Origin of the sequence: Belliella marina, from assembly GCF_042682445.1 — a bacterium.
GTDB classification, from domain to species: Bacteria; Bacteroidota; Bacteroidia; order Cytophagales; family Cyclobacteriaceae; genus Belliella; species Belliella marina.
The window spans coordinates 1-115,343 of sequence record NZ_JBHUHR010000051.1; the positions used below are offsets into that span (position 1 = coordinate 1).

At 40.3% G+C, this 115,343-nt stretch carries 90 protein-coding genes and 1 pseudogene (1 of these 91 running past the window's edge); 44 read left to right on the forward strand and 47 right to left on the reverse strand.

Annotated features, from left to right (window positions below; translation table 11 throughout):
- Positions 1 to 203: 203 nt before the first annotated feature.
- The 3 genes from ACFSKL_RS22600 to ACFSKL_RS22610 are packed head-to-tail and all read right to left on the reverse strand — an operon-like array spanning position 204 to position 2,916.
- Positions 204 to 809 (reverse strand): 3-keto-disaccharide hydrolase, encoded by a 606-nt coding sequence (locus ACFSKL_RS22600; protein ID WP_376889611.1) that lies wholly within the window; start codon positions 807 to 809, stop codon positions 204 to 206.
- On the reverse strand, positions 806 to 1,567 hold the full coding sequence (locus ACFSKL_RS22605) for a 3-keto-disaccharide hydrolase (protein WP_376889612.1): 762 nt from the start codon (positions 1,565 to 1,567) through the stop codon (positions 806 to 808). The genes ACFSKL_RS22600 and ACFSKL_RS22605 overlap by 4 nt, the downstream gene beginning before the upstream one ends.
- 2 nt (positions 1,568 to 1,569) lie before the next feature.
- Positions 1,570 to 2,916 carry a Gfo/Idh/MocA family protein gene (locus tag ACFSKL_RS22610; protein ID WP_376889613.1) on the reverse strand — a complete coding sequence of 449 codons (1,347 nt, stop codon included), beginning with the start codon at positions 2,914 to 2,916 and terminating at the stop codon, positions 1,570 to 1,572.
- Between the two features lie 193 nt (positions 2,917 to 3,109).
- On the opposite strand from ACFSKL_RS22610, the gene ACFSKL_RS22615 reads away from it, so the two are divergent.
- A complete protein-coding gene (locus ACFSKL_RS22615) occupies positions 3,110 to 4,243 on the forward strand; it encodes a DEAD/DEAH box helicase (RefSeq protein ID WP_376889615.1) in 1,134 nt (377 codons plus the stop codon).
- 214 nt (positions 4,244 to 4,457) lie between these two features.
- Here ACFSKL_RS22615 and ACFSKL_RS22620 read toward each other — a convergent pair whose 3' ends face one another.
- From ACFSKL_RS22620 to ACFSKL_RS22640, 5 genes are all read right to left on the reverse strand, one after another.
- On the reverse strand, positions 4,458 to 5,453 hold the full coding sequence (locus ACFSKL_RS22620) for an adenosine kinase (protein ID WP_376889617.1): 996 nt from the start codon (positions 5,451 to 5,453) through the stop codon (positions 4,458 to 4,460).
- Between the two features lie 93 nt (positions 5,454 to 5,546).
- The gene (locus tag ACFSKL_RS22625; protein WP_376889619.1) at positions 5,547 to 6,713 is read right to left on the reverse strand and encodes a hypothetical protein; all 1,167 of its coding nucleotides are present in this window, start codon (positions 6,711 to 6,713) and stop codon (positions 5,547 to 5,549) included.
- Between the two features lie 121 nt (positions 6,714 to 6,834).
- Positions 6,835 to 7,704 carry a glycerophosphodiester phosphodiesterase family protein gene (locus ACFSKL_RS22630; RefSeq protein ID WP_376889621.1) on the reverse strand — a complete coding sequence of 290 codons (870 nt, stop codon included), beginning with the start codon at positions 7,702 to 7,704 and terminating at the stop codon, positions 6,835 to 6,837.
- Between the two features lie 87 nt (positions 7,705 to 7,791).
- Positions 7,792 to 9,108, reverse strand: coding sequence for a 30S ribosomal protein S12 methylthiotransferase RimO (rimO, locus tag ACFSKL_RS22635; RefSeq protein WP_376889623.1), 1,317 nt, complete (start codon positions 9,106 to 9,108; stop codon positions 7,792 to 7,794).
- A 535-nt stretch (positions 9,109 to 9,643) separates the two neighbouring features.
- Positions 9,644 to 10,156, reverse strand: coding sequence for a helix-turn-helix domain-containing protein (locus ACFSKL_RS22640; RefSeq protein ID WP_376889625.1), 513 nt, complete (start codon positions 10,154 to 10,156; stop codon positions 9,644 to 9,646).
- 168 nt (positions 10,157 to 10,324) lie between these two features.
- Here ACFSKL_RS22640 and ACFSKL_RS22645 point away from each other — a divergent pair, with 168 nt between their 5' ends.
- From ACFSKL_RS22645 to ACFSKL_RS22655, 3 genes are all read left to right on the forward strand, one after another.
- Positions 10,325 to 12,331 (forward strand): alpha-ketoacid dehydrogenase subunit alpha/beta, encoded by a 2,007-nt coding sequence (locus tag ACFSKL_RS22645; RefSeq protein ID WP_376889627.1) that lies wholly within the window; start codon positions 10,325 to 10,327, stop codon positions 12,329 to 12,331.
- A 131-nt stretch (positions 12,332 to 12,462) separates the two neighbouring features.
- Entirely contained in the window at positions 12,463 to 13,074 is a 612-nt protein-coding gene (locus ACFSKL_RS22650) for a Uma2 family endonuclease (RefSeq protein WP_376889629.1), read from the forward strand.
- A gap of 119 nt (positions 13,075 to 13,193) precedes the next feature.
- Entirely contained in the window at positions 13,194 to 13,889 is a 696-nt protein-coding gene (locus tag ACFSKL_RS22655; RefSeq protein WP_376889631.1) for a hypothetical protein, read from the forward strand.
- Positions 13,890 to 13,990: 101 nt separating this feature from the next.
- Here the strand turns inward: ACFSKL_RS22655 and ACFSKL_RS22660 are convergent, their stop codons facing one another.
- From ACFSKL_RS22660 to ACFSKL_RS22675, 4 genes are all read right to left on the reverse strand, one after another.
- Positions 13,991 to 15,175: a hypothetical protein gene (locus ACFSKL_RS22660; protein ID WP_376889633.1), complete on the reverse strand. Its 1,185-nt coding sequence runs from the start codon at positions 15,173 to 15,175 to the stop codon at positions 13,991 to 13,993.
- Positions 15,176 to 15,531: 356 nt separating this feature from the next.
- The gene (locus ACFSKL_RS22665; protein WP_376889635.1) at positions 15,532 to 18,654 is read right to left on the reverse strand and encodes an efflux RND transporter permease subunit; all 3,123 of its coding nucleotides are present in this window, start codon (positions 18,652 to 18,654) and stop codon (positions 15,532 to 15,534) included.
- A gap of 6 nt (positions 18,655 to 18,660) precedes the next feature.
- Positions 18,661 to 21,711 (reverse strand): efflux RND transporter permease subunit, encoded by a 3,051-nt coding sequence (locus ACFSKL_RS22670; protein WP_376889638.1) that lies wholly within the window; start codon positions 21,709 to 21,711, stop codon positions 18,661 to 18,663.
- A gap of 5 nt (positions 21,712 to 21,716) precedes the next feature.
- Entirely contained in the window at positions 21,717 to 22,787 is a 1,071-nt protein-coding gene (locus tag ACFSKL_RS22675) for an efflux RND transporter periplasmic adaptor subunit (protein ID WP_376889639.1), read from the reverse strand.
- A gap of 382 nt (positions 22,788 to 23,169) precedes the next feature.
- Here ACFSKL_RS22675 and ACFSKL_RS22680 point away from each other — a divergent pair, with 382 nt between their 5' ends.
- Both ACFSKL_RS22680 and typA read left to right on the forward strand, forming a co-directional pair.
- On the forward strand, positions 23,170 to 23,769 hold the full coding sequence (locus ACFSKL_RS22680; RefSeq protein WP_376889641.1) for a hypothetical protein: 600 nt from the start codon (positions 23,170 to 23,172) through the stop codon (positions 23,767 to 23,769).
- Between the two features lie 316 nt (positions 23,770 to 24,085).
- Positions 24,086 to 25,891: a translational GTPase TypA gene (gene typA, locus ACFSKL_RS22685; protein ID WP_376889643.1), complete on the forward strand. Its 1,806-nt coding sequence runs from the start codon at positions 24,086 to 24,088 to the stop codon at positions 25,889 to 25,891.
- 270 nt (positions 25,892 to 26,161) lie between these two features.
- Here the strand turns inward: typA and ACFSKL_RS22690 are convergent, their stop codons facing one another.
- The 11 genes from ACFSKL_RS22690 to ACFSKL_RS22740 form a co-directional block, all read right to left on the reverse strand.
- Entirely contained in the window at positions 26,162 to 26,665 is a 504-nt protein-coding gene (locus ACFSKL_RS22690) for a hypothetical protein (protein WP_376889645.1), read from the reverse strand.
- A 155-nt stretch (positions 26,666 to 26,820) separates the two neighbouring features.
- Entirely contained in the window at positions 26,821 to 27,384 is a 564-nt protein-coding gene (locus tag ACFSKL_RS22695; protein ID WP_376889647.1) for a hypothetical protein, read from the reverse strand.
- A gap of 412 nt (positions 27,385 to 27,796) precedes the next feature.
- Positions 27,797 to 28,675, reverse strand: a complete 879-nt coding sequence (locus ACFSKL_RS22700) for a pirin family protein (protein WP_376889648.1) — start codon at positions 28,673 to 28,675, stop codon at positions 27,797 to 27,799.
- Between the two features lie 68 nt (positions 28,676 to 28,743).
- Positions 28,744 to 29,337, reverse strand: coding sequence for a Crp/Fnr family transcriptional regulator (locus ACFSKL_RS22705; RefSeq protein ID WP_376889650.1), 594 nt, complete (start codon positions 29,335 to 29,337; stop codon positions 28,744 to 28,746).
- Positions 29,334 to 29,900, reverse strand: coding sequence for a GNAT family N-acetyltransferase (locus ACFSKL_RS22710; protein WP_376889652.1), 567 nt, complete (start codon positions 29,898 to 29,900; stop codon positions 29,334 to 29,336). Before ACFSKL_RS22710 ends, ACFSKL_RS22705 begins: the two co-directional genes overlap by 4 nt.
- Positions 29,901 to 30,608, reverse strand: a complete 708-nt coding sequence (locus tag ACFSKL_RS22715) for a DUF3784 domain-containing protein (protein ID WP_376889654.1) — start codon at positions 30,606 to 30,608, stop codon at positions 29,901 to 29,903. It abuts the gene before it with no gap.
- A gap of 7 nt (positions 30,609 to 30,615) precedes the next feature.
- Complete coding sequence (locus ACFSKL_RS22720; protein WP_376889656.1) at positions 30,616 to 31,596, reverse strand: alpha/beta hydrolase; 981 nt, start codon at positions 31,594 to 31,596, stop codon at positions 30,616 to 30,618.
- Position 31,597: 1 nt separating this feature from the next.
- Positions 31,598 to 32,197, reverse strand: a complete 600-nt coding sequence (locus tag ACFSKL_RS22725) for a hypothetical protein (protein ID WP_376889658.1) — start codon at positions 32,195 to 32,197, stop codon at positions 31,598 to 31,600.
- Positions 32,190 to 32,468, reverse strand: coding sequence for a DUF2089 family protein (locus ACFSKL_RS22730; protein WP_376889661.1), 279 nt, complete (start codon positions 32,466 to 32,468; stop codon positions 32,190 to 32,192). Before ACFSKL_RS22730 ends, ACFSKL_RS22725 begins: the two co-directional genes overlap by 8 nt.
- 325 nt (positions 32,469 to 32,793) lie before the next feature.
- Positions 32,794 to 33,630 carry an ExbD/TolR family protein gene (locus ACFSKL_RS22735; protein WP_376889663.1) on the reverse strand — a complete coding sequence of 279 codons (837 nt, stop codon included), beginning with the start codon at positions 33,628 to 33,630 and terminating at the stop codon, positions 32,794 to 32,796.
- A 470-nt stretch (positions 33,631 to 34,100) separates the two neighbouring features.
- Entirely contained in the window at positions 34,101 to 35,555 is a 1,455-nt protein-coding gene (locus tag ACFSKL_RS22740; RefSeq protein ID WP_376889664.1) for an NADP-dependent isocitrate dehydrogenase, read from the reverse strand.
- 228 nt (positions 35,556 to 35,783) lie between these two features.
- Between ACFSKL_RS22740 and ACFSKL_RS22745 the strand changes: the two genes are divergently transcribed.
- The 17 genes from ACFSKL_RS22745 to ACFSKL_RS22825 all read left to right on the forward strand — a co-directional run bounded on the left by ACFSKL_RS22745 (position 35,784) and on the right by ACFSKL_RS22825 (position 59,781).
- On the forward strand, positions 35,784 to 36,569 hold the full coding sequence (locus tag ACFSKL_RS22745; RefSeq protein WP_376889666.1) for an enoyl-CoA hydratase/isomerase family protein: 786 nt from the start codon (positions 35,784 to 35,786) through the stop codon (positions 36,567 to 36,569).
- A 23-nt stretch (positions 36,570 to 36,592) separates the two neighbouring features.
- The gene (locus ACFSKL_RS22750) at positions 36,593 to 38,110 is read left to right on the forward strand and encodes a polysaccharide biosynthesis C-terminal domain-containing protein (RefSeq protein WP_376889668.1); all 1,518 of its coding nucleotides are present in this window, start codon (positions 36,593 to 36,595) and stop codon (positions 38,108 to 38,110) included.
- Between the two features lie 165 nt (positions 38,111 to 38,275).
- Positions 38,276 to 38,710: a dUTP diphosphatase gene (gene dut / locus ACFSKL_RS22755; protein ID WP_376889671.1), complete on the forward strand. Its 435-nt coding sequence runs from the start codon at positions 38,276 to 38,278 to the stop codon at positions 38,708 to 38,710.
- Positions 38,711 to 38,906: 196 nt separating this feature from the next.
- Positions 38,907 to 40,637, forward strand: coding sequence for a tetratricopeptide repeat protein (locus ACFSKL_RS22760; protein ID WP_376889673.1), 1,731 nt, complete (start codon positions 38,907 to 38,909; stop codon positions 40,635 to 40,637).
- Positions 40,630 to 41,367, forward strand: a complete 738-nt coding sequence (gene lolB1, locus ACFSKL_RS22765; RefSeq protein ID WP_376889674.1) for a lipoprotein insertase outer membrane protein LolB1 — start codon at positions 40,630 to 40,632, stop codon at positions 41,365 to 41,367. Before ACFSKL_RS22760 ends, lolB1 begins: the two co-directional genes overlap by 8 nt.
- 3 nt (positions 41,368 to 41,370) lie before the next feature.
- On the forward strand, positions 41,371 to 42,615 hold the full coding sequence (locus tag ACFSKL_RS22770; protein ID WP_376889676.1) for a murein hydrolase activator EnvC family protein: 1,245 nt from the start codon (positions 41,371 to 41,373) through the stop codon (positions 42,613 to 42,615).
- Between the two features lie 114 nt (positions 42,616 to 42,729).
- Positions 42,730 to 42,936, forward strand: a complete 207-nt coding sequence (gene tatA, locus ACFSKL_RS22775; RefSeq protein ID WP_376889678.1) for a twin-arginine translocase TatA/TatE family subunit — start codon at positions 42,730 to 42,732, stop codon at positions 42,934 to 42,936.
- Positions 42,937 to 42,948: 12 nt separating this feature from the next.
- Complete coding sequence (gene gatA, locus ACFSKL_RS22780) at positions 42,949 to 44,379, forward strand: Asp-tRNA(Asn)/Glu-tRNA(Gln) amidotransferase subunit GatA (protein ID WP_376889680.1); 1,431 nt, start codon at positions 42,949 to 42,951, stop codon at positions 44,377 to 44,379.
- 13 nt (positions 44,380 to 44,392) lie between these two features.
- Positions 44,393 to 45,790: a transglycosylase SLT domain-containing protein gene (locus ACFSKL_RS22785; protein ID WP_376889682.1), complete on the forward strand. Its 1,398-nt coding sequence runs from the start codon at positions 44,393 to 44,395 to the stop codon at positions 45,788 to 45,790.
- Positions 45,791 to 45,864: 74 nt separating this feature from the next.
- The gene (locus ACFSKL_RS22790; protein WP_376889683.1) at positions 45,865 to 46,971 is read left to right on the forward strand and encodes a DUF4837 family protein; all 1,107 of its coding nucleotides are present in this window, start codon (positions 45,865 to 45,867) and stop codon (positions 46,969 to 46,971) included.
- Between the two features lie 22 nt (positions 46,972 to 46,993).
- Positions 46,994 to 49,258: an NADP-dependent malic enzyme gene (locus ACFSKL_RS22795; protein WP_376889685.1), complete on the forward strand. Its 2,265-nt coding sequence runs from the start codon at positions 46,994 to 46,996 to the stop codon at positions 49,256 to 49,258.
- 3 nt (positions 49,259 to 49,261) lie between these two features.
- On the forward strand, positions 49,262 to 49,861 hold the full coding sequence (gene ruvA, locus ACFSKL_RS22800) for a Holliday junction branch migration protein RuvA (protein WP_376889686.1): 600 nt from the start codon (positions 49,262 to 49,264) through the stop codon (positions 49,859 to 49,861).
- Between the two features lie 95 nt (positions 49,862 to 49,956).
- Entirely contained in the window at positions 49,957 to 57,015 is a 7,059-nt protein-coding gene (gene sov / locus ACFSKL_RS22805; protein ID WP_465252700.1) for a T9SS outer membrane translocon Sov/SprA, read from the forward strand.
- 52 nt (positions 57,016 to 57,067) lie between these two features.
- The gene (gene gcvH / locus ACFSKL_RS22810) at positions 57,068 to 57,445 is read left to right on the forward strand and encodes a glycine cleavage system protein GcvH (protein WP_376889688.1); all 378 of its coding nucleotides are present in this window, start codon (positions 57,068 to 57,070) and stop codon (positions 57,443 to 57,445) included.
- Entirely contained in the window at positions 57,438 to 57,830 is a 393-nt protein-coding gene (locus ACFSKL_RS22815) for a VanZ family protein (protein WP_376889691.1), read from the forward strand. Before gcvH ends, ACFSKL_RS22815 begins: the two co-directional genes overlap by 8 nt.
- 71 nt (positions 57,831 to 57,901) lie before the next feature.
- Entirely contained in the window at positions 57,902 to 58,576 is a 675-nt protein-coding gene (locus ACFSKL_RS22820) for an energy transducer TonB (protein ID WP_376889693.1), read from the forward strand.
- A gap of 533 nt (positions 58,577 to 59,109) precedes the next feature.
- The gene (locus ACFSKL_RS22825) at positions 59,110 to 59,781 is read left to right on the forward strand and encodes an energy transducer TonB (protein ID WP_376889694.1); all 672 of its coding nucleotides are present in this window, start codon (positions 59,110 to 59,112) and stop codon (positions 59,779 to 59,781) included.
- A gap of 87 nt (positions 59,782 to 59,868) precedes the next feature.
- Here ACFSKL_RS22825 and ACFSKL_RS22830 read toward each other — a convergent pair whose 3' ends face one another.
- Genes ACFSKL_RS22830 through ACFSKL_RS22840 form a run of 3 tightly spaced genes read right to left on the reverse strand, consistent with a single transcriptional unit; the run spans position 59,869 to position 65,229 of the window.
- Positions 59,869 to 60,747: a YicC/YloC family endoribonuclease gene (locus ACFSKL_RS22830; RefSeq protein ID WP_376889696.1), complete on the reverse strand. Its 879-nt coding sequence runs from the start codon at positions 60,745 to 60,747 to the stop codon at positions 59,869 to 59,871.
- A gap of 18 nt (positions 60,748 to 60,765) precedes the next feature.
- Entirely contained in the window at positions 60,766 to 64,155 is a 3,390-nt protein-coding gene (locus ACFSKL_RS22835) for a biopolymer transporter Tol (RefSeq protein WP_376889698.1), read from the reverse strand.
- Between the two features lie 21 nt (positions 64,156 to 64,176).
- Positions 64,177 to 65,229, reverse strand: a complete 1,053-nt coding sequence (locus tag ACFSKL_RS22840; protein ID WP_376889700.1) for an NAD(P)/FAD-dependent oxidoreductase — start codon at positions 65,227 to 65,229, stop codon at positions 64,177 to 64,179.
- 58 nt (positions 65,230 to 65,287) lie between these two features.
- Between ACFSKL_RS22840 and ACFSKL_RS22845 the strand changes: the two genes are divergently transcribed.
- Genes ACFSKL_RS22845 through ACFSKL_RS22865 form a run of 5 tightly spaced genes read left to right on the forward strand, consistent with a single transcriptional unit; the run spans position 65,288 to position 72,374 of the window.
- Positions 65,288 to 65,941: an MBL fold metallo-hydrolase gene (locus ACFSKL_RS22845; RefSeq protein ID WP_376889702.1), complete on the forward strand. Its 654-nt coding sequence runs from the start codon at positions 65,288 to 65,290 to the stop codon at positions 65,939 to 65,941.
- Positions 65,941 to 66,642 carry a CDP-diacylglycerol--serine O-phosphatidyltransferase gene (gene pssA / locus ACFSKL_RS22850; protein WP_376889703.1) on the forward strand — a complete coding sequence of 234 codons (702 nt, stop codon included), beginning with the start codon at positions 65,941 to 65,943 and terminating at the stop codon, positions 66,640 to 66,642. The genes ACFSKL_RS22845 and pssA overlap by 1 nt, the downstream gene beginning before the upstream one ends.
- Positions 66,626 to 69,889, forward strand: a complete 3,264-nt coding sequence (gene porU, locus ACFSKL_RS22855; RefSeq protein ID WP_376889705.1) for a type IX secretion system sortase PorU — start codon at positions 66,626 to 66,628, stop codon at positions 69,887 to 69,889. Before pssA ends, porU begins: the two co-directional genes overlap by 17 nt.
- Positions 69,886 to 71,103, forward strand: a complete 1,218-nt coding sequence (porV, locus tag ACFSKL_RS22860) for a type IX secretion system outer membrane channel protein PorV (protein WP_376889707.1) — start codon at positions 69,886 to 69,888, stop codon at positions 71,101 to 71,103. The genes porU and porV overlap by 4 nt, the downstream gene beginning before the upstream one ends.
- Positions 71,103 to 72,374: a M16 family metallopeptidase gene (locus ACFSKL_RS22865; RefSeq protein ID WP_376889708.1), complete on the forward strand. Its 1,272-nt coding sequence runs from the start codon at positions 71,103 to 71,105 to the stop codon at positions 72,372 to 72,374. The genes porV and ACFSKL_RS22865 overlap by 1 nt, the downstream gene beginning before the upstream one ends.
- A gap of 71 nt (positions 72,375 to 72,445) precedes the next feature.
- On the opposite strand, the gene ACFSKL_RS22870 is transcribed toward ACFSKL_RS22865, so the two are convergent.
- Genes ACFSKL_RS22870 through ACFSKL_RS22880 form a run of 3 tightly spaced genes read right to left on the reverse strand, consistent with a single transcriptional unit; the run spans position 72,446 to position 74,716 of the window.
- Positions 72,446 to 73,396 carry a glycosyltransferase family 2 protein gene (locus ACFSKL_RS22870; RefSeq protein WP_376889711.1) on the reverse strand — a complete coding sequence of 317 codons (951 nt, stop codon included), beginning with the start codon at positions 73,394 to 73,396 and terminating at the stop codon, positions 72,446 to 72,448.
- A gap of 2 nt (positions 73,397 to 73,398) precedes the next feature.
- Entirely contained in the window at positions 73,399 to 74,325 is a 927-nt protein-coding gene (locus ACFSKL_RS22875) for a hypothetical protein (protein WP_376889713.1), read from the reverse strand.
- A complete protein-coding gene (locus tag ACFSKL_RS22880) occupies positions 74,312 to 74,716 on the reverse strand; it encodes a sugar 3,4-ketoisomerase (RefSeq protein ID WP_376889715.1) in 405 nt (134 codons plus the stop codon). The genes ACFSKL_RS22875 and ACFSKL_RS22880 overlap by 14 nt, the downstream gene beginning before the upstream one ends.
- Positions 74,717 to 74,838: 122 nt before the next feature.
- Between ACFSKL_RS22880 and ACFSKL_RS22885 the strand changes: the two genes are divergently transcribed.
- Entirely contained in the window at positions 74,839 to 75,438 is a 600-nt protein-coding gene (locus ACFSKL_RS22885) for an IMPACT family protein (protein ID WP_376889717.1), read from the forward strand.
- Here the strand turns inward: ACFSKL_RS22885 and ACFSKL_RS22890 are convergent.
- From ACFSKL_RS22890 to ACFSKL_RS22900, 3 genes are all read right to left on the reverse strand, one after another.
- Complete coding sequence (locus tag ACFSKL_RS22890) at positions 75,428 to 76,030, reverse strand: 3'-5' exonuclease (protein ID WP_376889718.1); 603 nt, start codon at positions 76,028 to 76,030, stop codon at positions 75,428 to 75,430. The genes ACFSKL_RS22885 and ACFSKL_RS22890 overlap by 11 nt on opposite strands.
- On the reverse strand, positions 76,027 to 77,508 hold the full coding sequence (gene nhaC, locus ACFSKL_RS22895; RefSeq protein WP_376889720.1) for a Na+/H+ antiporter NhaC: 1,482 nt from the start codon (positions 77,506 to 77,508) through the stop codon (positions 76,027 to 76,029). Before nhaC ends, ACFSKL_RS22890 begins: the two co-directional genes overlap by 4 nt.
- 61 nt (positions 77,509 to 77,569) lie before the next feature.
- Entirely contained in the window at positions 77,570 to 78,694 is a 1,125-nt protein-coding gene (locus ACFSKL_RS22900) for an NAD(P)/FAD-dependent oxidoreductase (protein WP_376889722.1), read from the reverse strand.
- Between the two features lie 85 nt (positions 78,695 to 78,779).
- Between ACFSKL_RS22900 and ACFSKL_RS22905 the strand changes: the two genes are divergently transcribed.
- From ACFSKL_RS22905 to ACFSKL_RS22915, 3 genes and pseudogenes are all read left to right on the forward strand, one after another.
- Entirely contained in the window at positions 78,780 to 79,259 is a 480-nt protein-coding gene (locus ACFSKL_RS22905) for an Mpo1 family 2-hydroxy fatty acid dioxygenase (RefSeq protein ID WP_376889723.1), read from the forward strand.
- Positions 79,260 to 79,620: 361 nt separating this feature from the next.
- Positions 79,621 to 79,875, forward strand: coding sequence for a DUF6364 family protein (locus ACFSKL_RS22910; protein ID WP_376889724.1), 255 nt, complete (start codon positions 79,621 to 79,623; stop codon positions 79,873 to 79,875).
- A gap of 70 nt (positions 79,876 to 79,945) precedes the next feature.
- Positions 79,946 to 80,293: pseudogene (locus tag ACFSKL_RS22915) on the forward strand (PIN domain-containing protein); the annotation flags it as partial.
- Between the two features lie 152 nt (positions 80,294 to 80,445).
- On the opposite strand, the gene ACFSKL_RS22920 reads toward ACFSKL_RS22915, so the two are convergent.
- Entirely contained in the window at positions 80,446 to 82,029 is a 1,584-nt protein-coding gene (locus ACFSKL_RS22920) for a hypothetical protein (RefSeq protein WP_376889726.1), read from the reverse strand.
- Positions 82,030 to 82,346: 317 nt separating this feature from the next.
- On the opposite strand from ACFSKL_RS22920, the gene ACFSKL_RS22925 reads away from it, so the two are divergent.
- On the forward strand, positions 82,347 to 84,362 hold the full coding sequence (locus tag ACFSKL_RS22925; RefSeq protein ID WP_376889728.1) for a monovalent cation:proton antiporter family protein: 2,016 nt from the start codon (positions 82,347 to 82,349) through the stop codon (positions 84,360 to 84,362).
- On the opposite strand, the gene ACFSKL_RS22930 is transcribed toward ACFSKL_RS22925, so the two are convergent.
- Positions 84,363 to 86,657 (reverse strand): patatin-like phospholipase family protein, encoded by a 2,295-nt coding sequence (locus tag ACFSKL_RS22930; RefSeq protein WP_376889730.1) that lies wholly within the window; start codon positions 86,655 to 86,657, stop codon positions 84,363 to 84,365.
- A gap of 206 nt (positions 86,658 to 86,863) precedes the next feature.
- Here ACFSKL_RS22930 and ACFSKL_RS22935 point away from each other — a divergent pair, with 206 nt between their 5' ends.
- Positions 86,864 to 87,514, forward strand: a complete 651-nt coding sequence (locus ACFSKL_RS22935; protein WP_376889732.1) for a DUF4494 domain-containing protein — start codon at positions 86,864 to 86,866, stop codon at positions 87,512 to 87,514.
- A 137-nt stretch (positions 87,515 to 87,651) separates the two neighbouring features.
- Positions 87,652 to 88,683 (forward strand): PAS domain-containing protein, encoded by a 1,032-nt coding sequence (locus ACFSKL_RS22940; RefSeq protein WP_376889734.1) that lies wholly within the window; start codon positions 87,652 to 87,654, stop codon positions 88,681 to 88,683.
- A 7-nt stretch (positions 88,684 to 88,690) separates the two neighbouring features.
- On the opposite strand, the gene ACFSKL_RS22945 is transcribed toward ACFSKL_RS22940, so the two are convergent.
- The 6 genes from ACFSKL_RS22945 to ACFSKL_RS22970 all read right to left on the reverse strand — a co-directional run bounded on the left by ACFSKL_RS22945 (position 88,691) and on the right by ACFSKL_RS22970 (position 98,033).
- The gene (locus ACFSKL_RS22945) at positions 88,691 to 89,278 is read right to left on the reverse strand and encodes a DUF2911 domain-containing protein (RefSeq protein WP_376889735.1); all 588 of its coding nucleotides are present in this window, start codon (positions 89,276 to 89,278) and stop codon (positions 88,691 to 88,693) included.
- A gap of 96 nt (positions 89,279 to 89,374) precedes the next feature.
- Positions 89,375 to 91,138 carry an efflux RND transporter periplasmic adaptor subunit gene (locus ACFSKL_RS22950; protein WP_376889737.1) on the reverse strand — a complete coding sequence of 588 codons (1,764 nt, stop codon included), beginning with the start codon at positions 91,136 to 91,138 and terminating at the stop codon, positions 89,375 to 89,377.
- 276 nt (positions 91,139 to 91,414) lie between these two features.
- Positions 91,415 to 93,034, reverse strand: coding sequence for a TolC family protein (locus ACFSKL_RS22955; protein ID WP_376889739.1), 1,620 nt, complete (start codon positions 93,032 to 93,034; stop codon positions 91,415 to 91,417).
- The gene (locus ACFSKL_RS22960; RefSeq protein ID WP_376889742.1) at positions 93,000 to 93,401 is read right to left on the reverse strand and encodes a four helix bundle protein; all 402 of its coding nucleotides are present in this window, start codon (positions 93,399 to 93,401) and stop codon (positions 93,000 to 93,002) included. Before ACFSKL_RS22960 ends, ACFSKL_RS22955 begins: the two co-directional genes overlap by 35 nt.
- A gap of 108 nt (positions 93,402 to 93,509) precedes the next feature.
- Complete coding sequence (locus ACFSKL_RS22965) at positions 93,510 to 97,385, reverse strand: efflux RND transporter permease subunit (protein ID WP_376889744.1); 3,876 nt, start codon at positions 97,383 to 97,385, stop codon at positions 93,510 to 93,512.
- A 267-nt stretch (positions 97,386 to 97,652) separates the two neighbouring features.
- Positions 97,653 to 98,033: an HYC_CC_PP family protein gene (locus tag ACFSKL_RS22970; RefSeq protein ID WP_376889745.1), complete on the reverse strand. Its 381-nt coding sequence runs from the start codon at positions 98,031 to 98,033 to the stop codon at positions 97,653 to 97,655.
- A 249-nt stretch (positions 98,034 to 98,282) separates the two neighbouring features.
- On the opposite strand from ACFSKL_RS22970, the gene ACFSKL_RS22975 reads away from it, so the two are divergent.
- The gene (locus ACFSKL_RS22975) at positions 98,283 to 99,476 is read left to right on the forward strand and encodes an ATP-binding protein (protein ID WP_376889747.1); all 1,194 of its coding nucleotides are present in this window, start codon (positions 98,283 to 98,285) and stop codon (positions 99,474 to 99,476) included.
- A gap of 167 nt (positions 99,477 to 99,643) precedes the next feature.
- Positions 99,644 to 100,159, forward strand: a complete 516-nt coding sequence (locus tag ACFSKL_RS22980; RefSeq protein ID WP_376889749.1) for a hypothetical protein — start codon at positions 99,644 to 99,646, stop codon at positions 100,157 to 100,159.
- Between the two features lie 68 nt (positions 100,160 to 100,227).
- Here the strand turns inward: ACFSKL_RS22980 and ACFSKL_RS22985 are convergent, their stop codons facing one another.
- Positions 100,228 to 101,100, reverse strand: coding sequence for an SDR family oxidoreductase (locus tag ACFSKL_RS22985; RefSeq protein WP_376889751.1), 873 nt, complete (start codon positions 101,098 to 101,100; stop codon positions 100,228 to 100,230).
- A 125-nt stretch (positions 101,101 to 101,225) separates the two neighbouring features.
- On the opposite strand from ACFSKL_RS22985, the gene ACFSKL_RS22990 reads away from it, so the two are divergent.
- A complete protein-coding gene (locus ACFSKL_RS22990; protein ID WP_376889752.1) occupies positions 101,226 to 102,035 on the forward strand; it encodes a hypothetical protein in 810 nt (269 codons plus the stop codon).
- Between the two features lie 45 nt (positions 102,036 to 102,080).
- Here the strand turns inward: ACFSKL_RS22990 and ahcY are convergent, their stop codons facing one another.
- On the reverse strand, positions 102,081 to 103,400 hold the full coding sequence (gene ahcY, locus ACFSKL_RS22995; protein ID WP_376889754.1) for an adenosylhomocysteinase: 1,320 nt from the start codon (positions 103,398 to 103,400) through the stop codon (positions 102,081 to 102,083).
- A gap of 80 nt (positions 103,401 to 103,480) precedes the next feature.
- A complete protein-coding gene (locus ACFSKL_RS23000; RefSeq protein WP_376889756.1) occupies positions 103,481 to 104,236 on the reverse strand; it encodes a biotin--[acetyl-CoA-carboxylase] ligase in 756 nt (251 codons plus the stop codon).
- Between the two features lie 88 nt (positions 104,237 to 104,324).
- Here ACFSKL_RS23000 and rsfS point away from each other — a divergent pair, with 88 nt between their 5' ends.
- Positions 104,325 to 104,672, forward strand: a complete 348-nt coding sequence (gene rsfS / locus ACFSKL_RS23005) for a ribosome silencing factor (protein WP_376889757.1) — start codon at positions 104,325 to 104,327, stop codon at positions 104,670 to 104,672.
- 67 nt (positions 104,673 to 104,739) lie between these two features.
- Positions 104,740 to 106,809 (forward strand): ATP-dependent zinc metalloprotease FtsH, encoded by a 2,070-nt coding sequence (gene ftsH / locus ACFSKL_RS23010; RefSeq protein ID WP_376889759.1) that lies wholly within the window; start codon positions 104,740 to 104,742, stop codon positions 106,807 to 106,809.
- A gap of 479 nt (positions 106,810 to 107,288) precedes the next feature.
- On the opposite strand, the gene floA is transcribed toward ftsH, so the two are convergent.
- Both floA and ACFSKL_RS23020 read right to left on the reverse strand, forming a co-directional pair.
- Positions 107,289 to 108,299 carry a flotillin-like protein FloA gene (gene floA / locus ACFSKL_RS23015; RefSeq protein WP_376889761.1) on the reverse strand — a complete coding sequence of 337 codons (1,011 nt, stop codon included), beginning with the start codon at positions 108,297 to 108,299 and terminating at the stop codon, positions 107,289 to 107,291.
- A gap of 3 nt (positions 108,300 to 108,302) precedes the next feature.
- Positions 108,303 to 108,764 carry an NfeD family protein gene (locus ACFSKL_RS23020; protein WP_376889762.1) on the reverse strand — a complete coding sequence of 154 codons (462 nt, stop codon included), beginning with the start codon at positions 108,762 to 108,764 and terminating at the stop codon, positions 108,303 to 108,305.
- 430 nt (positions 108,765 to 109,194) lie between these two features.
- On the opposite strand from ACFSKL_RS23020, the gene ACFSKL_RS23025 reads away from it, so the two are divergent.
- Together ACFSKL_RS23025 and ACFSKL_RS23030 are read left to right on the forward strand one after the other, a co-directional pair.
- Positions 109,195 to 109,764, forward strand: a complete 570-nt coding sequence (locus ACFSKL_RS23025) for a hypothetical protein (RefSeq protein ID WP_376889764.1) — start codon at positions 109,195 to 109,197, stop codon at positions 109,762 to 109,764.
- Positions 109,765 to 109,775: 11 nt separating this feature from the next.
- Complete coding sequence (locus ACFSKL_RS23030) at positions 109,776 to 110,303, forward strand: hypothetical protein (protein WP_376889766.1); 528 nt, start codon at positions 109,776 to 109,778, stop codon at positions 110,301 to 110,303.
- A gap of 223 nt (positions 110,304 to 110,526) precedes the next feature.
- On the opposite strand, the gene proS is transcribed toward ACFSKL_RS23030, so the two are convergent.
- Positions 110,527 to 112,008, reverse strand: a complete 1,482-nt coding sequence (gene proS / locus ACFSKL_RS23035) for a proline--tRNA ligase (protein ID WP_376889768.1) — start codon at positions 112,006 to 112,008, stop codon at positions 110,527 to 110,529.
- 130 nt (positions 112,009 to 112,138) lie between these two features.
- On the opposite strand from proS, the gene ACFSKL_RS23040 reads away from it, so the two are divergent.
- Positions 112,139 to 113,494: a hypothetical protein gene (locus ACFSKL_RS23040; protein WP_376889770.1), complete on the forward strand. Its 1,356-nt coding sequence runs from the start codon at positions 112,139 to 112,141 to the stop codon at positions 113,492 to 113,494.
- A 111-nt stretch (positions 113,495 to 113,605) separates the two neighbouring features.
- Positions 113,606 to 115,102 (forward strand): OmpP1/FadL family transporter, encoded by a 1,497-nt coding sequence (locus tag ACFSKL_RS23045; RefSeq protein WP_376889772.1) that lies wholly within the window; start codon positions 113,606 to 113,608, stop codon positions 115,100 to 115,102.
- On the opposite strand, the gene ACFSKL_RS23050 is transcribed toward ACFSKL_RS23045, so the two are convergent.
- Positions 115,092 to 115,343 carry the final stretch of a shikimate kinase gene (locus ACFSKL_RS23050; protein WP_376889774.1) on the reverse strand. 279 nt of this gene lie beyond the right edge of the window, so the window shows 252 of its 531 coding nt (coding positions 280-531); its start codon lies beyond the right edge, outside the window; it ends in the stop codon at positions 115,092 to 115,094. The two genes, ACFSKL_RS23045 and ACFSKL_RS23050, sit on opposite strands and share 11 nt — an antisense overlap.

Sequence of the window (115,343 nt, forward strand, 5' to 3'; positions counted from 1 at the left end):
CCCTCCCTGTGCTTGTGTGTCAACTTTTCCCCCGTTTGGGATTGCAAAGGTGCAACTTATTCCCAACTTTACAACCACCATTGCCAAAGTATTTTTTGAATCCCACCAAAATACCTGAATACCAAGGAGAAAAAATTTTAAAATAAAAATCGTTCAAGCTATCACAAGCTTGAACGACTCTTAAACAATGTGAGAATATAATTTTAGAGTGGTTTTAACTCTATATTTCTCCAATAAACTTTTATGCCTCCACCATCATGGATTTGGAGCAATATCCCCCCCTCTCCTTGTGCAATCTTATCATCATCAAAATCAACCATCTCTTCTCCGTTCAGATAGGTGGTGATATTACCCTCGTTGACGATAATCTTCATTTGATTCCAATCTCCATATTTCAGCACCTTCTCTTTTTCAGCATCAGGCTTGATCAACCAACCTCTTCCATAGGATTCATAGATACCTCCCGTATGCAAGTCCGGAGGGGCTACTTCCACCTGCCAACCTGAAACGGTAGTCCCATCGACAGTAGACCGAATAAAAACGCCTGAATTTCCATCCGCTTCCTGTTTGAATTCAAGGTTCAATTCAAAGTTTTTGTAATGTTCTTCGGTACCTAGATATCCGTAGGCTTTGTCAGGTCCACTCTCAGAAACCAACAATCCATCTTCTACATACCACTTCTCGGTGCCATAAACAATCCATCCGCTCAAATCCTTTCCATTAAACAATGAAATCTGTCCTTCAGACTTGCAACCAAAGAAAGTCAACAATAGAATAGACAACAAACTGCATTTAACTATATAATTCATAAATTTTTGATTTTAATGTTTTTGAACCAAACTGAACTTCCGTGGTCCTGAAGACCAATCAAACCAGTTTTGGATATGGCATAATCTGGATAATCATCCCATTTGCCACTATTTTTCCTTTTATTCCAATCCTCTGAATAAGGGATAAACTCAACCGTCTTTTTACCATTCAACCAATAGCTTGCACCTTTTTCAGAAAAAATGATCTTTGAAGAATTCCATTCACCAGCAGGTTTTACAGCTCCTTCGAAATCCGGATCATACATTGCGTAATCCGCACCGATCGATTGCCATAATTCCAATTTCTGAGGGAAACCCAATTGATCTATGACCTGGTATTCCGGTGCTGTATAATAAGGTGCTTTGTATTGTTCGCCTTCAACGACATGATAAAACACTCCACTATTGCCTCCTTCACCTATTTTCCAATCAAACTCCAATTCAAATTCAGAAAACTCCATTGCACCAAAAACGATATCTCCACCGATATCTCCACCAAGTCCAAGCCCTTTCAGTGACTCTTCTTCAATCGTCCATCCATCTGGGAATGTATCTCCATTATACGCTCTCCAGCCATCTACATTCTCCCCATCAAACAACAGCATCCATCCAGCTGCCTTTTCCTCCTCAGTCAAAGTGTTGTCCTGCTTTACTTCAAGAGGTTCATTTTCAATAGCCTCGGAAGATTCCGCCTTTTTTTCAGTATTACATGCCATAAAAAGCATGGAAGCTCCCAAATAAAATAATTGCTTTTTCATATTTATACTATTTTCATGTTTATAGGATCCCATTTGATAAATTTGTCTTGAAAATAACTGTCATTACATAATAATGCCGGAGCAGCAGCCCTCAATCCAAAAACAGGATCCTCCGCAACTGTCCCCCCTGTCCTGATTGCATGGAAAAAGTTGCCAAAATGATCATAATGTGCACCTTTATACTTTTTCTCTGCTGCATAGACAGTTTCCCTTGGTGGCAGAATCTTCGCCCTAGTATCACTCTCCCCTCTTAATTTAGCTTGTTCTTTCAAAAATGGGTCTTCATCCATTCCTGCATTCCCATTCATCTTGACTACCACCTCTTCCCATTTCACATCCATGGAACCTTTAGTCCCGACAATCTTCAAATAAGTAGTACCGCTCGTTCCGTCCACAAAATTACACCTTAACGAAAGGTTGAAACCTGGATGCTTTTCCGACTCTGGATAATTGAAAGTCCCCAAAAGTATATCTGGCACCTCTCTACCATCTTTCCAATACCTCAATCCACCCATAGCGGATACTTTGTCCGGTCCGTAGGAATCTGTGATAAAATGCAAGCTCGAAAACAAATGCACAAACAAATCACCAGACATCCCTGTACCATAATCCAAATAGTTTCTCCATCTAAAAAACCTCAATGGATCCCAAGGTTTCTTTTCTGTATTTGATATAAACTTATCCCAATCTACAGTTTGTTGGTTTCCGTCATTGGGAATATTATACTGCCAAGCACCTTCGGGCGAATGTCTTGCCCAAAAACCCTCAGCGTAGACAATGTCTCCAATGGCACCAGAAGCCAACAGCTCCTTGGCTTTTTCATTTCCCAATGAAGAAACCCCTTGGCTACCAATCAGCATTACTTTGCCCGATTTTTTCCATGCTGCAACTACATCGGCCCCTTCTTTCACTGAATGCACCATCGGTTTTTCGCAGTAAACATGCTTTCCTGCGGCAAGGGCATCAATACTTATTTGCTTGTGCCAATGATCCGGAGTGGCTATCAAGACTGCATCAATGTCATTTCTTTTAAGAATTTCCTTGTAATCCTTGGTAAGAAACAGCTCATTGCCCCATTTCTTTTTTGCATCCTCCAATCTTCCTTGATACAGGTCGCATACCGCATTGATTTTAACATTCGGATGCATCAATGCCGTCTGCATGTCTTGAACCCCCATGATCCCAGCACCTATCAAAGCCAGGCGAATCTCCTTATCACCATCGAGTTGGTTAATTCTTGACATGAATTCTTTCGATGGACTTTCTTCCGCCAAAGCCATGGGAGTAATTGCAGCTGCTACTCCTGTCATTCCTATTTTCTTGAGAAAATGCCTGCGATTGTTTTTCATTTATTTAATTGTTTCAGGTTTGTTATTATATCAGGATCAAAAGTTAATTAATATTTTTAATAAAGTTTATTCAATTCAATAAAAATATTACAAACGGAGTGATTAATTTGTCATTCCCATTTCCTTTTACGCAGAGATTCGAAAATACATTCCTAAAAATAAAGCCTACATTTGTATTAAATTAAAAAGAAACATGAAATTTTCAGACCTAGGTTTATCTCCAAAACTTGTGGAAGCCATCGATAAGGCAAATTATGAAAACCCTTACCCTATCCAAATAGAGGCAATCCCTGCCATTCTCCAAAAGAGGGATGTATTGGGGATAGCGCAAACAGGTTCTGGGAAGACGGCTTCCTATATCCTGCCAATTTTGGAATCCATCCAGCAAAAGGATATCAATAAAAGCAGAAGTATTCCTGTCTTGATCATTGTACCTACGAGGGAATTGGCTGCACAAGTAGAAGAAGTAATCCGGATATTCAGTGAGTATTTGCCTAGAAAAGTAAAAAGCATGGCTGTTTTTGGTGGTGTATCCATCAATCCCCAAATGATGAAGTTAAATGGTACCGACATTTTAGTTGCCACTCCGGGAAGATTACTGGACTTACTTTCCAAAAATGCCATTTCACTAGCTGACCTTAGCACACTTGTCCTTGATGAGGCAGACAAAGTATTGAATTTGGGATTCAAGGAAGAAATTGACGAGATCTTATCCCGTCTGCCAAAAGATAGACAAAACATACTCTTCTCGGCGACAATGGAAGATTCTGTGGCATTGCTGATTGATAAGTTATTAAAAAACCCACTCAAAATAGACATAAAATCCGAAGAAGTCACCCCAGATCTGATTTCCCAATCAGCCTACTTGGTGTCGCAGGAAAGAAAAGGACCTCTTCTGAGACATTTGATTCAGGAAGGGGATTGGAACCAGGTTTTGGTTTTCACATCTTCAATCAGGGCAGCCGACAACTTGACGGCCAAACTGAACAAAAATGGAATTCAGGCAATGGCTTTTCATGGTGATAAAAGTCAGGGAGGCAGAACTGAAGCATTGAAGCAATTCAAGGGCGGGACACTTCGCGTACTTGTGGCTACAGATTTGGCAGCTAGGGGAATTGACATCAAGTTCTTGCCATATGTGGTAAACTTCGAATTGCCAAGATCTCCAAAAGATTACATCCATAGAATAGGCAGGACTGGAAGGGCAGGCTCCGAAGGGGAAGCCATTTCACTTATCACAGAGGAAGATCGACATCATTTCAAAGTGATCCAGAAAAAAATGAAAAGATGGGTAGAACTGATAGATTCAGGCAATATTGATTTTTGATTATCCGCAATTATACCAGTAAGGTAATTTATAAATATTAATAGGCGGATAAACGTTATTTACGCCAAGGCGCACAAGAGTTATTGGTCGATCAGTTACTATAATATACTTATGGTATTGGAAACTAGCATTTGTTTGGCTATCGAAATGAAAGCGGATAATCCTATAAAAAAGTCCCCTCCGAATTTAAATTTGGAGGGACTTTTTTTGATTTTTAAGGATTCAATTTAGACAAAATATCTTTGGCTTCGTGCCATTTCAACCTCGGACCAAATTGGCTGACGATCTTTGAACTTGCCATGGATGCCAGTTTACCACTTGACGCATAAGAATGCCCGTTGGTGATTCCATACATAAATGCCCCTGCAAACATATCTCCAGCCCCATTACTATCAATAGCAGTCGTAGCATAAGGCTCTATATCTATAAATGTATCTCCATCATAGATCATAGCCCCATTTTTACCTTGGGTTATGACAAAGTGCTTGGCCACTTTTTTGAGCTCTTCCCTTGCTTCTTTCAGATTATCCTTTCCAGTATAGAGCATCGCCTCTTCTTCATTGGCAAACAGCATGTCGACACTATGGCCAATCACATCATCGAATGCTCCTTTGAAGTATTTGACCATTGCTGGGTCAGAAAATGTAATGGCTACCTTCACCCCATTCTCCTCAGCAATTTTTTTGGCATGACGCATGGCTGACTTTCCGTTTTCCGATGTCACCAAGTATCCTTCTATGTACAAATACTTGGAATCTTTGATTGCAGATTCATTGACATCTGAAGTGGAATAGGTCTGGGTTATCCCCAAAAATGTATTCATTGTACGCTCGGCATCTTCAGTGACCATTACGAGACATTTCCCCGTAATCCCCTCTTCCAGTTTGTCAGGATTCAAATTGTTATCCACTCCCGCTTCCTTCATGTCTGCCACGAAGAATTTTCCCAATTCATCATTTGCTACCTTACATGAATAGTATGATTTGCCTCCAAATTGGCTGACAGCTATCACGGTATTGGCAGCCGAGCCTCCACATTGTTTTTTCGTCTCCACTGTATTGATCACTTGCATGAGTTCGTTCTGACGCTCTTCATCTACCAAAGTCATCAAGCCCTTTTCTACCTGGTGATCTGCAAAAAACTGATCCTTCACTTTAAATTCAATATCTACCAAGGCATTTCCTATGCCCGTCACATCATATTTTTTCATTCTTCTTTAATTTTACCGATTTATGTATCTACTTCTCTGTTCAGTTTCACAGAGCTTTATTGAATTTTCACTTATCCTGCACAATCTTAAACCCTACTCAAAAATGGGATGCCTTTCAAATGGCTTATCTCTATCAAATAAATATCTGTAGGTATGGTGTGTCTTATAGATCTCTGCATTGAGCTGCTCACATACCCGCATCATCTTGGGATTGAAATCGCCAATCCAGTTCATCTCTATAGTCTTATATGGAAATGAATCATGTCTTGCAAACTTCTCATTGTAAGCCATAATCATGGCACTTTCCACGCCTTTTCCCTGATACTCTGGGACTACGCCAAATACCAATCCAAGCATTTTGTTCGGTGGATTGAAAATTTTGTTCCAAACGAACTTCAGCTTGCCCATCAGGTCCATTTTTCCATCCACATATTTAAAAAGCTGGTTGATTTCCGGAATATTGATAAAAAAGGAAATCGGCTCTCCATTTTTGAAACCGAAATAAATCAATCTACCGTCTATAATCGGCTTCATCTTCCCAAACATCAATTGTGTTTCCCTCAGCGTAAGGCTTTTCCCCATGTGCCTGGCCCATGCCTTATTATAGACAGTCATAAAATATTCAGGGACTTTTTCGGAAAGCTCTTTTCCCTTCATATGCCTGAATTCAAAATCTGAATCCCCAAGGATTTTGTTTGCCCTATCTATCATTTTGGGATCAAACCCAACCCCCTGCACAGGACGCATATAGGTGAACTGTTTGAAGTAAATCTGGAAACCATATGCTTCAAAAAAATCTTTATAGTAAGCAAAATTCCATGGCATATTATAGTTAGGCGGCGAAAAACCTTGCACCAACAATCCCCACCACTTGTCCCTCTCTCCAAAATTGATGGGACCATCCATGGCTTCCATCCCGTGTTCATACAGCCAATTTTTGGCTGTGTCCATCAATAAAAATGCAGCTTTTCGATCATTTACACACTCGAAAAAGCCCATCCCTCCGGTTGGTTGCTTCTCTTTGGACTTTGGGTTTACAAAAGCCGCTACCCTACCGATCGTCTCGCCACTTGCATTATGAAGCAGCCATCTACAAGCTTTCGCTCCTGATTTGAACAATTTGTTGGTTTCGGGATGAAACAACCCTTCAATATCCTTATCCAATGGCCTAATCCAATTAGGTTCGTTTTTATACAACCTGACGGCCATTTCCAAAAACTCTTTTTGATCTGATGGACTGTTTACTTCAATAATCTTCATGCTTAGCTTTTGATTAAGAAGCCAAAAATAAGGATATAATCTTAAAGTCCGAACCTTCTACAAAAGTGAAAAGCCACAGAATCAAATAAATTGATTCTGTGGCAAAAAAAACATAATAGAATTATTGCTTTGGGGCCAAATTGGGGAAATCGGTGATGATGCCATCTACCCCCATATCAAGAAGATCTTGCATTTGCTCGGTGGTATTGACTGTCCAAGGGACTATTTTCATCCCTTTTTGGTGCAATTCCCCGACGGCCTCTTTGGTAAGGGCCACAAAATAGGGAGAGTATATCTTGGGCTGAAACCCAAGTTCATCCAACTGGGACTGGAATTTGGTAGGATCCGTAACAAGCATCGCCAAGGTTACATTCGGATATTTTTGATGGATGTATTTCAAAACCCGAAAATCAAATGATTGGATATTTACCCTATCCCAAGTCATATTTGAATCTATCAATTCATAAACCATATCAGAAAATTCTTCCGGAACAGGATGGTAAGTACCATCACCATTTGGACTGCTTTTGATCTCAATATTATAATTTGGCAATGGCAAATCATGATCAGTCACATATTTCTCCACTACTTCAAAAAGATCCTTCAACTTGGGTTTGGTTACGTGGAATTTCACTTGCAGGGGGAAGCCTGAATGGAATTTGGAACCTGCATCATATTGTTTCATTTCCACAAAAGTCATCTGATAAATATTATGGCTCTTATCCCCTTCCGAAATCTCTTCCCCTTCAGGTGTCAGGCAAATCAGGGGATTCATATAGGGTTCGTGGGACACGATGATCTCACCATCTTTTGTCACCGCCAAATCCAACTCAAGTGTCGTCACACCCAAATCCAATGCTTTGATCATAGCAGGGATGGTGTTTTCGGGCATCAAACCTCTAGCTCCTCGGTGACCTTGGAGATCATAGGAAAATTGGGCTTTTCCAATCATGGGCATTACAACTAAAGCAAGAAGGAAAATCTTTTTCATCTTTTTTTCTTTGCAAATTACACTTTCTACAAAAACAAAAAACCATCACAATATGATTAAATTGTGATGGTTTCTTAAACTTAACATTTACGAATCCTTAACATCTCCGTACAAATCAAACTCTGTAGCGTCTGTGATTTTGACATCAACAAAATCCCCTACCCTACAATAATGCTTAGAAGCATCTATCAGGACTTCATTGTCAACTTCCACTGAATCGTATTCAGTTCTTCCGACAAAATGCCCCGCTTCTTTTTTATCAATCAATACTTTAAATGTCTTGCCAATTTTCTCTTGGTTGAGATCATAGGAAATCTGTTCCTGAATCCCCATCAAGTGATTGGCTCTGGCTTGCTTTTCCTCTTGCGGGATGATATCCTCCATAGACCCAGCGTGTGTATTCTCTTCATGAGAATAAGTAAACACTCCCAAGCGCTCAAATTTCATCCTTTCTACGAAGTCAACCATCTCTTGGTATTCCGCTTCTCCTTCACCTGGATGCCCAGCTATCAGAGTAGTCCTGATGGCTATATCCGGCATCACATCCCTGATGGAATGGATCAGCTCCTCCTGCTTTTCCCGAGTAGTCCCGCGGCGCATCGTTTTCAATACCGAAGTAGATCCGTGCTGCAATGGAATATCCAAATAGTTACAGATGTTTGGCCTTTCCTTCATCACATCGATGACGTCCATCGGGAATCCTGTCGGATAAGCATAATGTAGTCTAATCCAATCTATGCCGTTTACATCTGAAAGCGCGCGCATCAAATCTGCCAACCTTCTTTTTTTATATAGATCCAAGCCGTAATATGTCGAATCCTGTGCTATCAAAAGCAACTCTTTTGTTCCATTGGCTGCTTTATGCTCCGCTTCTTTGACCAAATCCTCTATAGATCTGGAAATATGGCCTCCTCGCATCAATGGAATCGCACAAAAAGAACAAGGTCTATCACAACCTTCCGAGATTTTCATATAAGCATAATGCGAAGAATGAGTCAACAAACGCTCCCCAACAAGTTCATGCTTATAATCCGCCTTGAATTTTTTCAAAATAGCCGGCAAATCCCTCGTTCCAAAAAATGCATCGACTTGAGGGATTTCTTTTTCCAAATCATCTTTGTAGCGCTGAGACAAGCAACCTGTCACATAAACCTTATCTACCAAACCTTGTTCCTTGGCGTCTACATATTGCAAAATCGTATCTATGGATTCCTGTTTTGCATTGTCTATAAATCCACAGGTATTGATGATGATGATATTATTATCGTCTTTATCGGATTCATGGCTGGCATTGATGCCATTCCCTTTGAGTTGTGTCAAGAGCACTTCAGAGTCTACCAGATTCTTGGAACAACCCATTGTGATGATATTGACTTTATCTTTTTTTAATGTTCTCGCTTTCACAGATTTCTTACTTTGGGGCAAAGGTAAGGAAATTTTACGCAGATGTCTGCTTTGGGAGATCAAGGGATTGAAAATCTGCATTTCTTTCTACCCAAGACATTATTCAAACAAAATATCCACAATATTTTAAGTGGCTGCCGGTATGAAAGCGAATACACATGTAAATATTATCTGAATATTAACAATCTTAGATTTAATGTGCTTTTAATTAAAGTATACTTAATGATTTATTTGCTTTTGGCGGATAGATTCTTTCTACATTTGAACTCGTACAGCAAACGAACATTTTTTCAACTCCTTGCATTACTTTTTAGCGTCGATGCGAATCGACGCTTTTGCTTTTTTTCTTAATGTACAAAGTATAAAGAATCTGAATCAAACATTCACCCCAATAGTCTCTAAGTGTCCAAACATCTTTCAACACCGAAATCGTCAGGACAAGCCCATTCATGCTTATAACAATTCTCAAATCCTTAAAACTTTGTGACTCTGTAGATCCCTTCTAATTTTTCATCCTTAGTAATTCCCAATCCCTCTACTTCCAACCTTCGGGGCTTTTTTTGATCAATTTTTTGTAATCCGAAGGGGTCATTCCTGTCACTTTCTTGAATTGGGATGAAAGGTGCTGAACAGAGCTGTAGTCTAGTTTGTAAGAAATCTCACTCAGGGTCATCTCCTCATAAAACAGCAATTCTTTAACCTTATCAATTTTTTGGGAAATAAAAAACTTCTCAATGGTCACCCCTTCCATGCTGCTAAAAAGATGGCTGAGCATGCTGTAATCTTCATTGATTTTTGACCTGATGAATTCAGATAAATTCATCCCACTTGGAATTTCTTCCTTTTGAAGCAATTGACGGAGGCTGGTTTTTATTTTTTCTATTTTTTTGACATCCTTATCTTTGAGGATTTCAAAACCCATCTTATCCAAACCTTCTTCCAAAGATATCCAATCACTTTTACTGGGCTTTTCCAACAAAAAGACTTTGCCCAATACCACCTTATCAAATGCAATATGCTTATCGTAAAGCAGATTTTCTACCGCCATGATACAGCGGGGACAGACCATATTTTTTATTTGGAGTTCTTCCACATGTCTAATTTACATAAAGATTTCAATTCCGTGGATATCAAACCACAAATCCTCAAAATAACTTTTTGCTATATGGTGGATTGAAAAGAAAATTATATTTTGGTAGTCTCAAAAGAACTCAAGATGACCAGAGAAATTTTAAGCACTACCCCCGTGATTTTTAAGAAAGGAAAACATAGCGATGCCACTTTGCTCCAACTGTACAGGTCATTGCTTGTCCCAAGGAAAATAGAAGAAAAAATGCTGGTACTTCTAAGGCAGGGGAAGATCACCAAATGGTTTAGCGGTTGGGGTCAGGAAGCCATCTCAATAGGGGTAGTAGAAGCTTTGGCAAATGACGAATTCATTCTCCCCATGCATAGAAACCTTGGAATCTTTACTGGAAGAAAAATCCCACTTGAGCGACTTTTCGCACAGTTCCAAGGTAAGAAATCAGGTTTTACGAAAGGTAGAGATCGTTCTTTCCACTTTGGGAGCAGAGAACACCACATTGTCGGAATGATTTCACACTTGGGGCCTCAATTGGCCATCGCTGATGGAATCGCATTGGCGCATAGGCTATCCAATGAGCGCAAAGTCACACTTGTCTTCACAGGGGACGGAGCGAGTTCTGAGGGAGATTTTCATGAAGGCTTGAATGTGGCTGCAGTTTGGAAACTCCCTGTGATTTTCGTGGTAGAGCACAATGGTTATGGATTGAGCACACCGAGTGAAGAGCAGTTTGCTTTCAAATATTTTACGGAAAAAGGGCCAGGCTATGGAATGGAAACTATCAGGGTAGATGGCAACAATGTGCTAGAAATGTATGACTGCATCAAGAAACTCTCAAAAGACATCAGAAAAAATCCGAGACCTGTTTTGGTAGAAGCCATCACTTTCAGAATGCGGGGACATGAGGAGGCTTCGGGCACCAAATATGTACCAAAAGAGTTGATGGAGACTTGGTCACTCAAAGATCCCGTTGAAAATTATGAGAGGTTTTTGCTGGAATCCGGGATTTTGAATGAAGTGGAAAAGGTGAAAATGATTGCTGAAATCAAATCAGAAATCAATCAAGCCTTGGATATCGCTTTCGCAGAAGAAGCTGTACAGCCAAATAGCGATGAGGAATTGAGAGATCTGTTTTACCCATTTGAACAGATCATTACCAATCCATTAAGTGATAAGAAAACAGAAAAAAGATTTATTGACGCCATTTCGGATGGTTTGAGTCAATCTATGGACAAATATCCCAATCTTATCCTGATGGGGCAAGACATTGGGGAATATGGCGGGGCATTCAAAATCACCGATGGCTTCAAAGCCAAGTTTGGTTCTGACAGAGTTAGAAACACCCCACTTTGCGAAAGTGCCATTATCGGTGCAGGTTTGGGACTTTCGATCCAAGGTTACAAAGCCATGGTGGAAATGCAGTTCGGGGATTTTGTCTCTGTAGGATTCAACCAAATCGTAAACAACCTCGCCAAGATCCATTATCGTTGGGGGCAAAATGCAGATGTGGTCATCCGCATGCCAACTGGAGCAGGTGTCGCTGCTGGCCCATTCCATTCACAATCCAATGAAGCTTGGTTTTTCCACACACCAGGCTTGAAGATTGTCTACCCTTCCAGTCCTTATGATGCCAAAGGGCTGCTCAATGCTGCCTTGGAAGACCCGAATCCTTACCTATACTTTGAGCACAAAGCACTGTATCGATCGCTGTCAGAAGAAATTCCTGATGATTACTATACTCTAGAAATTGGAAAAGCCAAATTGGTAGCAGAAGGTCAAGAGCTTTCCATCATCACTTATGGCATGGGGGTACATTGGGCGAAAGCGGCAGTAGAAGAAATGGGGATTGATGCTGATATCCTTGATTTGAGAACATTACTTCCTTGGGATGTAGAAGCTGTCAAAGCAACTGTTCAAAAAACGGGAAGAGTGATCTTCCTACAAGAGGATTGTTTGACTGGAGGAATAGGTGGGGAAATTTGCGCTTGGATTTCTGAACATTGTTTTGAAATGCTGGATGCGCCTGTAATGCGGGAAGGAAGTTTGGACACTCCGGTTCCTTTTGCGCCAAGTTTGGAGAAAAACTTTCTTCCTGTAGATAGGTTCAAGGAAAAATTATTGAAGCTTAGGAGCTATTGATGGAGAGAAGCGAGAAGCTAGACAGACTTTGCGAACTTTGCTCCTTTGCTGTGCTTTGCGAGAGACCGAGAGAGTAACAAACGCCTGAAAAGATTCTTCCTTATTCATCTTATTTTTAATAAATTAGCTTTATGGAAGCGAAAGATGAAAAAAACATCGTGAATGAACCTTACACTGCATATGGATCATATTCTTATGCCGATTACCTATCATGGGACTTGGAGGAAATGGTAGAATTGATCAAAGGGAAAATATTCAAACAGGCAGCTGCACCAAGAAGAATCCACCAGGAAGTCAGTTTTAAAGTCGCTAGAATAATCGCCGATTTTTTGGAAGGAAAAAAATGCAAAACTTTCATTGCACCTTTTGATGTAAGGCTTCCTGTACAGTCAAAAAAGAATGAAGACATTTATACCGTCGTCCAACCTGACATCTGCGTCATCTGCGATTTGGAAAAACTGGACGAAATGGGTTGTGTAGGTGCACCAGACTTGATTATAGAAATACTCTCTCCGGGCAACAACCAAAAAGAGTTGATCAACAAATATGAGGTCTATGAAGAAAGTGGTGTCAAGGAATATTGGATTATCCATCCTACAGAACAGACAGTGATGATGTACTTTTTGATTGATGGCAAATTTCAGCCTTCCAGACTTTTTACAGTTGGCCACAAAATCAAATCCTCTGTCATTGACGGTTTCGAATTGGAGCTTGAAAAGGTTTTTGAGGGGTTGGAGTATTAACAAGGTCATTTGATAAATCAACCTTACCGTTTATCCCAAACAATATTTTGCTTGCTTTAAAGAAACTGAAAACACTATAACCAAAGTGCCGTATAAAAAACTTAGACAATTAAGGCACTATGAAAAAAATTCTCTTGATATGCATCCTGTTTTGTTCTCTTCAACCCACAAAAGCCCAAGACTTCCTGTGGGGGCTTCAGCTGAAAAGCGGTATTGCCACCCAAGATTTTTATGAGGAATCAGGAAGGTTAGTTGTCCCTGAACTGGCATTCTTCACCAATTACCAAGTCCCAAAATTACCCATCGAAATAGGCTTGAGCCTTGGATATGGCTTGTATGGAACTCAGTTGGAAAAAAGGGATGACCTTTATGTAGGCTTCAGTGATGAACTTAGATTGAGAAGAAACAATAATACACTAAGTATGGCAGGTGTCTTTAGGTTTTTCCCACAAGTATATGGCAAGGTTTTCCCATTTGTAGAAGCCCAAATGGGTGCTTTGTATAGCTATACAAGATTCAAAATCAGGGAAACTGTATCATCTGATCCTATAGAAGAAGAGAGGGATATGGGGAACTGGGCAAGGATGAGCCAGCTTGGTGGTGGGGTATTGATACCAATGGGCAAGTCCAATGCAAATCTTGAGCTGCGTCTGATGTACCAAAACACCGGGAGATTGGAATATCTCACAAAAGGCGATGTCTCTTTTATTCCTGATCCCGATGGGGAGGTCAATGGTGTTTTTGAGTATGATGTAAAAAGATCTACTTTCAACATGATCCAGCCATCCATTGGAATAAGTTTCTATTTTGAGTAGATTTTTTTGGCATAGAGTTTGAAAAAGATAATCTGAATCTAAACCAACTATACATATACAAAAACGGCCGAGAAATAATTTTCTTGGCCGTTTTATTTTGATCAATCTTTGATCTTTACTTTGTAGAACACATTGTAATCCCGCTCCACCTCCGGATTGACATTGTCATTGATATAGATCACGCCATTCTTATCCAAAAACTCCACAGTTCCATTGACAGGCAATTCATTGATTATCCCAACTTGTTTTCCATTTTTGACAAGGATAAAATATGGCTTCACATACTGCTTTGTCGCTTCTCTGTATTCAGGCGTGTTAAAATACTGTTCCTGTATTGCTCTCAACTCACTAATTTTAGATTCCGGGATAGTGGAGAAAAACTGAACCAAACAATATTCCCCTGCAAAAAGCACATTACTAAAAGCAGGGTAATCGCTGTAGCCGGCAGTGCCATCTGATGCTACAGTCGGGGCATTTTGGGGTCTATTGGGGTGTTCCAACTGAATATCCTCCCGCAGCTTGACCTCTTCATCCACATCATAGATAAACAACTGAGACCCTTGCAGTGGCAACAAGGCGTAGGATTTTTTGGTATCATGGAGCGAAACGAAGGCTATCAAATTCCCCACGTAGCGTTGGTTCGCCCTAGGCTCCCAACTGGCAGGAAATGATTCCAGGATCTCATTTTCTTCCGAATCCATGTTGTATCTATAGATCGAACTGATTTTGTCATAAAACCCAGCTCCCAAAACCTTGGGATCCATTTCTTCATTGGAAAAGAAATTTAGCTCTTCCCCAATCATCATCATCTGTCCATTTTCCATGTATGGATGAAATGTAGTCCTGCTTTTGTATATAGATATTCTATATAATTCCTTGGCGTTGTAGGGTATTTTCCTGATTTGCTTTCCTTCCAGATCATATACAAAATAAGAAGTAAAAAGACCTTGGGCAACAAAACGATCCCCTCCCAAAAATTTATATCCAAAAGCCCCATTCCTTCCAACGCCATTAGGGCCATCTTCGGCCAAAGCAAACTCATTCAATTTCTCCCCCTTCAAATCCGTCAACAGTACATTTCTGTTTTTGCCAACCAGCAAAACTTTTTCAGACTCCAAGTTGACATCTTGAAGCTGGAGTGGGGAAAGTTCATCCACAACCAAAGAGTCTATCAACTCCAACGCCACCTCTTCAAATGGATCGGATGAATCTCTATGGTTATCAGAAGAACAATTGCAAAAAAACAAGGATGCCGTTAAAGCAAGTATCAGGGAAAGGTTTCTCATAATGAATTTAAACTAAAACGAAATATTTACATCTACACCGGCAAGTTTTCGATGACCTGATTGCTTCCCCTGGCTTCGTTAAACCAAAACCCCACCATTGTTTGAAGCCTTATATCAACCACCTGTCCCCCACCGGTACAAATGCAAACAGTAAAACAAACTTAAACTATATGTTAGTGGAAAAACATGGAGGATATATGACCAAAACAAAAAAGATTCGGTTGAAGTCGAATCCTTTTTTATTGTCTTTAAAATTTGGCTCTTTTCTAATGCCCACTAACATCCAATATCCATTCGGTTTTAGCACCATCGAAATTCCAGATTATCATTCACTTTAAATAAACAGAAGTTCTTTATTAAACTTTCGCCTTTCTAACCTTCCTCCACAAAAACACCGGCAAGCCCAAAAACACCCCCACAACACTAAAGACCAATCCGCCAATTGTACCAATCGCCAATGAGAACCAGAACACCTCATTTTGACCTTCGATGACAAATGGGATCAATCCAAAACAGGTAGACAAAATTGTGAGCATAATTGGGATTGCCTTCCCTGCTGCTGACTTGATGACATTTCTGTTGTAATTGATCACAGTAACCGATGTCCTATTGTTCAGGTCATTGACAATGAAAATAGCGGCATTCACAGCCAGCCCACCAAGCATCACAAAAGCTGCCCAACCCCCTTGGTCATAATAGAAATCGAAAAGGGAGAAAATCAAAAACAACCCAATAAATGAAAGCGGAATGATGGCAATGATATAAAATGGCTGTCTTAGGTTTTCAAAAAGCACAGCCGTGATAAAGAAAACACCAATAATCAAAATCCCCATCAACCCATACTGTCTTTTGGCTTTTCCATATCCCCATGACCATGTTTGTTTGCTGGCAGAATAGCCTATTGGCATAGAAGTCTTCATCTCTTCCAACACCTCGTCCAAATATTCCTCTCCAAATTTCCTCGAACCCATGTACTCAAAGGCTACAGACCTGATGTATTGCCTATCTTCCTTGTGGAGTGCATTGGTCGTAAACTCTTTGTTGAGCGTACCAAAATTACTGACCTTGAAGATATTGTCTTCACCAGTAATCAAACTGTTCTCTTCCAAATCAAACTTTGAAAATCTATCAGAATTATTTTCCCGAACCATGACGGAATAATTTTTCTCATCAAGTGCCACAGAGGCTGAGGGATTTCTGGGTTTGGACACATCATTTAGGGAATTGATCAATTGGTATTGGTTGATCCCCCCCAAAGCCAAGCTGGATTGATCCAACCTCAATACATATTCTTCTGTTTTGGAATCGTTATAGCTCAGTCTTTCATTGGTATTTACCTCTTGGATCCGTTTATGTTTAAGAAGTTTTTCCGCCAATCTTTCAGATTGTTTTTCCAATTCATCAAAATTATACCCTTTCATCGTCACTTTAAAAGACGGAATACCTTCTCCTCCACCACCAGTAGAGAAGCCCTGTCCCACACCGTATATACTCCATCTGGCACCAGACCAATCTGTGGACTTGACAGATAGTCTTCCTTTCAACTGATAAGGCAATGCAGACTTCTCATAAGCTTCTTTGAAGGTGATGGTAATGTTGGCATATTGGCCCGATTGGACAGAAGTGACGAACTGATCAATCCCCTCCACACCTTTCAGAAAGACTTCAAATTCCCGCATGATAAAATCCATTTGGTCAAGGGTATTTCCAAATGGCAACCTGGCGGTTACATATAATCTGGTTTTTTCAGCTTCCCTGTAGGCAGATTTTTCATAAACCCCTCTCACGAACATTCTCAACGATCCCCCAAGGGCCTTGTCCACATAAGGTCTGATCTCTTCTTGATAAAGTGTCGATCCGACGGTCTTGTTATACCACTCCTGTCCTTCCCATTTGGCAGGCATCAGGAACACTGGGATACCAAACAGCAATACCAGAAGCGTAACGAAAGTCTTTCTGTATTTCGCTGTAAATGCTATACTTTTACTATATACCCTGAATGCTTTTACCCTTTTCCGTAGCTGTGACCTTGTGAGTTCCCTGCCTTTTTCACCTTTTTCCCCAAACAGCACTTCATACATGGCAGGAGTAAACAGCAAGGCCACCACCAAAGACACCCCCAACATCGTAGCTACCACAATAGAAAATTCAGTCAGGTTCTTTCTATCTTCTTCCGGTAAGAAAAATACGATCATCAAGGCTGCTATGGTCGTCAATGAAGCGGCCAAAAGTGCCAAAAATACCTTTCTGTTTCTATGCTTGTGCAAATGATCAATCATGATGATCGCATTGTCCACAATCAAACCAAAGGAAATCGTCAATCCAGCCAATGAATACATGTGGATATCCACTTTGAGAAAATAGAGGATGATCCCAGTCACACTTAAATTGACCACAATCCCCATAAAAAGAATACTGAGGTACCTGAGGTTTCGGTTGATGATGAAAATAAATACAATCAATATCAAAATCGACAAACCCGATCGCTTATAGATTTTTTTCAGTTCCTTTTCTAAAAATTCCGTATCGTCATTCTCTAACCTTACATCAAAACCAGCTGGCAAAAGTGGTTTGGAATCTTCTATGGCCTTTTTGATGTTTTGCGCCAGAATCACCTTATTTACCCCATCCCTATTGTATATAGATAGTGTTACGGAATTATTTCCGTTGATTCGGTAATAGTTATTGGCTTCCGCTTCTTCGAGTGTCAATTTTGCTACATCCTTCAAAAAAATTTCACTCCCATCTTTTGTCGTCAAAAGCAGGTTTTCGATTTGATCCATCGTTGACAAAGACCTGTCAACTTGGATAAAAAGGGTTTCCCCTCTATTATTCACAAGTGAACCGGGGTAATTCCTGCCAAATGCCGACGAAATTGCTGAACTTAAACTGGATCTTGATAGATTTAAAGCCTGCAACTTTTTGATATCATAACTTACGAATAACTGCAAGTCATTCGCTCCCCGGACACTGACCTCTTCTATCTCTTCAAATCTGTTGAGTGAGGATTTGAGTACATCTTCTGCTATCTTTTTGATTTCAAATGAAGCAAAAGGGCCATTGACACTGTAAGTCAGAATAGGTGTTTTTTGATCAGAACGACTTGCTTGACTTTGGGACACTTGAGGATAACTGACATTCGGGTCCAAAGAAGGATATATCTGGCGGATTATCGAGGCGACTTCAAACTTCTTGAACTCCATATCAGTCTCCTTGTCAAACCGAAGGGTAATAGACCCTCCATTATAATTGGAGACTGAGTTGACTTTCTTCAGTTCAGCTAGTTGGGACAATGCCCCTTCAAGCGGTGATGTAGCGAGTTTTTCTACCAACTCAGGAGAAGAACTCGCCACACTGTAGCCTATCGAAAGAATAGGCTGCTTCTCTTTGGGGTTGAGATCAACGGATAGCTTCGGCACCAAAGCAAACCCAATAATGGCCAAAACAATAAACGAAATGATAATTCTAAATGGAGTCATACCTGTCTATTCTTTCTTGGCTACACTGAACTTGCCACCTATAAACCAATACGCCAATGGCACAAAGTACAATGCCGTAAATGTCCCAATCGTCAGGCCTCCAATTACAGAAAACACCAATGGTCTCTGTAGGTCAGCTCCGAGCCCTGAACTAAATACCACAGGCAGTAATGCCAGTATGGTTGTAATCGAAGTCATTAAAATAGGCTTCAACCTGATTTCGCCCGCTTCATACAATGCCCGCTCCAAGATTGTCTTTTGATCTAAGTCAGTACTTTCCGAATACCGGCTCCTCAACCGGTTCACTGTATCGATTTTCAAGATGGCATCATTCACCATAATCCCCAGCATCACGACCAAACCAATGGCGGACATCACATTCAGGGAAGTCCCTGTCAAAAGCAGAACAATAAACGCCCCTCCAATGCCCAGAGGCAAGGTGAAAATTACAATCAATGGTTGGATAAAACTTTCAAATTGTGCCGAAAGAATAAAATAAAGCAACAATACCGCAACCATCAGAATACTCACCAACTGACTGATCGTCTCCCGATCCTTGAAATATTGTCCATAAAATCCAATCCCAAGGTTTTTGTCCAAACCCCACAAATTTATCTCCCGATCATACTGTGTTGGGTTTTGGTCATTCAACAATACCGATTGATAAATCCCCCCCTTGTCAGCTGTGACATATTTATAGTGATTTTCATAGTCAAATCGAATAAAATTGCTCAAAGCATATTCATTTCCATCTTTGCCAAGGATATTACTTGTCCTTAAGATCTGTTCAAAATCAGTACGTTCACCTTTCATTCTGATGGGGGTGATTTCTCCAAACCGTTTGATTTCGGTGATAGAAAAAGTCCCAAACAATTTTTGGATCTGCTCTTGAACAGCTGATGAAGTAATCCCATACAAAGCCATCTTGGAACCATCCAATCTAAATACGACAGAAGCCTCTTTTTGCAAACCCGGTCCCCTATCATAATCACCGGCGGGAAAATCGACTAGCCAAGCATCCATTTTTTCTTCCGGGACAGGTCTCTTTGTCCCCAAATCCTTCCACCTCACTTCATAATAGGGGATATTGGAGGCAAAAAGCTGATCAAAAGCATTTGGTGCATCCATAATATTCAGGTTGGCTCCTGGGTAGTTCTCTGTCAGTAGCTTCCCGAACCTTTCCATCTCTGTGGATTTCTTTGCCTGGGTCTCAAAAAGAAAATATACACTTGCCTGCTGGATGGAATTCTCTCCGTCAAAAAGCAAAAATTGCCTTACCCCTACATCCGTTTCAGCCTTTAGATAATCACCGTCCAATGATTGGAGCATTTTCAGCAACCTGTCCCTATTTTGTTCCACACCAATTGGCTCATTCCAGTCGATCTCGACCAAGGCATCAAATTTCTCGATTGGAGGCAACCCTTCTGTACGCAATAATTGACTCACCAATAATGCCAACGGAATAAAAATAAGGAATATAACAAAGCTCAAGCCCCTTCTTCTGAAAATGATTTGATAGAGTTTTTTATACCCTTTCAGAACACCTGCGAAGAATCTACTATCCTCTTTTGCCAATTCTTCCGCAGATTTATTCCTGAAAAAGAAATGGTAAAGCATCGGCAAAAGGATAAATGCCACCAAAAGTGACACAAACAAAATCGCTGCGACCGACACCGCCTGATCGTAAAACAAAGCTCCTGAAATCCCACTGAGAAATATCAGCGGAATAAATACTGCCAATGTAGTCAATACCGAACTAATCAATGCTGACATCACCTCATTGACCCCCTGAACACAAGCTTCGAAAATAGCCAAACCTTCCTTTCTCTTCCTTGTGATATTATCCAATACAATGATCGAATTATCTATCAACATCCCCAATCCCAAAGCGAGCCCACTTAGGGAAATGACGTTGATGGAAATATCGAAAAAATAGAAAACAAGAAAACTGATAATCAAGGAAGATGGCAAACTGATCCCTATAATAACAGGAGTCCGGTAATTCCCCATAAAAATGAACAATACCCCAAATGCGAAGAGACCTCCAAACAACAATGAGGTTTGAAGATTGCTGATTCCTGCATTGAGCAAGGTGGACTGATCCTGTGTCAAATCAAATTCCACCTGTGGATAATCCTTTTTGAAATATTCCAATGACTCGTAGATCAACGGCATCATCTCGTTCATTTTGGCAGAAGCCTGTTTGTGTACCGTGATGACCAGACCTTCCTGTGTACCAAAATAATGGTAGCCAAGCACATCTTTGTTCTCATACTGTACCTTTGCTACCCTGCCCAAATCCACCGTTAGTCCCGAATCATTGGTCACTGGAAGGCGCATGATATCTTCTGGGGTATCCACTCTCGTGGCCAATCTCAAATAGTACCGGAATTGCCCATCTTCAACACTGATACCAGGCAATTCCTCATTCCCAAAACGAATGGCCCTGATTACATTCTCCTCAGTCATTCCCAATGCCCTCAATGCCGGTTTGTCTGGAGTGACTGTTATACTTCTTTCCTTTTTCCCATTGATATCCACCAAGGAAACCCCTTGCAACTGCTCCAGCCTTTTTTTCAACACATTTTCCGCAAGCAAACTCACTTCTGTATAATCAATCCCTTCCTTGGGAACTACCTGAACCCTTGCCACCGGGATATCATTGGTGTTGATTCTGATGACTTGTGGGCGATCAAGGTCTGAGGGCAGAGAATTGGTGATTCTGTCTATTTTTTCATTGACATCTATATATGCCAACTCCATCTTCGTCCCATAATCGAAAGTCAAGCGGATAGTACCAACCTCACTGCCTGATTTGCTATCCATATCCTCAAGACCATTGAGAGTCATCAATTCATCTCGAATCCTTGCAAGTACATTTTGCTCGATCGCTTCAGGAGAAGCGTTTGGGTAATTGACCTTGACGACTATCTGAGGTACATCGATTGGTGGGAGGAGTGAAATCGGCAATGTCCTAAAAACAATGATGCTGAAGACCATCAATGCCAAAAAAGTCATCAATACCGCAATCGGCCTCGCCAATAAAAATCTAACCATAGCGATTAATCTTTTACAATTTGGATGGGTGCTTGGTGGGCAAGCTGTAAATTATTGGTTGTAATCACTGTATTGCCAGCTTCAATTCCGGATAGAATCTCCACCTCCTTTCCATTGTCTTTGCCTACTTCTACATAATTCCACTTGGACTCATTATTTTCTATCGTAAACACGACCGCACGACTTGACCTATATACCAGCGCCTGCTTAGGCACTACGATGCTATTGGTCTGAGGAGCCCTGATGATGGCCCTTGCATTCATACCCGGGAGCAATCCTTTAGATCCGTTAACCAAGAGACTCACTTGGACCAAACCATTTTCGTCTACTTTGGGATTGATACTTCTTACCGTTCCTGTGATTTCGGTCCCTCCACTTACTGGGTACACCTCCGCCTTTTGACCGATGGAAATCAGGTTGATATCTGATTCCAAAACTTTCACTTTCAATTCCAAAGCGTTGACATTGATGATTTCCATAAAATCCTCCCCATTCGATACCAGACTGCCTTTTTTGATTTTCAAGTCAGCAACTTTCCCGGAAATTGGGGCTTTTATAGTTGATTTTTCTATTTCCAACTCAGCCTCCTTCAAATCAATCTCTGCAGAGAAAAGCCCACTTTTTGATTTTAGCTGATCGACAAGGCTTGTTTTTCTTTCGTCATCTTCGGACTCCATGATAGAACTAAAACTCAATATGTCTGAGTCATAATTTACTTGTGAGTTCTTAAAGGCGATTTTAGCTTTTTCATGTCTAAACCTCGCCTCTGAGTCATCCAGTTTAGCCAAGACTGCACCTTTTTCTACATAATCCCCTTCCTTGACATTCAGATCACTAAGGATACCTTGACGTTGGGTTACGACTTTCACTTGATCAATCGCTTCTATCTTACCTGTCGCATTGATCAGGTAATCAAATGTACGTTGCTCCGCCTTGGCTACCCGAACGGGCGTCGCTGCCACCTCAGCTCGAAATGAATCAGAAGGTATTTCTTGGCTTTCTTTTTTCTCCTCTTCGCAGGATAAAGTTGTGGCCAACAAGATAGCCGCAATAAAAAACAGTCTAAAATGGTTCATATATGACAAGAATAATCTATTTAGCCAACAATAAACTAATTTATTAAATAAGATCAAAACTGCCCTATGTTAAAAAATGAAAAAATGTGATGAAATTCAATTCGTATTCCGCAAATTTATAATTATGATTATCCGCAATGGCACCAGTAGTTAAATTATGCATATGTGATCATGCGGATAATCGTTATTGGTTATTAGTCGATTAGTTATTAGTGTATCAATTGACTTAAAATATATCAATTTGCTTGGCTACTGGTAAGAAAGCGGATATACATATTAATCAAACATTTCTTTCTATATTGAAATCAGAAAGCTGTGTAAGCATTAATTCAAGACCAATTCTATAAAATTTATCTTCATTTTGATTTCTAACTACTCTACAATGCGATCATTTCTTACAATTGCTTTATGTTCTTTATTGGTGTTTTGTACTGGCAAAAGTTCAGATGAAGAAGTTCAAATCGAAATTCAACATAATGAATTGAATATCCCAAAATTCAATAATAAGAACAATGTGATTGAGCCGAAAAACGATTATATGGACTCTTTGATATCTGTGAATAAACAATTAATGCAAAACGTCAATTGTCAATCAATTAACGAAATCCTTAAAACAATCTATTTGATTGACCAGCATTACCGTGATAGTGTAAATTATTATAAGTCTAGGGATATTGAAAAAAGCCATTTTTTCTCAAAAAGAATGATAAAAGCAGATGGAATATCCTCCAAAATGCTTTCACCATTGATTGGATTTCTCAGTAAAAATGTAGATTGTATCGATAATGAGAAAAGTTTTGATGCAATTTGGTTAGTAGCTGTACATAACAATAATTTAATCAATGACATCCGCCCAATCATAGATTATGGCTACAAAAATTCATACATAAAAGAGGATAGTTATGAATTGTATATGAAAAGATATCATACTATAATATCAAGTAATAATTCAAATATACAAAAAATAGTTAAAGCCATATAGACATAAAAACTCACTATGTCAGGTTGATCTACCTCAATTGAAAAATGTTCAAACAAATGACTTCCTTCTCAATTTGAATTGCCATTATTCAAAAACAAAAACACTGTATGAACTTCTTCTCTATAAACAAATGTGTGAGAATTTAAAATCATATCTTCTGACCCTCCAAAGGATATCCATATTCAATAATCAACAATTTTTCAATCTTACAATTTTGTAATCTTACAATCCATATTATCTTTTCCTTACCATTTTGAAGTGAATCAGAAATAAGCCAAATTTTATTCCTACCTTTGCACCTTAATTCAAATTTACAATGCAAAGTATTCGGAATATCGCGATTATCGCACACGTTGACCACGGCAAGACCACTCTCGTGGACAAAATCATTCATCTCTCTAAAATCTTCCGTGAGAACCAACAGTTTGACGATCTTATCCTTGACAACAATGACTTGGAAAGAGAAAGGGGTATCACAATTCTTTCTAAGAACGTATCCGTAAGATATAAAGACACCAAAATCAATATTATTGATACTCCAGGTCACGCAGACTTTGGTGGTGAAGTGGAAAGAGTTTTGAAAATGGCTGATGGAGTAATCCTATTGGTTGATGCCTTTGAAGGTCCAATGCCACAGACAAGATTCGTTTTAGGCAAAGCCCTTGCACTTGGATTGACTCCTATCGTGGTAGTCAACAAAGTAGACAAAGAAAACTGTCGCCCTGACGAAGTTCAGGAATCAGTCTTTGAATTGATGTTCAACTTGGACGCTACAGAAGAGCAGTTGGAATTCCAGACACTTTATGGTTCTGCCAAAAACAACTGGATGGGTCCAGATTGGAAAAACCCTACCGATACCATCATCCCACTTTTGGATGCGATCATTGAGCATATCCCTGCACCTAAAATCGACGAAGGTACACTGCAAATGCAAATCACTTCCCTTGATTACTCTAACTTCGTAGGTCGTATAGCCATCGGTAGAGTAAAAAGAGGTTCCATCAAAGAAGGATCTCAATTGACCTTGTGCAAGGCTGATGGTGTATTCAAAAAAGTAAAAGTAAAAGAACTTCATGTATTTGAAGGACTTGGCAAAAATAAAGTAACTGAAGTAGTAGCAGGTGATATCTGTGCCGTAACCGGTATAGATGATTTCGAAATCGGCGATACCCTTGCCGACCTTGAAAATCCAGAAGCGCTACCAAGAATCGCTATCGATGAGCCTACCATGAACATGCTCTTCACGATCAACAACTCTCCTTTCTTCGGTAAAGAAGGAAAATTTGTGACTTCCCGTCACTTGAGAGACAGATTGATGAAGGAGATGGAAAAGAATTTGGCTTTGAGAGTTGAATCGACAGATTCTGAAGACAAATTCTTGGTTTATGGACGTGGGATCCTCCACTTGTCAGTCTTGATCGAGACGATGAGAAGAGAAGGTTATGAACTTCAAGTAGGTCAGCCTCAGGTGATTTTCAAAGAAGTAGATGGTGTGAAAAACGAACCAATCGAAGTATTGGTGGTAGATGTACCTGAAACGACTGCTGGAAAAGTAATCGAATTGGCTACACAAAGGAAAGGTGAACTTTTAGTAATGGAGCCAAAAGGCGATTTGCAACATTTGGAATTCAGAATTCCTTCAAGAGGTTTGATCGGATTGAGAAACAATGTCTTGACTGCTACACAAGGTGAAGCAATCATGAACCACAGATTCTCAGCTTACGAACCATTCAAAGGATCTATCCCTGAAAGAAACAACGGTTCATTGATCTCTATGGAAGGCGGACAGTGTACTGCTTATGCGATTGACAAATTGCAGGACAGAGGTACATTCTTCGTAGAGCCAGGAGAAGAGCTATACACAGGTCAGGTTATCGGTGAAAATTCCCGTGACAATGACATCGTGGTAAACGTTCAGAAAGGTAAAAAACTAACCAACATGAGAGCTTCAGGTTCTGATGACAACGTTAGAATCCAGCCAGCCAAAAAATTCTCTTTGGAAGAAGCTATGGAATACATCCAAAAGGATGAATACCTAGAAATCACTCCAAAATCCATCCGAATGAGAAAAATCTATTTGGACGAAGGTGAGAGAACTAGAATGGCGAAGAAAGAAGCGTAAAATAGACGTGAGACGTTAGATATGAGATTTGAGACTAGACCCCGAAGGTTTTTGAAACCTTTGGGGTCTTTTTTTTGACGATTTTTTAGAAGTCAGAGATTTGAGACACAAGATATAAGAGTGAAAGGTCTCAAAAAGAATGTATCTTAAATCATAACATAAGCTTTTTTATGGTCATTTCGACCAGAGGGAGAAATCTCAAACTAAAACCTCTAACATAATGCTAATATTTCCTTACTTAAAAATTTAAAAGCCTATTGTTTATAAAAATCAACTTAATCCCCACTTTATTTTAATAGCACTAATTTCTTTGGAATCAGCCTTTGATTTTATCTGAAATCTTAACTTATATTCTTTTTCATCTTTTGTAAACCATAGATGATTCCAGGTTCCACATGACTTTTTTGGATACTTTACATGAAAAACAAAACCTGTACCAGACCTTCCCACATAGTCATAGCAGATTAATTTAGTGATCTTTATATCCGATAGTCTATAAACCAAACCTCCTAAACTTATTTCTTCTTCGCGGAAAACTAACTCAAATGGAAATGATCCTTTAGGCTTTTCAATTTTATTCCATTTGTCAAAAGCTAAAACATGACAAATCCCCCCTAAACCAAGCATGATTGAAATACCAACGATATAAAACTCAATAATTAGAAAAAAAATCCCAGTAAGCAGTATAATCCACCCAATCAAATTGTATCTCTCTTCTAAAAACTCAATCCTCTGATTCGGCTTAAAGACTTTTGTTTGAACTGAATTCTCCATAAAACATTTTTCTGATTGCCAGCAAGTCTTTTGATGTCATAACCATACTTTTTGTGGAGTTAGGATATTAAACATTACTAAACAACAATATTGTAGTTTACTAAACAATAATATCATAGTTTACTAAACTACACTTTTACAATTTACATTGTTTCTCAAAACCTATACCCTACCCTTAAGTGTAGATTGACGGCAAGCTCTCCTTCGTCTTCCGAATATCCATAACCTTTATAGAATAGATGTCGGTATCCAATCCCAATACCCGCTTCATAAGTAAAGTGATCTCCTAGGTTTCTTCGAATTCCCCAAGTAGGAACTATCGAAAGCTGATTGACTATACTGTAACCGTCATGATTAGAGATCAAGAACCAATCGGGATGAAAACTGGTTTTTAAAGACAAAAAATCACCACTATTTCCAGCTATATTTTTCGATTTGGACACTCTTTTATCGAGGTTATAATACAGTCTTGGTTCTAGGGTAAATACTGGAGCAAAAACATACCCAACACCATCATAACTTAAACCCCAACCAAATCCACCATCAAAACCCACTTCGCTTCTCAATGCTATCCTATCTGACAATTTTGATTCGTTATGGAACCACAATCCCAGCAATCCAGTTTGGACTCCATTGGTAGATTTCTCTACACTTGCACTTTGGGATTTGGCAAAAAAAGTCACCCCACAAAGAATTAATGATACAAGGATTTTTTTCATCTGGTCTAATTTTTACATAAATAGTTAAAGCCCCCAAATATATAAAAACTAAATATGATTATCCGCAATGACACCAGTAGTAGAGTTATGCATATGAAATCATGCGGATAATTGTCAACTACGCCACGGTGCACGAGTGTCGACGGTTGACAGTCAACTTGCCCTAGAAACAATAGGATACATTATTTTAATTGGCTACTGGTAAGAAAGCAAATATGCATAAAACTAAATATCTCTTCTACTTATTTTTTTAAATGAATGAATAAGCGCCACGCAAGAATCAAGGTCAGATCAAAATCTCTTCACAAAATCTTCTGTGACTAAATCTAATTACCTTTCTCAAGCATGACGCTTCTCCAACTTATTGGCATTGATACATTATTGGATTCACATGCATTCAAACAACCCCAACTCAATCCTCCAAATATCCAAATTTACCATTATTGAAGTCATTGAATGCCTCCCTCAACTCCTCTTTTGTGTTCATCACAAAAGGTCCGTGGGCTGCGATAGGCTCTTTGATCGGTTCTCCACTCAACACCAAGACCACTGCATTTTCGTTGGCTTCTATCTCAAAGACTTCCCCGTCATTTGCCATTAATGCCAAATGGTCTGTTGGCACTGCTTCTTTGCCATTGATGGTGACGCCCCCTTCCAATACCAGCAAAACCGTGTTAAAATGGGTGGGGAATTCAAAACTGGCTTTTCCATTTTTATTCAATTTGGCATTGAGCATATGGATTGGTGTAAAAGTCGATGCTACGCCATCTGTACCTTTATACCCACCTGCGACAATTTCGATTACACCGGCATTATCTTCCAGCTCAAAGCGGTTGATGTCCCCGTGTTTTATGGCTTGGTACTTTGGCGCAGACATTTTGTCCTTACTGGGTAAATTCACCCAAAGTTGAACCATCTGAAAAGCACCTCCTTTTTTGCTCCATTCCTCCTCGTGATACTCTTTGTGAAGCACGCCACTTGCAGCTGTCATCCACTGCACATCCCCTTCCCCAATAATCCCTCCGCCACCACTGCTGTCATGGTGTTGCACCTTGCCTTTGTACGCAAGGGTAACCGTTTCAAAACCTCGGTGCGGATGAACCCCTACGCCTTTTGGATGCTTAGATGGTGGGAATTCATACAATGAATTATAGTCCAACATGATAAACGGATCCATGCGGTGCATATCCATCCTATATCCGCTGGGGATAAAATTATGTACTCGAAAACCATCTCCAACAAAGTGGGGCTCTCTCGGGCTTGCTACCAATTCTACTGTTCTTGTTTTCATAATTTCCATTTTCTTTTATGTAAAATTAGCTGCAAAGAAAGTAGTGTGCATTGATGTATGATAAGTTCCTAGCTTTTGAAGTTTTTCAGTGCCAACTCCTTGCGAACCCGGCTCAAACTCTCCGGGGTGATCCCCAAATACGAAGCGACCATTGCCTGTGGAACCCGTAGCAAAATATCCGGGTACATTTTTACAAACTGCAAATACCTATCTTCAGCGACAGCACTCAACAGCAAGTTTATCCTGTTTTGCAAATTCCTGATGTGGTTATGAAGCAGCCGATTGTTGAAATCTGTGAATCCGGGGAATTTTTCCGATAACAAATGGATGAATCTCTCATCCATCAACACTACCTCACTGTCTTCCAATGCCTGGATATAATAGGCAGATGGCTGGTCGAAATAAGAACTTTCCCGATCTGTCACAAACCAATTTTCAGGTGCAAAAGCAAGTATATGTTCCTTGCCTTTTTTGTCAATGGAAAACTGTCTCAAAAGCCCTTTTTCCACAAAAAACGTATGCTTGCAATGTTCTCCACTCTGAAGTAAGTACTGATCTTTTTTAACTGTTCTCGTAGTACATTTTTCAACTAATGCCGAAATTTCCTCTTCCTCTATATCGATATTGGAAGACAAATAAGATTTTAAGTTGAAACTGTTCATGATGGTTCAGAATGTTGCTGCCAAGTACTTTTATTGATTTCATAACAAATACATTTCCCAAGTTCCGGATAATCGGTCAATTGAGGATGGTCAAATACTCCCGTTTTTTTCATCCCGATTTTCTTCATGACATTTTCCGACTTTGAATTTTTCTCCGTACATGTTGAGATAATTTTGTCCATACCCAATTCTGTGAATGCAAAATCGAGACATCTGCTTGCACCTTCAGTTGCATAGCCATTGCCCCAGCAGCTTTTTTTGAGCCTCCACCCAATATCAACAGCTGGCGTGAAGTCTGATTGATAATTCTGCCATACCAGGCCAACAAACCCAATCAACTCTTTTGTTTCCAACACCTCAGTTGCGAAATAGGTAAATCCATACCTCTTATAATGCTTTTGAAGTCGCCCAATCAATTCCACAGATTCATTTTCTGTCAGTAGCTTGGGGAAATGCTCCATCACCTCCAAATCAGCATTCATATCTACGATTTCAGCATGATCCTCCTTCGTCCAATCGCGAAACCCCAGTCTTTCTGATTTAAAAATATATTCTTTTTTCACTTATTTTTCTTTTAGTGCATTTAGCTCATTATAAACCATTTCTGTCTTTTCTCTCTTTTTGTAATTTACATATATCACTTCTTGGTCTTTGGTAATGATCATTACAAAAGGTCCTTGGTAACTATGTAGGAGCAAGCGACACTTTCCTTGACCTTCTATCCTAAAAAAACCCTTTCGAATCGATCCCAGCCCAAGACCATTTGTTCGGGCTTTGACGGAAGGCATTTTGTTGATCAAAGAAACTGTTTCTATTTTTGAAATCACTATCTCTGTACCATACATTCCAGAAAATGTCACACGATCGTCGTTGAGTTCATAGCTGGAAGGTATAAGACCATAGCCAACACTCCCGAACGCAAGAATTAAAATTACTATTGTGAACACGCTCTTCAACCTGGATTTAACCAACCCACCATCGTTTTGGTCGAATTTCTTTGCTCTAAAAACCAAAAAAAATACTCCTATCAAAATCACTCCCGGAATAAAATACCCCAACAAAACATCCTGCCCTGCCCACTTCAAACCATGATAACCAATAATCACAACCATGCCCATTACAACAAACCCATTGCGCATAAAATTAGATAATCCTTCTACATCGACATTGTCTTTTTGCCTCTGCGACATGGTGTTGTACCCCGCTATCAAATTCGGAAAAGCTTTCACCAAAAAGCCAATCCCTATCAAAAACAATCCTGTAATGATCATAATATCATCATTTTTTATGTGTGTATGTCAAATCATCTGATCTATCCAAAACAAAGCCCACTATCAATTCAATCAGTTGATTTGCAATGGGTAAATCGGGATTATTGTATGTATCCAAATTTGCTTGTTTATCTCCTTCCACTATTTTGAAAATATGGTTCATATTCTCAATGAGAACCAATTGTGCATCAGGATTCGCCTTTGAAAGATCTTGTCCATCTTCCACAGTCACTTGGATATCATTTGTTCCTTGGATTATCATTGTCGGAATATGAAGTGCACTTATCTCCTCCTGAGGATCATATTTAAACCATGAAATCATATAAGGTTGAATACTTGGTCTAAACAATGAATAAAGCATGGGATTTACATTTCCCACTGTTTTTCCCATTTTCAAACTATCAATAACCGGAAAGGATATATCTTGAATTTCTTTTGGCTGTGCACTCAATTGTCCTTTTATCAATTTATCTGCAGACTGTCCTGCTCCAGCGATGGAAATAAACCTATCTGCATTTGTTGCCGCTATCATTCCAATCAATGATCCCTCACTATGCCCAATAACCACTATTCCTGAAAATCTCCCATCTTGTTTTAGCAATGATATCCAATCTTTTACATCATTGATATAGTCATCAAACCGAAGATCTACCTCACTTTTTCCTGCTAGTTTACTTTCTGCAATCCCCCTCTTGTCATATCTCAAAGTTGCAATGCCGTTTTTGGATAAGGCATGAGCAAGCATTTTCAATGAATTGTTTTTCATCATGGGATTATTCCCGTCCCTATCTGTCGGTCCAGATCCAGCTATAATCAAAGCAACAGGAATATTTTCAATTTTTTCAGGGCTTGTCAAAGTCCCGAAAATCTCTCCCGTTTTAGTTTGCAATGTGATTTTTGTTTCTACAAAAACCGTATCTTCTTTATTGGCAGCCCACAGAAAAGTTGAAAATAGGAACAGGGCTAAAAGTGAGATTGATTTTTTCATACTAATTGATGTTCAAAATGAGTATTTTAGATAGATAAGTTAAAACCACCATGGAGAAAATCATGACAATAATAAATGACAATATTAGTTTAGACCCTTTCAAATTTGCCGAAACTTTAAAAGCATTATACATAAGTATCACCAACCAAATCGTCAACATTAAAGAAATGAACAACAAGAATATTGCTATTGATTTCTGGATCAAAGTAATCTCAATTGGCTCACCATGATTCATAAATGCCCAAAGCAAATACTTCCCAAACAGATCCAAAGACTCTGAAAAATTAATAAATGAAACAAAAAAATAGGGGAACCTTGCCAATGCTTGTGTGCCAAAAATATCCAGCATTCGGACTTTTGATTTTGACAAAATCATAGCCATAAGGTAGAACAAAATAGAAACTACAAACCAATTCATGAAATTTTGAGCGACAGAGCTCAAAATAGATAAATCAACACCCAATTTCACTGAAATAATATCAGGGAAATAAGTCTTACTGAAATATGCCACAATAGAGGCACCAAATATGGTAAGCAAGCCAATAACTAGTGATTTTGAACCTGCAACATATATAAAAGGATTGGTTAACTTTTTAAACATCTTGCTCTAGTTTGTCGATTTTATTGATTAAATCATCCAACATATTCCTAACAGTTGGATAGCTCAGGTTAAGTTTGGATGCCATGATTTTTAGACTTCCACTACATCTTATGAAATCCAAAACAAAATCCAACTCAGTCTTTTCCAACCTTAATAGCACAGGCAAATTGAATTGACCAGTTATTGTTGTTTCGCAGCTATCGCAATGGAGACTTTTGACCTTCAAACCAGAACTGCAACTAGGACAAATTATCGGTAATTTTTTGTTCATTTATTTAAAACTAAGAAACCAAACATAATACATTATTAAATATTATTTAAACAAATTGAAATAATATTTAACTAAAAATAAATAAAACATAAAACTTTGTTCAATAAATTAAGTTTAATAATGATAAACAAGAACAGTTTTTCTGCTAAAAAAATATTGAAAAAAGAAAGTGAAAATAGAAATTTCAATCTTGAGATGCCCAAACAACATCATCAATTTCTCCAACAATGAAAAAAGATATCTTTACATATAATGTGGACATCCATAATTTCTTGATGGTAAAAATGTCTGCCCTACAATGTTTCGCGAAATGTATGAATATACCTTAGAGCCCTGAGAATTTATAAATTATATTTTTTGAAACACCCCCATCTTCCACATTCAACTCTGAATAGACAAGGCTGAGTATATCTTTTACTTGTAAATACACTTCATAACTCACCTCCTTTGATGCAATGAGCACTATTCCCTTTTCATTTGGGTTGATTTGTAGAAATTGATGAGCCTTTTCTTTCAATTGATCAAAGCTAACATAACTACCATCAATCGTTATTCGGTTGGTATTATCTAAAAAAACTTCCATGATCTCAGAGAAATCAGCCAAACTCTGATTTGCCTCAACAAAATCTATTATAGAACCTGTCTGGCATATTGTATAAAAAGCAATAAGCGATGATATTTTATAAAACTCAAGATCAAAATCTTCATCAAGCAGGTTATCTAGAATTCTTTGCGCTACTAATCCCGGGGTAATTTCATCATTATTATTCTGAACTATTACTTCAGCTGCATGCAAGTGTCTATCTGTAAGTTTGCCAAAACCTTCAGGATCGAGAGCTTTATAGTAGCACTTCGAATAAATCTCAAAATCTAAAGCATCAAGAATCTGAAAATCCCTATCAATGTTAAAATGTAGATCATTATCCAAAACTATTTGCTCATAAACTTCCCTATAGCTTTTTCCTGTTCTGTCTTTCAATAGACCTTTTCTGATAAAATACGCTTCCAATTCTTCAAATTCCGTACGCATTTGATACACCTCCTTTTCGGAGAGCTTTTCATCACAAAACTCATCTCTTTCCTGAAAAACATCAGGAACTTGCTGTGAATAAAGGGAATTCAAAGCCATCATGCATAGCAAAAAAACAACAAACTTTTTCATTATAATTTGATCAAAATAAAAACCCAATTCGTTCTTTTAGAAATATTCATTGACTTGCAAAGTTAACAATCAACAATCCATTGATTCAACATTAGAGAGCACTATCTTCATGATTTCCCAAAAACCCTCTCCCAAAAACAAAATTTTAATTTCAACCCAACTATGAAAGTTAACATTATTCCAACTATAAGCTACAACCCAAAATGGTAAATCCTATCAAAGTTAAGATTAGTATTTTTTTCATCACAGTTGGTTTATTATCAGATGGCTCTTTTTGTCAACGTAATCAAACCCCAAAGCCTTCCAGAACCAGAAATGCCTTTGAATTTAAAACTAATCATTTTTTACAACACAAACAAATCCATTCACCCTAACCAAAACCCACAAAAAAACCGAGCATCTCTACCCGGTTTTAATTTTTCAATCTTTCAATCCGCCACGGCGGACAGGTTTTTATAATCTTCAATCCCCTACTCTCCCTGTGCCAAGCTATATGCTCTCACACCATCGAAGGAATAAAGATTTTCAGTTTTGATAAAATCGAAGCCCAACTTAGAAACCTGATCCATCAAGTCCAAAATCTGTGCGTGGGTAACTGGAGACTGTCCAGCATTTTGGAACCTGCATCTCCAATGATCTGTGCAGAAGGTTTCACGCATTCCTCCTGGGAATACTTTCACACCCCTGTTCGTAATCAGTGTCAATTTCAATCCATCGGCATCTGCCTGTCTCAATTTTTCACCTATCGCATTCGGATCTCTTCCATCGGCATCCCAGTCCACAAACACATCTACGCCGATCAATTCTTTCTTGGACTTGGTTACTGGAGATAGTTTGATGTTCATTGGCTCAGTAGCTGATTTATCAAATACTGTTGGAATCATATTCACTGGTTTTTGTCCCAATCTTTCGATAATAGCTTGGGAAAACTCCTGAGTGCCCACTTTCTTTGCAGACAACCCTTCCTGATAAATATCCCCTGTATGGATTCCATCTTCCAAAGTTCTCATCCAAGCGTTGGCAATTTTCTCAGCCACATCAGGTTGACCAATATGTACCAGCATCATCACCGCCCCATTCAACAATCCTGAAGGGTTAGCCATGTCCATGCCTGCGATATCCGGTGCGGAACCATGGATCGCTTCAAACATCGCCACTTCTTCACCGACATTTGCCGATCCACCTAGTCCAACTGAGCCAGTCACCTGTGCAGCAATATCAGAAATGATATCACCATAAAGGTTCAAGGTCACAATCACGTCAAATGTCTGCGGTCTTTCTGCAATCAATGCAGATCCGATATCGATGATCTTATGGTCTGTCTGGATATTTGGATATTCTTTGGCGATCTCATCAAAAGTCTTATGGAAAAGCCCATCAGCCAATTTCATGATATTGTCCTTGGTCATACAAGTCACTTTCTTTCTGCCATATTTTTTGGCGTACTCAAAGGCATATCTGATAATTTTCTCAGAACCTGGTCTTGAGATCAACTTCAAACTTTGAACAACTTCCTGGGTCTGTCTGTGCTCGATACCCGCATATAGATCTTCCTCGTTTTCACGGATGATCACCAAATCCGTCTCAGGATAATGTGTCTTGATGTATGGTGAATATGCTTTGCATGGCCTCACATTGGCAAAAAGCCCAAATGAAGTCCTAGTAGTCACATTCAAACTCTTAAAACCACCACCTTGCGGAGTGGTAATTGGAGATTTCAAAAATATTTTTGTCTCTTTCAGGGACTCGAATGCACCAGGCTCCATCCCGGAACTAATCCCTTTTAAATATACCTGCTCGCCAATTTCGATGACATCGTACTCCAACTGTGCTCCAGCCGCCTCCAAAATATTGAGCGTGGCTTTCATGATTTCAGGTCCGATCCCATCGCCATAGGCTACGGTAATTTTTCTTTTTGATGACATATATATATTGGATTTTGTTTAAAATTCGCCTTCTGACAAAAATAGCAAAAAATGATGGAAGGGGACGGCTATACCTATTATAAATTAGCAGAATATCCTAGCTGATCGCATGAAGTACATTGGGTATATTTTTCCTCCCCGATCCCCTTTCTTTGCATTTTCCGGACAATTGCTTGGCGAATGCATGCACTACTTGTATATTTGATGCTTAACAATTCACCAAAACACATGGCTGAAACACTAAATATTCTTTCTGAAGAAAAGGAAGGCATTCTCTACCTTACTGTTAATAGAGAATCCAAGCTGAATGCATTGAATTTCGCTACCCTGGAAGAGATCAGGAATATTTTTAATGAAGTTGTTGACAACAAAGAAATCAAAGGCGTTATCATTACTGGTTCTGGGGAAAAAGCTTTTATAGCAGGAGCTGACATCAGCGAAATCGCAGAACTCAACGAGCTCAACGCCCGAAAATTTGCCGAAAATGGGCAAGAAGTTTTTGGTTTGATCGAAAATTGCCACAAACCGGTAATCGCAGTAGTCAACGGATTCGCCCTCGGCGGTGGTTGTGAATTGGCTATGGCATGCCATATGAGAGTAGCCGTCGCCAATGCCAAGTTTGGGCAACCGGAAGTAAACTTGGGGATTATCCCGGGCTATGGAGGCACCCAAAGACTTACCTACCTTATCGGCAGAGGCAAAGCCAACGAACTCATGATGACAGGTGATATGATCGGTGCAGAAGAAGCCAAAAAACTCGGACTGGTCAACCATGTCCAGGCGACCAAAGACGAAGCTATGGCAAAAGCAGAGGAGATTTTGAAAAAAATCATGACAAAAGCCCCTTTGGCAATCGGCATGATTGTAGATTGTGTAAACTCTGTCTATATCTCTGAAGAAAACGGCTATCAAACCGAAGCAAACAGCTTTGCCAGATGCGTCAAATCCGGAGACTACAAAGAAGGGACTTCGGCCTTCTTGGAAAAAAGAAAACCAATATTCAAAGGGGAGTAATTCCCCTTTACTTTTTTTGAAGGATGAGCCAACTGAAAAAACTTGCCGGACAGACGGCTATCTATGGAATCAGTAGCATTCTTGGGAGGACAATCAATTTTTTCCTTTTGCCACTATACATTGTGTATTTGGACAAAGATGCAATGGGATCATTCACCAACATCTATGCTTTCATTGCATTTTTCAACGTGGTTTTCACTTATGGAATGGAAACTACATTTTTCAGATTCTATACCGGCAAAGGGCTGGATCAGAAAAAAGTATATTCACAGATTCAATCTCTTTTGCTTGTCAGTTCGCTGGTTTTGGGGTCGCTGATTTATTTCAGTTCTGAGCAATTGAGTATATGGTTGAACTATCCAGGCAAAGCGTACCTATTCAAATGGGTAGCAGCAATTTTACTCATAGATGCCATTTTGGCAATCCCATATGCGAAACTGCGAGTTGAAAACAAACCTCTCAAATTTGCCCTTTCAAAACTCGGCAACATCCTAATAAATGTTGGCCTCAATATTCTTTTGATTGCCGTCAGTTACCATATTTGGAAAGGCGACTATCTGGTAGGGCTCCAAAGTTCTGTCGGTGCATTATACCAACCTACTTGGGGAATCGAATACATTTTGATTTCCAACTTGATTGCCAATGCCTTGATGATCCCGATATTATTCTATTTCAGCGGTTTTTTCACCTTCAAGATTGAAAGGAAATTTATCAAACCGATGTGGAAATATGCCATCCCGCTTTTCTTTATGGGCTTGGCCGGGGTTACCAATGAAGTATTTTCCAGATCGATTTTTGAATTTGTCATTCCCGAAGACTTTTACCCAGGGTTGACGCCAAGGGAAGCCGGCGGTATTTTCGGAGCCAATTTCAAACTTGCCATCTTCATGAGTTTGATTATCCAAGCATTTAAATTTGCCGCAGAACCTTTCTTCTTCAATCAGTCAGAAGACAAAAACAGCCCGCAATTATTCTCAAGAGTAATGCATGCATTTATTATTTTCTGCTGCCTACTCATGATAATTGTCTCTGTCAACTTAGATCTCTTAGGGAAAATAATATTGGTCGAAAATGAATATATGGAAGTAATGTACATAGTACCTGTCCTCCTCTTGGGCTATTTGTTTTTGGGGATATATTTCAACCTCAGCATTTGGTTCAAACTCACCGATCAGACCAAATACAGTTTTTACTTTACTTTGATCGGAGCAATCGTGACAATTATCGTCATATTGGTTCTGGTTCCCAAAATCGGCTATATGGGGGCGGCACTGAGCACCATTTCCTGTTATTTTGTAATGTCTGCCCTTTGCTATATCTATGGTCAGAGATATTTCCCAATACCTTACAAGCTGGAGAAAGGCCTGTCATACATCTTACTGGCGGCATGCCTCAGCTATGCTGGCTTCTTTTTGGAGACTGACAACCAGATTTTTCAATTTATACTCAAAAATCTGATGGCCATTCCTTTTGTTGTTCTAATTTTGCTTTTTGAAAGAAAAGAAATCAAAACGGTTTTACTCAAAAGAAATTCAAAATAAACCCATGATATCATGCCTGCCTGAGGCAGACAGGCATGATGAGTACGTCACGCAATGGGATGCCACCGATATCGGGGAGCTAATTCGAGATCCCGAGACCAGCCTGCCTGCTGACAAAGGAAGGTTCGGCAAGCTATGAGACCTCTAAAAACAAAATATAAACACATGAAAGTAAAAGTCATCAACAAATCCAAGCATGCACTTCCCGAATACCAAACCACACAATCTGCCGGTTTGGATCTTAGGGCAAATATTGAAGAAGATATCATCATTGGCCCATTGGAGAGGAGACTTATTGGTACAGGCTTGTTCATGGAGTTACCTGAAGGGTATGAAGCCCAGATTAGACCAAGGTCTGGATTGGCTTACAAATATGGATTGACAGTGCTAAATAGCCCCGGGACGATTGATGCCGATTACCGTGGTGAAATCAAAGTCCTTCTTGTCAACTTATCCAAAGAAGCATTTACAATCTCTGATGGGGAAAGAATAGCCCAAATGGTGGTAGCCAAGCACGAGCAAATCTCCTGGGAAGACGCTGACAACCTTAACGACACCGAAAGGGGAAGCGGTGGCTACGGAAGCACCGGAAAATCTTAATACTTACCTGCATATTTTGCACCAAAACGACTTAATTACCGTTAATGGGAATGATAGATTGTTGGAGTGGATAAAAGGCACTATGTTTGCACCATTACAGCTTTCTAATCACCTCCAATACATATTGGATACCAATACCTTGCGGACGGGTTGGCCACATTGACTGACTTTCCCATGCAACATTAATTCAAACAAAGTGAAATTAAACAAACTGATATTTCTTTTCTCCCTACTTGGCATTGTCTTTACCCACCAGGTCAATGCGCAGCAAAAACTTTCCAAAAAAGAAAGAAAACAGGTAATCGAAGACACCAAAGCTACGAGACTTTTTATAGAAGGACAGAAATTCCTAATGCTTGAAGATTACGATAAATCCTATTTCTATTTTCAAAAAGCAAGGGAAATCGCCCCAGATGAAGCTGCAATCAATTTCAAGATAGCGGAGATACTCCTGAAGGCAAACAAAGTCGATGATGCCCTAGACTACGGCATGCAAGCTGTGGAATCAGATCCGGAAAACAAGTATTACAACCTGATGATGGCGGAAGTCTATTCCAAGAAGAATGAGCCACTCAAAGCGGCAGATATTTTGGAAAGCCTGATGGAAAATTCGGATGAAAACCAAAACTACATCCTAGAATTGGCTTCCCTGTACTTAGGTGCCAATGAAAACGACAAAGCCTTGGACGCGCTTGACCGTGCTGAAGAATATTATGGGGTTGTAGAACAACTGGTGGTTCAGAAACAAAGGATCTATCTAAGAAAAAATAATCTGGAGAAAGCACTCCAAGAAGGTGAAAAACTGATTGCGGCACATCCGGGCAATTCCCAATATGTCCTGGCATTGGTAGAGATCCTGTTCAACAATGGACGTACCCACGAAGCCATTGCCACAATTGAAAAATCCCTTGAGGCATATCCCAACCAGCCTGATCTTCAAATGGGTGCATATGCCCTTTACAAAGACCTTGGAGACAAAGAGACCGCAGAAGCTCTGATCCTTTCCGCTTTTGACAATCCGGATTTGGATGGGATGGTCAAGGCTCAGTCATTCTCTGAAATACTCCAAGAAATAAAAACCGAAAAAAGAGAGCTGCTTTTGGATAGCTTGGAAGCTTTTATGCTGGAGCATAACCCAACTGATTCCAACGTACTCACAGTGATCGGAGACAGAAGGCTGTTTAACGACAACAAGGAAGAAGCGCTTTCTTTCTACAAAAAATCCGCCACGATCAATCCCGACAATCCACAGGTATTGCAGGGAGTCATCACTATTATGTTTGAGACAGGAGGGGATTTTGGGGAAATAGAAAAGTACACAATCATCGCAGTAGATGAATTCCCCGAAAGGGCAGAGTTTTGGTACTTTGATGGGACTGCGAAATCAGCATTGAAGAAATGGAAGGAAGCGGAAGAATCCCTGAAAAAATCATCCGATGCCAACAAAGGGAAAAACAAGCAACTTGAACTTCTCGTCCATGGCCAGCTGGGAGATGTATACCATAGCCTTGACAAAAAGGATGAGGCATACGAAGCATACGAGAAGGTCTTGAAAGAGCGTCCCAATGACGAACATGTATTGAACAATTATGCATACTACCTCTCGCTTGCGAAAAAAGACCTTGACAAGGCAAGATCCATGTCAGAAAAGTTGGTAAAGACATTCCCAAACAACCCAACCTACCTAGATACCCACGCATGGGTACTTTTCCAATTGGAAGATTATCAGAATGCAAAAACCTATATGGAAAAAGCCCTGAAATATGATGAATCTCCAAGTGGGGTTATGTTGGAACATTACGGTGATATCCTATATCATCTTGGAAACAAAAATGAAGCCCTAAGCTTTTGGAAAAAAGCAGAAGGTGGAGAAGAAACATCTGAATTGCTCATAAAAAAAATCAAGGATAAGAAATACTATGAATAGGGTTCTTTTAGGAAGTTTTGCACTTCTCATATTTATAGCTACAGGCTGCGCAAAAAAGCCCAATCTTTATGTTTCTGACGAGGTCATGCAAGAGTTCGAACCGGCATACTTTGACTTCAATTACCTCAATGCCAAGGCGAGGATCGTCATAGAAGACCAAAATGGAAAAACCACTAGAGGAACCTTGAACATCAGGGCAAAGAAAGATAGTGTCATCTGGTTCAGTGTTACGCCAGGATTGGGTATAGAAGCTCTCAGGGGAATCATCACCACTGACAAAATCCGTGTCAAAGACCGAATTAATGGACAGGATGTAAATCTGGGCTATGAAGAATTTGAAGATCGGTTTGGCCTGAAACTTTCATTGCCCTTATTCCAAAATTTAATTTATGCCAATATACCGCAAGAATTCAGTTATCGGGATAGGCTGTTGAGAATAGGAAAATACTTTGAGTTGACACAAACAAGGGATAAAATAAGGTATCACTCAAGAGTAGGCACTACCCATGGCAAAGTGGAAGAACTCACTGTCACCTCCATGGATGACAAGGGTGCATTGCTAGCCAACTACCCTAGTTTCAAAGACATCAACAACCAGCCATTTCCCAACGCCGCACTTTTGAAAATCTCATTCAACATTGATGGGGAAACACAAAATTCAATTATCCATATCGATATATCGACGATCAGCGTTACAGATACACCGATCAGTTTTCCCTTTCAGTTTTAATTGATGAAAAAAGCGTTTTACATATTTTTCTTTATAATAGGAACTTGTCCATTTCTCGACCAATCGGCTACTGCGCAGACTGCAAAATCAAGGGTACAACTGGAACGGGAAAAAGAAGCAGTTCAGCAAAAACTGTTGGAATTTGACAAAATCCTAAAAAAAACAGCTGAGTCCAAAAAAGTAACGCTGGGACAGCTTAGTGTGGTCAACAAGCAACTGGAGACGAGGGTCACTTACATCAGGACCCTGAGTCAGGAAGTCAGTCTGATCAACAAAGAAATCTCTGAGACTGAGAAAAAGATCAAATCCCTGGAAAATGATCTGGAAAACCTCAAAGAAGAGTATGCGCAGATGGTGTACACATCCTCCAAACTCAACCAAGGGTTGACGATGACCACTTTTGTGTTTAGCTCAAGCACGTTCAAGCAGTTTTATATGAGATTGAAATATCTCAAACAATATACCGATGCCCGAAAAAAGCAAGTGGAGCAAATAGAATCGGTCACAAAAGAATTGGCTCAACAAAGAGTACGTCTTGAAGACAAAAAAGTAGAGAAACAGCAAGTAATCAACCAGGAAGAGCAGCAACGAAAACAACTTGCCCAGGCAAAGAACGAACAACAGGGTATCGTCAGCACATTGACCAAACAGGAAGTCGAGTTGAGAAAAAAGATCGTAGAGGCAAAAAAACAACAAGAAAAACTCAACAACCTGATCAAAAGGGCGATTGAAGATGAGATCAGGAAAGCGGAAGCTGAAGCAAAAAAATCAAATTCGAAAGCGACAAAATCATCAGGAAGCAGCATTCCAATGACACCTGAGGCGACAGCATTGTCCAATTCATTTGCAGGCAACAAAGGGAAACTCCCATGGCCCGTAGAGACTGGATTTGTATCCAAGAAGTATGGTACCCACCCCCACCCTACCCTAAAGGGAATCGTGGAGGACAATGACGGCGTAGACATCCAAACTTCTCCCAATTCCAATGTTAGATCAGTCTTTGACGGGGAAGTGATCAAAATAGGCACCATACCTGGATATGGAGGGACCATCGTCATCAAGCATGGTGAGTACTATACCATGTATAGCAAACTGAAAGTGATATCAGTCAAAACAGGCGAAAAAGTAAAAGCCAAACAAATCGTAGGACAGGTCTACACCAACAAAGATGGAGTCGCCGAAGTACATTTTGAAACTTGGAAAGGACTGCAACCTATGAACCCTGCGGGTTGGCTCGCAGGTCAATAGACATTAATTATTCGTATATTTATAAAAAAAGAAGAATAACAGCACACTATTCCTTTGTGTTAGTGTGCTACTGTTATATCTTTGTATCAAATTCAAAATCTAAATAATAAGATCATGACAGCATTAGGTTTTATCGGAGGAATGAGTCCAGGATCTATGATTCTAATCATCCTGGTAATCGTATTGTTCTTCGGGGCCAAAAGAATTCCTGAATTGGCGAGAGGATTGGGAAGAGGGATCAGAGAGTTCAAGGACGCTACAAAAGAGATCCAAAGTGACCTGGAAGACGGGTTGAAGGATGACAAAAAGAAAAAAGACTAAAAAAATCAAACATTGGAAAAATTCCTTTCATTTGACGAAATAAAAAAGTCGCTGGAAAACAAGCAAACTGATTGCAAGGCGATAGTTGATTATTATCTCAAAAACATCCAAACGAAGGCGCACTTAAACGCCTTCGTTGAAGTTTATACGGATTCTGCCAAAGAACAGGCTGCCAAGGTAGACGAAAAGATCAATTCTGGCAATGCCGGAAAATTGGCAGGAATGGTCATTGGCATCAAAGATGTCCTTTGCTACAAAGGCCATGAATCAAATGCCTCCAGCAAAATCCTGGAAGGTTTCGAATCACAGTTTACCTCCACTGCCGTACAACGGCTCATAGATCAAGATGCCATCATTATCGGCAGATTGAACTGCGATGAGTTCGGAATGGGGAGTTCAAACGAAAACTCAGTACATGGAAAAGTACTCAATGCAGCTGACGAAAGCCGTGTTCCCGGAGGCTCTTCGGGTGGTTCTGCTGTGGCGGTTCAAGCAAATCTCTGTACAGTCTCCCTAGGTACTGACACCGGTGGATCTGTAAGACAGCCTGCAGCTTTCACTGGGATCGTAGGCATCAAACCTACCTATTCCAGGGTATCCAGATGGGGTCTTATCGCCTATGCATCATCTTTTGACACCATTGGGGTATTCTCAAGAAATGTCCCCGACAATGCATTGGTGATGGAAATCATGGCAGGATCAGATGATTTTGACAGCACCGTTTCCAAAAAGCCTGTCCCTCATTACAGCGAGCTGCTACACTTTGACAAAAGGGTAAAAATAGCCTATCTCAAAGAATCCATCGAATCCCCTGCATTACAGGCAGAGATCAAACAAAACACCCTATCGGTGTTGGATAGATTGAAGAATGAAGGACATCAGGTCGAGGAAGTCAATTTCCCTCTTTTGAAATACATCCTTCCTACTTACTACATCCTGACTACTGCTGAAGCAAGCTCTAACCTTTCTAGGTTTGATGGGGTGAAATACGGCTACAGAACTCCAAATGCCCACAATTTGGAAAGTATGTACAAACTGACCCGTACAGAAGGTTTTGGTGAAGAAGTCAAAAGAAGAATTATGCTGGGCACCTTCGTACTTAGTGCCAGCTACTACGATGCATACTTTACCAAGGCCCAAAAAGTCCGAAGACTGATAAAAGAGTTCACTGAGGATTTATTGAATAAATATGATTATATTATTATGCCAACTACGCCATCTACAGCGTTTAAGTTTGGAGAACATAGTAATGATCCAGTTGCGATGTACCTTGAAGACTTGTTTACTGTTCAGGCATCAGTATCGGGAGTACCTGCATTATCTATCCCAAACGGTGTAGATAAAAACGGTCTTCCGATAGGATTGCAGATAATGGCCAATTCATTCAAGGAAGCTGAACTATATGCATTCGCAAACTATTTGTCGACTTCCAACAACAATTAATCAATATCTGACCATGAAAAATCCAATTTCCTCCATTTCCCTTGCTTTGATGCTGGTTTTGTCTGGTAGTTCTTTTCTTCATGGTCAGGAACTTTTTCATTTGGGAATGGAAGAAGAAACCATCTCCCCGACTTATAGTTTTGATTATATCCCCGACTTCACATTCGGCCAGGTAGCCCAAAGAGTCAAGAAAATGGATACGGAGATGCCGTTTGAATTGAATGACAGGATTTTTTCCTTCATCAATTATTTTGCGGTAAGAAACAGGGACTATGCCAGGATGGTCTTGGAAAGACAAGCCACCTACTTCCCGCTTTTCGAACAGACACTGGCACACCATGACATGCCAGATGACGTGAAATATTTGGCTATCATCGAGTCTGGATTGAACCCCCGGGCAAAATCCCGAGTAGGTGCCATGGGACTTTGGCAGTTTATGCCTGCCACAGGAAGAATGTACAACCTGCAAGCCAATAAGGATATTGACGACAGGATGGATCCAGAGCTTGCGACTGATGCCGCAGCCAAATACCTCAAATCCCTCCACAAAATGTTCGGGAATTGGGAATTGGCTTTGGCGGCATACAACTGTGGCCCCGGAAACGTCAGAAAGGCAATCAGAAAGTCCGGAGGCAAGCAAACCTTCTGGGAGGTGTATGATTACTTGCCTAGAGAGACCAGGAGCTATGTCCCCCAGTTCCAGGCAATGATGTACCTCCTGAGATACGCCGAGGATCACAACTTGTTTTTGGAAGAGCCAACTTATCCAGTAGCCTACAAAAAAATCCAATTCAACCAGGAAATAGACTTGGACCAACTCGCTCAGATATCTGGTTTGTGCATAGATGATTTGGAACATCTCAACCCTTCTATCCTCAATAGGATGGTACCTTCCTCGCATAAGCACATAGCCTTAAAAGTACCTGCATCAAAAGCTGAATACATTACCCAAAACCAACAAGAATTCAAAAATGCAGTTACATTGACTGAAGAAAGAATCCTTGCTTTGAGGGCACCAAAAAACTTAGATAACACATCGCCCAAAGATACAGGGAACCCAGGTGCACTTGTCACTTACAGAGTAAAGTCAGGTGATGTATTGGGAAGTATCGCACAAAGGCACGGCACCACTGTTACCAATATCAAAAACTGGAACAACCTAAGTTCAAACACCATCAAAGTGGGCCAATCATTGAAAATATACTCAAACAACGCATCTTCAACCAATACCTTGGCTGATAATTCAGCTGTAATCAACCAAAATGGATCAAAACTTTATACCGTACAACCGGGAGATTCATTGTGGTTGATAACCAAGAAACTCAATGGGGTGACAATAGACCAGATCAAGAAATTGAACAACCTCAACTCCAACCAGATCAAGCCTGGGCAAAAATTAATCATAGGTTAAACTAATTTAATAGTAATTTATTTTTCTTTGGTCAACTAATTGTTAAATTAGCCTTAAACAATAACTACAAAACTATGAAATCATTCAAAAAGCTATTTTCGATAGTTTTCATCCTTCTTTCCGTAGTGGCTTTTTGGTCATGTGATGAAAGTGAAGAGAACGCAAATTCAAAAAAACCAAAGGCAAGGGGCGCAATCGGGGAGATAATCCTTGCAATTGATTCTACCAAATGGCAGGGGCCGGTTGGCGATGCACTGAAAGCTGTATTTCTCGAAGATGTAAAAGGGCTCATCAGGGATGAACCTATGTTTTCGATAAGAAGAGTCGATCCACGTGCCATGAATAGGATCCTTAAAATGGCCAACAACATCATTTATGTGACCACTTTTGACGACAGAAGGGCAGGAAGCCAAAACATCAATGCATTGTTCAGCAAAGAATCAAAAGAAAAAGCCCAATCAGACCCTTCATTATACCTTTTGAGAAATGAAGATGAATTTGCAATAGGCCAAGAACTCATTTATTTGTTTGGGAACAATGAAGAAGAATTGATTCAGAATCTTACCCTCAACAAAAACAAACTACAAAATCTATTTCAGGTAAGGGAAAGAAAGAGGCTGGAAAAAAGCCTGATGAACAGAAAAAGTGCTTTGGCCCGGAATGCAGGGGAAAAATTGGGACTCACAGTCCATGTGCCTGCGTCATATCAAGTTGCCAAAAGCGAAGATGACTTTTTGTGGTTGAGACAGCCTACCCCAAGGCCAGACCGTGCCGATATCAGTCTATTCTTCTATGAGACAGATTACAAATCCGAAGAACAGGTTTTTCCAGAAAACATCATCAAACTTAGGGATCAAATAGCCCAGAAGCACCTTTATGGAGATCCCAATAACAGGGAGTCCTTTTTGGTAATCGAAAAAGTAGACCCTACCCCCCAATTCAGCAATTTCAATATTGATGGCAATTATGCTGTGGAAATCAGGGGAGGCTGGAAAACCAATAATATTTCAATGGGAGGCTCTTTCCTTGCCTACGTCATTGTGGATACAGAAAAAGGAAAACTTTATTACATGGAAGGTTTTGTGTATTTCCCGAATCAAGGACATAGAGAATCGATAAGAGAAATAGAAACCCTTTTGCTAGCTACTGAAATCCAACCGAAAGCTGGTGAGATGAGCTAATCAACTTAAATAATTAACCCTTATGGCGATTAAAATCCGAAAAGAAGACGCTTTAAATTATCACACACAGGGAAAGCCTGGGAAAATCGAGGTCATTCCGACCAAACCGTTATCAAGTCAGTTAGATCTTGCCTTGGCCTACTCTCCAGGAGTAGCCGAGCCCTGCAATGAAATCGCAGCGGACAAAGAAAATGTATATAAATACACTGCCAAAGGCAACTTGGTAGCTGTCATCTCCAATGGGACCGCAGTACTAGGACTTGGTGATATAGGCCCTGAAGCTTCCAAGCCAGTGATGGAAGGAAAAGGTGTACTTTTCAAAAAATTTGCAGGTATCGATGTTTTCGATATTGAGATTGACGAAAAAGACCCTAAGAAGCTTATTCAGATCATCAAATCGCTAGAGCCAACTTTTGGTGGCATCAACTTGGAAGACATCAAAGCCCCAGAGTGCTTTGAAATAGAAACCACACTTAAAAAAGAGATGAAAATCCCTGTCATGCATGATGATCAGCATGGCACGGCGATTATTTCAGGTGCGGCACTTTTGAATGCCTTGGAAGTGGTCGGCAAAAAAATAGAGGATATCAAATTGGTCGTCAATGGTGCTGGTGCCTCGGCTGTTTCCTGTACCAGATTCTATATGAGTCTGGGTGTTCGACGAGAAAACATCGTCATGTGTGACAAGGAAGGTGCCATCCGAATAGACAGGCCAGAATTGGATTCTATCAAACAGGAATTTGCTACAGCAAGGGACATCCGTACACTTACAGAATCACTTTCTGGAGCGGATGTATTCTTGGGACTTTCTGCCGGAAACATTGTCTCGGGAGACCAGATCAAGGTAATGGCTCCAAATCCGATCGTCTTTGCATTGGCCAACCCCAATCCTGAAATCCCATACGATGTGGCAATGGCTGCACGTGAAGATTTGATCATGGCGACAGGCCGTTCCGATTATCCCAACCAAGTGAACAATGTCTTGGGCTTTCCTTATATTTTCAGGGGAGCTTTGGATGTGAGGGCTACTTCGATCAATGAAGCAATGAAACTGGCAGCAGCCAAAGCCATAGCCAAGCTCGCCAAAGAACCAGTACCTGAAATAGTCAACAAAGCCTATGGTGACAATAAATTGGCTTTTGGCCCCACCTACTTGATCCCAAAACCATTTGATCCAAGACTGATCACCACTATTGCTCCGGCGGTAGCGCAAGCTGCAATGGAATCAGGCGTAGCCAAGACCATGATCACTGATTGGGAAGCCTACGAATTGGAACTACAGGAAAGGATTGGCATCGATCAGAGACTGATGTCCAGAGTTATATCCAGAGCCAAAAAAGACCCAAAACGTGTTGTATTTGCTGAAGCTGACAACATTAAGATACTGAAAGCTGCCCAAATGCTCCGTGATGAAAAGATCGCAATCCCAATATTGTTGGGAAATGAAGACAAGATCATGGAGATGATTGAAGAAAACAAACTTGACCTCAATGGTGTGACAATCATTGATACCTACAAGGACGCCGAGAAGCTTCAGGCATACGGGGATGTCTTATTCAAAAAACGTCAAAGAAAAGGCATCACAGCCAAAGAAGCTGTACGGTTGATGCGTGACCGAAACTATTTTGGAGCAATGATGGTAGAGCTGGGAGAGGCAGATGCTTTGATATCCGGTTTGACAAAAGATTATCCAAAGACCATCCTTCCTTCCCTCCATGTAATCGGTGTAAAACCGGGGACGGATAGAGTTGCGGGAATGTATATTATGAATACCGACAAAGGTCCCTATTTCTTTGCTGACACAACCGTAAACCTAAACCCTACGGCTGATGAATTGGTGGAAATAATCGGTCTAACAGCCAATGGCGTCAAATTCTTTGATATAGAGCCAAGGGTTGCAGTACTTTCCTATTCAAACTTTGGATCTGCCAAAGGGGAAACTGCCTTGAAAACTGCCAAGGCAACTTCACTGGCAAAGGCAAAATATCCAGACTTGGTCATAGAAGGTGAAATGCAAGCCAATGTGGCCTTGAATGAAGAGATCCAAAAGGAAAACTATCCATTCAGTGCATTGATTGGCAAAAAAGCAAACACATTGATCTTCCCAGACTTGAGCTCTGGAAACATTGCCTACAAATTGCTGTCAGAGATTGGGAATGCAGAAGCAATTGGGCCAGTTCTTTTGGGAATGAATAAACCAGTTCATATATTACAGCTTGGTAGCTCTATCAGGGAAATAGTCAACATGGTGGCGATCGCCGTGGTAGATGCGCAAACAAAAAGCTAATATATGATTGCATATCTAAAAGGCAAACTGGTCTTCAAAGACCCAACTTTTGTAATTATTGATATTTCAGGCGTAGGTTATCATGTAAAGATTTCCCTACAGACCTATTCCAAAATAAAAGATGAGGAGCAAGTTATGCTCCTCACTTTTTTGCACATCAAAGAAGATGCCCATACACTCTATGGCTTCAAAGAAGAGGCTGAGAAAAAACTTTTCCTGAACCTGATTTCCATCAGTGGCGTAGGGCCAAATACGGGATTGATGATTTTATCATCACTCAGTTCGGAAGAGCTAGAGACGGCAATCATCCAAGAAGACTTCAAAACCATACAAAATGTCAAGGGCGTTGGGGTCAAAACAGCGCAAAGAATAGTGCTAGAACTGAAGGATAAAGTCAAAAAAGACTCAATTCTTGATATTTCTACTCTTTCTCCCGGATTTTTACATCAAAACAATAAAGTCAAAGAAGAAGCGTTACAGGCACTGGTGACCCTCGGGTTTCCCAAAGCAACTGCGGAAAAAAATATTGCAGCAATATTGAAAAAAACAGGAACAGATATTTCATTAGAAGAATTAATTAAGGCATCTTTAAAGTCAACTTAATCTATTAATCAATAAATAAATTGAACTTTTGCTATAGCTATTTTTTACACCTTAAAAGTGTTCGCCTTCTCCCACCAGCAATTATCCTGATATTGGTGGGAAGTATATTCATGTCTAGTGCCAATGCCCAGCAGGCAGCACAGGACACTGTTGCTACAAAAACAGACTCACTGAACCAGAGAAGGGTTCTCCCATCTTTTCTTTTATGGCAAAACCTAAACACAAATCCTCTATATCCAAATCCATACCAATTTAGAAATAATCAGTCTCCTTTTTTCCCATCTTCACCAAGACAGGAAAAAGTGCAGGTAGAATTGGATTCTACACTCAGGTATAGAATCCAAGACCAGCTTGATTCTACCGATATCAATTCCGGTTATATCTATGATTTCGATGAATACTCCAAAATCGAGGGATTTAGGTTAAGACAACAGTATTGGAGGGACAGATCAAGAGGAGCAGATGGCGAAAGTGCAGTAAGCGGAAGGGGATTAATCCCCCCACTGACAACAAGCCCTAGTTTTGATCGGATTTTTGGAGGAAACGAAATAAATATCACCCCTACCGGGTATGTGAATTTAGATCTTGGTGCTATTTTCAGAAGGGTTGACAACCCTTCTATTCCCATACGGCAACAGCAAAATGGGGGATTCAACTTCAACCAACAAATACAAATGAGTGTCAATGGCTCTTTGGGGCAAAAAATGAAACTTGGAGCCAATTTTGATTCCAACAATTCATTCGACTTCCAAAACCAACTCAAAGTGGAATATGCCGGATTTGAGGAAGATATCATCAAATCCATTGAGATTGGCAATGTGAGCATGCCGGTACAAAACAGTCTCATCCAAGGCGCACAAAACCTCTTCGGTGTAAAGACACAACTTCAATTTGGTAAAATGTTTGTCACTGGGGTAGCCTCCACACAACGAGGGAGAAGAGACGAGTTGGTGATTGAGGGCGGTGGCCAAGGGAGATCGTTCGAAATCCAAGGCTCAGAATATGATGAAAACAGACACTTCTTCCTTGCCCATTTCTTCAGGGACAATTACGAAAGGTGGCTTCGTGGACTTCCCCAAATACTTTCAGGTGTAAATATCACCAGAGTCGAAGTATACATTATGAATAGGGCAAACAATACCGAAACACTGAGGAATTTTGCCGCATTCATTGATTTGGGAGAAGGACAAAGGATTTTTAGAACTGGCAACCCCAATATTGGTGCCGGCACTCCAGGAGCTCCAGCAGCCAACGGATCGAATTTACTTTATGGAAATCTGTCAAACAACCCTTCATTCAGGCCATTTGACACTGGATCTGCCGCTATAGAATCGAGCTTAAACTTGACCCGGGGATCCGATTTTGAGCAAATCAACGGAGCAAGAAAATTAGCCCCAACAGAATTTATCTTCAACAGGGAGTTGGGACACCTTTCATTGACCCGAAAACTCCAAAATGATGAAGTTTTGGCTGTTGCATATGAGTACACCTATAATGGGAATGTCTATAAAGTGGGAGAACTTTCGGAGGACTACCAAAACAGACCCGAAGACCAGATCATCTTCATGAAAATGCTCCGGCCTGCAAGAATCAACACCAGGCTGCCGACTTGGGACTTGATGATGAAAAACGTCTACAACCTCAATGCAAACCAAATTCAGAGAGATGGATTTCAACTTCAAGTGATCTACAGGGATGACAGGACTGGTATGGACAATCCAAGTTTGCTCGAAGGACAAAACGTCAAAAACATCCCGTTGATCAGACTTACTGGCCTGGATAATCTGAATCCTCAAAATGACCCCTCCCCTGACGGGAATTTTGATTTCATCCCCGGGATCACCATTTTTCCTGAACGGGGAATGATCGTCTTCCCAGTATTGGAACCATTTGGGAAGACACTCAACAACCTATTTTTGCCGAACGAAGGATCACTCATAGACAAATTTGTCTACGACACTTTGTATAGGACTACCCAAGCAGATGCAGAATTGGTCACACGTCTCAACAAATACTTTATCAGAGGTCGTCTTACTGCAGGTTCCGCATCAGAAATCATGCTTCCCGGGCTAAACATATCTCCAGGGTCAGTCATTGTGATGGCTGGGAACATCCCATTGACCGAAGGGGTTGACTTTACGATTGATTACAACATCGGAAGGCTGAATATCATCAATGAAGGCATTTTGCAATCTGGTAAGAGGATCAATGTAAGTTTTGAAAAAGCAGACTTGGTTTCATTCCAAACACGGAGTTTATTGGGGACCCGACTAGACTATATGTTCAGTGACCGGTTCAATTTAGGAGGTACGTTTTTGTATCTCAATGAAAGGCCAAATATCACACGGATAGCTGCCGGAAGCGAAACACTCAGGAATAGTATGTGGGGCTTGGATGCAAATTTTAGTGATGAATCAAGATTCCTTACCAAACTTGCCGATGCATTGCCATTCACCAATACCAAAGAAAAGTCGCTGGTCCAGTTTAGTGGTGAATTTGCACAACTGATCCCTGGGACTTCTAACCGGGTCAACGGAGAGCAGGCGGCATATATCGATGATTTTGAATCTGCCATCACCGCATTCAACCTTGGGGGTGCGGCAGCCCAAAATTGGCATTTGGCTTCCACTCCTAAAACTGATGATGATGCTTTTGATCTCAGCAGCTCGACAGAGGACAGGCTGGGCAATGCCTATCGCAGAGCAAAAGTCGCTTGGTACAATATTGACAACATTTTCTACAGGGATTCAGGACCTGGTGTCCCTTCCAACATTTCGAGGGAGGATAGGCAAAACCATTATGTAAGAAGGGTCATACCGCAAGAAATTTTCCCTAGGAGAGACCGGGATGTGATTGTTGTTCCCGAACCCTTGTTTGAAATGGCCTACTTCCCAAGTGAGAGGGGGATGTACAACTACAATACCAGCCTGACAACGGATGGACTACTTCCAAACCCAAGAAACAATTATGGAGGTGTCACTAGGGCTATCACCACCGAAGTTGATTTCGATAGGACAAATATTGAGTATATAGAATTCTGGCTATTGGATCCATTTATCGAAGGCGAAAACGGAAGGGTCTTAGATGGCATATTTAATGAAAACAATACTACAGGTGGTAAACTGAGAATCAACCTTGGTGATGTATCCGAGGACATAATCAGAGATGGAAGGCATGGTTTTGAGAATGGGCTTCCTGCTGATGGAGACCCCGCTTCCACTGCCACTACCGAATGGGGAAGGATCACAAGGGAACAATTCTTGATTCCTGCATTTGACAATTCTGCAGAAGCTCGAGCCAACCAAGACATTGGTTTGGATGGATTGAGCAGTGAGGAGGAAGTTGAGTTTTTTAGGGATAGGTTTATCAATAGACTAAGCCTAAATCAAAGCGCACTGAGCAAAGTATTGGAAGATCCATCAGAAGATGATTTCCAGTATTATTTGGACGAAAAACTTGACCAAGAGAATATCAAGATCCTCGAAAGATATAAGAAATTCAACGGTATGGAAGGCAACACCCCCATTACCGCCAACCAAAACCTTGCCTACACCCCTTCCGGTTCTAATCTTCCCAACAATGAAGATTTGAACAATGACAATACCATCAATGAGGTAGAAAGTTATTATGAATATGAATTGGATTTGCGTCCGGGACAACTTGAAGTGGGATCAAATTATATTGTAGACAAAGTAACCAGCAACCAAAGTGGTGATGAGGTCAACTGGTATCTATTCAGGATTCCAGTCAGGACCCCTGATCGCTCAGTAGGAGATATCTCAGGTTTCAAATCCATCCGGTTTATGAGAACTTACCTTACCGATTTTGAACAACCTGTGGTAATGAGAATGGCCAACTTCAGATTGGTGGGATCACAATGGAGGGTATTTCAGGAGTCACTTTATGAGCGTGGATTTTTTGAGATTCCCGAACCAGATGTTTCCAACCTGACAGTAGGTGTAGTGAACATTGAAGAAAACAGTCAAGGCAGCCCAACCCAAAGTCCTTATGTATTGCCTCCTGGCATCACAAGGGATCGGGACAACCTTTCCACTGTAGAGAGACAGCTAAACGAGCAGTCTTTGAGACTATGCGTAGAGGATCTACAATCAAGGGATGCCAGGGCGGTATTCAAAAACACAAGACAAGACTTAGTACAATTTGGGAATATCAAGATGTTTTTCCATGCCGACAGTGATGATGCCGAGGATGGGGAACTCACTGCATTCCTAAGATTGGGGACAGACTATACAGACAATTACTATGAAATCGAAGTTCCACTTCTGATCACACCCAAAGGCACTAGGGATCCAAGACAAATCTGGCCATTGGAAAATGAAATCGATCTCCCCATAACTGAAATCGTGGGGGTAAAAGTGGCTCGTGACAATCAGAAAGTCCCCTTAAACCTTCCGTTTACCCAAGATGTACGGCAATATAAAGTAACTGTGGTCGGAAGACCTGAACTCAGCTTGGTGCAAGGCATGATGATCGGCGTAAGAAACCCCGGAGAAACAGGCTCAGCCGCCAAATCAGTCTGCATTTGGGCCAATGAACTCAGGGCAACTGGCTTTACCCAATCAGCCGGCTGGGCGGCAAACGCTATCCTAAACACAAAAATTGCGGATGTAGCAACGATTTCCACCTCAATCAGACACAATTCAATAGGCTTTGGTGGACTGGAAACACGTCTATCCCAAAGAGCTAGGCATTCGACTACCCAATATGACATTTCTGCCAACGTAGCGTTGGAAAAATTAATGCCGGAAGCCCTCAATGTCAGCATTCCCATGTATGTGAGTTTGGAAAATTCTGCAACAAAACCGGAATTTGACCCGCTCAATGCCGATGTTCCTTTTGAGATGGCATTAAGCAAGTTCAATACAGATGCGGAAAGAGAACAATACCGGGCACTTGTGCTAGACCAAGTCAAGCGTAGAAACATCGGCTTTACCAATGTGAGGAAAAACAAAAACCCGGAAAGGGAAGTCTCCCGGGTGTATGATTTGAGCAATTTCTCTTTCTCTTATGCTTATGGATCTGTCAGACAAAGTAATATCAACACCGAATCCTATGAGTTCCAAACATATGTAGGAAATGTGGCTTACAATTACCAACCTAAGCCGCTGGTGCTGGAACCTTTCAAGAATTCCGACATGTTCAATGGATCTTATGGAAAATTGATCAAAGATTTCAACATCAACTTTGTCCCCAGCTCCGTGTCTGCACGCATCGATATGGACAGAAGGTATATGAAGACACAGTATAGGAATGATGACCTCACCACCGATGGTGTAGATCCATTTTACCAGAAAAGCTTCTTCATCAACAGATTTTATAATGTGAACTGGGATCTGACCAAAAACTTGAGAGTTGACTTCACAAGTAGGGTATTGGCTGTGGTAGATGAACCTGAAGGAGAGATTGATACGGAAGCAAAACTAGATTCTATCCGAAACAACATTCGAAACCTAGGCAGAACGACAAATTACAACCACAGGATAGATGTGAATTACAAATTGCCATTGGGCAAAATACCATTGGTGGATTGGATTAGTACGGACGTTCGTTATGCGGCTGATTACACTTGGTTGACAGGTGCTATAGGCCAGAAGGATACATTAGGCAACATCATCCAAAACACAAGGGACAGGACTGTCACCGGCAAATTGGACTTTGTAAAACTATACAACAAAAGCGCAAAATATAAAGCCCTTACAGCTCCAAAAAGACCTTCAATACCGGGAAGGAATGTAGTGAATGCAGAAGACACTATTGGGACACCATTTACCAATAAGCTTCTAAAATTTGTCACAATGGTCAAAGACATCAACTTTAGGTATTCAATCATCGAAGGGACATTCTTACCGGGATATATGGAAAACACAGGCCTACTGGGCTTGGACAGAAGTTTCCTCAATCCAGGCTTTGGGTTTATTTTGGGTAGCCAAGACCCTAATGTAAGATTCGGCTTAGCCAACAATGGCCTCATTGCCCCAAGTGCTGAATTGACTCAGCAGTTTAGGCAAAACCAAGCTATGAATTTGCAGCTAACAGGAATTGCGGAGCCATTCAGGGATTTCAGGATCACCTTTGAGGCAAGAAAAAGGGAATCGGGAGAGTACAGCGAAATATTCAGAAACTCAGCTACTTCACCAGGGGAATATAATCCCATCAGCCCCAACAGAATGGGAGGATACAGCATCACCTATTCTATAATCAAAACCACCTTTGCAAGGGATGACCGAAACAATAACTCTTCAATATTCAACAACTTTGCCAGCTATAGGGACATCATCCAATCCCGGCTCAATGCATCAAACCGAGGTGGTGGAGAATATGCATTAAATGGACAAGATGTGTTAGGACTGGCATTTATCTCAGCATATAGTGGAAAAGATCCAAATACAATTTCCTTGAATCCTTTTCCCAAAATACCACTTCCCAACTGGAGGTTGGATTACAAAGGCCTAACCCAAATCCCAGCCCTTCGGGAGTATTTCTCCAGCATCAACATTACCCATGGATATTCCTCTACATACGAAGTGAGTAATTTCTCCAATTCACTACTCTACTCAAACGGCTTGGAATTGTATAATTCCCTACAAAACATCCCCGGGGCTAGTATGACTGATGACTTTGGGATGTATATCCCAATATTTATACTCAACCAAGTGATCCTGACAGAAAGGTTCTCCCCGTTGATTGGTGTCAATTTCCTTACCAAAGACAGGCTGAACATCTCGATGGAATACAACTCTGAACGCAACATTGGCTTGAACTTCTCCAATGCACAGGTAACAGAACAAAGAAGTAGGGATTTTGGATTTGATCTGGGCTATACCAAATCGGGTGTCAAAATCCCATTCAAAATACGTGGACAGCAGGAAGTATTGAGCAATGACCTGCAATTGAGAATCAATACAAGGGTCGTGGACACAAGGCAGGTACAACGCAAAATCGAAGAAGGAAGCACAGTCACCAATGGAAACCTCAACATACAGATCCGTCCGACTGTTGGCTACGTCATCAACCAAAACCTTAATGTAACAGTATACTTCGATAGAACTATCAATGACCCTAGAGTCACAACAGCATTTAGACGAAGCTCAACAGCTTTTGGGGGACAATTGCGATTTAATTTAGCCCAATAGGTTTTATCATTTCAGTAAAGCTTGTATTTTTGAACATCTTAAAAAAAAATATATGAATTTCCCCAAAGAACTCAAGTACACAAATGACCACGAGTGGGTTAAAATTGATGGTGACATCGCCACAATTGGTATTACAGAATTTGCCCAAAGAGAATTAGGAGATATTGTCTACGTCGAAGTAGAAACGGTCGGAGAAACAATTGCCTCTGGTGAAATTTTCGGGACGGTTGAAGCTGTCAAAACAGTATCTGACCTCTTCATGCCATTGGAAGGTGAAATCATCGAATTCAATGAAGAACTCGAAGCAGCACCTGAAGTAGTCAATGAAGACCCATATGGGGCCGGTTGGATGATCAAAGTTAGAATCTTGGGGGATCTCCCTTCTGATTTGCTTTCTCCGGAAGAATATGCAGAATTGATTGGTGCTTGATAAAATCCTCAACTACAGATTGCTCCCGGCAGTGATATGGCTGGGATTGGTATTGCTGGCAATGTTGAGTCCGGGAGACAAGTTCCCTTCTACCCCACAGATTCCGCATAAAGACAAAATAGTCCATTTTGGTCTATTCTTTGTGTTGAATTTGCTTTGGATGAGGGTTTGGGTAGTTGAGGCAAGCAAAGACAAGAAATTCCTCAAATTATTTACTAGCTATTTAGTTTTTGGAATAATATTTGCTATATTAGTAGAGTATTTGCAACTATATGTACCAAATCGGTCTTTTGACTATTATGACATTGCCGCAAATATGCTTGGAGCTGCCGTTGGGGTAATTTGTTTTTATATTTTATATAAGATGGATTCCAAACTTGTATAAGTAAAAATAAATACCTAGAATTGTTATCTCCAAACTGGAAAAAATTAATAACCTTAATAAAGTAAACAACCATGGAAGCTAAGAAGACACCAGAAGCTGACTTGACCAAAAGATCAGGAATGTTCTTGAATCTAGGTCTACTTGTCAGTGTTGGTCTAGTTCTATTTGCTTTTGAATACAAGTCTTTTGACGACAGGGATTTGAAAGATTTAGGACAGGTATCCGATGATTTTGAAGAATTATTGGACATCCCAATCACAGAACAGCCACCTCCACCTCCACCACCGGTAGAACAGCCAGTGATCCAGGAGATCCCGGATGAAATCGAAATCGAAGAAAAAATTGAAGTAAACTTCGATGTGGATGTGAAAGAAGAAACTGTGATCAAAGAAGTAGTTATTTCTGATGCACCTGTAGAAGAAAAAGCAGATGCTATCTTTGATGTGGTTGAAAATGCCCCAAACCCTCCAGGGGGAATGGAAGGTTGGAATAAATATCTGAGCAGTAACCTTAAGTATCCAACCCAAGCTAGAAGAATGGGAATCGAAGGTACTGTGTATGTTGTATTCGTTGTCAACACAGATGGAACTATCCAAGATGTAGACGTCCTAAGAGGAATCGGTGGAGGTTGTGACGAAGAAGCTGTAAGGGTAGTGAAAGCCGCTCCAAAGTGGGAACCTGGAAAACAAAGAGGTAGACCAGTAAGAGTTAGAATGAGATTACCAATCAGATTCAAACTTGGTTAATTAGATATAAAAAAAGGACTTCGGTCCTTTTTTTTATGCTTTGATTTTTTTTCAACCAACATGTTCTTCATTCTATAGATCCAACATGTTGGTTTCATTTTATCGCTGCCAATAACTTCAAAGCACGAATATATAAGTCTTAGGCTTTTAAAGTGTATACGGCGACTCTTACCATATCACATTATCAAGGCTTAAAGTTTCGAAGGATTTTTTGGTAAACACGATTGCCTTGGACAAATTGCATTGAATAGTATACATTGCCCCCCGACCATTCATACAACTTCAAGCCCCAATCCCTCCCGTATCCAGATCATTACTGCCCCAAGATCTTTGTATTAGTCCCATTGTATTCTTAGAATAGAATTTAATGCAATTTCATTTTTTATTATTAAATAATTAGTTATTTCAAATCTTATTAACTAACTTTTATTTAATTAATCTTAGAGACTGGAATATTCAATAAAAAAGAAGGTGATCCAAGACTCCAAGAAGAAAGAAAACCAATCATTTAATTCATTCTAAACAACAGGAAAATGGAACTCAAAAAAACACCCAACGCAGATCTGAGTACAAAAACAGGTCTGTTCTTCAATCTAGGGCTAATGATCAGCATATCATTGGCATTGTTCGCATTCAATTACAAGGTGTATGATGCCAGTGCTACAATTACGACATTGCAGCCAAACAACATCGACGATGAATTGCTTGACATCCCCATCACAATACAAGAGACAACTCCCCCTCCCCCTTTAGAACAACCAATCATCCAAGAAGTGCCTGACGAAATTCAGATAGAAGACCTTGTTTTTGTCATCGACATAGATGTCAAAGATGATGTGGTTATCAAAGATATTGTGATATCTGATGCACCAATCATTGATGATGCTGAAGAAATCTTTGATTTTGTCGAATCAGCACCATCCCCTATTGGTGGAATGAGTGCTTGGAACCAATATCTCAAAAAAAACCTAAAATACCCAACACAAGCAAGGAGGATGGGCATAGAAGGAACAGTAACTCTGGTCTTTGTCGTCAACACAGACGGATCACTACAGGATATTGAAATCCTCAGGGGCTTGGACGGTGGATGCAACGAAGAAGCAATCAGGGTGATAAAAAACGCACCAAAATGGGAGCCTGGAAAACAAAGGGGAAAGCCTGTAAGGGCCAGGATGAGAATGCCGATCAGGTTCAAACTCGGATAATGGTGAGGCTAATAAAAATCCGGTCTAGACTTCCATAAGAAGTTTAGACCGGATATGATTGTCAAAGTCCATGTAGAGCGGTGAAAGCTACAGGATATTCAATGCCTGTTCCTTGATCTTCTCCAATTCATCCTTCATCACTATGACATGCTTTTGGATACTGGCATCATTGGCTTTGGAACCAATCGTATTGATTTCCCTTCCTATCTCTTGGCTTATAAACCCAAGTTTTTTACCCTGGTTGGAATCCTCGTCAAGATTCTTCTGGAAATAATCCAAATGCGTACCAAGTCTTACGATTTCTTCCGTGATATCTACTTTTTCAAAATAGTAGATCAACTCCTGCTCAAACCTGTTTTTATCAAAATCATTTTCTTCCAACCAATCCTTAAAGTTATTCCTGATTCTTTGTCTGATCCTGTCTTTCCTGATAGGGTCTTCTTTCCCTACATTCATCAATCCATCCCTCAGTACACCCAAGTTCTCATTAAATTTTTTCTCCAAGACACTTCCTTCATCAGATCGGAACTCATCACACTTCAGCAAAGCCTTATGGACAACTTCCTTGACCACTTCCCATTCCTCTGACACTGATACCTTCTCGGTTGATTGTGTCATGACATTGGGAGACTGGATGGCCAATTTGAACAGATCACTGGTATCAGCACCCACCAAGGTAGCCATAGCCAAATACTTTTGGTAATACCCCGCAAAAAGCGCCTCGTCAAAGCCTACAGGAAGCTCTTCACCAGTCTTTCTTGTGAAATCTATGGATATATTCACCTTGCCTCTTTCCAATACTGAACTTACCAGATTTCGAATCTCAAGTTCTTTATCGGAAAATTGTTTTGGACTTCTGATTGATAGATCCAAAAATTTTGAATTTAATGTCTTTACTTCAACACTGACAACAAAAGTATCATCTTCAAAACTGGCTAAACCATAGCCTGTCATTGATTTAATCATAAATAAGCAACAATTTGGTTAGAAATTATACCCTAAGGTAACATAAAATTTAAGATCTCCAGTTTCATAGTTCCTGATAGGTCTAGCAAGATCAAATTTCACATAGTAATTCAACAACACGGTCCTAAGGCCAGCACCATAGCTCTGTAGCCAGGGATTGTTGAAATTGTTCAGTGTAATCAAAAAAGGAGAGCCTTCAGAATCGATCACTTCCGTGTTTTGGTCATTGATACGATCCCAAGGTGGTGAATCATTCCAAGAGGTACCTATGTCATAAAATGCCACCAATTGGAAGTTTTTGATGAAGTTTGAGGTGATATTCCCCCTCGACAAATATGAAAATATAGGGAGTCTCAATTCAGATGAGAATGTGATGACATTTTTGCCACGAATCTCATCATAATTGTAACCTCTCAGATCTACGAATTCTGCAAAGAGTATGTTGGAATTCTCAAAGCCGCCGGCATTCCTGACTGGGGAAGCTTCAGGTCTATTGGTTGGCGGTCTATAAAACTGGTTGAATAGCCAATTGTCCATACCTCCAACCAAATAAGTCTGGGGATTCTCCCCGAAGAATGAACCCGCAAACAACCTAGTGGCAAATGTGATGTTTTTATGGATCTTCTGGTAATTCCTCAAGTCTAAATATGCATTGGAAAATGACCTCTCGCCTACATTCAAGCCTTGATAGTGTACAGCCCCGATTTTTCCTTTCAACCCTTTCTGCATATACAACCCAAGCTGCTCCGTCTTATCTACAACAAATTCTACCCTGGCACCGGCATAATTCACATCAAATCGATTTTGCTCAGGAACAGCCCCTCTCAATATGGAATCTGGATTCAGGTTAAAATATTGGCTTTTGGCGACAAAAGGAGCGACCATCACCCTGCTATGCACAGAAAATGGATATGAAAAACCCAATTCGGCTTTGGTCAACACATATTTTTGGAATGTAAGATCTGCTTCTGATCTTTGAATAGTACGCCTATCAAATCTGCCCCTCAAATCAACCCGATGCTTGAGGTACTGATAGTCGAAGAAAATATCACTTCCGGACCTAAAATCCAATGTCGTCATGATCCCGCCTTCAAACAAATGGTTTTCAAGTAAGTCGGACATTCTTCCATTCAGACTGATTCCAAAACCTCTCAATGGGTCAACCACAAATGTTGTTTTCAGGCTGCTTGTAATAAATTGTGGCGTCATCTTTTGAGGCCCTACTACCCGCTTCTGCAAGCTTTGTCTTCTAAAATTGTCCAACAGGCTACTTCTAGCCTGCAATTGGTTCAAGCCGGTGTTTGCCTGGTTCAATGGCGGAATGGTGTCAAAAGTATAATTTTCGGTATCTATCCCTCCTCTTCTTTCAAACCTCAACCTATCGGTATCAATGCTTCCTGTCATATTGCCAGTCGGAGGGATGCTGTCTGGGCTTGTGGTCTGGGGAGGCCTTGTCACCCCTGTAGAGGTTTGCGGACTTCTTCCCCCAATCATCAAGTCTTCCAGCCTGATGTTCAATGTAGAATCCCTTTTCACCTCATCCACACCAACTGATGGGATTTTCTCTTCTGGTTTGGCTTCTTCCTGTTGCTCCACCTTTCTCGAACTTATCCTTTCACTGAGGATTTTTGCCTGCTGCAGTTGCACTCTCGGGGTGCTTGGAGTGAACTGGTCGGTATTGGAATAAGGTTCTATTACTAACACGCTTTGGTTCCCATCCCTGTACGAATAAGCGATCCTATTCAAACGGGAAGAATAATCAAATGCTTCCAGGCTTTTGTTGAAAGAAGAAACCTGGCTTGAAATCGACCCATTTACACTCATCCTCATCAAATTCATGATTCCACTTTGGTCACTCAGGTGGAGCACAAAATTCCCATTGAGTACAGCAATCTTTCTGTTTCTATTATTGCTATTGGTCAATTTGGTAGTGATCTCTGTAGAATCAGTAATATCAATGCGGTATAAATTGAAATAGTCTGGCAACTTGCGCACATCGGGATACCTTGTAAGGACCGAGTCAGGTAATTCTGTAAAGTTAGAAGCGTATATGATCGTGGAATCATTTAAAAAAACTGGATCGACATTATCAAACACATTGTTTGTCAATCGCTTTCCAACCCCTCTCACATTCAGGGAAAACACATCAGTCTTCCCATTGTTGGAAATTGCAGAGACAACCATATTCCTTCCATTGGAATTGTAATCGATACTCAATATCTGGGTGATATTTCTCAAGTAAATTTTATCTTGGTTGGATCCATCTATTGCCCGTAAAACCAAAGAAGTCGTCCCTCTCTTATACGTCGCTATCGCAAGGTTCAAAGTGTCTTTCCAAGCAATGACGGGACTTGTCAAATTTGCGGGTTGGTCGGCTGACCTACTCCCTCCAGACAAGATGGTCTGCTCCCTGTTGCTTGCCAGTTCTTTGACTTGAACCTTGTATTTCCCCCCATTATTGATGACATAGGCCAAATGCTTCCCATCAGGGCTGAATTTGATATCATTGATAGCCCCTAATTGCGATGATTTTGTCCTGTTTACAATATTGCTTTCGTTGAAATTTTTGAATGTAGTGAGGACTGGACTATTGGTCTGTACATAAAACTGCTTCCACTGTTCCTTGAATGCATTGTAATTCACCCCTGTGGTATTCGCAATACTGTTTTCTTCATTTCTGTTGATTCTGCTAAGATTCAGGATACTGGAAATATATCTTCTGCCATATTTTTCCGCAATGAAGTTCCATATTGACTGCCCAACCAATGCAGCTTCCTTTTCTTGAAGCCTATGAAACTTATTTTTCTTTTCATTCTTGAAATAATGTCTGATATAATCATCCATTTCCATTCCCCAGCCATAGCCCAAATACATGGCCGCACCTTCTATATACCATTCCGGGAAACTATTGATCAAGTTGGATTGAAATGCATCTGCGATCGTTGATCCATATAGCATCTCTTCGATGATGACTTTGGATGTACTGTAGACCAATTCCTTTTTGAAGTCTTCCCAAGTACCTGTAAACGCCACTTCGCCTAGAAGTTTACTGAAAAAAGTCTGTCCATCTACAGTAAACTCATCTTTGTTGAGATTAAGATTACTTTGCAACAACTCTTCGGGAGAGTTGTAAATAAAAATTTTCGGTTTGGTGTACGCAACATACCCTATCATTTGGGTCAAACGGTCAAATTCATTCTCCAAATAATCTATTGCCATACGGGCATTGGTCACACCCCCATCATAATAATAGACCTCAAAATTATTGGAGCTGAAATAATACCATTCAATGTTTTTGTGTTGGATTCTGTTTTTACCAAACCTTTCTTGGTCAAATTGGCCAAAAGATTTCAGGCAAGGCAAAAGTAGCCCTATAAGTAGCGTTAGGTAGAAAATTCTATTTTTCATTAGTTAAAGATAACTTACGTTTTAAATATACTTAAAAAAACGACTTATATTAACATCCTTGTTGGGTTGATTTTTATTTATCAATAAATCCATCATCATTTTGCTGTAATAAGGCACCAATGAAACTCCCTTCGCTCCGAAACCATTGAAAATATAAACGCAATCATGCTCTGGATGTTTACCTAACATTGGTCTTCTATCTTTTGTTGCCGGCCTTATGCCCGCTTTATGTACGATGAGTCTTTTACTTTGGATTTTCATCAGGTTGTCCAGTCTTTCATACAGTTCATTTTTTGCCCTTTCGGTAGGTCCTAGATCCAAATCATGCCAAGAGTAAGTAGAGCCTACCCGAACAAGGCCATTTTCCAATGCTATCCGAAATACCCCCCTATTGATGATCTCCTTTGGGTGAAAGTCTTGTTCCAGATCCAAAATTTCCCCTTTGACCGGAGCAAATGGCAAACTTTTGAAAAATGAACTTTCCATCGCCCCCAACCCATTGCAATAGACAACAGCACTGGCATGGATATCTTTATAGATTATTTTCCCGTTTCCTATTTCCAAGTGACTCTCATCATATGCTTCTTCCCTCAGGGAATCTTTGCTTTTCAGGAATTTGGCATAGCCATCGAGCAGCGGGTTGATGTCCAGATAGCCAGACTGTGCCAACATAACCCCACCATATTCATTTACAACTTCACTAAACAGGCTTTTAGTATGAATCTCCTTCAAATAAGGCTTAAATTTAACATCCCCACTATTCCCCATCCACTCATTTTGCTCTTCAATGGATAAAAAAGGCCTATATATCGGTTTTCTATATAGAAACTTGATTCCAAGAGCCGTTTCCATATCCCCATAAAGAGGTTCGATTTCGGGGAAAAGCAAATCTGCATTCCAAGTCTTCACCATCTTACGGCCTGTAAGCGGATTGTATAACCCGGCAGCAACCCTACTGCTTTTATTTTCTTGGGGTTGATCGATGACCATTACCGAATGGCCGGATTCAATCAGCCTGTAAGACAATACTGTTCCAGCCAAACCTTGTCCGATGAGTAAAAAATCTACTTCCATGCCCAAAAATAAATTCTTTCTTTGTTATTTTGATGCTTTCTAGAAAATGTTTCCCGATATGCTACAATTAAAATCTTTTACCTTCAATCCCTTTATGGAAAACACCTATGTCTTGTATGATGAGACCAAAGAGGCCGTCATCTTTGACCCGGGTTGTTATGAAAAAAAAGAACAGGAAATACTACACAGTTTTATTCTTGCCGAAGGTCTTAAAGTCAAATATCTGATCAATACCCATTGCCACATTGATCATGTCTTGGGCAATTCCTTTGTCAAAAAAAAATACAATGTACCGCTATTGATCCACCAAAATGAGGTCATTGTACTCAAATCTGTCTCAGCTTATGCCTCCAACTACGGTTTTCCTGCATATGATGAATCTGAGGCTGATCAATTTATAGATGAAAACGACCAAATCAAGTTTGGAAACACTATCTTGGAGATAAAGTTTGTACCCGGACATGCTCCAGGCCATTTGATATTCTATCATCAAGACACGAATATTTGTATCGCAGGTGACACCTTGTTCCAGGGAAGTATCGGCAGGACAGACCTACCCGGTGGCGATCACCAGACGCTGTTGTCAAAAATCAAATCCGAGATGTTCACACTGCCGGAAGACATGACTGTGTATCCTGGCCATGGTCCAGAAACATCCGTAGGTACAGAAAAAGAATACAATCCCTTTGTCGGAAAAAGAGCAAGATTTTGATGATCAAAAAACACATCCCCAATAGTATCACCAGCCTAAACCTATTGTCTGGAATGATAGGCATATATTTCGTCCTGTCCGAAAAAATAGAATTTGGTGCTTATTTTATAATTCTGGCAGCCATTTTTGATTTTCTGGATGGGTTTGTGGCCAGAATCCTCAAAGTCCATAGTGAGATTGGCAAACAATTGGATTCTCTGGCGGATTTGGTGACTTTTGGGGTGCTTCCTTCTTTTATCGTATTTCAATGGGTCAAAGAACTTTCCGATTCTGAATTCTTGCCTTTTGTGGCACTGCTGATTGGTATATTTTCGGCATTGAGGCTAGCCAAATTCAATGTCGACACACGCCAATCAGATCGATTCATAGGCGTACCAACACCTGCAAATGCCTTGTTGATAAGCACCCTGCCTTTTTTTGTTTCCAAATTTCCCGAGATCGGAAGTCACATTGCCCAACCAGCTGTATTGTTGGCGATCGCAGTAGCCATGTCATTTCTATTGGTGGCAGAAATACCACTGATCGCGCTGAAATTCAAAAACTACAGCATAAAAAACAATGTATTCAGATACCTCACTTTACTCATTGGGCTGACTTGTTTGATAACTTTGGGCTTGGCGGGAATCCCCATTATAATAATTTCTTATATTGCACTTTCTGTAATAGAGGGAGTGATCGAAAAGAATGGAAAGAAAGTGTGAAATATTTAAGAGGACAATCCTAGTCTGTTTCTTATTTGCATTATCCTTTTGGCGAATTTCCAATGCGCAAACACAATTTTTCAAATTCCCAATCACAGAGTCCGGCGTCTACAAAATTTCCCAAAGCCAAATAAGCCAACTTGGAAGTTCGGGTATAGACCATATTTCAATATTTGGGAATTCTGGTCTTTTACCTCAGAAACTGGACAGTATTGACCTGACATTAAGGGAAATCCCTTCGAAAATAATTGGGGGTGAATTGTTTTTTTACCTGGAAGGGCCTCACAAAATCCATCCCACAACCGATGGCTGGGAATATCAGCACCACCACTACTCGGACACCTTATTCTACCTGATATCAAACCAAGCTCCTACCATATCCATCCAAGATGCAGAATCCTCCACTTTAAACCTTTCAGGCAACCTTTTTCAGATTCAGGTCAAGAAAGAGGAGAACATAAACCTACTTTCCTCTGGGAGAAACTGGTACGGAAACCCAATCTATAGTGGACAATCCTACAACCACACTTTTGCCATACCTGCTGGCAATTCAGGCGCAGGAATCATCAAAATCAAGGTCATGGCTCAATCCTTACAGGAGAGCCAGTTATCCTTAGCTGTCAACGGCCAATCAAGTTTAAATTTTTCCATCCCACCCATTACCAATGCCACATACGGGATCAAAGGACGTGAAGAAACAATGATTGCAAACATTCCAATTGGATCACCTTCACTGGGAACTACACTCAGTCAACAAACCTCCGACATCAATGGAGGAGCATATCTGGATTACATTTCTTTGGCAACCTCATTCTCCAATTCCAATCTTCCAGAAGGCATTTTTCACAACCTCTCCCCCACACCTATTAGCATCTTACCTGCACCTGGGAAGACCTCTTTTCTTGTCACAGACATATACAAGACAGCTTATATCAACAATCAAACTGTTATTCAGCATGGTGAAAAAGTGGTGGCTTTTAGTACAGCAGAGAGTCAAAACATCACAGGATTGGCCCCCGTAAACCTCAGCTTAAGAACCGAGGCGGTCAACCAATCCTTGGTCATCATCAGTCCCGAAATACTAAAAACCCAAGCTGAAAGACTTGCCAGCCACAAAAACAACCTTGGGATCAGCACCAAAGTAGTGATACTAACTGATGTTTTTGATGCCTTTGGATATGGCACCTATGACATTACTGCTATCAGAAATTTCCTGTCTTATCATTACAACAATACCGGACACATCAAGAACGTACTGTTTTTTGGAAAGGGAACCTATGACTACAAAACAAAAATCGCTGGAGGCAGGCCAAATCTCGTCCCGTCATATAGCTCTCGAAACAGTCTTAATCCTTTGGCGACATATTCTTCTGATGATTACTTTGGTTTTTTGGAAATGGGACAGGGGGAATGGACAGAAAGCAACGCTGGAGATGAGTCACTCAAAATTGGTATCGGAAGGATCCCAGCCATCAACATCCAGGAAGCACGGGAAGCAGTGGACAAAATCATTGCATATGAGTCAAAAACCGCAAACCAAGGAGATTGGAAACGCAGAATCGCTCTCTTCGCAGATGATGGTGACAACAATATCCACCTAAACGACGCTGAAAGCCATGCGAGATTCTTAACTGAGAATTACCCTGAATACATCGTTGAAAAGCTCTATCTCGATAGGTTCGAACAAATAAGAACTGCTGGCAGGCAATCATCCCCACAAGCCAAAGATGCCTTAGAAAGGACAATCGAAGAGGGCGTCTTGATCCTAAATTATATCGGACATGGGAATGAAACCACCCTTACAGCAGAGCAAGTATACCAAACTTCTGATTTGCGTGACTGGATTGACAATCCATTTTTGCCTTTATTGGTGACAGCCACCTGTGAATTTGGCAGACATGACAGCCCCTTCATCAGATCAGGCGCAGAGGAAATGCTATTCGCACCAAAAAAAGGAGCTATTGGATTGCTGACTACAGGAAGGCCTGTCTTTAGCAGCATCAATTTTGCGCTGAACAAGGCTTTTATTGAAGCGGTCTTCCAAAAAGAAAACGGAGAAAATTTAGATTTGGGAGAAATATACAAAAGAACAAAAAACAACAGCCTGAATGGATCTTTCAACAGAAACTTTTCCTTACTTGGTGATCCATCGATGAAGCTTGCTGCCCCAGAATTGGAATCCAAAGTCCAAGAGGTATTCGATATAGGCTTAGAAATGGAAGTGGATACATTGCGTGCTATGCAAAGGGTAGCTGTTCGGGGAAAAATCATCGATCCTTTGACACAATCTTCGATCTCTAATGCCAAAGGTAAATACAAATTGATCTTATTTGACAAAAAAGAGGCAAAACAAACCTTGGGAGATGAAAGTGTTCCCATCAATTTTGAAACTGAAGGAAATGTACTGTTTCAAGGCATTGGGGATGTGGATGACGGCACCTTTGAAGCAGAGATTTTCATGCCCAAAAACATCAAATATGAATTTGGGGAGGGTCTTGTCAGGGTTTTTGCCGAGCTTGAGAATGGGCAAGAAGCCATGTCTGCCAAGAAAACTATCATCGGGGGCACGGACCCACACACTCCCGAAGATACTGAAGGGCCTGAGATCGAATTGCTCTTTGGGAATGAATACGGGGAGGATCTGGACACTTTCTCAGCATACAACATCAAGCTACTGGCTAACCTGCATGATGAAAGCGGCATCAATATTTCCCCTGCCAATATTGGCCAAAACATATCCATGCAAATCAATGGCGGGAATCCAATATTTCTTAATGAATTCTATTCGGCTATAAAAAACAGCTATAAAAAAGGACAGGTTCTTGTCCCTGTGGAAGGATTGGTAGAAGGAATCAATGTGGTTTCATTTGAAGCTTGGGACAATGTGGGTAACAGATCGATAGTGGAGCGTGAGATTCTTGTAGATGGAAGCGCATCAGTCAGGATCCTAAGCAGCACGACTTATCCCAACCCCAGCTCTGAGGTCAGCAAATTTAGGATAGAACATAATCGATCCGGTGAAAACTTAATGCTTCACTTGCGTGTTTTCACCATGTCAGGACATGAAATATATCAATCAAGCAAGCGTTATGTGAAAGCCAATTATATTTTGGATGACTTTGAGTGGATTTTTTTCCATTCTAAAACCAAATATCCAACAAAAGGAACTTATATTTACGAATTACAGCTCGTATCAGAAATAGACAATACTTCAGATAGGAAGAGCGGCAAAATAATCATTAAATGAAAATATCGGTAAGCCATTCATTCAAGACACTTTTTCTTTCTCTCGTATGTCTTTCAGCGTATGATGTTTCTGCACAAAATTCTGTAGAAATCACAGGGCAGGACCCAAGCAGGAGAGTAATTACTACTGCTGTTCCCTTTTTGAATTTCGCACCTGACAGCAGGCATTCGGCCATGGGAGATGTTGGGGTAGCTACTTCCCCCGATGCCAATTCCGCACACTGGAATGCAGGCAAACTTGCTTTTATCAAAGATGATATGGGGGTTTCATTGTCCTACTCCCCATGGTTGGGCAGATTGGTCAATGATATGTCGGTGAGTTATTTGTCTGGATACAAGAAAATCGATGAGAATTCCGCATTTGGTTTTGATCTTCGATATTTCAATATGGGAGACATCCAATTGACCGATCAAAGAGGGAATGAATTGGGCGAGTTTACGCCAAGAGATATTGCTATTGGAGGTACTTATTCCCGAAGATTGTCCGAAAATCTGGGCTTGGGGATTTCGGCAAGACTTATACACTCCAACCTGTCTGGACATATGTCCTCAGCAGGTGGCACTGAAAGCAGGCCGGGTGTATCCGTGGGGGCAGACGTTGGATTATATTACACTAAGGATGTTTTTGTAGGAAGTAAAGAAGGTGTTTGGTCATGGGGCACCAGTATTTCCAACATAGGACCAAAACTCACCTACAACAGTTCGGAAGATTTGGATTACATCCCAACCAATTTCAGGATAGGTACAGCATACCAAATCAAAATGGATGAATACAATTCCATCACTTTTGCTTTGGATTTGAACAAATTGATGGTTCCTTCCCCACCAATTTATAGCAGGGATGAAAACGGGAATCTCATTACTGATCCAGATGGAAACCTTGTGATTGAACCTGGAAACGGGAAAGACCCAAATAGACCTTTGATAGCTGGTATGTTCGGTTCTTTTGCTGACGCTCCTGGAGGATTCCGAGAGGAAATGCAGGAGATCATGATTTCATTTGGTGTAGAATATACCTATAATGAGAGGCTTGCCTTAAGAACCGGTTATTTCCATGAAAACATCAACAAAGGAGGAAGACGCTACTTCACCATGGGTGTAGGATTCAACTACAAAGCTCTGGGATTTGATTTTTCTTACCTCGTACCACAGGTACAAAACCACCCATTGGCAGAGACCTTGAGGCTTTCTCTTGCTTACAACATTTCAAAATAATGACATTAGACAGAAGCAAAGCTCCGGAATTCCAAATCCCGGAGAATATCACCCTGCAAAACCCTATCAAGCGGACTCTTCAAAATGGAGTCCACTTGTATTTTATACCTACACCGGAAATTGATGCCATTCGATTGGAAATCAATACTGATACACAAAGGGCTTTGAATACAGATGACAAAAAACTGACATCCTTCTTCACCCTCAATATGATCATGGAGGGCACAAAAGAAAAATCCGCCTCCGATTTAGATGATTTTTTTGACCACTATGCAAGTGAAGTCGAAGTCAGCTCTGGTTTCGAGAACAACAGCATCGCCTTGCTGACTACCAAGAAGCATTTTTCCAATGTGTTCCCTGTTTTCAGATCCCTACTGACAGAAGCTACTTTCCCAGAAAAGGAATTGGCAAAAAGGAAATCACAAAAAGCCTTAAGCATCAGCCTTCAAAGAGAGCAGAATGGAGCGAGGGCGAGTCAATTATTCAGAAGGCAATTGTTTGGTGAGAACCATCCATATGGATTGATTTCTGAAGAATATGATGTGGAAATCATTACGAGGGAAGACCTTCTGGACTATTACAATCATTCCCTTTGGTACAATCCGGAGATATTCCTAACAGGAAATGTTGGTGAAGCAGAATTGGATATGATTGCGGCACTTTTGGGTTCGTTGGATGTCAATTTCACAGAACAAGAGTATCCTCTATTTGAAAACATCGCAAAGGACAGACTCTACGAGGTCAAAGACAAATCCCTTCAATCCACCATCCGCATAGGCTGCCACCTGATTCCAAAAAGCCACCCTGACTACCATGCCCTTTCCGTTTTCAACACTATTCTGGGTGGATATTTCGGCTCCAGGCTGATCAAAAATATCAGAGAGGAAAAAGGACATACCTATGGTATTTATAGCAGTATTGGGAGTTTGAAAAATGCAGATTATTGGATAGTGATGGCTGATGTCCAAAAGCAATATCTCAACGAAGTGATTACAGAAATCTACAAGGAAATAAACCTGTTGAAAACTGAATTGGTTGGCGTCGATGAATTGGAAACAGTCAGGAACTATATGATTGGAAGCTTCTTGTCCAATTTCAGTTCGGCTTTTGATCTGATCGGAAGATTCAAGAGCATACACCAAGCTGGATTGGACCAAAACTTCTATTATGAAAAACTTGATTTTATCAGGACATTCACTGCCCAAGACATTCTTGAAGTCGGACTAAAGTATTTTAGCAGAACTGATATGGTGGAAGTGATGGTTGGATAAAATAACAATGGTTTAGCTTTTCTAAAGTTTAGAACTTTAGAAAAGCTTTTGCAAAAACATAAAACATATCTCTATTTTTTCAACAACACGTAAAGACGGGAAAGATCAAGCTTAAGTTTTGCCCAATTTCTAAAAAAACCATATTCAATACCTTTTACGTCTAGGGATTTGGCCAACTCTAAAAAACCTGAAGCGACCTCAAAATTTGCAGACCAAAGCGCATGCTTGGCTTCATACAGCACCCGGATAGACAGCGCTCGATCTTCTTCTTGGTTTTCATTCATTGATTTTATTTTTTGGCAGACTTTCAGTGTGGAAGGGAGCATCACAGAAAGTTTGGGGAGATATTGCTTTGAGGAAAAAGATGCTGGATGCAATCTTTTCCCCACTCCTATGTGATCCGAAAAAACAGCCAAATGATACCGGGAAAGCCTTATCATGATATCAAAATCTTCATATGCCAAAGCTTCATCATATCCCCCTGCCTCTTTTAATTTGCTGGCATCAAAAACCATGGTTACTGATAAGACAGGATTTCCTGCAACAATTTGCATATACAAATCCCCTTCCTGCACCCTATCAAGTAGCATTCCTTGCGGGCTTCTTTGATAAAAAGTCTTAGGTTTTTTCCCATATTCAAAAAGCTCTGCATCCGAAAAACAAAAAGCTGCCGCAGGATTTTTCTCAAGTTTCCCCACACTTTTTTCCAAATGAAATGGGAAAATCAGATCATCACCAGAAAGATCAATGATATACTTCCCTCGGCTTAATTGCAATCCTTTGTTGAAACTTTCACAATATGGAAGAGGAACTTCGTGATAGATTGCTTGAATAGATAAATGAGGGTGTTTCTCTATCCACGGCCTTACCAAAGACCTAGATCGGTCCTTGCTTCCATTTTCTATGATAATCAGCTCGAAATCCCTATATCCTTGAGCTGCTACACTATCGAGACATTCATTGACAAAGGCTTCTTGATTGAATACAGTACAAATGATCGATACCAGTGGCAATTCTTCCATTTCTACAAGGTTTTGATCCAGGTGCTTTTGTTGGTCCAAGTGTCTGCAAACTTATCCTTGAAATACATCAATTTATGATTTGGAATCCCATCCAAATCGGAAGAACCCAAATCAAGAAAGGAAACCTTTTGCTCCATCGCCAACTTGAGCAAATAGACCATCAACAATTCGCCCGTCAGCCTCATTTGGTTCTTTGGATTGATGGCAGAATAAAAATAATAAAGGCTGTCAGATGTCAGCTTGACTGCAACCGCATGCGCTACAGAAACCCCTGCCTGTAGAATCGTAATGACAAAATAGCGCTCGGGAAAACTCGACACCTGATGAATCAGCTTGTTTTCATCTACCGTGACTTCGTGTCCCCTTGAATTTTTCCACTGTGCTATTTCCTTCAAAAAGGAAAAACTCTGGATGTTTCCCGTTACTATATTGAATTGTTGTTCTTTTGCCTTTTTCTGATATTTCGGAAGCAGGTGGTTCAGATTGTTTTTGATCTTTTTCTTCCCTGACAATACCTGATGGTTCAAAACCCTTTCCAAACGAAACCCTTGGCTAAACAAAAGATAACCAATCAAATCTGATTTGTTGCCATACACAGCTGGAGCCTGTGTGATGCTGACAGACTTAACCTCAGATGACTTCAGCCACTCTAAAATAAACGCAATCATTTCAGAAATAATATCAGATGTCACTGAATCCCCCAACCAAAAACCTCCAAAAGGACTATTGGGCAGGGAAACCGCTTCCTTGTCTTCATTGACGACAAAAAAAATCTCTCCCTTTACCTGTTCTTTTTTCTTCAGCTTTACATGGATATATTGGATCGGACCTTCGGGAACAAAAGTCTGCAAAAAATAATCATGGGATTCATTGGCGTAATGTCCTATGGAAACTTCAAATTGATCAGCAATATTTTTACGATAAAGCATCGAATTCCTCTTTATTTCTTATATAATCACTCTCCGAAAACCCATGATCGGACAAGACCAACAATATTGCATCATTTCCAAATATCACTTCAGACCAATACAAAGCTGGCAGTACCAACGCATGATTGGGTTGGTCAAGTACAAACGAATAGGTATTTCCTGACCTGTCCTCCAACCTGACTTCTACCTCCCCTTTCAGGGCTATCAAAAGTTGGGTTTCCCTTTTGTGTGCATGCACTCCTCGTTTTTCTCCTTTTGGAACGCCAGTGATCCAGAAGGATCTTTTGATTTCAAAAGGAAAATCATCGGACTTTTCGAAGAAATGCAGTTGACCTGTCTCATTGACCACACCATTCAAGACAATAATTTCGGGTTTTGGGAAGTAGTTCATACTAATTCAAAATTAAAATAATATTTAAGAATACCACCAGTCCCAAATTTCTATTTTGTTAATTTTGAATGACCAGAAAGTGAAGAAACACGAAATACCATAGCAAATCAAGACTTAACACAATGGAAGACACCTACCTTACCATATCTGGGATATCGGAGGGATTGTACAAAGAAAAAGGAAGCAAATTCTTGGCATTTGCATATCCGGTAGCGGATGAAGCTGAGATCAAAGAAATCTTAGAGGATCTCAAGAAGCAATATTACGATGCAAGGCATCACTGCTATGCCTATATCCTGGGAAAAAACCAAGAGCAATACAGAGCCAATGATGATGGAGAACCTAACCATTCGGCAGGCGATCCAATATTGGGTCAGATCCGGTCAAAGAACCTTACCAACACCCTAATCGTTGTAATCCGATATTTTGGCGGCACAAAACTTGGGGTTGGTGGATTGATCACTGCCTATAAAACCGCCGCCTCAGAAGCTTTGGAAAGCAATCGAATCATCGAAGCCATTGTCAAAAAATCAGCTGTTTTGGAATTTGACTATCTTGAAATGAATGATGTCATGCGACTGGTGAAAGACCTGGATTTGGAAATCACATCCCAGGATTTTGACAATACCTGTAAAATGTCCTTAAGAATTCGTGAAAGCAATTACGAGACCTTCAGGTCCAAAATCGCTGATCTTGCGCAAGCTAAAATTGTCAACGATTAAAAAGCTGATCCAAATACCCCTGCAAATGGAGTTTTTTATAGATTTCCAGACACACCCAGGCATCAGTTGCTGCGTAGAGCATCTGCTTTTCCGTCAGGCTGGAAGCTTCCCAATTCGAAACTTGTTCAGATTTGGAAATCCTGATTTCCATCACCATCGCAGCCAAATTTCTTACACCAATATTCTTGAAGCCCACCTTTTTCAACTCTTCATTAAGATCAAAGAAACTTGCAGGCACAAAATCTTGGGCATACTTCCGCAACCCTCTCAAATCGTCCAAAACAGCAGCGCCAATTTTCAATATACCTGGATCTTCCATGATACCCCGAATACCTTCCGGTAAGCCCAGTTCATTCAACCTGATCAAAAATGCAACATCTGGTGTTGAAAGCTGCAGCAATGACACAAAATTATAGACGCCCTTTTTGAATGCAGGCTTCGTCTCGGTATCAAAACCCAGCAAATCATGTGATGACAGCTCCTCAACGACCTCATGGATTTGACCTAAAGAATTGACCAATACAATTTCTCCTTCAAACTGCCCCAAAGGCAATTCGTTCACTTCATCTTTTGTAATACTTTTCGGAATCATACAGAAAACTCCTTTTTGATTTCAATCATTTCCTCTTCGGAATAATAATTTATTCCCAACTTTAAATACCCATACATAATCGTCATAAATGGACTGATGATATTGAAAAAACAATACGGTGCATAAGTCAATGTAGCCACACCCAATACAGAAGCCTGCGTGGCACCACAGGTATTCCATGGTACAAGTACAGAGGTCACAGTGGCACTATCTTCCAGTGTTCTACTCAAATTTTCCGGTTTCAGGCCTCTTTTTCTATAGATATCCGCATACATCCTACCGGGAACAAGGATAGCCAAATACTGATCTGAAGTAGTCACATTGAAAAACATACAGGTCGCAGCGGTAGATGCCACCAAAGAACCAATGGAGTGTACTTTTCTGATCACTGCCTCAGCCAAAACAGATAGCATCCTGCTTTCTTCCATAATCCCGCCAAAAACCATTGCACAGATAATCAACCAAATGGTATTCAACATCCCCGCCATGCCTCCAGTTACCAATAATTCATTCACTATATCATTGGACGTCGTCACACTGACTTCTCCATAAAGTGCCATCATCACAGCTTTGAAAGCATTGTAGGCATAACCCTGTGCATCTTCTCCGGCTATAGAATAGATGATTTGAGGTTGGAAAATAATGGCAAAAACTCCACCCAATATAGCCCCTGCCAACAAAGCCGGTACAGCGGGCACTTTTTTGACAATCAATCCAATCACGACCAAAGGAACAATAAATAACCAGCCGTTGATGTTGAATTTTTCGAGAATTACATTTGAGATCCCTTTCACTTGCTCTACGGAGCCCTCAGCTCCATTTGTAAACCCAATGACACCAAAGATCACCAAGGTTATCAAAATAGATGGAACGGTGGTTTTGGTCATGTGCTTGATGTGGGTAAACAAATCCGTCCCTGCCATGGCCGGGGCAAGATTGGTCGTATCTGACAATGGTGACATCTTATCCCCAAAATATGCACCTGATATAATTGCACCTGCAATAATCCCTTCGCTGAATCCCAATGCTTTGCCAATCCCCAGCAAGGCCACCCCAACTGTAGCAACAGTGGTCCAACTGGAACCTGTGGCAATGGAAACTACTGCACTTACAATACATGCAGCAATCAAAAATATAGTGGGATTGAGTACTTGCAAACCATAATAAATCATCGCCGGAACAATCCCACTCAACATCCAAGTACCTGCCAAAGCTCCAATCAACAACAAAATCAATATACTCGACATCGCAGAACTAATGCTCTTCACAATACCATCTTGGAGTGCCTCCCATCTGATATTCAGCCTGAACACAGCTATCAATGCCGCCAATGCAGAAGATATCACCAACACCATCTGGTTGGAGCCGTCAAGTCCATCTGTGCCAAAAATCCCAATGTTTATAATCAGTAATACTATTAAAAACAATATTGGAAATACCGCTTCCAAAAGAGACGGATCTTTACGTATCTTAACCATTTAGTGAATTTTGGATTAATCTAAAACATGAAATTAACAAAATTTTGGAACTTTCCACCCCTTACAATAGGCTAACCAGTTCCTCTCCTGCCTTCCAACCCAGTGCCACCCCCATCCCTCCCAATCTCACAGCTATTCCCACATCTTTATTGAGTAAGGAAATCACAGGTTTTTTATTCGGCCCAAATGCCATAATACCAGACCATTCCATATCGATTTCGACAGGCTGATTTGGAAGGATTACATTTTCCACCAAATCCATTAAATAGGTTTTGATTTTTTGGTTGATCCCAAACTGATCCGTCTCTTCTTTTTCGAAATCCAAATTCCTACCTCCACCCAACAGTACCCTCTTACCATTTTCCAAGCTTCTGAAATACACATATCCCTGATCATAGTGGAATGTCCCAACCCATGGCAAAGATTCATGCAAAGGTTTGCTCACCAATATCAAACCTCTCCCGGGCTTGATATCCAAGTTTGGAATCAGCTGATTGGTAAATGCATTGGTGCAAATACAGATTTGATTTGCATGGAATGGTATGAAACCTGAATGTACCCCATCTTTTACATAAACAGTTTTCTGATCTATGTCCAGACTTTCTACATTTGTACCTGTCAGGATTTTCACTCCCAAAGATTGGCTTTTTGACCACAAACTTTGAAGGTATAAACCTGTATCCAATTCACCTTCATACTTGTTTTTGATGACATACTTCACACTTGGACCAAAATTGAATGATTGCATATCGTCCAGAATTTCGAAAACATCTTCATGAAATAAGGGACGAAGCATTTCATTGATTCGAGAAACTTCAGGAACAACCCATTCTTGGCTTTGGGTTATCAATTCCATTCCCCCATCACCTTTGTAACCAATGGCTTTGTCACCAAAAACCTGCCTGATAGCCCGGAGTCCCTGGTATCTTTTTTCCACAAGCCTTACCACCTCCTGTTCTGAAAGATTGGTCAAATCATCCAAAATCTCTGTCAAGCTACCAAAACAGGCAAACCCTGCGTTTTTGGTACTTGCCCCACTTGGAAAAACACCTCTTTCCAAGACCAGCACAGCTTTTTCGGGAAACTTGGTCTTGTACTGGATCGCAGTGGACAGGCCTACTATACCTGCCCCAATGACTATCATATCATAATTCAAAAAGTGTGTTTTTTCCCAATAGCTAAGCATTTCCCTGTTTTATTTAAAATTATTTCAAGACTATTTATTAAATTAAACCAGATATTCCAAAACATCCAACAAAAGCCGATTCCCAATGAGAAAAATAGATATGCTACTTCACGAATATGGCTTGAGCCACCAGAACGAAACCAACAAAACTATCCATTGGATTTGTGTCCCTGCCATTTTTTTCAGCATTGTAGGATTGATTTTCAGCATCCCATCTGGACTCTTGGAAACCTATTTGCCATTTCTCCAGAGCTTTGCCAATTGGGCCACGGTTGTATTGGCCATCGTATTGGTTTATTATCTTTCCATTTCCCCACCTTTGGCTTTGGGAATGTTCTTTTTTTCTGCGCTATGCTTAGCCATTGCCAATCTGATTGTCTTGATATCCCCTATCCCACTTTGGATTATCTCCGTAGGCATATTTATCATTTCCTGGATTTTCCAGTTTTATGGACATAAAATCGAAGGCAAAAAACCATCATTCTTAAAAGACGTTCAATTTCTTTTGATTGGACCAGCATGGTTGATGCATTTTATTTATAAAAAACTGGGGTTTGCTTATTGATGCTTGGGAAATGGTTTTAAAAGTCATCATATACGACACCCAAGTTTAAACACTTAAAGTCAAAATCTTAAAATTGAATAGGAGCCCATCAAGGGATTTGAACCCTTGATGGGTTCTCTAACATAAAATTAGACTTTTATCCAAATATCAATTTATTCTAACAGGCAAATTGCTTTTACCAGTTTCAAAAAGAGAAACCCATCGAGAGTTGTCCAATTGACGGATTGTTCTGTGGGAACACAGACCAAGGTGATAGGTTCTCTATAAGTGGCTCGAATAATTTCGGAAAATAGTGACTTTTCATCAATCCATACGTGTTGACAAATATAAATAAAACACGTATTTTTGATAAAAAAGCACCATGAATACCAAATTGACACTGACCATAGAGAAAGAGGTGATTGAAATTGCCAAAGAGTATGCTAAAGAAAAAGGGCAAAGTCTTTCAGAGCTTGTTGAAAATTACTTCAAACTAGTAACGGTAAACAGAAAAAAAATAAAAGAAGAACAGCTTTCCCCAAAAGTAAAAAAGCTGAGAGGCATATTAAAAATAGACGAAAACTTTGACTACAAACAAATATTAACTGAAGAGTTATCAAAAAAATATGGCGTTTAAATTATTTATAGATTCAGATGTAGTCATTGACTTTTTCACAGATCGTTAGCCTCATGCAAACCCTGCTAGTGAACTCTTTGAACTGAATGAACAGAACATTGTAATATTACATTTATCGGCTACAAGCATTAATAACATTTATTATATTGTAAGAAAATTTTTAGGACATAAAAAAGCTCTCGAGATCGTAGAAACTTTATCCGAAATAACTAAGATTGTAGGAGTAACAAAAAAAGAAGTGATACAAGCCTTAAAAAATGATTTTAAAGATTTTGAGGATTCTATTCAATATTCTTCCGCATTACAAATAAAGGGGCTAGATGCTATTATCACTCGAAATATAAAAGATTACAGAAGTTCAAGAATCGCCGTGATGACACCTCTTGAATTCCTGAAAATGAAAGATGCCAAAGAGTAATGACTTCGTAAGACTTGAATTACCGTTATTGGTCATCAGTTGATTGGGTTCAAAAAAAGCTCCTGAAATGATTCCAGGAGCTTTTTTTATTTTTTTGACAATGTAATAATATCATTCAATTACAAGTTGCACAGTTACCTAAAGCAGTTTATCTACTTTACAACTAGTCCTAATTTCACACTTCTTGTATCATATGTATGAACAACAGCTGAATTTGTGGAAGCCGAAACATCATGCAAAACAGGATCATAAAAATACATCTTTATACATCCTAAATAGTCTGACTCTATGCTTCTCATGACCGCAATTTCCCCAGATTTGGTTATTGTTGTTGGTGATTCTACACCTCCCGCAACATCAGTTTCTGAATTCACTGCTTCTTTCAGACCAAGACTGATTTTAGTATTTCCAATAAAATTGGCCCCATGGGCATACTGCATTTCATAAATTTCTTTATGCATTTGTTCTAAACCTTCATCCTCTTCATATATTTTCACATACCTTGTCAAGGATTCATTTCTTATATCCCATCTACCGATGGTAATTGGATTCGGTAAAACAACTCTTTTGGACGTAAACTTTGAAGGGTCAATTTTATAGGTGTGCTTACTTTTTCTAAACCAAGTAGAATGTCTATAAGAATGCTCTATATTAAAATCCCATATCTGATCAGGTCTTAGTGGAGCATATACAATCATTGGAGAACCAAATGAATAAAAAATCTCAAACCTAAAATTATAAGCTCCTTTTGACCACATTCTATCTATCAATTCTGCTTGACTATATCCATTTCTTGATTTTCTCTTAACCCCAGAGTTATTGATAAATGGATCACCATTATATATCTCAGAGTTTCTTTGATCGGAAATATCATAATATATTTTGGGGTCAATTTCCAAAAACTGAATATACTCTGTTACAGAGTAGTTCAAACTACCTGTCCGGTTTTCAGGCGTTATTCCATAATAGATAAAGTCCCTTTGAAATCCTTTCTGGCTATTACTGCCATCATCTTTAAAAAAGTATTTGAAGGATTCAATGGCTTTTTGTCCAACGTCATCTAAACCAACAGACAACTTGTCTTCTCCTGTATTTGTATCCATACCATCAAATGCAGGCGACCTGAACCTCACCCTCCTCCTACTCCTGATACTATGGCTGTTTTCTGGAAGGATTACCCTGCTGTTTTCATTGACTACAAACACATGGAAATTTGGAACTTCTCCCTTCTCAAAACTCAATTCTTCAATTCCATTGAAAAAGAGTGCATTTTCGGATTTTTTTGATACGATCACCGGAATTTCAGTATCATCGGTATCCAGATTTTCCGGAAGCACATCAAAAAACTCGATTTTTGATACATAAATGTTCAACAATGGGATACTCCTTTCTATTTTTTCAAGATCCTCCACAGATGAGTAAGAAATCAGGATATCCCGAAATGACTCTTCGCCAATCATCTCATCTTTTACCAGATAATACAAAACATCATAGTTCTTATCGAATTGTTTTAAGGATTCTTGCTTCAAAAATGCCCGCACATCTTTTCTTTCATAGACGGCTTTTGATAAAACCCTTGCAAATTTTGTCATATTCTCCTCTTTGATCGAGGTATTCAATGCCTTTCCTGTAATATTTTTCTCAAAAAATTCATCCTCTGAACACGAAATGAGCAATAAACCCATCAGAAGACTTAGTGTTAGAAAAAATCCATTAGATACTTTTGGTGCTGTCATAGTGCACATTTTGTTTGTTTAAATAATTAGTTTGATTTTTTTGAGGTGCAAAAGTAGGGACAATTAAAACATATTCCAAACCACTTCCAATTTAACACTTCTGATGCCCCAAGATACTTTATTTAACTATTTAAACCTCAACTTTAATTATTCCATGAACCCGATTTACTTTAATCACTACAGACTAAAAATCTACATCTCCAAAAGACTTTCTGCAACAGCGTTTTTTAATTCAAAAAGTCAACTCCTTGTCTGGGATTAAAGACAGCAAAGTTGTATTTTCAACTTTGAATTGAAACTTACCCAAAACCTTTTTTATGAATTACCTAACTCTTGCAAGTGTAGAAATGCCATTGTTATCTGATATAGTGGTCATTTTTGGCTTGGCTACATTGGTTATACTCCTCTTTATGAGGCTAAAGATCCCAACGATTATCGGTTTTTTGTTTACAGGAGCCATTGCCGGCCCTTATGGATTATCATTGGTCAATGCCTCTACTGCGGTGGAAGTCCTTTCCGAAGTTGGGGTGATTTTATTGCTCTTTGTGATTGGGATGGAATTTTCATTGAAGAGTTTGCTGTCCATCAAAAAAGCTGTTTTCATTGGAGGATCCCTGCAAGTAGGACTTACAATCTTGGCTACCACACTACTGTGCTATGTTTTTGGGTTTGATTGGAATATTGCAGTATTTTTCGGATTTCTGTTTGCACTGAGTAGCACGGCGATCGTACTGAAACTCCTACAAGAATATGGACAAGTCAATACCATCCCCGGTAGGACCACCTTAGCCATTTTGATTTTCCAAGATGTGGTAATCGTCCCCTTGATGCTATTCACCCCGATGTTGGCTGGAGAATCGGACAATGTACTCCTTTCACTGCTGTACTTGGCACTCAAGGGTGCTTTGGTGATATTGCTTACCATTGTCAGTGCAAAATACATCATCCCACAGCTGTTGTTTCGGGTGACCAAAACAAGGAGTGAAGAGTTGTTTCTACTCAGCATTATTTTGACTTGCTTCGCTGTAGCTTACGTCACCTCATTGCTAGGGCTTTCTCTTGGTCTTGGGGCATTTTTGGCAGGATTGATTATCAGTGAGTCGGACTATAGTCACCATGCCACCGGCAAGATCCTGCCATTCAGGGAAATCTTCTTGAGCTTTTTCTTTGTATCAGTAGGGATGTTGTTCGATATCACTTTCCTGTATGAGCATATTTTCGTCATTCTTGGGCTTACCGCCTTGACATTCGTGGTCAAATTCCTGGTAGTTGCCATCTCTGTAAAAGCTATCGGTCAGGGCTTCAAAGAAGCCTTTATGGTTGCATTTTCGATTTTCCAAGTAGGTGAATTCTCCTTACTCTTGGCAAAGGAAGGGTTGAAATATAATCTGTTGGATCCAAATACCTACCAGTATTTTCTTGCAATTTCCATCTTGACCATGACAATCACCCCTTTTGTATTGAAAAAAAGGGAAGAAATGGCATGTGGAATCCTGAATTTACCATTGCCTAGCAGGTTGAGCAGGAAATTTGGGAATGATAGTCTTCCGAATATAATCCTAGATACCAAAGAGCTCAAAGACCATCTTGTCATCATTGGCTATGGACTGAATGGCAGAAACCTCTCTAAAGCAGCAAAATCTGCAGACATCCCCTACTCCATCATTGAGACAAATCCCGAAACCGTCAAAGTGGAATCCATGAAAGGCGAGCCAATCATGTATGGTGATGCTGCAAATGATACCGTATTGGAACATGTCAACATCCATAAGGCGCGGGTCGCTGTAATCGCCATTTCCAACCCCGAAGCAACCAAAAGGATCATCGCATCTATTCGGCACATCACCCAAAACCCATACATCATCGTCAGGACACGCTATTTGGGAGAAATGGAGGAAAATATTAAACTAGGGGCAAATGAGGTGATTCCAGAAGAATTTGAGACTTCGATAGAGATTTTCACCAGGGTATTGAACAAATACCTTGTCCCAAAACATGATATCGATGATTTTACAGTGGAAGTAAGGTCACACAATTACGAAATGTTCAGAAACCTATCCCCAGAAGCAAATTCCAGATTCAAAGTTGATCTACCGGACATTAATTTTGTGGGTTTGAAAGTCGAAAAGGATTCGGGGGACTTCATCAACAAATCCTTGAGAGAAGCTAAGATCAGAGATGTATTTGGGATCAATATCGTAGCCATCAAAAGAAAAAGTGCAACTATTTCAGAAATCACGGGGAATGAAAAGCTGAAATTGGGTGACATCGTCTATGCAGTAGGAAAGCCGGAAGCATTGGAACGTTTTGCCGAGAAATTGGAAATCGATTGATCAGTCCACCTCAGGAACCAAATATCTAATTCCCCTTACCTTTCTAAGCGCATCTCTATTCTGGACACTTTTGATATTATCTATTATTGACACCTTTTCCCTGGCAGTCAACCTCCAGTTGAGAGATGCCCTTTGGATTTCCTGTTGCTCCTGGTTCACCACCCCAACGGAATCCACAAGTCCTCTTTCTCTTAAAAATTGGCTTGTAGAGTACTCGAACTCTATCCTATCCAAGTCAAAACCCATAGACTCTTTGAATAGGTTGTAGAGCACTTCATTGTTCAGGGTTTGAATATTATCCCAATTGATCAGGATATTTTTCAAAGGAGTGGATAATTTCTGAAAGAGGGTAGGATGGATTCTTTGGTCGATCTCTGTGGATTTTTCAGAATCCCGGATTGTCAACAGGGTAACCCCGGAAGTATTTTCGGCAATCCAATCTTGAAAGACATACAAAAACCTCAATGCATCCTGAATCCCAAAATTATCCGACAAACCCGCATCCATGGTTTCCATCTGTGGCGTTGAAGGCAATTGGATATGTGGTGTGATAAATGGGAAAGTCGCTCCCATTCTCAAAGCACTGATAAATCTAAGATTCTTTGCATCTTGATCCTTAAATAAGCGCATAAAATCAATGCTTTGGCTTTTTTCATCTATCCCTTCTGATTGCTTTGCCGAGATCCCCATGTATGACATAGAATGTGGGGCTATAAAAAGCTTTCTCCCATCATTGGTTATCAGAGGCGTAATGGGAAGCATGGGGATTTTACCTTTAAACTCCGGCATTGCATAGGCTGAAAGAGGCTTATCCATAATCCCCTCGGTATTGATATTGAGCTGGTTTTCAAAGGCAAAACCCCTGTCTTGCAAATATTTTCTACCATTATAGTCGTAATATTGGTTCCTGATAAAAAGATCATTTACCAACAATGTGAAAATGATTGGATTGAGATTATCAGATGAGATCTGATCAAGGTATTTTCTATCTGAATAATCCAAGTCCTCACCTTCAAGCTTTTTCAAGTATAACTCCCTAAAGAATGCAGCTCCAACTATCCCTCCAGATGCACCGGTGATCATCTGTGTATGCTCGAAAACCTTTCCTTCACTTTCTTTCTCCAAATTCTGGAGGACATTCAAAGTCCATAGGGCCGCCCTCTGGCCTCCACCACTGGTAGTTATGAATATCATCCTTGGTTTTTGATCAGCTGGGAATTTCGCTTTCCAATTATCGAGGATCCGAAGTGTCATTTCCCTGTCCTTTTCCAATGTATCAGGATGAAGAAGTTTTTGCAGATTCTCCAAACTATAGACCGCTGGCGTCACTTCATAATCCATTCCAAATGCAGTATGGGGTCTATTCAACAATTCTGATTTTGAGAGGAAATTAAAAACCAGAACAGCCGTGATCATTGCCGGAATCAGCCATTCCCTCAACCAGAAAGCCAAGGCACCTACCAGCATCATGATAATGGACAACAAAAGTGTAGCACTCACCGCAGCTGGAATCTGAAGAATAGGATACTCCCTAAAAAAGCCCAAAAACAAGATCAAACCAATCAAAACACTTTGGATAACAAAAAGATTGAGGTGGTTTTGGTCAAACACCCTCAGAAGTTGATGGCTTTCAAATTTGGAAAGGTCCTTTCTTACAGGCTCGATCCCACGTCGGATATCTATGTAATTCAAAACCTTATCCTTCGACTCTTTATTCTCTTTGATTTGCCGGAGGATATTCGCCCTGGGGATCTTGGTCTTGCGGAGGCTCTTCTCTACAGAGTCTGCGAAGATTACAAAAAAGTCCTTGTTGGTAAAGGCGAAGTATGCAAAAATCACCGAATATATCAGGATCGTCCCACCGGAAAACCCAAGAAAAAACTCAACTATCTCCCATAAACTATCGTGTTCATTATCCAATTGAAAACTTATGAAACTATAAAAATATAGCAAATAAAATCCCAATGGGATGATTCCATTGTTGACACAAAACTGAATAAATGGCTTTGGGATAACCGCAAGGAATTTGAATTTGGCTCCATCAAGAATATAGCTAGTCATATGAAATGCCATGGTGAAGACCCCAAAAGCTATCCCCATTAAAAAAAAGCCTTTCCAAGAGACTTCATTCAGGTATTCCGGATCCAAAAACAAAAACGGTATGCCAAGCACAGTCCCAAATTTCTGAAGGATTACCAAAACCAACAACACCCAGAACAACAACAGCGGGATGTTCTTTTTCAAATGCATGAAAAACAACTGAACAGGAAAGCTATAATTAATTTTATTCCACATAGACCAATACTTAAGGGTAATATACAGCAATTTTTATTTTAGAGAAAAGTAATTGCACAATTGCTAAGGGAAATCAATTTTGTATTTCCTAATCAAATGATTCCATAGAAAAAATTAACAAAAATCAAACTGGAAATGACCACATTTGATTGTAGCTTTTGGCAATATCCACTACCTTCGCAATCGCACTTATTAAATAGAAAAATATGAGAGTTTGGTTCTTGTGTAAAGTAAAATATGCTAAGGAAAATGAAGAGGGATTGCTCAAAAGTGTGTCTGAGCAATACTTGGTAGATGCCGTATCTTTTACCGAAGCCGAAGCTAGGATATATGACATGCTAGGATCTGTGATCAGGGGGGATTTTCAAGTCACCAATATCAGCAAAAGCAATATTGTCGATGTTTTTTTCTACGACGACATAGATATTTGGCACAAATGCAAAATCACTTACATCGTCACAGATGCAGACAGTGGAAAGGAGAAAAAAGTAACCCAATTCATGTTGGTGACAGCACATGATGTCAAAGAGGCATTCGAAAGGATCTTTGAAAGCCTAGACAATATGCTAGTCACATTCCGTGTACCCGAGGTAACCGAAAGTCCAATCGTAGAAATATTCCCTTACGAAAAAGATGATGAGGAATTATTACCCCCGCCTGCAGCAAACCTAAAACCTTTGAGTGAGGTCAAGGCAGATCAGGAAAGACGGGAAGAGGTGAGGGCTTCCAATAAACCAAAAGAAGAAGAGCCCGAAACTGAGGAAGAGCATCAGGAGGATTTTGACCCAGAGGAGGAAGAGGCAGAACTGATGCAGTATGATGAAGAGGAAATAAAAAATAATCAAGAGGAGCTTTAAGCTCCTCTTTTTGTTTAAATACAATTTAATAGCTGTTTATTTACAATAAATATTTTTAAATATATTTTTTTGTATTTTATACAATTTTTTTTGTTTTTTGTAGTTATAGATATTGATTAAAATACTAATTTTGGACAATGGAAATAGCATTAGATATGGTTGAGAAAGAAATGTCCCCTATGATGGGATCCAATTATTTTTACCTGTTAAAGTTGGACAAAAATGGAAATGTTCTAGAAACCAACCACAAACTGAACTATCAACCATCAATCTTCGAAGGATCGTTCGTAGGACAATCTTTTGGTGAAATATTGTTTCCAAAAGATTTTATAAGTTTTCAAAATTCCCTTCAAAAGACTCTAGGGAAAAAAGATAAAAATTTCCAGTTGGATTTGAGAAAAGTCAATGATGATGCATCAGACTTTCATTGGACACACTGGGAATTTACCATAGAGCAAAAAAACGAATCTGATTATACCGTATTGGGGATAGGTCATGATATCTTAAAAAACAATGAGAAAACAATAGAATTTCCAGATTTCATCTATGAGCACCAAATCAAGAATGAAATTATGGAAGGGCTTTTCGAAGACAATCTTATTGGTTTTTGGATTTGGGATTTAGAAAACAAATCGGATATTTTGAGTGTATCCCTTAGGACCATGCTAGGATACGACCTGATATCCAATGACATAACTGAAGTAAAATGGAAAAAGCATATCCATCCCCAAGACAGGGAAAAGTCAAACCAACAGCTTGAAGATCATTTTACAAGTTATGGCAAAATCCCCTTTCACAGCGAACTTAGGATTATTACAATCTCAGGCAAAGAAATTTGGTCTATTGCCTATGGAAAAGTAATCAAATGGAACGATGCAGGCTTGCCCCTAAACATGGTTGGCTGTTTCTTTGATATTTCAGAAAAGAAAAAATCTGAAATCATCCTTGAAAGGCAAAATCAATTCCTAAAGGAATTGACTTTCAACCAATCCCATATGATGCGTTCCAAACTAGCCAACATCCTTGGCGTCTTGGAAGTAATGGAACCAAAGAACAACATCAACGAAATCACAGAATACCTCCAACTCCTTAAGGAAGAAGCCTCAAAACTAGACCGGGCACTTCAAGACAGTATCCATAGTTCAAGTGCATTGAATTTCAAGAAATAAAGAGGACTTAGATAGTCCCCTTTGAAAGACTTAACAGAAACCCTCTATTAGACCAATAAAAAGCTAGTTCACCATTTTCATTTCCAGCGCTTGTAACATCGAACCTCAGCTGTTCGACAGGTTCAATTGATTCAATGTTTTCAACTTCCACCCGAAGTACGTCTTCACTCTGATCATAATCATCCGCCAAGTGTTGCGCAAAATTAGAATTTAGAATCACTGTCCAACTTTTTTCCTTTGGAATGGTGAAAAGAGCATATTTACCCTTGGCTATAATGTTTCCGTCAATCATAATATCTTCTGAAAAAGATATTGTAGTAGCAGAATGAGCACCTGTAACCCATACTTCATCCAATGCTACCAAGCCTCCAAATATATGCCTTCCTCTCACACTTGGGGCAGAGTAGTCGATATGTACATGATTGGATCCTATATTCGCCATTGATGCAGTCCTCGGACTCTTCGAATTTGACGTATCGGAATGTGCAGAATGATCATGTTGCTCATGTTCATTAACCACTGCTTTTCCTTCCTCTTTCGGTGCAGAACAGGAAAATACTACCATTGCTAAAATCAATGCTTGCTTAAAATTCATATTTCTTATGTTTTGATTTTGATGTGTTTTTGTTGCAATAGGCTGAATGATAATGCTTACCCAACCTATTTCTATCGCATTTCTACTATTTTTCAATCAATGCTGATGACCTACTTTTATTTCTGGTTGATTTCCTGAGCCCGAAACCACCTTTTTCCCTACCTGATAAGTTTCCTTTACTTCCCCACATGTCAGCATCATGTCCCCAAAGTAAGGGTTTCTGATTTCCTTTTCCTCACTTAGCCAATACGCCCCTTGATCCCTGAAAGCCATTGGGCAATATTGTCGGTAAAGAGTATTTCCTGCCACACCAAAATATTCCACTGCCTCGATCAAATTATCCGATAAAGTCTCAAAATGCACTCTCTGTTCTTCTACATCATTGAGCTGGGAGATTTTATCCAAACTGCCCTGAATCGGCTTCAATAAATCCATCCAAATATCGTGGGCATCACCATCCAACAATTTCATATCCACATTGGACAGGTTTATTTTGGCAGGCTTGACCGCATCCTGAACAACTTTAGCCTCTGATTTCACCAAAGCATCTTTGATCTTCATATAGCTTTTCACAACAGCAGCCAATTGCTCGGTAAACTCCTTGGGTACATCCATAGACTTCACTTCAGGCCTAGTCATCATGCTATAATTGCCGCTCAGCTGAGCCGCAGCATCAATGGCAAAAACCCCGTTGCTCACTACCTGATCCCCTTCTTCCAATCCTGAAATCACCAAATAATCCTCTCCTACCCTTGCCCCTACTTCTACCTCTCGCATTTCGAATGCTGGTGCTTCTGAACTACCCTTTTGCACATAGACCACAGATCTTGGTCCAGTCCACAAAATGGATGTTTTGGGAATCATCAAACCAACCTGATTAGTAAGAGAAGTGGAAATTGTTGCCGAAACAAACATCTCTGGCTTCAACTCCCCATTCGGATTTACAGCCTCAGCACGTATGCCAACTGTACGGGTATCCGGATTCAAAACAGGATCGATGTATGATACTTTGGCTTTAAATTCCTTTCCTGGATATGCGGAAACCTCAAAGGTCAATTCATTGCCTTTCTTGATAGCTCCCAAATCAGATTCATAAGCATCCAACATCACCCAGATATTGCTCAAGTCTACGATTGAAAAAAGTGATGTGCCTCGATTCACAAAATCACCTACAGACACATTACGCCCTATCACAATACCAGAAATATCCGAATAAATATCAAATTGCGTCTCCACTGTACCAGAGCTTTCGATCGAAGCTATCTGATCCTCGGAAATTTTCCACAACCTCAATTTCTCTTTGCTGGCTCGGTACAAAGCAGGCTGGCTTTCTTTTATTTTAGCGGTTTCCAAAAGCTCCTTTTGCGCATTGACCAATTCGGGGGAATAAATCGTCGCCAATTTCTCTCCTTTTCTGACTTCCTGCCCTGTGAAGTTCACATAAAGCTGATCTACCCTCCCGGTGTAATTGGCAGTCAGGTTTTTGCTTCTTTGCTCGTTGGGTTGGATTTTGCCCGTAAGCACAATTTTCCCAGTTCCAGCTCCAGACTTTACCCTAGCTATTTTCACATTGGAAAGCGCAACCGCCTCCGGTGTCATCTCAAGAACGAACGGACTGCTGTCTGCCCCTTTCTTATTGTTGACTGGAGTCAGCGCCATGCCGCACAATGGGCATTGGCCAGGTTCATTTTGTCTGATCTGCGGATGCATGGAGCAGGTATATTCCACCCCGTCTTCGTCTATATGGGTATGCTCTCCTTCAGGATGCTCTTCATTTCCCCCACGGATCAACCATCCTGCCACCGCCCCAAAGAATAGACAGCCGATGATTATGATTGCAATGTTTTTATTTGTTTTCATTTTTTTTAGATTTTACTCTGTCACGTCCTGAAAATAGTTGACACTTTTTTCATTGTTTTTACATCCTTCTAATAACCATTCAATTGCCCCTTCAGGGCAAAATTGATCTCCTTTTTTTCATCTTAACATAGGGTTAAAAACCCTATGTTTGTGTCAGATGCCTCCCGATATTCTCGGGACAGGCTTTTCAGGGCATCTGTCTTATGTCATGTCTTTGCTTCTTGAAGAGTCTTCTCGCTTCTCGCTTCTTGTCTCTTGCCTCTCGTCTCTTATTTCTCAATACCCGACCAAAGTTTCCAACTTCGCAAATCCCATTTCCCTATCTATTATGGTATTCAGGGCATTCAGTCTGTATTCCAACAATTCCCTTTGGATACTTAGAATTTCTTCGAAGGAACTTCCCTCAGTCGCATAGGCCGTGATGGTAAGTTCCAAGGTCTGTTCGGTGAGTTTGATCTGTTCATCCAACAACTTGATCTTTCGCTCAGCATTTTTGATTGAAGCAAGGATGGTTTCAAATTCAGTTTCTAGATTTCTTTCCAAATCCTCTTTTTGTTTTTCATTGGAATCCCACCAGAGTTTTGATTCCGCTTGCTTGGACTTGTATTTCTTTCTGTAAATCGGCAATGTTACCGTTGCCATCGGCATGACCATGTTGTTTCCCATACCTGCAGGCATGTAATCCATTCCATTCATGCCACCTACTACACCAGATTCAGGTCTCGGGGAGAAAAGCATATAATTCACCCCCAACCCGAACATGGGCTTTCCTTCCAACTTAGCCATTTCACCTTGTTTCTGGTATGCCAATCCTTCTTTCTCAAGCATCAGCAACATAGGGTTGGTATCCAAAATATTCTCCAACATGGCTGTTTCCCAACCAAAATCTACCTCTGTAGTCACCTCGGACTCAAAACTGACTGGCTCATTACTCTCTCTGCCAAGCAATTGATTGAACCTAGCCAACAATGGCTTTTTATCAACTTCCAATTGTCCCAAATCACTTTCCAAAGCCTTAATCTGAATTTGGAGGCGGAGAATGTCACTTAGTTTTCCTGAACCTCCAACCCCCATGTTTGACATGGAAGAAGCCCCTCCCGAAGCCCCCCCTGTTCCAGAGAGCATATTAGACGAGCTCCCTTCCATCCCCATTCCATCCGAAGCATTGCTTTGGCTTGGTTTTGAAGGATTCTTCACAACATTGGAAACAGCAACAGCAGCGTCAGAAGTGCTACCTCCCTGATAGCGGATAATCGCCAATTCTTCAAGTGATTTCAAGATTTCCAAATTGGACTTTGTAACATTGATGGTATTTTGGATTTGCTGAAGTCCGTAATATGTTTCCTTTACTTGGTAAAGGATCACATTCCGTTGCTGCCTGAACTCCTCGTATTTCGCCTCAGCCATCAGAGTCGCTTCATCTTTTTGGGTCTTCAACATCCCAAACCAAGGAAACATCTGCATCAAAGTAGCCTCTGCCCTCTGGTTACCCATCAGCAATTCCATCGGCTTGGTAAACACTCCGATATTCAACTGGGGATTTTCAAGACTTACCTGATTGACTTTTTCAAGACTGGCCTGGTAAGCTTTGAATGAAGCCTGAAGGCTGGGATTGTTTTCGGTTGATATTTGGAGGTATTGGTTTATTGTTTGACTTTCAGATTGAAATATGATGGAAATAAGTAGAAATAAGGTTGAAATAAATTTTAGCCTCAGACCATATTCTAAGTTGTTAGGATTCTGGAAACCCATAGAAACAAATTGTAATCTGAAGCAAACATGATGGATATAAGTTGAAATAAGGTTGAAATAATTTGCAAAACAGAACCTTGCTTCTCCCATAATTGAAGTTAAACGCTTATCACCTTTCATTTTTGCCTCCTTTCTTTGATTCATAGGTTTTTGAAATAGTATTGTTGAGCTTGACCTGTAACGGAAGGTGAATCGAACAGATATCATCCCATTCTTCGGATATAATCAAGCCTCTTTCAAAACCTAAATCCAACCAATGTTCTTTTCCTTCAGACAATGAGGCTCTAGCTATATAATAAAACCGAATTTTTTCCAAATAATGATACCTGCCATATCCTTCCGCAATATTAGCACCCACTGAATCAACAGACTCCAACATTTGATCTCCCCACACCTTTTTTTCCTGATAAGAAAGTCTTGAGTATACCTTCCATGCAACCGAGGAAAGCTTCCTTGCCAATTGATATATCTCCAAATCCTTTAGAGGTATAAACTTCTTTTTCTCATCCATATCCATATCATTTATCAACTAAATCATTTTTTATCCCTATTTCGCCGTTGGCGTATTTCTACTTTATATCGCTTCAGCATATTTCCAAAATATTTCACGAACTTAATTTCAACCAATATCTTTTCTTAATAGCATCTCCCTATACCTCCCATACAACACAGGTACTATAAACAAAGAAATGAGTGCTACCATCATCCCTCCAAATGCTGGGATGGCCATGGGGATCATGATATCGGAACCGCGGCCGGAACTGGTCAATACTGGCAATAAGGCCAACAAGGTAGTCGCGGTGGTCATAAGACAGGGCCTCACTCTTTTCAATCCTGCTTCTACGACTGCATTTCTGATTTCCATTATACTTTCCAGACTCGATTTATCAAAACTCTGCTTCAAATAAGTCCCCATGACTACCCCATCATCAGTCGCTATCCCAAACAATGCAATAAAACCAACCCAGACTGCCACTGACAAATTGAATGTCCGCATTTGAAAGAGCTCACGCATATTGGTTCCAAGAAAATTGAAATCGAAAAACCAATCCTGTCCATAGAACCAAAGCATCATAAACCCTCCCGAAAACGCCATCGCAATCGCAGAGAAGATCATCAAGACCATCGCTGTTGATCTAAATTGGAAGTAGAGTATCAGAAAGATCACGGCTAGGGAAAGAGGTATCACTATTGCCAAGCGTTTTTCTGCACGGATCTGGTTTTCGTAGCTCCCGGAAAAAGCAAATGAAACACCTGGCGGAACATCCAATTCTCCTGAAGAAATTTTTTGCTGGATAAACTCCTTGGCATTCTCAACCACAGTCCCTTCTGCAAAACCGTCTTTTTTATCAAAAAGCACGTATCCTACCAGAAAGGTGTTTTCCCCACGGATCATCATTGGACCCGGCCTGTAGTTGATCTCTGCCAATTGCGCCAATGGAATTTGGGCACCTGTAGGTGTACTGATCAATATCCGCTTCAACGCCTCAGGATCATCTCTATACTCCCTGGCATATCTTGCCCGGATGGCATAGCGCTCCCGACCCTCTACTGTAGTACTCAATGTCATCCCTCCTATCGCCACTTCGATAAATTCCTGGACATCTGCCACATTCAATCCAAACCTCCCCAATTTGGATCGATCCAAATCAATCTCCAAATATGGTTTCCCCAATGACCGATCAGCAAATACTGCCTCAGCTTTTACTGATGGCACTTCCTTCAGTAGCGCTTCCAATTTCAGACTGAATCCTTCGATCGTCTCCAAATCCGGCCCATAAACTTTCATTCCCATGGGGGCCCTCATCCCCGTCTGAAGCATAACCAAGCGAGTTTCTATAGGCTGCAACTTTGGGGCAGAAGTTACCCCCGGTATATTTGAGGTACGGATTTGGATTTCATCCCAAATATCATCCGGTGTCTTGATCTCATCCCGCCACTGACGGAAATACTGGCCTTTTCTTTCATCTGCCACCAAATATTTGGGGATATTTCGGATCACAACCCTTCGCTGATCCTCTTCCATATATTGTTTTTCATCATCCCATATAGCCCCATCCTTTCGGTCATACCACCAGCTTTTGGAAGCTACCTCTAGCTGGTAATTCCCATTTCGATCGACCTTGAATCGGAGTTTTTGGGCATTCTCATCCTGTAGGTATTCGGTCTTGTAATTGATGATATTTTCATACATGGACATGGGGGCAGGATCCAACGGGCTTTCTGCACGCCCTGCTTTCCCCACCACCTGATCCACTTCTGGAATCGCCTGGACCAGCATATCAAGTTGCTTGACTATTTGCATATTTGCCTCCACGCCAGAGTGGGGCATAGACGTCGGCATCAGTAAAAATGACCCTTCATTCAAGGCTGGCATGAATTCCTTGCCCATCCCGGGAATTGAATGTGAAAGACCAGACCAAATGGCTGTAGTCCTCACATTCCATCCGATTTGGTCAAAACCTTTGGCCACAAAACCAAAAACATTCCCAAATCCCAACCAAATATTGACCGCAAAAAAGATAATCAAAAGCGGAAGGATGAAGAAGGTTTTTGCATTTTCCAGACACCACCTCAACAAATTGGAATAGTAACGGATAAAAAGCGTGAAGCCCCCCAGGACAGTCCCTATGACAAGGCCAATAAATATGAAATTAGTAAACACATATTGCGTCAAGCCCAAAGGCCTCCATTCATAGGCCAATAGAACTGTCACTGCCAACACAGCTATGGCCATGGAAATCCAACTTTTGAATTTTCCATTTGCTATTTTCCCGGGAAAATAAAAATGGAATAAGTGATTGAGTGAAAATGCCATCAACACAACCCCAGCCCAAGGGAAGTGGAAAAGCAAAAACATACCCAGAACCAACATCCCAAAATTGAGGATGGCCTTATATTTACCAGATTTCAATTTTGCCCCAAAAACCCAATGGGCAAATGCCGGCATAAACACCAAAGTGAAAATCAATGCTGCAATCAAAGCAAATGTCTTGGTATATGCCAATGGTCCAAACAACTTCCCTTCTGCTGCCTGTAATGTAAACACAGGCAAAAAACTGACTATAGTGGTCAATACGGCGGTCAGTATGGCAGAAGCGACCTCTGTAGTAGCTTCATAAATAACCTGCAATTTGGTTTTTTGACTTTCGGGAAATTCAAGGTGGCGGAGGATATTTTCATTGAGGATAATCCCCAAATCCACCATAGTCCCAATGGCGATGGCAATACCCGACAAAGCCACAATATTCGCATCAACCCCCACATATTTCATCATAATGAAACACATCAGTACTGCCATTGGCAGCAACGAAGAAATAAGAATAGAAGCCCTTAAATTGAAAACCATCACCAAAATCACAATGATCGTTACCAATATCTGTAAGCTGATGGCTTCATTCAGGGTATTGAGCGTTTCTTTGATCAAACCAGACCGGTCGTAGAATGGTACAATCGTCACTTTCGAAACAGTACCATCCTCCAGCGTTTTGCTTGGGAGACCAGGGGATATTTCATTGATTTTGGACTTGATGGCATCAATTACCTGTAGTGGGTTATCTCCATACCTAGCGACTACCACACCCCCGACTGCTTCCGCTCCACCTTTATCCAAAATTGCCCTTTCAGCCCGACTGGCTGGCCCGATGTTCACTTTGGCGATGTCTTTTATCCTCAGCGGGACATTGTTGGTCATTTTGACCACAGCCAATTCTATATCATCCAATGACTTTACATAACCCAATCCACGGACTATATACTCCACCTGATTGATCTCCATGGTATTGGCTCCAACATCCAAATTTGACTGCTTGATGGCATTCATTACTTGCATCATGGAGACATTATGGGCTTTCATGGCCACAGGATCCAAATCCACCTGATATTCTTTCACATGCCCACCAATGCTTGCTACCTCAGCCACACCCTCTGTACCTGCTAAGCCATACCTCACATAGTAATCCTGGACACTCCTCAACTCATGTAAATCCCATCCTCCCGCAGGATTGCCTTTTTCATCCCTTCCCTCCAATGTATAGAAATAGACTTGTCCCAATCCCGTCGCATCAGGACCAAGCTTCGGCTGTACTCCATCCGGCAATAAACCCGAAGGGAGAGAATTGAGCTTTTCCAAAATTCTCGACCGACTCCAATAGAACTCTACATCTTCCTCAAAAATCAGGTAAATGGAAGAAAACCCAAACATGGAAGTGCTACGGATGGACTTTACCCCAGGCATCCCTAGCAAAGATGTAGTCAAAGGGTAGGTAATCTGATCCTCCACATCCTGTGGAGAGCGCCCCATCCAATCAGTGAAGACTATCTGTTGGTTTTCGCCAATGTCTGGAATGGCATCTACTGGAACTGGATCATTGGGCAAAAAGCCAGTGTTCCAATTGAAAGGAGATACTATGATACCCCAAGCCACTACAAGGACTAGGAGGATTACCGTGACCAGTTTATTTTCGAGGAAGAATTTGATGATATTGTTCAGCATAGTTTTTTTCACTAACTACTATTGATCTGATCCAACTTTTTATAAGTGAAACAGCTAATGATGGATATTAGGTATCAGTGGATTATGCCCCCAGAACCGGGGCTAATGTACGAAAGAGATGATAAAGACTCTAGATAGTGATTGTCAGACCTGTCAGGCTTTAAAAACCCAACAGATCTGCAAGCCTAAAATTCTTTGGCATAGGAATAAGCTTGGAATGAAACCTTTGCATTCTTTATCTCTTCGCTTCCTTTGGGAGCGGTAAAATCATATCAGGAATACCTGACAAAAAATATGTATCGGAGTATTGTGAAATATGGGGGGTGAGGAATCTGAAAATGTGATTTTCTCATCTCCATTCAATAGAATTGAAGAAATTTCAAATTGAAAAATAGGAGCCAAATATCCAGAAACAAATGCTTGGAAGTCCAGTAAATCTGTAACCTGCTGATCTGTATTGGGCAATTCCAAATTGGAAACATCATCGCAACATCCGGGCATTGGCGTATTGGATTCACAGCATGTTTTGTACTCGGCAAAAACATTGATCCGCTGCAAATCATCTCCGCAATAATGCATAGAATAGCTCAGTCCTGCGTTGAAAAACACATAGAATATAAGGAGAGCTATTTTGATGGCTTGTTTCACGATGGATAATTACGGAACAAATATACAAAGGTTCTGATAGGTAAATGTATAGAATTTTTGTTTGGATTTATAATTCGAACAAAAACAAAAGTAGATTTACAATGAATTGTTACTATCAAATTTAATTATTGCTTATCATAATAAGCAATAATTAAATAAAATCGCTTATCACAATAAGCATATATTTATAATTGTGCTTGTTATACTAAGCGTTTATTATTAATTTTGCTTACCTTAACAAGCAAAAAAATGGAATCAATAGAAGAAAGATTTCTAAAAAAAATAGATGCTACATCATTGAATTTTGTCCGAAGCATCATCCAAAAGATCCGATGGGAAGCTAGATTGATCGGTATCAAAGGACCAAGGGGTGTTGGAAAGACTACCCTTCTCCTGCAATACATCAAACAAAACCTCCCTATCGACCATACTACCCTATACGTAAGCCTGGACAATATCTGGTTTGCCCAAAACAGCCTGTTGGAGATGGTGGATGACTTTGTCAAGAAAGGCGGCAAACATCTATTTTTAGATGAAGTGCACAAATATCCCGATTGGCCCGTGGTATTGAAAAATATCTACGATGATTACCCTGAATTGAAAGTTGTCTTCACAGGCTCATCCATGCTGCAAATCCTAAACGCAAGGGCAGACTTGAGCAGAAGGGCAGTGATCTACCATTTGCAGGGTTTATCATTCAGGGAGTTTGTAGCGATTCAGACAGGGCACGAATTCCCGGCTATCAGTCTAAAAGACATCATGGAAAACCATATCCAAATATCAAGGGATATAGTATCCAAAATCAAACCATTGGAACATTTCACCAAATACATCAATGCTGGGTATTTCCCATTTTATCAGGAAGTGCCAGAGCTGTACCATCAGCGTTTGGAAGAAGTGGTAAACATGACCTTGGAAATAGAGTTGCCATTGCTAAGAAAAGTGGACATATCCTATATCCCCAAATTAAAGCAATTACTACAGATCATTTCAGAATCTGTACCCTTCATCCCAAATGTAAGCAAGCTGAGTGAGCGTATAGGCATCAACAGAAACACCTTGGTCAGTTACCTGTTTTTCCTGCAAGAGGCACATATTACCAAAAACCTCTACAAGGACATCAAAGGTATCACCCAAATGCAAAAACCTGAGAAGATTTACCTGGAAAACACCAATTTCCAGTTTGCCTTCACACCTAAAAATGCAGATCTGGGGAATTTGCGAGAAACCTTCTTTATCAACCAAGTGTCCTATGAACACGCTGTAGAATATGTCAAAGATGGTGATTTCCGAATAGATAGGACATATATCTTCGAGGTAGGTGGCAAAAACAAAACCACCGAACAGATCCAAGGAGTCAAAAACAGCTTTATCGCCGCAGATGATATAGAATACGGGAATGCAAAGAAGATTCCGCTGTGGCTGTTTGGTTTCCTGTATTAAAAAGAATACCCCCTCTTAGTTGAACACCAAAACCTTTGGCTTCTGAAAACAGTCTTTATCAAACTAAGCAACCGCTTGGCACAATAAAGCATGAAATCGAGCCCGCCTGTCTACTTCAGGCAGGCTCGGATCAAGCTATGTAACCTCTAAAGAGAAAATAGAAACACATGAAAAAACACTTTTTATATCTCTGCATAACTATCATTACAGCCTCCTGTTCGCCTGGACTGGCAGGACTAATGAAAATGGAAGACATTCAAGAACTGAAGTCAGACAAGCTCTACGTGTTTCTATCTGACAACAAGGAAGAAATCAATCTACACAAAAAATACAACCAGCATCGACGTGCTGAGCGATTAGAAAGGCAGACTGAATCATTCAACCAAAAACTGGAACAAGCTTTCAAGGGAAATTATGATTTTTCTGACATCGAATTCACAGAAGATTCTGACCAAATCGATGCGAACTTTTATGCTACAATCGACATCACGGAAAACTATGGTGACCGGGACAATCAATTTCTGATTCAATTGAACATTAGGAATAAAAACGGAGATATTGTTGAGAATTCTTTCAAAGAATCCTCAACCAACTCCAATTACAACCTTAATCACTTGGTAAAACAATTGAATAAAAAACTAGAGAAGAAATACAAACAGGGTAAGAAAATGCAGGAAAATTAAACCGAGTTTTAATCAAAGATTTCTAATCTTCCATTTCGCCTTCAGATAGCCCCAAACCAATTTGGGGCTTAAGCTTTTTTTCCTCTTGATGCCTCCATCATATCCCATAGTTCTTGAGGAATTTGATCCAAATTATTGAATTCTCCAGCACCTTGCAGCCATTCCCCACCATCAATGGTGACAACTTCACCATTGACATAGGAAGAAAAGTCCGACATCAAGTACGCTGCCAAATTGGCTAATTCTTGGTGTTCACCTACCCTACCTACAGGCACTTTCTTAGCGGGATCAAATTTCTTCACCAAATCTCCGGGCAACAACCTGCTCCAAGCACCTTCTGTAGGAAATGGCCCTGGCGCGATGGCATTGGACCGGATATTATACTTTGCCCATTCTACTGCAAGTGACCTTGTCATCGCAAGCACACCTGCTTTGGCTGCAGCGCTTGGGACTACATAACCTGAGCCTGTCCAAGCATAGGTTGTCACGATATTCAAAAATATCCCTTTTTGTTTTTCTTTAATCCAGTATTTCCCGGCCGTCAACGTCACTTGTGAAGTCCCCTTTAGCACAATATCCAGGACAGTGTTGAAAGCATTTGTAGAAAGTCGCTCCGTAGGACTGATAAAGTTCCCAGCCGCATTGTTCAAAACCGCATGGATTTGACCGAAATGGGAAATAGCATCAGACCACATTTTCTCTACTTGGTCGATATCCCTCACATCACATGCAAGTGGCAAAACTTCCCCTCCTGTCTCTTGCTCCATTTCTTTGGCCGTCACTTGCAACACCTCCAGTTTCCTACTTGTGATCACTAGGTTTGCCCCTAACTTCAAAAAGTATAAGCCCATGGATTTCCCAAGACCAGTTCCTCCTCCTGTGACGAGGATATTTTTACCCCTAAGGGCATTTTCTTTCAACATTCCTTCTGTATGACTCATTATTTTTTGGGTTTAAAAGTTTAAGATATCGATTCTTTCATGCAAAAGAAAGAATTCACAGAAGCTTTTGGCATCATTTTTTTTATTACCCAAAGGACTTAACTTTGACACCACAATATACCAACATGAATCGACTATTTTTCCCAATCCTTACCCTGATCGCCCTTTGGTCTTGCACCAATGATATCGACAAAAATATAACGACAAACCTGCAAGTTGAGGCAAACGAAATTTTCCGGACTTCTTTGGCTTTGGAAGAATCTTTGATCTACCCATTCTACAGCTTTGAAGCATTCCAAAATGCCCCCATTGACACTTTTCCAGGCTGCCCGGATTTGACAGTCAATGAAATCCTAAAAACTGTGACTTTGGATTTTTCCAAAAAGGCATCCTGCGAAAGCCAAAAAATTGAAAGAATAGGCAAGATTATCCTGGAATTCAGTAATGATGAGGAACAAAACGAAACAGTAACGCTCCGGTATGAAGACTACAAAATCAACAACGCAGAAATTCAAGGCGCCAGAACTTTCACCAAGGAGCAAGGCAACTTCAATATTGATCGATGGACAGAAAATTTCGAGGAGCTTTCAATCATAGACGAGTTCAATTCATCAACAAAGATTTCGGGGGAATTTGTATATAATTTAACTTCCTCAGGTGACACACTCTCCACATTCACCAGCATGGGAAGTATTGAAGGGAGAAACATCACTGGGAGACCATTGAAAATGGCTTCTACTACCCAAAGACAATATAGTGTAGACTGTATCTCTGCGGGCTGGGTTCTGCCCAACAGTGGTATTGAAGTTTGGGAAATCTTCAGAAACACAAACAGATCAACGGCACATACTGTCAGCTTTTCATCCGAAGACAACTGTGAATCAAAAGCGAGAATTTTATTATCAGACGGAAGAACCATTATATTGGAACAATAAAAAAAGCCGGACAAATTGCCCGGCTTTTCCATCTGCAATTTTCAGTTAATACCTATAATATTCCGGCTTGAATGGCCCTTCTGGCGTCACGCCGATATACTCAGCCTGATCTGCAGAAAGTGTATCCAGTTCAACCCCCAATTTCGACAAATGCAAAGCTGCCACTTTTTCATCCAAATGCTTAGGAAGCACATAAACTCCAGGAGCATATTGATCGGTATTTGTCCAAAGTTCCAGTTGTGCCAAGGTTTGGTTTGTAAATGAATTGGACATTACAAAAGAAGGATGCCCTGTCGCACAACCCAAGTTCACCAATCTGCCTTCAGCCAACACAATAATCTCTTTCCCATCAATTGTATAAAGGTCTACTTGAGGCTTGATGACATCCTTAGTATTTCCGTAGTTCGTATTCAACCACGACATGTCGATCTCATTATCAAAATGTCCGATATTACATACAATAGCTTTATCTTTCATAGCCCTGAAGTGGACTTCAGAAATAATGTCTTTGTTTCCAGTTGCTGTCACTACGATGTCAGCTTCCTTGACAGCATCTACCATCTTTTTCACTGCAAATCCATCCATTGCAGCTTGAAGCGCACAGATAGGATCAATCTCTGTCACAATCACTCTAGCTCCTGCACCTTTTAGCGAAGCTGCAGAACCTTTCCCAACATCTCCATACCCAGCTACTACAGCTACTTTACCAGCCATCATCACATCCGTCGCTCTTCTAATCGCATCTACCAAAGACTCCTTACATCCATACTTGTTGTCAAACTTGGATTTGGTAACCGAATCATTGACATTGATAGCAGGCATAGGGAGTGTACCTTTTTTCATCCTTTCGTACAGCCTATGTACTCCAGTTGTTGTCTCCTCAGACAAGCCCTTGATCCCTGCAACCAACTCAGGATAGTGATCCAAAACCATATTGGTCAAATCCCCACCATCATCCAAGATCATGTTCAAAGGCTGCTTCTCCTCTCCAAAGAAAATAGTCTGCTCAATACACCAATTAAAATCTTCTTCACTCAAGCCTTTCCACGCATAGACAGAGATCCCTGCTGCTGCAATTGCCGCCGCTGCATGATCTTGGGTTGAGAAAATGTTACAGGAAGACCAAGTCACTTCAGCCCCAAGTGCTACCAGCGTCTCTATCAAAACCGCTGTTTGGATAGTCATGTGAAGACACCCTGCGATCCTAGCCCCTTTCAATGGTTGTGACACACCATATTCTTCTCTTAGCGCCATCAACCCCGGCATTTCGGCTTCAGCCAATTTGATTTCTTTTCTTCCCCACTCTGCGAGTGAAATATCTTTCACCTTATATTTGACGAATTTGTCGGATTTAATTTCGGACATATTTAAAATTTTTAATAGATTGATTTCAATTTAGAAAATGCAAATTTACAGCTTTTTAAGACAAAAAGGAAATTTGGGTTTTACAGAAAAACAACTTCCTTGAATGCGTAAAAGTTTTGGCTGCCATCTTTTTTTTCAATTATAAGCCTCCCTTCCTCCTTAAGCCCAGTAATCTTTCCCGAAAATTCTTCCGTGTCTGAGTAAGTTGCCCATTCTTGGTAACGAAAAAGATTTTTCAAATAGTTTTTCTTCACTTCTTTGAAATCTCCCTTTTTCAATTCCAAATAATAAAGTTCTATTTTACGGATCAGCAATTTGAAAATCTCCCACTTATCGACATCAAGACCTGACAGCTTAGCAATAGACGTGGCAGATGGAAAATCAAACAACTTTTGATTAATATTCAGGCCTATGCCCAATACCGAAAATTCGATCCCGCGTTGACCAATTATATTTTCTATCAGAATCCCGCCCAATTTCCCTTTGTTTTCATGCACAATATCATTGGGCCACTTGACTTTGAGACCACCTGCATAATCGGACAAAACCTCGTATATTGCCATTGAAACCATGATATTTAAATCAAATTGATCTCGTGGATTTAAAAAATTCGGAGATAAAACCAGTGAAAATGTCAAGTTCATTTCAGGCTGTACTTTCCACACATTTCCTCTTTGTCCCTTTCCTTTAGTTTGGTTTTCAGTGATCACTATTGTACCCTCAGCTGCCTCTTTGGATTTAATTCTGGTCATTGCGACATCATTTGTAGAGTGACACTCTGGCAGGGAAATGATATCTTTTCCCAGAAATATGGTATTGGCAAGGATTTTATACATTTTTAATTAGTTAATTTGTATTTCTATATGGATATTTAAAAACCTACGAGAAACCGCAATAAAGATTCAGTAAAATTAAATTAAAAATATGACAGCAGAAGCGCTGAGTAAAGTAATTGTCAAAGGAATGGAAGATCGAAAAGCTTCCAACATCGTAATTATGGATTTGCGAGGAGTGAAAAATTCTATGACAGATTTTTTTGTGATTTGTTCTGGCAATTCAGACACGCAAGTGGAGGCTATAGCTGATGCGGTTGAAGAGGAAGTAATAAAAACCAACAAAGAAAAACCTTGGAGAACAGAGGGGAAAAACAACAATGAATGGGTATTAATAGACTATTTTAACGTTGTGGTTCACATTTTCCTCAAAGACCAAAGGAATTATTTCGGATTAGAGGAACTTTGGGGAGATGCTAAATTCACGTATGTTGAATGATAAAGTTTTGAACTTTCGTCCCCCTAATTCGTTTTACAGAAGTTAAAATAGCATTAAATACCGAGCGATGAGCGAAAATAATAAGAGTAAAAAATTCATCCCAAAAACTCCGCAAAAACCAAACATTCAACTTTGGCTAATCATTACAGCTGTGATTGTACTGGTTGGGGTCACTTTGTTCCAACAAAGAAGCACCGCAATCAACATTACGAAAAGTAGATTTGTGGACATGTACCTGGCAAATGATGTATCAAAAGTAATGATCATCAGAAACCTTAACAGAGTTGATGTTACATTAAAGGAGACTTCATTACAGAATGATCGTTATAAAACCGAATTGGAAGGAAGTGGACCATTCACCAATCCAGGAGGTCCCCATTATTCTGTAGAGGTGGCAAGTGCCGAGAAATTTGAAAAAGATTTTGAGGAATTGGAGTCCCGGGTACCCGAAAACCAAAGAGTAGGATACAAAGTCACGGATGAAGATTCATGGACAAATATGTTTTCAGGCTTTGGGTTTTTGATCCTACTGTTTGTTCTTTTCTGGTTTATGATGAGAAGAATGGCTGGTCCCAGCGGCCCAGGAGGTCAGATATTCAATGTTGGTAAGTCGAAGGCACAGCTTTTTGATGCTGAAAACAAAGTCAAGATCACTTTTGACAATGTGGCAGGACTCGACGAGGCGAAGGAAGAAGTACAGGAAATCGTGGAGTTCCTTAAAACCCCGGCAAAGTTCACCAAACTTGGTGGAAAAATCCCTAAAGGCGCACTGTTGGTAGGCCCTCCGGGAACAGGTAAGACACTCCTTGCCAAAGCTGTGGCAGGTGAAGCTGGCGTCCCCTTCTTTACGCTTTCAGGATCTGATTTCGTGGAAATGTTTGTAGGTGTAGGTGCTGCAAGGGTAAGAGACCTTTTCAAACAAGCAAAAGAAAAAGCCCCATGTATCATTTTCATTGACGAAATAGATGCCATCGGTAGATCTAGAGGTAAAGGTCAAATGCCTGGTTCAAACGATGAAAGAGAAAACACCCTCAATTCACTTCTTGTGGAAATGGATGGTTTTGGGACAGACACAGGTGTAATTGTATTGGCTGCGACCAACAGACCTGATGTATTGGACAGTGCATTGCTAAGGGCAGGAAGGTTTGACAGACAGATCAGTATAGATAAGCCGGATATAATTGGAAGGGAAGCAATTTTCAAAGTACACCTTGCCCCAATAAAAACGGCTGACGATATTGATGCCAAAAAATTAGCGGCTCAAACGCCAGGTTTTGCAGGCGCAGAGATTGCGAATGTATGTAATGAGGCGGCTTTGATCGCTGCAAGGAGAAACAAAGCAGCTGTAGATATGCAGGATTTCCAAGATGCTGTTGACAGGGTCATTGGTGGTCTGGAAAAGAAAAACAAAATCATCTCTCCCGAAGAGAAAAAGATTGTGGCATACCACGAAGCAGGCCATGCAGTGGCAGGTTGGTTTTTGGAGCATGCAGACCCATTGGTAAAAGTGAGCATTGTCCCAAGAGGTGTAGCTGCACTAGGCTATGCACAATACTTACCAAAAGAGCAGTTCCTATACCAGACAGAGCAACTTATAGATGAAATGTGCATGACTTTGGGTGGAAGGGCTGCAGAAGAAATCATTTTCGGTAAAATTTCAACCGGTGCATTGAGTGATTTGGAGAGAATCACCAAAATGGCCTACTCAATTGTTTCTATTTATGGAATGAATGAGAAAATCGGAAATGTCTCTTTCTACGACAGCAAAGCATCTGAATACAGGGCGACAAAACCATACTCTGAAAAAACCTCTGAAACCATCGATGATGAAGTTAGGAAACTCATTTCCTTTGCTTATGACAGGACTAAGGAGTTATTGACAGAGAGAAGGGCTGAATTGGAGATTTTGGCAAAAGAACTTCTGGAAAAGGAAATCCTTTTCCAAATGGACTTGGAAAGATTGATAGGCAAAAGACCCTTTGAAAAGGAAACAACCTATGAAGCATTTACCAAAAAAGTAGATGCAAATGATAAGGCTGCAGCTGACAAAAAACTTAGTGAAGACAACAAATCTTCTGAAGCCAACTCAAACGACACCATAGAAGTCCCTTCCCAAATCGGAGAAAACAAAGACTAGCTCTAAGAGAAAAACAATGACAATTTGAAGTCCCATCCAAGAAATTGGTTGGGACTTTTTCGTTTCACCACTGTTGCGACTAGAGGCATCAAGGAACTTATATACCTGAGTTCGACTATTCTCACTTTGTCAAAACGGTTTTAAATGGTGAGAACTACAAAAAGAAGGTGCGAACTTTTTTATGAAGTAATATTGGGATATTGCGAATTGAAAAAGTGAAGTAGATTGCCGTTTAAAACCGAATAGTCGGCTCAGTCAATAAAAACAAAAAGGGATAAAGAACAAACCTTGTCCTTTACCCCTTTTTAAAGCATTACAACCTGCTAATTTCAGAAACCTAAATAAACAACTTCTACCGCCTGCCAAGAAGCAGATGTCCTATAAAACCGCATGTACAGCAATTATTGAAGATTAGCTATCCACAATTATATAACAACTATTGCAGAATTACGGATAATCACAATTACCTAAAATTGTGATTATTTATCGGTCAATTTTCCTTTAGAACTATCTGAACTTCCGGAATCATCCCCAGCAATCGTAGATCGCATATCTGTATCAGACTTGATATTTTCCATTCGGTAATAATCCATGATACCCAAATTGCCAGATCTAAATGCCTCTGCAATGGCTTTCGGTATATCAGCCTCTGCTTCGATTACTTTAGCCCTCATCTCTACTGACTTGGCTTTCATCTCCTGTTCCAATGCAACGGCCATAGCCCTTCTTTCTTCTGCACGGGCTTCTGCCACTTTCAAATCAGCTGAAGCTTGGTCGATTTGGAGTTTTGCACCAATATTCGTTCCTACATCAATATCCGCAATATCTATGGAAAGGATTTCAAATGCAGTACCGGCATCCAAACCTCTTTCCAAGACTAGCTTAGAAATCTTGTCAGGGTTCTCCAATACACTTTTGTGGTTTTGTGCCGAACCGATCGAAGTCACTATCCCTTCACCTACCCTGGCAAGAATCGTTTCTTCACCTGCACCACCCACCAGCTGCGCAATATTAGCCCTCACAGTCACCCGAGCCTTTGCTATCAACTGGATCCCATCCGCAGCTACTGCAGCTACATTTGGGGTATTGATGACTTTTGGATTAACGGATATCTGGACAGCCTCAAACACATCCCTTCCGGCAAGGTCAATTGCTGTCGCTTGCTTGAAACTCAGATTGATATTTGCCTTATCTGCCGAAATCAAAGCCCTGATAACATTTGGCACATTTCCACTTGCCAAATAATGTGTCTCAAGATCATTGGTTGTCAAATCCAAGCCGGCCTTCGTGGCAGTAATCAATGAGTTTACAATAATGCTTGGCGGAACCTTCCTGATCCTCATTCCGATCAGTTCACCTATCCCCACCTTCACATTTGAGAATATGGCAGTAATCCAAAGATTGACCGGAACAAAATATAAAAAGACAAAAAGAAGTATCAGCGCAGCAAATGCTGCAAATAAAATGAATGGCATACTGGTCATTTCCATAATTTAATTTTTTATAGTGATTCTATTATCCCCCAATTTAGTAATAATTACGATTGAACCGACAGAAATAAATCCAGAATCAGATTTTACTTCATAAATTTTATCTAAAAACTCAGCTTTGCCTATTGGTTTGATATCGGAAACCGCCCTGCCCTTCATTCCAACTTCCAAGCCAGTCAACCTCCCATCAAAAGATCCTCCTGTGATGGAATCTTTTAATGCGAATTTATTCCAAACCCCAGATTTGAATCCATAGATAAGTGCTAGGAAATTGATAAGCACCGTAACTCCCAAAATCATCCAAGCGGTGGACGATTCGAAACTCAAAAACGAATAATAAACACCTGCTGCAGATACAATCACGCCAAGTACTCCAATAATTGTCGTGCCGGGAACAAATATTATTTCAGTGAGAATCAATATCAACCCAATCGACAACAAAGAAAACAAGATAAACCAAGTCATATTTTTAATAGGTTCTTTTTTGTAAAAGTAGTTTAATTTCCCCAAAGTACTAAACCTCCTTAAATGGGTCTAACCTTTAATATTGTGATTTCAAAGTTGTTTAGATAAAGAATTCCCAGTTTTTTCTGAATATACAAGTAAATAGTTCTGGCTTACATAGAAAAAAAAGATTCTTTAAAATGCTCAAAAAATGACATATCTCCAAGCTACACTAAAGGGGATTTATATGTAAAACAGCAAAATCAGCTCTATCTATTTTGAAGAATCGACCCTTGAAAACCGGATTGCATTGAGGTTTTCAAAGCAGATTTGACTGACGACATCCCCTGTGAATATAATAGCTTCTAAAAATAATTCCACCAAAAACTGGTAAAATAGTTTTTTTAAATATATTTAGTACAAATTTTCAACCTATCCCAAAACACAATTTATGAAAACAAAAATTACAATTCTAAAACATGCCTTTTTGATGGTCATCATAGGCTTCAGCATGACAATCAAAGGTTATAGCCAAACACTTCAAACGCCTTCAGAGGGAAAGTCTCTCGTGTATTTTGTAAGATCCAATGGTACTGGAGCTTTGATAAACTTCAAATTTTTTGATGGCGAAAAGTATCTCGGGAAATTTAACGGGGTAAAGTATTTCATCTATGAATGTGATCCTGGCGAACATGTTTTTTGGGCTTCATCAGAGAATAGATCTTTTGTTGAGGCCGAGTTGGAAAGCGGAAAAGTATATTTCATGGAAGTAAGACCAACCCCTGGAGCTATAAAATCAGCCGTAAAACTTGTCCCTATTAGCCCTGACAATGAAAAGGGGATGAAAAGAATCAACAAGTTCATTTCTAAGAAAGCCCCTTATGATTTGGACTCCAAGGACTTTTCCGATGAAGCAGAAGATCTTGATTTCTTTATTGGCAATGGTATGAAAAAATACAACTCAGATAAAGAAAAAGACAAAAATATCGCCAAGATGCCTTCAAACTACGCTATCAATTAATTCGACAAAATATGAAATCTACTTTACTTATCATCTGCTTATTGGTTTTGTCACTAAATGTTTCAGCCCAAAACCTAAGTTCCAGCAAAGGCTCTTCCACTATGGGAATAGGCATGGGTTTACCCTATGGAGGGTTTGGGCTTAAATTTAACCATCACATTCTAAACTATTTCTCTGCATTTGGTGGAGTAGGCTACAATTTAGTGGGTATTGGAGTAAATGGAGGCTTGAATTTCACGGTTCCTACGGAAAAAAACGCAGAATTTTATTTTACTGGAATGTACGGCTATAATGCAGTCATGAAATTTGAAAACTACTCCGCCTTGAATACTACCTATTATGGCGCCAGCTTAGGCAGTGGGATAAAAATCAACTCCCAAAGGCATGAAGGAAGGTATTGGGACATAGGCATTTTGGCTCCACTCAGGAATTCCAGATATAAGTCTGACATAAAATACTTTGAAAGTAGCATAGAATCAAAGCCTTGGCCGGTTCAACTTTATTTTGGATACCACTTCAGCCTGAATTCAAAAAACTGATTGAAATGAAAAAATAAAGACTGTATAGAAAATAGTCTATCTCTAAATTTTTCAGCAGATCCTAATGTAAAGGTCAAAAGAAAAAGGTGGAAGGGGTAGCCCCTTTCACCTTTTTCTTTTGACCTTTTTCCTTACTCTAGGATGCTTCGAGAAATAATATTTGGCGAAACATTCTTGAAATCCCTTCTGAGAGAAATTCACTGAAGAATTTCCAAACCTCCTATTAGTATGCCCTCGCAAAAAGAACCCGGCCTTTGGAAGGATTCCCAGTAAGGATACATGTCCCTTCTTCTTCCTTTTGATCCAATGGAATACACCTGATAGTTGCTTTTGTAAGCTCCTTTATTTTTTCCTCTGTCTCTGATGTCCCATCCCAATGAGCCGACAGAAATCCACCTTTGGTTTCGATCTTATCCAAAAACTCATCCCAAGTATTCACTTCAGTAGTCATTTCAGTCCTAAAACCAAAAGCCTTTTCATAGATAGAATCTTGGATTTTATCCAACATACCCGTCACATAATCTTCAATCTGGATTTGTCCCAAGTCGACAGTCTCCTTGGTCAAAGTATCCCTTCTGGCTACTTCGATCGTGTTGTTTTCCAAGTCCCTTGGTCCCATCGCAATTCTCAATGGAACACCCTTCAACTCATATTCTGCAAACTTCCACCCAGGCTTATGGGTATCCCTTTTGTCAAAATGAACAGACACCCCTTTGGCCAACAACTTCTTGGCTATTTCATTTGCTTTTTCAGCTATTCTATCAAATTCTTCATCTGTTTTGTAAATAGGTACAATGACCACTTGGATCGGAGCCAATTTCGGTGGCAACACCAATCCATTATCATCTGAATGCGCCATGATCAACGCCCCCATCAACCTGGTACTCACGCCCCAGGATGTTCCCCATACATGCTCCAACCCACCTTCTTTGGTGGCAAACTTCACGTCAAAAGCCTTGGCAAAATTTTGCCCCAAGAAATGGGAAGTTCCTGCCTGAAGTGCCTTGCCATCCTGCATCATCGCTTCAATACAATATGTATCTTCTGCACCAGCAAACCTTTCATTGGCACTCTTCACACCTTTTACCACAGGCAAAGCCATAAAAGTCTCAGCAAAGGTGGCATAGACATTCAACATTTGGATGGTCTCATCGATAGCTTCCTGTCTGGTAGCGTGTGCAGTATGACCTTCTTGCCATAGAAACTCTGTGGTTCTCAGAAACAATCTTGTCCTCATTTCCCAGCGCACTACATTTGCCCATTGATTGACAAGTAGCGGAAGGTCTCTGTATGATTGTATCCAATTTTTGTACGTACTCCAGATCACTGTTTCAGAAGTAGGCCTTACGATCAATTCTTCCTCCAGCTTTGCCTCAGGATCGACGACAACGCTTTTACCATCTTCGGAATTTTTGAGACGATAATGGGTCACTACAGCGCATTCTTTGGCAAATCCCTCTACATGGCTTGCCTCTTTGGAGAGGAAAGACTTGGGAATAAATAAAGGAAAATAAGCATTCGAATGGCCTGTCTCTTTAAACATTTTATCAAGCTGTGCCTGCATCTTCTCCCATATGGAATAACCGTATGGCTTGATGACCATGCATCCCCTAACAGCAGAGTTCTCCGCCAAGTCAGCCCTTTTCACTAATTCGTTGTACCACAAAGAGTAGTCTTCACTTCTTTTAGGCAATCCTTTGCTCATGATTTATTTGTTGATATCAAAATTCTATTTATATTCGTTTTTGCTATGGAGGGCAAATATAATTTAAATAATTATAACCCTCTTAGATATAACACGTATAATAGTGTTGGAGACTGTAAACAACAACAAAATGAAACGATTAAACAATTTCTTTACTCTTGGAGCTGGCGTGATAGTCTTGCTATCCTCGTGTAGCACAAGCTACAATGCGATGCAAGGCGGAGAGTCTGATGACTTATATTTTATGGCTTCAGATGCAAGGGTAGCCACAGAGTATGCTGTTAGCAACAACAACCCAAACAACTTCCAATCACTGAATCAGACAACTTCTGACCAATTTGAGCAGGAAAACTTTTCTGCAAGGAATGTGAATCCAGAGTTTATCGCAAAATACCAAGCAGATAGCAATGCTGGAGATGAAGGATCTGTGTATTTTGACGACAATGAAGTTGTGGAAAACAATCCAAATGTAAACGTATACAATAATTATTACAGCAATGCCGGAAATAATTTCAATTCAGGATTTGGCAGCCCATTCTTCAACCCAATGATGATGGGAGGTTTTTCTCCTTGGGGCATGGGGTTCTCTCCTTGGGGCATGGGAGGATTTTACGATCCTTTCTGGGGGCCAGGGTTTGGCATGATGCCTGGATTTGGATTTAGGCCAGGTTTCAACATGTCCATAGGCATGGGATTCGGATTTGGAAACCCATGGATGATGAGAAGAGGATTTGGCATGGGCATGATGGGTATGGGTGGATTTTATGACCCATTCTTTGATCCATTCTTCCCAAGATTTGGCATGATGGGATGGGGCGGAGGATTTGGCTACGGCGGTTTTGGAAGACCTATATATGTCATCCCAGGTGGAGAGTATAACAATAGACAGATCGTAAGGGGAGCTAGACCTTCCAGAGGATCATCTTTGGCGACAGCAGGATCAAGATCGAGTGGTGTAGCAACACCAAGTACTTCCAGGGCAGCGGCACGAAGAGATGCTACAACCGGAAGCAGATCATTGACTTCCACACCGTCTACCAGGAATGCCAGAAATGACTTTGGTTCTTCCCAAAATGATTACTATAACAGTGCAAGAAGCAGATCAGGTACAGCAGCAAGGTCAGCAGCACCTTCCAGCAGAAATGTCAGCTCACCTGCAACTGACAGGGGAGCAAGTAGAGTCGGCACAAGAAGCGCTGCACCTTCTTACAGAAATACAGCTCCAAATACAAGATCAACGGTGAATACTGCACCTTCTAGAACAACTTCTCCAAGTTATAACAGAAGTGCTAGTCCATCATACAATAGCCGTTCTACGGCACCATCAAGAAGTACTTATTCTGCACCAAGCAGAACCAGTACACCAACACGTAGTACACCTTCGTATTCAGCTCCGAGCAGAAGTTCGGGAGGTAGCGTAGGCGGTGCGAGTCGAGGTGGTGGTGGCACCAGCTCTGGCGGATCAAGAGGAGGAAGGGGAAATTAATTCCCCTTTTTTTTTGCCTTTTTACTATCTTTTTACACTTTCCTCCGTTATATAACTTATTGAGCATGCAATTTGTGACTGATGCTCTAGTGCTAAATCAAACTTATTTCTATGATTTCAATCAAAAAGTTAATCCTTGGCTTATTGGCTTCCGGCTTGATCCTTTCAGAATCTTATGCCCAAACATCCTATTTTGAAGACGCTTTTAGATTTAGTCAATTTAGATCTACAGGTTCTGCAAGAATCAGTGCCATAGGCGGAGCACAAACTTCTCTTGGTGGTGATATATCCAATGTCCATGGAAACCCTGCTGGCTTGGGATTCTTTCGAAGATCGGAATTTTCCATTTCCCCATCATTTGGTGCATGGAATTCAGAATCGAATTTCTTGGGACAAATCCAAGAAGACAGAACTCCAAACTTCAGTATTCCAAACTTAGGAGTTGTACTCAGCAAACCAAAAGGAGAGTTACAGCCAGGTAGCTTTAGGGGAGGATCCTTTGGGATTAGCTTCAATAGAATTGCCAATTTCAACAACCAGTTTGGATATTACTCAGATATTAGAAATGACAATTCATTGTTGGATTTCTATATAAATCAATACAATAGTTTCGGAGAGCCTCCAGTTAAAGCAACAGACGGTTTGGTTTTGGATTTAGAGCTAGTACAAGGTAATCCAGCTTCTGGGTATTTCAGAGACCCTGAATATGCATTAGGCAATCCATTCGCAGAAGAAACTGTAATAACTGAAGGTGGGATTAACCAAACTACCTTCTCCTACGGTGCAAATTTTAACAATAAAATTTTTGTAGGTGGTGGATTGGGAATATCATCAGTTAACTTCTTTCAAAACAGAATCTATGGAGAAGAATTTTTGGATGGTAACAACATAACTTCTTTGCACTATTCAATAGAAGATAACACACAGATTAATGGTTTTGGAGCTAGTATCAATTTGGGGATTATCTATAAACCAATCGAAACAGTAAATTTGGGATTCAATTTCAAAAGCCCAACTTGGTATAGGCTAAATAAGCGAACAGATGCTAATATTATCGGTGAATTCTTTGATGAGAATGGGGTTATCCAATTTGGTGGGCCTGTTAGAGAGGACAGTAATATTTTCGAAAACACAACCACGCTCAGCACCCCAATGACATTGAGTGCTGGAGCCACCTTTTTTGTAGGCAAGAATGGCTTTATATCAGCAGATGTAGATTATATTGATTATAGCCAAAATAGAATCAATTCAAGGGACTTTGACACTTCCTTTGAAAACGAAGACATCCGAAATGCTCTTGGCTCAACCTTCAACTACAGAGTAGGTGGTGAATACCGAATCAATATCTGGAGACTCCGAGGTGGCTATGGCTTCTATGGCAACCCACTTGTCGACGATTCCTTTGACAGGACTACACAACAAATCACTGGGGGTGTAGGCGTAAAACTTAGAAATATATATGTTGATTTTGCATTGGTCAATTCGCAATTCAACACATTGTATAATTCCTATTCCATCTTCAACAACAGTGGACAAAATGTAGGCCCTTTCACTGAAACCAAAAACAACATGACACAGGGAATAGTCACCGTTGGATTCAATTTCTAAAAAAGGTCAACAATTCGGATACCAAAAGCTCAGTAGGGATATCTTCTCCACTGAGCTTTATTTTTGCCTGATCGTAATATTGCTCCCTCGAAGCCAACAGATCTTTCAGTTTTAAAGTAATCTCACCACTTGACAGTCCTGCAAACATGGGCCTATCCCCAGCCATATCCATTGAAAAACGTCTAAATATCTCATTAATAGGTACATCCAAATAGACAGACACCCCTTTTTGATTGATCAA

Excerpts from the sequence above, each read along its gene's own strand:
- ACFSKL_RS23040 (WP_376889770.1), top strand. The coding sequence starts at position 112,139 with ATGAAACGATTAAACAATTTCTTTACTCTTGGAGCTGGCGTGATAGTC.
- ACFSKL_RS22705 (WP_376889650.1), bottom strand. The coding sequence starts at position 29,337 with ATGAACAGTTTCAACTTAAAATCTTATTTGTCTTCCAATATCGATATA.
- ACFSKL_RS22660 (WP_376889633.1), bottom strand. The coding sequence starts at position 15,175 with ATGAGAAACCTTTCCCTGATACTTGCTTTAACGGCATCCTTGTTTTTT.
- ACFSKL_RS23045 (WP_376889772.1), top strand. The coding sequence starts at position 113,606 with ATGATTTCAATCAAAAAGTTAATCCTTGGCTTATTGGCTTCCGGCTTG.
- ACFSKL_RS22905 (WP_376889723.1), top strand. The coding sequence starts at position 78,780 with ATGAGAAAAATAGATATGCTACTTCACGAATATGGCTTGAGCCACCAG.
- ACFSKL_RS22655 (WP_376889631.1), top strand. The coding sequence starts at position 13,194 with ATGAAAAAAATTCTCTTGATATGCATCCTGTTTTGTTCTCTTCAACCC.
- ACFSKL_RS22630 (WP_376889621.1), bottom strand. The coding sequence starts at position 7,704 with ATGAAAAAGATTTTCCTTCTTGCTTTAGTTGTAATGCCCATGATTGGA.
- ACFSKL_RS22640 (WP_376889625.1), bottom strand. The coding sequence starts at position 10,156 with ATGGCGGTAGAAAATCTGCTTTACGATAAGCATATTGCATTTGATAAG.
- ACFSKL_RS22985 (WP_376889751.1), bottom strand. The coding sequence starts at position 101,100 with ATGAGTCATACAGAAGGAATGTTGAAAGAAAATGCCCTTAGGGGTAAA.
- ACFSKL_RS22665 (WP_376889635.1), bottom strand. The coding sequence starts at position 18,654 with ATGACTCCATTTAGAATTATCATTTCGTTTATTGTTTTGGCCATTATT.
- nhaC (WP_376889720.1), bottom strand. The coding sequence starts at position 77,508 with ATGGTTAAGATACGTAAAGATCCGTCTCTTTTGGAAGCGGTATTTCCA.
- ACFSKL_RS22920 (WP_376889726.1), bottom strand. The coding sequence starts at position 82,029 with ATGACAGCACCAAAAGTATCTAATGGATTTTTTCTAACACTAAGTCTT.
- ACFSKL_RS22880 (WP_376889715.1), bottom strand. The coding sequence starts at position 74,716 with ATGAACTACTTCCCAAAACCCGAAATTATTGTCTTGAATGGTGTGGTC.
- ACFSKL_RS23025 (WP_376889764.1), top strand. The coding sequence starts at position 109,195 with ATGAAAACAAAAATTACAATTCTAAAACATGCCTTTTTGATGGTCATC.
- ACFSKL_RS22980 (WP_376889749.1), top strand. The coding sequence starts at position 99,644 with ATGAAAAAACACTTTTTATATCTCTGCATAACTATCATTACAGCCTCC.
- ACFSKL_RS22890 (WP_376889718.1), bottom strand. The coding sequence starts at position 76,030 with ATGATTCCGAAAAGTATTACAAAAGATGAAGTGAACGAATTGCCTTTG.
- typA (WP_376889643.1), top strand. The coding sequence starts at position 24,086 with ATGCAAAGTATTCGGAATATCGCGATTATCGCACACGTTGACCACGGC.
- ACFSKL_RS22795 (WP_376889685.1), top strand. The coding sequence starts at position 46,994 with ATGGCGATTAAAATCCGAAAAGAAGACGCTTTAAATTATCACACACAG.
- floA (WP_376889761.1), bottom strand. The coding sequence starts at position 108,299 with ATGGAAATGACCAGTATGCCATTCATTTTATTTGCAGCATTTGCTGCG.
- ACFSKL_RS22945 (WP_376889735.1), bottom strand. The coding sequence starts at position 89,278 with ATGAATTTTAAGCAAGCATTGATTTTAGCAATGGTAGTATTTTCCTGT.
- ftsH (WP_376889759.1), top strand. The coding sequence starts at position 104,740 with ATGAGCGAAAATAATAAGAGTAAAAAATTCATCCCAAAAACTCCGCAA.
- ACFSKL_RS22680 (WP_376889641.1), top strand. The coding sequence starts at position 23,170 with ATGCGATCATTTCTTACAATTGCTTTATGTTCTTTATTGGTGTTTTGT.
- ACFSKL_RS22840 (WP_376889700.1), bottom strand. The coding sequence starts at position 65,229 with ATGGAAGTAGATTTTTTACTCATCGGACAAGGTTTGGCTGGAACAGTA.
- rsfS (WP_376889757.1), top strand. The coding sequence starts at position 104,325 with ATGACAGCAGAAGCGCTGAGTAAAGTAATTGTCAAAGGAATGGAAGAT.
- ACFSKL_RS22730 (WP_376889661.1), bottom strand. The coding sequence starts at position 32,468 with ATGAACAAAAAATTACCGATAATTTGTCCTAGTTGCAGTTCTGGTTTG.
- ACFSKL_RS22650 (WP_376889629.1), top strand. The coding sequence starts at position 12,463 with ATGGAAGCGAAAGATGAAAAAAACATCGTGAATGAACCTTACACTGCA.
- ACFSKL_RS23020 (WP_376889762.1), bottom strand. The coding sequence starts at position 108,764 with ATGACTTGGTTTATCTTGTTTTCTTTGTTGTCGATTGGGTTGATATTG.
- ACFSKL_RS22690 (WP_376889645.1), bottom strand. The coding sequence starts at position 26,665 with ATGGAGAATTCAGTTCAAACAAAAGTCTTTAAGCCGAATCAGAGGATT.
- ACFSKL_RS23030 (WP_376889766.1), top strand. The coding sequence starts at position 109,776 with ATGAAATCTACTTTACTTATCATCTGCTTATTGGTTTTGTCACTAAAT.
- ACFSKL_RS22735 (WP_376889663.1), bottom strand. The coding sequence starts at position 33,630 with ATGAAAAAGTTTGTTGTTTTTTTGCTATGCATGATGGCTTTGAATTCC.
- ACFSKL_RS22670 (WP_376889638.1), bottom strand. The coding sequence starts at position 21,711 with ATGGTTAGATTTTTATTGGCGAGGCCGATTGCGGTATTGATGACTTTT.
- ACFSKL_RS22625 (WP_376889619.1), bottom strand. The coding sequence starts at position 6,713 with ATGAAGATTATTGAAGTAAACAGTCCATCAGATCAAAAAGAGTTTTTG.
- ACFSKL_RS22695 (WP_376889647.1), bottom strand. The coding sequence starts at position 27,384 with ATGAAAAAAATCCTTGTATCATTAATTCTTTGTGGGGTGACTTTTTTT.
- ACFSKL_RS22975 (WP_376889747.1), top strand. The coding sequence starts at position 98,283 with ATGGAATCAATAGAAGAAAGATTTCTAAAAAAAATAGATGCTACATCA.
- ACFSKL_RS22620 (WP_376889617.1), bottom strand. The coding sequence starts at position 5,453 with ATGAAAAAATATGATGTGACGGGCATAGGAAATGCCTTGGTAGATATT.
- ACFSKL_RS22845 (WP_376889702.1), top strand. The coding sequence starts at position 65,288 with ATGCTACAATTAAAATCTTTTACCTTCAATCCCTTTATGGAAAACACC.
- ACFSKL_RS22930 (WP_376889730.1), bottom strand. The coding sequence starts at position 86,657 with ATGTGGAATAAAATTAATTATAGCTTTCCTGTTCAGTTGTTTTTCATG.
- ACFSKL_RS22825 (WP_376889694.1), top strand. The coding sequence starts at position 59,110 with ATGGAACTCAAAAAAACACCCAACGCAGATCTGAGTACAAAAACAGGT.
- ACFSKL_RS22885 (WP_376889717.1), top strand. The coding sequence starts at position 74,839 with ATGGAAGACACCTACCTTACCATATCTGGGATATCGGAGGGATTGTAC.
- ACFSKL_RS22645 (WP_376889627.1), top strand. The coding sequence starts at position 10,325 with ATGACCAGAGAAATTTTAAGCACTACCCCCGTGATTTTTAAGAAAGGA.
- ACFSKL_RS22835 (WP_376889698.1), bottom strand. The coding sequence starts at position 64,155 with ATGAAAAATAGAATTTTCTACCTAACGCTACTTATAGGGCTACTTTTG.
- pssA (WP_376889703.1), top strand. The coding sequence starts at position 65,941 with ATGATCAAAAAACACATCCCCAATAGTATCACCAGCCTAAACCTATTG.
- ACFSKL_RS22715 (WP_376889654.1), bottom strand. The coding sequence starts at position 30,608 with ATGATCATTACAGGATTGTTTTTGATAGGGATTGGCTTTTTGGTGAAA.
- ahcY (WP_376889754.1), bottom strand. The coding sequence starts at position 103,400 with ATGTCCGAAATTAAATCCGACAAATTCGTCAAATATAAGGTGAAAGAT.
- ACFSKL_RS22925 (WP_376889728.1), top strand. The coding sequence starts at position 82,347 with ATGAATTACCTAACTCTTGCAAGTGTAGAAATGCCATTGTTATCTGAT.
- ACFSKL_RS22600 (WP_376889611.1), bottom strand. The coding sequence starts at position 809 with ATGAATTATATAGTTAAATGCAGTTTGTTGTCTATTCTATTGTTGACT.
- ACFSKL_RS22960 (WP_376889742.1), bottom strand. The coding sequence starts at position 93,401 with ATGGATGAGAAAAAGAAGTTTATACCTCTAAAGGATTTGGAGATATAT.
- ACFSKL_RS22785 (WP_376889682.1), top strand. The coding sequence starts at position 44,393 with ATGAAAAATCCAATTTCCTCCATTTCCCTTGCTTTGATGCTGGTTTTG.
- ACFSKL_RS22875 (WP_376889713.1), bottom strand. The coding sequence starts at position 74,325 with ATGCTTTATCGTAAAAATATTGCTGATCAATTTGAAGTTTCCATAGGA.
- ACFSKL_RS22935 (WP_376889732.1), top strand. The coding sequence starts at position 86,864 with ATGAGAGTTTGGTTCTTGTGTAAAGTAAAATATGCTAAGGAAAATGAA.
- ACFSKL_RS22770 (WP_376889676.1), top strand. The coding sequence starts at position 41,371 with ATGAAAAAAGCGTTTTACATATTTTTCTTTATAATAGGAACTTGTCCA.
- ACFSKL_RS22990 (WP_376889752.1), top strand. The coding sequence starts at position 101,226 with ATGAATCGACTATTTTTCCCAATCCTTACCCTGATCGCCCTTTGGTCT.
- ruvA (WP_376889686.1), top strand. The coding sequence starts at position 49,262 with ATGATTGCATATCTAAAAGGCAAACTGGTCTTCAAAGACCCAACTTTT.
- ACFSKL_RS22910 (WP_376889724.1), top strand. The coding sequence starts at position 79,621 with ATGAATACCAAATTGACACTGACCATAGAGAAAGAGGTGATTGAAATT.
- ACFSKL_RS22940 (WP_376889734.1), top strand. The coding sequence starts at position 87,652 with ATGGAAATAGCATTAGATATGGTTGAGAAAGAAATGTCCCCTATGATG.
- ACFSKL_RS22900 (WP_376889722.1), bottom strand. The coding sequence starts at position 78,694 with ATGCTTAGCTATTGGGAAAAAACACACTTTTTGAATTATGATATGATA.
- ACFSKL_RS22740 (WP_376889664.1), bottom strand. The coding sequence starts at position 35,555 with ATGTCATCAAAAAGAAAAATTACCGTAGCCTATGGCGATGGGATCGGA.
- ACFSKL_RS22955 (WP_376889739.1), bottom strand. The coding sequence starts at position 93,034 with ATGAATCAAAGAAAGGAGGCAAAAATGAAAGGTGATAAGCGTTTAACT.
- porV (WP_376889707.1), top strand. The coding sequence starts at position 69,886 with ATGAAAATATCGGTAAGCCATTCATTCAAGACACTTTTTCTTTCTCTC.
- ACFSKL_RS22750 (WP_376889668.1), top strand. The coding sequence starts at position 36,593 with ATGAGCCAACTGAAAAAACTTGCCGGACAGACGGCTATCTATGGAATC.
- ACFSKL_RS22610 (WP_376889613.1), bottom strand. The coding sequence starts at position 2,916 with ATGAAAAACAATCGCAGGCATTTTCTCAAGAAAATAGGAATGACAGGA.
- ACFSKL_RS22865 (WP_376889708.1), top strand. The coding sequence starts at position 71,103 with ATGACATTAGACAGAAGCAAAGCTCCGGAATTCCAAATCCCGGAGAAT.
- ACFSKL_RS22720 (WP_376889656.1), bottom strand. The coding sequence starts at position 31,596 with ATGAAAAAATCAATCTCACTTTTAGCCCTGTTCCTATTTTCAACTTTT.
- ACFSKL_RS22700 (WP_376889648.1), bottom strand. The coding sequence starts at position 28,675 with ATGAAAACAAGAACAGTAGAATTGGTAGCAAGCCCGAGAGAGCCCCAC.
- tatA (WP_376889678.1), top strand. The coding sequence starts at position 42,730 with ATGACAGCATTAGGTTTTATCGGAGGAATGAGTCCAGGATCTATGATT.
- ACFSKL_RS22870 (WP_376889711.1), bottom strand. The coding sequence starts at position 73,396 with ATGGAAGAATTGCCACTGGTATCGATCATTTGTACTGTATTCAATCAA.
- porU (WP_376889705.1), top strand. The coding sequence starts at position 66,626 with ATGGAAAGAAAGTGTGAAATATTTAAGAGGACAATCCTAGTCTGTTTC.
- ACFSKL_RS22790 (WP_376889683.1), top strand. The coding sequence starts at position 45,865 with ATGAAATCATTCAAAAAGCTATTTTCGATAGTTTTCATCCTTCTTTCC.
- ACFSKL_RS22675 (WP_376889639.1), bottom strand. The coding sequence starts at position 22,787 with ATGAACCATTTTAGACTGTTTTTTATTGCGGCTATCTTGTTGGCCACA.
- ACFSKL_RS22745 (WP_376889666.1), top strand. The coding sequence starts at position 35,784 with ATGGCTGAAACACTAAATATTCTTTCTGAAGAAAAGGAAGGCATTCTC.
- ACFSKL_RS22605 (WP_376889612.1), bottom strand. The coding sequence starts at position 1,567 with ATGAAAAAGCAATTATTTTATTTGGGAGCTTCCATGCTTTTTATGGCA.
- ACFSKL_RS22950 (WP_376889737.1), bottom strand. The coding sequence starts at position 91,138 with ATGAAAACAAATAAAAACATTGCAATCATAATCATCGGCTGTCTATTC.
- dut (WP_376889671.1), top strand. The coding sequence starts at position 38,276 with ATGAAAGTAAAAGTCATCAACAAATCCAAGCATGCACTTCCCGAATAC.
- ACFSKL_RS22615 (WP_376889615.1), top strand. The coding sequence starts at position 3,110 with ATGAAATTTTCAGACCTAGGTTTATCTCCAAAACTTGTGGAAGCCATC.
- ACFSKL_RS22965 (WP_376889744.1), bottom strand. The coding sequence starts at position 97,385 with ATGCTGAACAATATCATCAAATTCTTCCTCGAAAATAAACTGGTCACG.
- ACFSKL_RS22725 (WP_376889658.1), bottom strand. The coding sequence starts at position 32,197 with ATGTTTAAAAAGTTAACCAATCCTTTTATATATGTTGCAGGTTCAAAA.
- ACFSKL_RS22830 (WP_376889696.1), bottom strand. The coding sequence starts at position 60,747 with ATGATTAAATCAATGACAGGCTATGGTTTAGCCAGTTTTGAAGATGAT.
- gcvH (WP_376889688.1), top strand. The coding sequence starts at position 57,068 with ATGAATTTCCCCAAAGAACTCAAGTACACAAATGACCACGAGTGGGTT.
- proS (WP_376889768.1), bottom strand. The coding sequence starts at position 112,008 with ATGAGCAAAGGATTGCCTAAAAGAAGTGAAGACTACTCTTTGTGGTAC.
- ACFSKL_RS23000 (WP_376889756.1), bottom strand. The coding sequence starts at position 104,236 with ATGTATAAAATCCTTGCCAATACCATATTTCTGGGAAAAGATATCATT.
- ACFSKL_RS22820 (WP_376889693.1), top strand. The coding sequence starts at position 57,902 with ATGGAAGCTAAGAAGACACCAGAAGCTGACTTGACCAAAAGATCAGGA.
- lolB1 (WP_376889674.1), top strand. The coding sequence starts at position 40,630 with ATGAATAGGGTTCTTTTAGGAAGTTTTGCACTTCTCATATTTATAGCT.